Source organism: Pseudomonas sp. Cab53 (assembly GCF_018325965.1).
Lineage (GTDB): Bacteria > Pseudomonadota > Gammaproteobacteria > Pseudomonadales > Pseudomonadaceae > Aquipseudomonas > Aquipseudomonas chlororaphis_E.
The window spans coordinates 1,291,778-1,404,833 of sequence record NZ_AP021902.1 but is presented as its reverse complement, the minus strand read 5'-3'; the positions used below and the strand labels follow the sequence as shown (position 1 = coordinate 1,404,833).

At 62.9% G+C, this 113,056-nt stretch carries 108 protein-coding genes, 2 tRNA genes and 2 pseudogenes (2 of these 112 cut by a window edge); 64 read left to right on the top strand and 48 right to left on the bottom strand.

Going from position 1 to position 113,056, the window contains the following annotated elements:
* Both pgl and zwf read right to left on the bottom strand, forming a co-directional pair.
* A protein-coding gene (gene pgl / locus KI241_RS06115) for a 6-phosphogluconolactonase (RefSeq protein ID WP_212803466.1) crosses the window boundary here: on the bottom strand, positions 1 to 83 show its beginning. Its footprint begins 631 nt before the window's first position; the window shows 83 of its 714 coding nt (coding positions 1-83); it begins with the start codon at positions 81 to 83; its stop codon lies off the left edge, out of view.
* Positions 70 to 1,539: a glucose-6-phosphate dehydrogenase gene (zwf, locus tag KI241_RS06110; protein ID WP_042731276.1), complete on the bottom strand. Its 1,470-nt coding sequence runs from the start codon at positions 1,537 to 1,539 to the stop codon at positions 70 to 72. The genes pgl and zwf overlap by 14 nt, the downstream gene beginning before the upstream one ends.
* Positions 1,540 to 1,735: 196 nt before the next feature.
* Here zwf and KI241_RS06105 point away from each other — a divergent pair, with 196 nt between their 5' ends.
* Entirely contained in the window at positions 1,736 to 2,596 is an 861-nt protein-coding gene (locus KI241_RS06105; protein WP_172679730.1) for a MurR/RpiR family transcriptional regulator, read from the top strand.
* Positions 2,597 to 2,732: 136 nt separating this feature from the next.
* Here KI241_RS06105 and KI241_RS06100 read toward each other — a convergent pair whose 3' ends face one another.
* The 11 genes from KI241_RS06100 to edd all read right to left on the bottom strand — a co-directional run bounded on the left by KI241_RS06100 (position 2,733) and on the right by edd (position 16,424).
* A complete protein-coding gene (locus KI241_RS06100; RefSeq protein WP_042731274.1) occupies positions 2,733 to 3,587 on the bottom strand; it encodes a D-hexose-6-phosphate mutarotase in 855 nt (284 codons plus the stop codon).
* Positions 3,588 to 3,775: 188 nt separating this feature from the next.
* Entirely contained in the window at positions 3,776 to 5,122 is a 1,347-nt protein-coding gene (locus tag KI241_RS06095; protein WP_042731273.1) for a carbohydrate porin, read from the bottom strand.
* Between the two features lie 193 nt (positions 5,123 to 5,315).
* Complete coding sequence (ugpC, locus tag KI241_RS06090) at positions 5,316 to 6,476, bottom strand: sn-glycerol-3-phosphate ABC transporter ATP-binding protein UgpC (protein WP_042732855.1); 1,161 nt, start codon at positions 6,474 to 6,476, stop codon at positions 5,316 to 5,318.
* A 2-nt stretch (positions 6,477 to 6,478) separates the two neighbouring features.
* Positions 6,479 to 7,324, bottom strand: a complete 846-nt coding sequence (locus KI241_RS06085; RefSeq protein ID WP_042732854.1) for a carbohydrate ABC transporter permease — start codon at positions 7,322 to 7,324, stop codon at positions 6,479 to 6,481.
* A complete protein-coding gene (locus KI241_RS06080; protein WP_042732853.1) occupies positions 7,317 to 8,225 on the bottom strand; it encodes a sugar ABC transporter permease in 909 nt (302 codons plus the stop codon). The genes KI241_RS06085 and KI241_RS06080 overlap by 8 nt, the downstream gene beginning before the upstream one ends.
* Before the next feature lie 145 nt (positions 8,226 to 8,370).
* Positions 8,371 to 9,672 (bottom strand): ABC transporter substrate-binding protein, encoded by a 1,302-nt coding sequence (locus KI241_RS06075; RefSeq protein WP_042730804.1) that lies wholly within the window; start codon positions 9,670 to 9,672, stop codon positions 8,371 to 8,373.
* A gap of 115 nt (positions 9,673 to 9,787) precedes the next feature.
* Entirely contained in the window at positions 9,788 to 11,047 is a 1,260-nt protein-coding gene (locus KI241_RS06070; protein ID WP_042730803.1) for an AGE family epimerase/isomerase, read from the bottom strand.
* Between the two features lie 227 nt (positions 11,048 to 11,274).
* Positions 11,275 to 12,744, bottom strand: coding sequence for an ATP-binding protein (locus KI241_RS06065; protein ID WP_042730802.1), 1,470 nt, complete (start codon positions 12,742 to 12,744; stop codon positions 11,275 to 11,277).
* Positions 12,734 to 13,465, bottom strand: a complete 732-nt coding sequence (locus KI241_RS06060; RefSeq protein WP_042730801.1) for a response regulator transcription factor — start codon at positions 13,463 to 13,465, stop codon at positions 12,734 to 12,736. The genes KI241_RS06065 and KI241_RS06060 overlap by 11 nt, the downstream gene beginning before the upstream one ends.
* Positions 13,466 to 13,641: 176 nt before the next feature.
* Positions 13,642 to 14,601, bottom strand: a complete 960-nt coding sequence (locus KI241_RS06055; RefSeq protein WP_212803465.1) for a glucokinase — start codon at positions 14,599 to 14,601, stop codon at positions 13,642 to 13,644.
* On the bottom strand, positions 14,598 to 16,424 hold the full coding sequence (gene edd / locus KI241_RS06050) for a phosphogluconate dehydratase (RefSeq protein ID WP_042730799.1): 1,827 nt from the start codon (positions 16,422 to 16,424) through the stop codon (positions 14,598 to 14,600). The genes KI241_RS06055 and edd overlap by 4 nt, the downstream gene beginning before the upstream one ends.
* Before the next feature lie 219 nt (positions 16,425 to 16,643).
* Between edd and gap the strand changes: the two genes are divergently transcribed.
* The 14 genes and pseudogenes from gap (at position 16,644) to KI241_RS05985 (ending at position 30,517) form a co-directional block, all read left to right on the top strand.
* A complete protein-coding gene (gene gap, locus KI241_RS06045; RefSeq protein WP_212803464.1) occupies positions 16,644 to 17,645 on the top strand; it encodes a type I glyceraldehyde-3-phosphate dehydrogenase in 1,002 nt (333 codons plus the stop codon).
* A 201-nt stretch (positions 17,646 to 17,846) separates the two neighbouring features.
* Positions 17,847 to 18,353: a sigma-70 family RNA polymerase sigma factor gene (locus KI241_RS06040; RefSeq protein WP_042730797.1), complete on the top strand. Its 507-nt coding sequence runs from the start codon at positions 17,847 to 17,849 to the stop codon at positions 18,351 to 18,353.
* A 140-nt stretch (positions 18,354 to 18,493) separates the two neighbouring features.
* On the top strand, positions 18,494 to 19,399 hold the full coding sequence (locus KI241_RS06035) for a FecR domain-containing protein (protein ID WP_152622937.1): 906 nt from the start codon (positions 18,494 to 18,496) through the stop codon (positions 19,397 to 19,399).
* A gap of 119 nt (positions 19,400 to 19,518) precedes the next feature.
* Positions 19,519 to 22,112, top strand: a pseudogene (locus tag KI241_RS06030) (TonB-dependent receptor).
* A 153-nt stretch (positions 22,113 to 22,265) separates the two neighbouring features.
* The gene (locus KI241_RS06025) at positions 22,266 to 22,856 is read left to right on the top strand and encodes a biliverdin-producing heme oxygenase (RefSeq protein ID WP_042731075.1); all 591 of its coding nucleotides are present in this window, start codon (positions 22,266 to 22,268) and stop codon (positions 22,854 to 22,856) included.
* A 67-nt stretch (positions 22,857 to 22,923) separates the two neighbouring features.
* Positions 22,924 to 23,337: a YbaN family protein gene (locus KI241_RS06020; protein WP_042731074.1), complete on the top strand. Its 414-nt coding sequence runs from the start codon at positions 22,924 to 22,926 to the stop codon at positions 23,335 to 23,337.
* A gap of 44 nt (positions 23,338 to 23,381) precedes the next feature.
* Positions 23,382 to 24,728 (top strand): CoA transferase, encoded by a 1,347-nt coding sequence (locus KI241_RS06015; RefSeq protein ID WP_042731073.1) that lies wholly within the window; start codon positions 23,382 to 23,384, stop codon positions 24,726 to 24,728.
* 87 nt (positions 24,729 to 24,815) lie between these two features.
* Positions 24,816 to 26,243 (top strand): arginine-ornithine antiporter, encoded by a 1,428-nt coding sequence (gene arcD, locus KI241_RS06010; protein ID WP_042731072.1) that lies wholly within the window; start codon positions 24,816 to 24,818, stop codon positions 26,241 to 26,243.
* A gap of 32 nt (positions 26,244 to 26,275) precedes the next feature.
* Positions 26,276 to 27,532, top strand: a complete 1,257-nt coding sequence (gene arcA, locus KI241_RS06005; protein WP_042731071.1) for an arginine deiminase — start codon at positions 26,276 to 26,278, stop codon at positions 27,530 to 27,532.
* A gap of 67 nt (positions 27,533 to 27,599) precedes the next feature.
* Entirely contained in the window at positions 27,600 to 28,610 is a 1,011-nt protein-coding gene (locus KI241_RS06000; RefSeq protein WP_042731070.1) for an ornithine carbamoyltransferase, read from the top strand.
* A gap of 139 nt (positions 28,611 to 28,749) precedes the next feature.
* A complete protein-coding gene (gene arcC / locus KI241_RS05995) occupies positions 28,750 to 29,679 on the top strand; it encodes a carbamate kinase (protein WP_042731069.1) in 930 nt (309 codons plus the stop codon).
* A gap of 66 nt (positions 29,680 to 29,745) precedes the next feature.
* A complete protein-coding gene (locus KI241_RS05990; protein WP_042731068.1) occupies positions 29,746 to 30,105 on the top strand; it encodes a DUF5064 family protein in 360 nt (119 codons plus the stop codon).
* Between the two features lie 27 nt (positions 30,106 to 30,132).
* Positions 30,133 to 30,219, top strand: a pseudogene (locus tag KI241_RS27710) (metal ABC transporter ATP-binding protein); the annotation flags it as partial.
* 121 nt (positions 30,220 to 30,340) lie between these two features.
* On the top strand, positions 30,341 to 30,517 hold the full coding sequence (locus KI241_RS05985) for a hypothetical protein (RefSeq protein WP_172679727.1): 177 nt from the start codon (positions 30,341 to 30,343) through the stop codon (positions 30,515 to 30,517).
* Positions 30,518 to 30,523: 6 nt separating this feature from the next.
* Here the strand turns inward: KI241_RS05985 and KI241_RS05980 are convergent, their stop codons facing one another.
* On the bottom strand, positions 30,524 to 31,417 hold the full coding sequence (locus KI241_RS05980) for a helix-turn-helix domain-containing protein (RefSeq protein ID WP_042731067.1): 894 nt from the start codon (positions 31,415 to 31,417) through the stop codon (positions 30,524 to 30,526).
* A gap of 176 nt (positions 31,418 to 31,593) precedes the next feature.
* Here KI241_RS05980 and pobA point away from each other — a divergent pair, with 176 nt between their 5' ends.
* Entirely contained in the window at positions 31,594 to 32,784 is a 1,191-nt protein-coding gene (gene pobA, locus KI241_RS05975) for a 4-hydroxybenzoate 3-monooxygenase (protein WP_042731066.1), read from the top strand.
* 68 nt (positions 32,785 to 32,852) lie between these two features.
* Positions 32,853 to 34,370: an MDR family MFS transporter gene (locus KI241_RS05970; protein ID WP_042731065.1), complete on the top strand. Its 1,518-nt coding sequence runs from the start codon at positions 32,853 to 32,855 to the stop codon at positions 34,368 to 34,370.
* A gap of 59 nt (positions 34,371 to 34,429) precedes the next feature.
* Here KI241_RS05970 and KI241_RS05965 read toward each other — a convergent pair whose 3' ends face one another.
* Entirely contained in the window at positions 34,430 to 35,779 is a 1,350-nt protein-coding gene (locus KI241_RS05965; RefSeq protein WP_123579557.1) for an MFS transporter, read from the bottom strand.
* Positions 35,780 to 36,067: 288 nt separating this feature from the next.
* Here KI241_RS05965 and KI241_RS05960 point away from each other — a divergent pair, with 288 nt between their 5' ends.
* A complete protein-coding gene (locus tag KI241_RS05960) occupies positions 36,068 to 38,242 on the top strand; it encodes a hypothetical protein (RefSeq protein WP_042730089.1) in 2,175 nt (724 codons plus the stop codon).
* A 287-nt stretch (positions 38,243 to 38,529) separates the two neighbouring features.
* Here KI241_RS05960 and KI241_RS05955 read toward each other — a convergent pair whose 3' ends face one another.
* The gene (locus KI241_RS05955; RefSeq protein WP_042730090.1) at positions 38,530 to 38,835 is read right to left on the bottom strand and encodes a DUF2288 domain-containing protein; all 306 of its coding nucleotides are present in this window, start codon (positions 38,833 to 38,835) and stop codon (positions 38,530 to 38,532) included.
* 339 nt (positions 38,836 to 39,174) lie between these two features.
* On the opposite strand from KI241_RS05955, the gene KI241_RS05950 reads away from it, so the two are divergent.
* From KI241_RS05950 to KI241_RS05910, 9 genes are all read left to right on the top strand, one after another.
* Positions 39,175 to 40,302 carry a branched-chain amino acid ABC transporter substrate-binding protein gene (locus KI241_RS05950; protein ID WP_042730091.1) on the top strand — a complete coding sequence of 376 codons (1,128 nt, stop codon included), beginning with the start codon at positions 39,175 to 39,177 and terminating at the stop codon, positions 40,300 to 40,302.
* A gap of 229 nt (positions 40,303 to 40,531) precedes the next feature.
* Positions 40,532 to 41,455, top strand: coding sequence for a high-affinity branched-chain amino acid ABC transporter permease LivH (gene livH / locus KI241_RS05945; protein WP_042730092.1), 924 nt, complete (start codon positions 40,532 to 40,534; stop codon positions 41,453 to 41,455).
* Positions 41,452 to 42,708, top strand: a complete 1,257-nt coding sequence (locus KI241_RS05940; RefSeq protein ID WP_042730093.1) for a high-affinity branched-chain amino acid ABC transporter permease LivM — start codon at positions 41,452 to 41,454, stop codon at positions 42,706 to 42,708. Before livH ends, KI241_RS05940 begins: the two co-directional genes overlap by 4 nt.
* On the top strand, positions 42,705 to 43,472 hold the full coding sequence (gene livG / locus KI241_RS05935; RefSeq protein WP_042730094.1) for a high-affinity branched-chain amino acid ABC transporter ATP-binding protein LivG: 768 nt from the start codon (positions 42,705 to 42,707) through the stop codon (positions 43,470 to 43,472). The genes KI241_RS05940 and livG overlap by 4 nt, the downstream gene beginning before the upstream one ends.
* On the top strand, positions 43,473 to 44,174 hold the full coding sequence (locus KI241_RS05930) for an ABC transporter ATP-binding protein (RefSeq protein ID WP_042730095.1): 702 nt from the start codon (positions 43,473 to 43,475) through the stop codon (positions 44,172 to 44,174). It begins immediately after the preceding gene.
* 190 nt (positions 44,175 to 44,364) lie between these two features.
* On the top strand, positions 44,365 to 44,670 hold the full coding sequence (locus tag KI241_RS05925; protein ID WP_042730096.1) for a DUF2282 domain-containing protein: 306 nt from the start codon (positions 44,365 to 44,367) through the stop codon (positions 44,668 to 44,670).
* A gap of 25 nt (positions 44,671 to 44,695) precedes the next feature.
* The gene (locus KI241_RS05920; protein WP_212803463.1) at positions 44,696 to 45,583 is read left to right on the top strand and encodes a DUF692 domain-containing protein; all 888 of its coding nucleotides are present in this window, start codon (positions 44,696 to 44,698) and stop codon (positions 45,581 to 45,583) included.
* A complete protein-coding gene (locus tag KI241_RS05915; protein ID WP_042730098.1) occupies positions 45,580 to 46,341 on the top strand; it encodes a DNA-binding domain-containing protein in 762 nt (253 codons plus the stop codon). The genes KI241_RS05920 and KI241_RS05915 overlap by 4 nt, the downstream gene beginning before the upstream one ends.
* A complete protein-coding gene (locus tag KI241_RS05910; RefSeq protein WP_042730099.1) occupies positions 46,338 to 46,853 on the top strand; it encodes a DoxX family protein in 516 nt (171 codons plus the stop codon). Before KI241_RS05915 ends, KI241_RS05910 begins: the two co-directional genes overlap by 4 nt.
* A 48-nt stretch (positions 46,854 to 46,901) precedes the next feature.
* Here KI241_RS05910 and KI241_RS05905 read toward each other — a convergent pair whose 3' ends face one another.
* Positions 46,902 to 47,816, bottom strand: a complete 915-nt coding sequence (locus KI241_RS05905) for a LysR family transcriptional regulator (protein ID WP_212803462.1) — start codon at positions 47,814 to 47,816, stop codon at positions 46,902 to 46,904.
* Positions 47,817 to 47,920: 104 nt separating this feature from the next.
* On the opposite strand from KI241_RS05905, the gene KI241_RS05900 reads away from it, so the two are divergent.
* The 3 genes from KI241_RS05900 to KI241_RS05890 all read left to right on the top strand — a co-directional run bounded on the left by KI241_RS05900 (position 47,921) and on the right by KI241_RS05890 (position 50,975).
* Complete coding sequence (locus KI241_RS05900) at positions 47,921 to 48,520, top strand: short chain dehydrogenase (protein ID WP_042730101.1); 600 nt, start codon at positions 47,921 to 47,923, stop codon at positions 48,518 to 48,520.
* A gap of 79 nt (positions 48,521 to 48,599) precedes the next feature.
* Positions 48,600 to 49,274 carry a hypothetical protein gene (locus KI241_RS05895; protein WP_123579583.1) on the top strand — a complete coding sequence of 225 codons (675 nt, stop codon included), beginning with the start codon at positions 48,600 to 48,602 and terminating at the stop codon, positions 49,272 to 49,274.
* An 87-nt stretch (positions 49,275 to 49,361) separates the two neighbouring features.
* On the top strand, positions 49,362 to 50,975 hold the full coding sequence (locus KI241_RS05890) for an NAD(P)/FAD-dependent oxidoreductase (RefSeq protein ID WP_047736955.1): 1,614 nt from the start codon (positions 49,362 to 49,364) through the stop codon (positions 50,973 to 50,975).
* A 58-nt stretch (positions 50,976 to 51,033) separates the two neighbouring features.
* On the opposite strand, the gene KI241_RS05885 is transcribed toward KI241_RS05890, so the two are convergent.
* Positions 51,034 to 52,128, bottom strand: a complete 1,095-nt coding sequence (locus tag KI241_RS05885) for a PLP-dependent cysteine synthase family protein (RefSeq protein WP_042730103.1) — start codon at positions 52,126 to 52,128, stop codon at positions 51,034 to 51,036.
* A 269-nt stretch (positions 52,129 to 52,397) separates the two neighbouring features.
* On the opposite strand from KI241_RS05885, the gene nhaA reads away from it, so the two are divergent.
* Entirely contained in the window at positions 52,398 to 53,591 is a 1,194-nt protein-coding gene (gene nhaA / locus KI241_RS05880; RefSeq protein ID WP_212803461.1) for a Na+/H+ antiporter NhaA, read from the top strand.
* 110 nt (positions 53,592 to 53,701) lie between these two features.
* Here the strand turns inward: nhaA and KI241_RS05875 are convergent, their stop codons facing one another.
* Positions 53,702 to 54,166, bottom strand: a complete 465-nt coding sequence (locus KI241_RS05875; protein WP_003184697.1) for a glycine zipper 2TM domain-containing protein — start codon at positions 54,164 to 54,166, stop codon at positions 53,702 to 53,704.
* 169 nt (positions 54,167 to 54,335) lie between these two features.
* Between KI241_RS05875 and KI241_RS05870 the strand changes: the two genes are divergently transcribed.
* Entirely contained in the window at positions 54,336 to 54,620 is a 285-nt protein-coding gene (locus KI241_RS05870; protein ID WP_042731886.1) for a hypothetical protein, read from the top strand.
* On the opposite strand, the gene pdxH is transcribed toward KI241_RS05870, so the two are convergent.
* From pdxH to dinG, 4 genes are all read right to left on the bottom strand, one after another.
* On the bottom strand, positions 54,568 to 55,215 hold the full coding sequence (gene pdxH / locus KI241_RS05865) for a pyridoxamine 5'-phosphate oxidase (RefSeq protein WP_042731887.1): 648 nt from the start codon (positions 55,213 to 55,215) through the stop codon (positions 54,568 to 54,570). The two genes, KI241_RS05870 and pdxH, sit on opposite strands and share 53 nt — an antisense overlap.
* A 24-nt stretch (positions 55,216 to 55,239) precedes the next feature.
* The gene (locus KI241_RS05860) at positions 55,240 to 56,352 is read right to left on the bottom strand and encodes an OmpA family protein (protein WP_042731888.1); all 1,113 of its coding nucleotides are present in this window, start codon (positions 56,350 to 56,352) and stop codon (positions 55,240 to 55,242) included.
* Between the two features lie 118 nt (positions 56,353 to 56,470).
* Positions 56,471 to 57,616 carry a serine hydrolase domain-containing protein gene (locus tag KI241_RS05855; protein ID WP_053147513.1) on the bottom strand — a complete coding sequence of 382 codons (1,146 nt, stop codon included), beginning with the start codon at positions 57,614 to 57,616 and terminating at the stop codon, positions 56,471 to 56,473.
* A gap of 267 nt (positions 57,617 to 57,883) precedes the next feature.
* A complete protein-coding gene (gene dinG, locus KI241_RS05850; RefSeq protein WP_042731890.1) occupies positions 57,884 to 60,028 on the bottom strand; it encodes an ATP-dependent DNA helicase DinG in 2,145 nt (714 codons plus the stop codon).
* Positions 60,029 to 60,127: 99 nt separating this feature from the next.
* Here dinG and KI241_RS05845 point away from each other — a divergent pair, with 99 nt between their 5' ends.
* Entirely contained in the window at positions 60,128 to 60,592 is a 465-nt protein-coding gene (locus tag KI241_RS05845) for a DUF2269 family protein (protein WP_042731891.1), read from the top strand.
* Positions 60,593 to 60,660: 68 nt separating this feature from the next.
* Here KI241_RS05845 and KI241_RS05840 read toward each other — a convergent pair whose 3' ends face one another.
* From KI241_RS05840 to KI241_RS05825, 4 genes are all read right to left on the bottom strand, one after another.
* Positions 60,661 to 61,419 (bottom strand): collagen-like protein, encoded by a 759-nt coding sequence (locus tag KI241_RS05840; RefSeq protein ID WP_123579562.1) that lies wholly within the window; start codon positions 61,417 to 61,419, stop codon positions 60,661 to 60,663.
* The gene (locus KI241_RS05835) at positions 61,412 to 61,684 is read right to left on the bottom strand and encodes a DUF1145 domain-containing protein (protein WP_123579563.1); all 273 of its coding nucleotides are present in this window, start codon (positions 61,682 to 61,684) and stop codon (positions 61,412 to 61,414) included. Before KI241_RS05835 ends, KI241_RS05840 begins: the two co-directional genes overlap by 8 nt.
* 158 nt (positions 61,685 to 61,842) lie before the next feature.
* Positions 61,843 to 62,568 (bottom strand): OmpA family protein, encoded by a 726-nt coding sequence (locus KI241_RS05830; RefSeq protein WP_047736972.1) that lies wholly within the window; start codon positions 62,566 to 62,568, stop codon positions 61,843 to 61,845.
* 90 nt (positions 62,569 to 62,658) lie between these two features.
* Positions 62,659 to 63,354 carry an OmpA family protein gene (locus KI241_RS05825; protein ID WP_047736974.1) on the bottom strand — a complete coding sequence of 232 codons (696 nt, stop codon included), beginning with the start codon at positions 63,352 to 63,354 and terminating at the stop codon, positions 62,659 to 62,661.
* 192 nt (positions 63,355 to 63,546) lie between these two features.
* Here KI241_RS05825 and KI241_RS05820 point away from each other — a divergent pair, with 192 nt between their 5' ends.
* The 4 genes from KI241_RS05820 to KI241_RS05805 all read left to right on the top strand — a co-directional run bounded on the left by KI241_RS05820 (position 63,547) and on the right by KI241_RS05805 (position 65,297).
* On the top strand, positions 63,547 to 64,044 hold the full coding sequence (locus KI241_RS05820) for a DUF6231 family protein (protein ID WP_042732784.1): 498 nt from the start codon (positions 63,547 to 63,549) through the stop codon (positions 64,042 to 64,044).
* Between the two features lie 8 nt (positions 64,045 to 64,052).
* Positions 64,053 to 64,535, top strand: coding sequence for a YchJ family protein (locus KI241_RS05815; protein WP_042732787.1), 483 nt, complete (start codon positions 64,053 to 64,055; stop codon positions 64,533 to 64,535).
* Positions 64,536 to 64,602: 67 nt separating this feature from the next.
* Positions 64,603 to 65,088 carry an LEA type 2 family protein gene (locus tag KI241_RS05810; RefSeq protein ID WP_042732785.1) on the top strand — a complete coding sequence of 162 codons (486 nt, stop codon included), beginning with the start codon at positions 64,603 to 64,605 and terminating at the stop codon, positions 65,086 to 65,088.
* Between the two features lie 5 nt (positions 65,089 to 65,093).
* The gene (locus KI241_RS05805) at positions 65,094 to 65,297 is read left to right on the top strand and encodes an SEC-C metal-binding domain-containing protein (RefSeq protein WP_003198420.1); all 204 of its coding nucleotides are present in this window, start codon (positions 65,094 to 65,096) and stop codon (positions 65,295 to 65,297) included.
* 217 nt (positions 65,298 to 65,514) lie between these two features.
* Here the strand turns inward: KI241_RS05805 and KI241_RS05800 are convergent, their stop codons facing one another.
* The gene (locus KI241_RS05800; RefSeq protein ID WP_123579564.1) at positions 65,515 to 66,072 is read right to left on the bottom strand and encodes a cysteine hydrolase family protein; all 558 of its coding nucleotides are present in this window, start codon (positions 66,070 to 66,072) and stop codon (positions 65,515 to 65,517) included.
* A 235-nt stretch (positions 66,073 to 66,307) separates the two neighbouring features.
* Here KI241_RS05800 and KI241_RS05795 point away from each other — a divergent pair, with 235 nt between their 5' ends.
* The 10 genes from KI241_RS05795 (at position 66,308) to pdeM (ending at position 79,723) form a co-directional block, all read left to right on the top strand.
* Positions 66,308 to 68,758, top strand: coding sequence for a penicillin acylase family protein (locus KI241_RS05795; RefSeq protein ID WP_123579565.1), 2,451 nt, complete (start codon positions 66,308 to 66,310; stop codon positions 68,756 to 68,758).
* A 246-nt stretch (positions 68,759 to 69,004) separates the two neighbouring features.
* Positions 69,005 to 70,036, top strand: coding sequence for a ligase-associated DNA damage response exonuclease (locus tag KI241_RS05790; RefSeq protein ID WP_042731518.1), 1,032 nt, complete (start codon positions 69,005 to 69,007; stop codon positions 70,034 to 70,036).
* On the top strand, positions 70,033 to 71,721 hold the full coding sequence (locus KI241_RS05785) for an ATP-dependent DNA ligase (protein WP_212803460.1): 1,689 nt from the start codon (positions 70,033 to 70,035) through the stop codon (positions 71,719 to 71,721). The genes KI241_RS05790 and KI241_RS05785 overlap by 4 nt, the downstream gene beginning before the upstream one ends.
* Positions 71,722 to 72,124: 403 nt before the next feature.
* The gene (locus KI241_RS05780) at positions 72,125 to 72,907 is read left to right on the top strand and encodes a transporter substrate-binding domain-containing protein (RefSeq protein ID WP_042731520.1); all 783 of its coding nucleotides are present in this window, start codon (positions 72,125 to 72,127) and stop codon (positions 72,905 to 72,907) included.
* A gap of 58 nt (positions 72,908 to 72,965) precedes the next feature.
* Entirely contained in the window at positions 72,966 to 73,694 is a 729-nt protein-coding gene (locus KI241_RS05775; RefSeq protein WP_042731521.1) for an ABC transporter permease, read from the top strand.
* Entirely contained in the window at positions 73,691 to 74,401 is a 711-nt protein-coding gene (locus tag KI241_RS05770) for an ABC transporter permease (protein WP_042731522.1), read from the top strand. The genes KI241_RS05775 and KI241_RS05770 overlap by 4 nt, the downstream gene beginning before the upstream one ends.
* 26 nt (positions 74,402 to 74,427) lie before the next feature.
* Positions 74,428 to 75,546 carry a succinylglutamate desuccinylase/aspartoacylase family protein gene (locus tag KI241_RS05765; RefSeq protein WP_042731523.1) on the top strand — a complete coding sequence of 373 codons (1,119 nt, stop codon included), beginning with the start codon at positions 74,428 to 74,430 and terminating at the stop codon, positions 75,544 to 75,546.
* Between the two features lie 13 nt (positions 75,547 to 75,559).
* Positions 75,560 to 76,324 (top strand): ATP-binding cassette domain-containing protein, encoded by a 765-nt coding sequence (locus KI241_RS05760; RefSeq protein ID WP_042731524.1) that lies wholly within the window; start codon positions 75,560 to 75,562, stop codon positions 76,322 to 76,324.
* 256 nt (positions 76,325 to 76,580) lie between these two features.
* Positions 76,581 to 79,067, top strand: a complete 2,487-nt coding sequence (locus KI241_RS05755) for a ligase-associated DNA damage response DEXH box helicase (RefSeq protein ID WP_212803459.1) — start codon at positions 76,581 to 76,583, stop codon at positions 79,065 to 79,067.
* Positions 79,067 to 79,723 (top strand): ligase-associated DNA damage response endonuclease PdeM, encoded by a 657-nt coding sequence (gene pdeM / locus KI241_RS05750; RefSeq protein ID WP_212803458.1) that lies wholly within the window; start codon positions 79,067 to 79,069, stop codon positions 79,721 to 79,723. Before KI241_RS05755 ends, pdeM begins: the two co-directional genes overlap by 1 nt.
* Positions 79,724 to 79,736: 13 nt before the next feature.
* Here the strand turns inward: pdeM and KI241_RS05745 are convergent, their stop codons facing one another.
* Both KI241_RS05745 and dcd read right to left on the bottom strand, forming a co-directional pair.
* Positions 79,737 to 79,943 (bottom strand): hypothetical protein, encoded by a 207-nt coding sequence (locus tag KI241_RS05745; protein WP_003184748.1) that lies wholly within the window; start codon positions 79,941 to 79,943, stop codon positions 79,737 to 79,739.
* Positions 79,944 to 80,043: 100 nt separating this feature from the next.
* Positions 80,044 to 80,610, bottom strand: a complete 567-nt coding sequence (dcd, locus tag KI241_RS05740) for a dCTP deaminase (RefSeq protein ID WP_016965530.1) — start codon at positions 80,608 to 80,610, stop codon at positions 80,044 to 80,046.
* Between the two features lie 353 nt (positions 80,611 to 80,963).
* On the opposite strand from dcd, the gene KI241_RS05735 reads away from it, so the two are divergent.
* Positions 80,964 to 81,173 carry a cold-shock protein gene (locus KI241_RS05735; protein ID WP_002554837.1) on the top strand — a complete coding sequence of 70 codons (210 nt, stop codon included), beginning with the start codon at positions 80,964 to 80,966 and terminating at the stop codon, positions 81,171 to 81,173.
* Between the two features lie 198 nt (positions 81,174 to 81,371).
* Here the strand turns inward: KI241_RS05735 and KI241_RS05730 are convergent, their stop codons facing one another.
* Positions 81,372 to 82,379, bottom strand: a complete 1,008-nt coding sequence (locus tag KI241_RS05730; RefSeq protein ID WP_042732366.1) for a DUF481 domain-containing protein — start codon at positions 82,377 to 82,379, stop codon at positions 81,372 to 81,374.
* A gap of 161 nt (positions 82,380 to 82,540) precedes the next feature.
* Here KI241_RS05730 and KI241_RS05725 point away from each other — a divergent pair, with 161 nt between their 5' ends.
* From KI241_RS05725 to KI241_RS05710, 4 genes are all read left to right on the top strand, one after another.
* On the top strand, positions 82,541 to 82,894 hold the full coding sequence (locus KI241_RS05725; protein ID WP_042732365.1) for an MGMT family protein: 354 nt from the start codon (positions 82,541 to 82,543) through the stop codon (positions 82,892 to 82,894).
* Positions 82,895 to 82,938: 44 nt separating this feature from the next.
* Positions 82,939 to 84,498 carry an AmpG family muropeptide MFS transporter gene (locus KI241_RS05720; protein ID WP_042732364.1) on the top strand — a complete coding sequence of 520 codons (1,560 nt, stop codon included), beginning with the start codon at positions 82,939 to 82,941 and terminating at the stop codon, positions 84,496 to 84,498.
* A 128-nt stretch (positions 84,499 to 84,626) separates the two neighbouring features.
* Entirely contained in the window at positions 84,627 to 86,342 is a 1,716-nt protein-coding gene (locus KI241_RS05715) for a proline--tRNA ligase (protein ID WP_042732363.1), read from the top strand.
* A gap of 17 nt (positions 86,343 to 86,359) precedes the next feature.
* Entirely contained in the window at positions 86,360 to 87,313 is a 954-nt protein-coding gene (locus KI241_RS05710) for a lipoprotein (RefSeq protein ID WP_042732362.1), read from the top strand.
* Between the two features lie 170 nt (positions 87,314 to 87,483).
* On the opposite strand, the gene dinB is transcribed toward KI241_RS05710, so the two are convergent.
* The gene (gene dinB / locus KI241_RS05705; RefSeq protein WP_212803457.1) at positions 87,484 to 88,545 is read right to left on the bottom strand and encodes a DNA polymerase IV; all 1,062 of its coding nucleotides are present in this window, start codon (positions 88,543 to 88,545) and stop codon (positions 87,484 to 87,486) included.
* Positions 88,546 to 88,827: 282 nt separating this feature from the next.
* Here dinB and KI241_RS05700 point away from each other — a divergent pair.
* The 4 genes from KI241_RS05700 (at position 88,828) to KI241_RS05685 (ending at position 93,386) form a co-directional block, all read left to right on the top strand.
* Positions 88,828 to 88,904: transfer RNA gene (locus KI241_RS05700), tRNA-Met, on the top strand.
* A 319-nt stretch (positions 88,905 to 89,223) separates the two neighbouring features.
* Positions 89,224 to 89,300: transfer RNA gene (locus KI241_RS05695), tRNA-Met, on the top strand.
* Positions 89,301 to 89,451: 151 nt separating this feature from the next.
* Positions 89,452 to 92,094, top strand: a complete 2,643-nt coding sequence (gene mprF, locus KI241_RS05690) for a bifunctional lysylphosphatidylglycerol flippase/synthetase MprF (RefSeq protein WP_212803456.1) — start codon at positions 89,452 to 89,454, stop codon at positions 92,092 to 92,094.
* The gene (locus KI241_RS05685; protein ID WP_212803455.1) at positions 92,094 to 93,386 is read left to right on the top strand and encodes a virulence factor family protein; all 1,293 of its coding nucleotides are present in this window, start codon (positions 92,094 to 92,096) and stop codon (positions 93,384 to 93,386) included. The genes mprF and KI241_RS05685 overlap by 1 nt, the downstream gene beginning before the upstream one ends.
* A gap of 292 nt (positions 93,387 to 93,678) precedes the next feature.
* Here KI241_RS05685 and KI241_RS05680 read toward each other — a convergent pair whose 3' ends face one another.
* A complete protein-coding gene (locus KI241_RS05680; RefSeq protein ID WP_047736988.1) occupies positions 93,679 to 95,580 on the bottom strand; it encodes a potassium transporter Kup in 1,902 nt (633 codons plus the stop codon).
* A gap of 275 nt (positions 95,581 to 95,855) precedes the next feature.
* On the opposite strand from KI241_RS05680, the gene rimO reads away from it, so the two are divergent.
* The 5 genes from rimO to tsaA all read left to right on the top strand — a co-directional run bounded on the left by rimO (position 95,856) and on the right by tsaA (position 99,972).
* A complete protein-coding gene (rimO, locus tag KI241_RS05675; protein ID WP_212803454.1) occupies positions 95,856 to 97,196 on the top strand; it encodes a 30S ribosomal protein S12 methylthiotransferase RimO in 1,341 nt (446 codons plus the stop codon).
* Between the two features lie 224 nt (positions 97,197 to 97,420).
* Positions 97,421 to 97,894: a GNAT family N-acetyltransferase gene (locus KI241_RS05670; protein WP_047736990.1), complete on the top strand. Its 474-nt coding sequence runs from the start codon at positions 97,421 to 97,423 to the stop codon at positions 97,892 to 97,894.
* A gap of 82 nt (positions 97,895 to 97,976) precedes the next feature.
* Positions 97,977 to 98,687 (top strand): rRNA pseudouridine synthase, encoded by a 711-nt coding sequence (locus tag KI241_RS05665; RefSeq protein WP_047736992.1) that lies wholly within the window; start codon positions 97,977 to 97,979, stop codon positions 98,685 to 98,687.
* A gap of 56 nt (positions 98,688 to 98,743) precedes the next feature.
* Positions 98,744 to 99,205 carry a DUF1456 family protein gene (locus tag KI241_RS05660; RefSeq protein ID WP_042730783.1) on the top strand — a complete coding sequence of 154 codons (462 nt, stop codon included), beginning with the start codon at positions 98,744 to 98,746 and terminating at the stop codon, positions 99,203 to 99,205.
* Positions 99,206 to 99,273: 68 nt separating this feature from the next.
* On the top strand, positions 99,274 to 99,972 hold the full coding sequence (gene tsaA / locus KI241_RS05655) for a tRNA (N6-threonylcarbamoyladenosine(37)-N6)-methyltransferase TrmO (RefSeq protein ID WP_212803453.1): 699 nt from the start codon (positions 99,274 to 99,276) through the stop codon (positions 99,970 to 99,972).
* 201 nt (positions 99,973 to 100,173) lie between these two features.
* Here tsaA and fpr read toward each other — a convergent pair whose 3' ends face one another.
* Positions 100,174 to 100,953, bottom strand: coding sequence for a ferredoxin-NADP reductase (gene fpr, locus KI241_RS05650; RefSeq protein WP_003198368.1), 780 nt, complete (start codon positions 100,951 to 100,953; stop codon positions 100,174 to 100,176).
* A gap of 121 nt (positions 100,954 to 101,074) precedes the next feature.
* On the opposite strand from fpr, the gene KI241_RS05645 reads away from it, so the two are divergent.
* Positions 101,075 to 102,001 (top strand): LysR family transcriptional regulator, encoded by a 927-nt coding sequence (locus KI241_RS05645; protein ID WP_042730781.1) that lies wholly within the window; start codon positions 101,075 to 101,077, stop codon positions 101,999 to 102,001.
* Positions 102,002 to 102,005: 4 nt separating this feature from the next.
* Here the strand turns inward: KI241_RS05645 and KI241_RS05640 are convergent, their stop codons facing one another.
* The 3 genes from KI241_RS05640 to KI241_RS05630 all read right to left on the bottom strand — a co-directional run bounded on the left by KI241_RS05640 (position 102,006) and on the right by KI241_RS05630 (position 104,033).
* On the bottom strand, positions 102,006 to 102,368 hold the full coding sequence (locus KI241_RS05640) for a diacylglycerol kinase (protein ID WP_042730780.1): 363 nt from the start codon (positions 102,366 to 102,368) through the stop codon (positions 102,006 to 102,008).
* Between the two features lie 71 nt (positions 102,369 to 102,439).
* Positions 102,440 to 103,093, bottom strand: a complete 654-nt coding sequence (gene erdR / locus KI241_RS05635; RefSeq protein ID WP_042730779.1) for a response regulator transcription factor ErdR — start codon at positions 103,091 to 103,093, stop codon at positions 102,440 to 102,442.
* A gap of 193 nt (positions 103,094 to 103,286) precedes the next feature.
* On the bottom strand, positions 103,287 to 104,033 hold the full coding sequence (locus KI241_RS05630) for a tRNA-uridine aminocarboxypropyltransferase (RefSeq protein ID WP_042730778.1): 747 nt from the start codon (positions 104,031 to 104,033) through the stop codon (positions 103,287 to 103,289).
* Positions 104,034 to 104,217: 184 nt separating this feature from the next.
* On the opposite strand from KI241_RS05630, the gene KI241_RS05625 reads away from it, so the two are divergent.
* Complete coding sequence (locus KI241_RS05625; RefSeq protein ID WP_042730777.1) at positions 104,218 to 104,640, top strand: quorum-sensing-regulated virulence factor family protein; 423 nt, start codon at positions 104,218 to 104,220, stop codon at positions 104,638 to 104,640.
* Between the two features lie 27 nt (positions 104,641 to 104,667).
* Here the strand turns inward: KI241_RS05625 and KI241_RS05620 are convergent, their stop codons facing one another.
* The gene (locus tag KI241_RS05620; protein ID WP_042730776.1) at positions 104,668 to 104,865 is read right to left on the bottom strand and encodes a hypothetical protein; all 198 of its coding nucleotides are present in this window, start codon (positions 104,863 to 104,865) and stop codon (positions 104,668 to 104,670) included.
* Positions 104,866 to 105,110: 245 nt separating this feature from the next.
* Here KI241_RS05620 and KI241_RS05615 point away from each other — a divergent pair, with 245 nt between their 5' ends.
* Positions 105,111 to 106,229 (top strand): TIGR00730 family Rossman fold protein, encoded by a 1,119-nt coding sequence (locus KI241_RS05615; protein ID WP_212803452.1) that lies wholly within the window; start codon positions 105,111 to 105,113, stop codon positions 106,227 to 106,229.
* A gap of 44 nt (positions 106,230 to 106,273) precedes the next feature.
* On the opposite strand, the gene recX is transcribed toward KI241_RS05615, so the two are convergent.
* The 10 genes from recX to KI241_RS05565 form a co-directional block, all read right to left on the bottom strand.
* The gene (gene recX, locus KI241_RS05610) at positions 106,274 to 106,741 is read right to left on the bottom strand and encodes a recombination regulator RecX (RefSeq protein ID WP_047736997.1); all 468 of its coding nucleotides are present in this window, start codon (positions 106,739 to 106,741) and stop codon (positions 106,274 to 106,276) included.
* A gap of 8 nt (positions 106,742 to 106,749) precedes the next feature.
* Positions 106,750 to 107,802, bottom strand: a complete 1,053-nt coding sequence (recA, locus tag KI241_RS05605; protein WP_042730773.1) for a recombinase RecA — start codon at positions 107,800 to 107,802, stop codon at positions 106,750 to 106,752.
* An 83-nt stretch (positions 107,803 to 107,885) separates the two neighbouring features.
* Positions 107,886 to 108,386: a CinA family protein gene (locus KI241_RS05600; protein WP_042730772.1), complete on the bottom strand. Its 501-nt coding sequence runs from the start codon at positions 108,384 to 108,386 to the stop codon at positions 107,886 to 107,888.
* Positions 108,387 to 108,457: 71 nt separating this feature from the next.
* Positions 108,458 to 108,994 carry a lysis system i-spanin subunit Rz gene (locus KI241_RS05595; RefSeq protein ID WP_123579574.1) on the bottom strand — a complete coding sequence of 179 codons (537 nt, stop codon included), beginning with the start codon at positions 108,992 to 108,994 and terminating at the stop codon, positions 108,458 to 108,460.
* Positions 108,976 to 109,539: a glycoside hydrolase family 19 protein gene (locus KI241_RS05590; protein ID WP_212803451.1), complete on the bottom strand. Its 564-nt coding sequence runs from the start codon at positions 109,537 to 109,539 to the stop codon at positions 108,976 to 108,978. Before KI241_RS05590 ends, KI241_RS05595 begins: the two co-directional genes overlap by 19 nt.
* 21 nt (positions 109,540 to 109,560) lie before the next feature.
* Positions 109,561 to 109,995, bottom strand: a complete 435-nt coding sequence (locus tag KI241_RS05585; RefSeq protein ID WP_047737003.1) for a phage tail assembly chaperone — start codon at positions 109,993 to 109,995, stop codon at positions 109,561 to 109,563.
* A gap of 13 nt (positions 109,996 to 110,008) precedes the next feature.
* On the bottom strand, positions 110,009 to 110,920 hold the full coding sequence (locus KI241_RS05580) for a phage tail protein (protein ID WP_123579576.1): 912 nt from the start codon (positions 110,918 to 110,920) through the stop codon (positions 110,009 to 110,011).
* A 25-nt stretch (positions 110,921 to 110,945) separates the two neighbouring features.
* Entirely contained in the window at positions 110,946 to 111,455 is a 510-nt protein-coding gene (locus KI241_RS05575; RefSeq protein ID WP_212803450.1) for a phage tail protein, read from the bottom strand.
* Entirely contained in the window at positions 111,452 to 112,615 is a 1,164-nt protein-coding gene (locus KI241_RS05570) for a phage tail protein (RefSeq protein WP_123579577.1), read from the bottom strand. The genes KI241_RS05575 and KI241_RS05570 overlap by 4 nt, the downstream gene beginning before the upstream one ends.
* A gap of 11 nt (positions 112,616 to 112,626) precedes the next feature.
* Positions 112,627 to 113,056 carry the 3' portion of a putative phage tail protein gene (locus tag KI241_RS05565; RefSeq protein ID WP_047737009.1) on the bottom strand. 170 nt of this gene lie beyond the right edge of the window, so only the last 430 of its 600 coding nucleotides appear in the window; the start codon falls outside the window, past its right edge; its stop codon occupies positions 112,627 to 112,629.

Genomic DNA, 113,056 nt, shown 5'->3' with positions numbered 1-113,056 from the left:
GCCAAGCCTTCGGCCAACAACACCGGGCTCTTGAATTCGAGGGCGCTGACGCCCTGGGGCAGTTTCACTTCAGATATCGCCATACCATGACCTCCCATCCCGCGTGATCAGTGCAATGGAGCTCATCGGCCCCCAGGACCCGGCCGCGTACGGCTTGGGCGCATCGCCAGACTTCTTCCACCCGGCGATCAACTGGTCACACCACGTCCACGCGGCTTCGATTTCATCTTTACGGACAAACAGGTTCTGATTGCCATTCATGACTTCCAGCAACAACCGCTCGTAGGCATCGGGAATCCGTGCGCTGCGCCAGGTGTCGGAGAAGTTGAGTTGCAACGGACCGCTGCGCAATTGCATGCCCTTGTCCAGGCCCTGCTCCTTGGTCATCACCCGCAAGGAGATCCCTTCGTCCGGTTGCAGGCGGATGATCAGTTTGTTGCTGATCTGCAAGCGCTGCTCAGGGGCGAAAATGTAGTGGGACGGTTCCTTGAAGTGGATGACGATCTGCGACAGCTTCTGCGGCATGCGCTTGCCGGTACGCAAGTAGAACGGCACGCCGGCCCAGCGCCAGTTGCGGATGTCGGCACGCAGGGCGACGAAGGTTTCGGTGTCGCTCTGGGTGTTGGAATTGGGCTCTTCCAGGTAACCCGGCACAGCCTTGCCTTCGCTGTGGCCGGCGATGTACTGGCCGCGCACCACCTGGGTGGTCAGGCCTTCCGGGCTGATCGGCGCCAGGGCCTTGAGCACCTTGACCTTCTCGTCACGGATGCTGTCGGCCGACAGGTCGGCCGGCGGGTCCATGGCAATCAGGCACAACAGTTGGAGCAAGTGGTTCTGGATCATGTCCCGCAGTTGGCCGGCCTTGTCGAAATAGCCCCAGCGGCCTTCGATACCGACCTTCTCGGCCACGGTGATTTCCACGTGGGAGATGTAGTTCTGGTTCCACTGGGTTTCGAACAGGCTGTTGGCGAACCGCAACGCAATCAGGTTCTGGACCGTTTCCTTGCCCAGGTAGTGGTCGATGCGGTAGGTGCGGTTTTCGGGGAAGAACTGCGCCACCGCGTCGTTGACCTTGCGCGACGACTCCAGGTCCGAGCCGATGGGTTTTTCCAGCACGACGCGGGTGTTTTCGCTCAGGCCAACCTTGGCCAGGTTCTCGCAGATCGCGCCGTACACCGCCGCCGGGGTGGCGAAATAGGCGATGACCTGCTGGGCCGAACCGGCCTGCTCGGCCAGGGCGACGTAATCGTCAGCCTTGAGAAAGTCCACATGCAGGTACGTCAGTCGCGCCAGGAAGCGCTCGACCACGGCTTCGTCCAGGTCCTTGTCGCCCACGTAGCGGCGCAGTTCGGTGGCAATGAAAGCCAGGTGCTGCTGCTCGCTGCCGGGTTCACGGGCCAGCGCGATGATTCGCGTATCCTCGTGCAGCAATTGCGCGCCATCGAGTTGATAAAGGGCAGGAAAAAGCTTGCGCAGGGCCAGGTCGCCCAACGCGCCGAACAAGGCAAAGGTGCACGGTTCAACCGTAATCGAATGCATGATGTTTGTTCTTTTATCAAGTTAAGCTACAAATACCTTTTTTCAAGGCATCACTCAAGGAAAAATGTAGTAATAACCACAACATTTTCCGAAAATACCGTTTCCGAGTGGTGGTCCGTCGGAGCCAACAGTAGGATAGGCCACCGCAAAGGGTCGTACCAAAGACCCGTCTTTCTAGGAATCTTGTATGGACCGCGTGCGAAATTTACTGGAACAGATCCAGACTCGCCTTGAAGAACTCAACAAGGCAGAACGCAAGGTGGCCGAGATCATCCTGCTCAACCCACAGCAGGCGACCCGCTTCAGCATCGCTGCCCTCGCCCAGGCCGCTTCGGTCAGCGAACCGACCGTCAACCGCTTCTGCCGCTCGTTCGGCGTCAGCGGCTACCCGGAACTCAAGCTGCAACTGGCCCAGAGCCTGGCGAGCGGCGCAGCCTATGTCAGCCGCGCCGTGGAAGCCGACGACAACCCGGAAGCCTACACCCGCAAGATCTTCGGCAGTGCCATTGCTTCATTGGACAGCGCCTGCCAGGCCCTTGATCCAAATTTGATCAGTCGTGCCGTGGACCTGCTGATCCAGGCCCGACAGATCCACTTCTTCGGCCTCGGCGCCTCGGCTCCGGTGGCCCTGGATGCCCAGCACAAGTTCTTCCGATTCAACCTGGCGGTGACCGCCCACGCCGACGTATTGATGCAGCGCATGATCGCGTCGGTGGCCCATACCGGCGAACTGTTCGTGATCATTTCCTACACCGGGCGCACCCGCGAGCTGGTGGAAGTGGCACGCATCGCCCGGGAAAACGGAGCGTCCGTGCTCGGCCTGACCGCTGAAAATTCGCCCCTGGCGAAGGCCAGCACCTTGAGCCTGAACATTCCGCTGCCCGAAGACACCGACATCTACATGCCGATGACGTCGCGGATCATCCAACTCACCGTGCTGGACGTGCTCGCCACCGGCATGACCTTGCGCCGAGGCGTGGATTTCCAGCCGCACCTGCGCAAGATCAAGGAAAGCCTGAACGCCAGCCGGTATCCGGTGGGGGATGAGTTCAACTGATTCGGCGTGAGTGCTTTATGGCCTGACAAGCCGTCATCGCGAGCAAGCTCGCTCCCACACTGGATCTTTGGCGTTCCCCCCCTGTGGGAGCGAGCTTGCTCGCGATGGGGCCGGCAGCCTCACCCCCCCTCCAGAATCAAGCCCCCACCCGCGCCTGCAAACTCAGGTGAGCCCGCTCCCCCGGCGCCAGGCACAGGCTGTCGGTGCCGCCACTGGCGGCCTCGACGCAGACAAACTCGCTGATCTCATCCCAGCTCACCCCCAGCAATGGCCGGGCACCCGGGTGCCACACCACGGTGTCGGCGCTGTCGCCCGTGTCGATGCACAGTTCGCGCTGCCAGGCGCGATCCTTGAGCTGCAATTCGCCCTCATGCTGGAACACCCGCTGGCAACCGCCGTCGACTCGCAACTCACCTTCCTGCTGGCAAACCTCGCGACTCAACTGGTCGTAACCTTGAGCACCTTCCAGCCCAGACAGCGCTATCTCACCAACATCGCCAATACGCCAGTAGGCATGCAAAGCCTGACTCAACTGGCACGGCAGGCTGTCCTGGTGCTCGGTGCTCAAGCGCAGCTCCATGCGTTCACCCAGGTCGGCATGCAGGTCCACCTGCCAGTCGCACAGTTGCAACTGCCAGTGCAGGTGCACGCCGTCGTCATCGCTGCGGCTGTCGAGCAGTTTCCAGTCGATCAGTCGCGCCCAGCCATGGGACGGCCAGGCGTTTTCACTGGGATGGCGGCCATACCACGGCCAACACACCGGCACCCCGCCGCGTATCGCACCGACTTGCGGCCACTTGGCCGCACACCACAACCAGGGTTTCTGGCCACGGGGTTGGAAATGCAGCAACTGCGCGCCCTGGCGGCTGAACACCGCCTGGCACAGCGGATGGTCGATCACCAGCACATCGCGCTGCCGATAGCGCTCCCAGGCAAACACCGGGCGCTCGCGCAAGGATCTGAAAAAGCGTTGTAGCGGATGCTCATGCATGGGCCGCGGTCCTGGAAATCATTGAATTGCTCATCTGTTCGCGACGCGCTCTTTTGTGGCGAGGGAGCTAGCTCCCTCGCCACAACGCTCGGTGTCCAACCAAACGATTGAGTGCTCCCCAAAAAAAAGCGGACAGCCTTGGCTGTCCGCAAATATGCGCACATAGAGAGGAGCTTATCGCAACAACGTTAGAACACCGACTGAATTTTCAGGCCGGCCACCAGGGCGTTGTCGACTTCATCCACGCCACCTGGGTGGGTGATGTACTGCAGGTTGGGACGTACGGTCAGCCAGTTGGTGACGTGAACACCGTAGTTGAGCTCGTAGTTGTACTCGGTGCTGCGCAGCGGTGCGAACAACGGGTCGTTGTAGTCGTTGACGCCATTGGCAGCGTTGGTCAGCTCGGCGTTTTTCTTCACGTCATCGTTGACATGGATACGCGAGAAGCCGATCCCGATGTCATCTTTGGGACGTGCATCGAACGGCCCCTTGTACACGAACATCAACGACTGGTAGTTGTCGACGACGTTGGTGTCCTTGTCGTGGAAGGTCGCGTTGGCGGCGATGTTCAGGCCGCGGGACGCGTCACCGTTGTGAGTGGTGAGCTGTTGCTGCGCCACGAACCAGTAGCCGTGCTTGCTGTCATGGCTGCGATAGGCATTGCCGGTGGTCGCGGCGTCGTTACCGTTGTCATCCTCACGGACGTCATTGGCATCGGCCGTGCTTTTGTAGTAACCGACCCGGTATTCGCCTGGCAGGTTGTTGACCTTCGGCGACCAGACCAGCTCGACCGGGATGACGGTGCCCTTGGTGCCACTGCCGCTGAGCTTGAAGCCGTTGCCGTGCTCCAGTTGCGAAGGGTTCTGGTTGTAGGCACCGATCTGCGCATAGAACTCAGGCGTGAGGTTGTACTTCACGCGGATCGCCGCCTGGCTGACGGGCCAGTTGTACCAGATGTTGGTCGCCCAGTTACCCACCTGGGAACCGCAGAAAGCCAGGTTCTGGAATTCGCAAGGGAAGGTGTTGAAGTCTTCGCCTTCGCCGAAGTAACCGGCCTTCACGTCCAGCTTGCCGTCGAGGAACTGGTGCTTGATCCACAGTTGGGTCAGACGGACCATGTGGCCACGGCCGTAGACTTCCTGCGAAGAGCTCAAGGTGCCGGCACGCGGATCGCCGACACGGTCATTGGAGATGTTTTGCCCGTTACGATTGGTCAGCTGGATCTTGGCCTGGGTGTTATCCCAGCCCCACAGCTTTTGCAGGTCCAACGCCACGCCCAGACCGAACTGGTCGGAGTAGCGCGCTGTCTTGTCGTTGTTGTAGCCACCGTGCAGGTTGCCACCCACTTCACCGACGTAGTCAGCCTTGATGTCGATACCCTGCTCGATCAGCTTGGTCCGTTCACCACCCCAGTCACCCGTCATCCACTGCGAATCGGCGCTGAACGCGTCGGCCGCATGTGCGCTACCGGCCAGCATCATCGCCGCAACGGCTGACAACTGGCAGATAAGCTGGGTGTTGTTTTTCTTCTTCATCCCTACATCCTCGTCTTTATTGTTATTAACTGTTTTTATCTAACGCGGTTTACAACGATTGCGGCGAATGGTCCCCCACCCACCGCATGCTCTGCTGTGGGAACGGGCTTGCTCGCGAATGCGCTGTATCAGTCGCCAGAAATGCCAAATGGCACACTGCATTCGCGAGCAAGCCCGCTCCCACACTGCTTTCTCAGCGGCCCTTGAACTGAGCCACGTTCGCCGCCCGAGCTTCGCCTTGTGGCTGACCCGCCACACCCAGGCGCTCACCTGTCTGCGCATCAAATAGTAATACTTTTTGAGGATCAAATTGAAGCGTCAGATTTTCCCCTGCTTGCGGAGCAAGGTCCGGCGCCAGGCGGCAGCAAACCTTGGTGTCATTTAGACTGACAAATACCAGGGTGTCCGGCCCCGTCGGCTCGGTCACCTGAACCTCCGCCCGGATGGTCGGCAAGCCGTTGGGCTCGCTGCCGGCCAGCACGATCTGTTCCGGACGCAAGCCGAGAATCACTTCACGGTCTTCAAGGCCGGCGTCCTGCATGCCCAGCGGCAGCTCGCAACGGGCCTGGCCGCTGTCGAGCAGCGCCAGCAGGCGACCGTCCTTGCGTTGCAGGCGCAATGGGATGAAGTTCATCGGCGGCGAACCAATGAAGCTCGCCACGAACAGGTTGGCCGGGTTGTTGTAGATATCCTTCGGCGTGCCGAACTGCTGGATGATCCCGTCCTTCATCACCGCCACTTTGTCGCCCAGGGTCATGGCCTCGATCTGGTCGTGGGTGACGTAGACGGTGGTGGTTTTCAGGCGCTGGTGCATCAGCTTCATTTCGGTCCGCATCTCGACCCGCAGCTTGGCGTCGAGGTTGGACAGCGGTTCGTCAAACAGGTAGATCTTCGGCCGCCGCGCCAGTGCCCGGCCCATGGCCACGCGCTGTTGCTGACCACCGGAGAGCTGGCCGGGCTTGCGATTGAGCAGGTGCTCGATCTGCAACAGCTTGGCCACGCGGGTGACTTCCTCGTCGATGGCCGCCTGGGGCATCTTGCGGATCTTGAGGCCGAACTCGATGTTCTCGCGCACGCTCATGGTCGGGTACAGCGCGTAGGACTGGAACACCATGGCGATGTCACGGTCCTTGGGGCTCATGCCGCTGACATCCTGGTCGCCGATCATGATCGCGCCGCCGGTGATGGTTTCGAGGCCGGCGATGCAGTTCATCAGCGTCGACTTGCCGCAACCCGAAGGGCCGACGAGGATCAGGAACTCACCGTCCTTGATCGACAACTCGATGTTCTTCAGGGTGTCCGGCAGGCCGGCACCGTAGGTCTTGTTTACATTGCGAAGTTCAAGCGTTGCCATGATTACCCCTTGACTGCGCCGGCCGTCAGGCCGCGCACGAAATACTTGCCTGCCACTACATAGACCAGCAGGGTCGGCAGCCCGGCGATCATCGCCGCCGCCATATCAACGTTGTATTCCTTGGCCCCGGTGCTGGTATTGACCAGGTTGTTCAGCGCCACCGTGATCGGCTGGGAATCGCCGCTGGAGAACACCACGCCGAACAGGAAGTCGTTCCAGATCTGGGTGAACTGCCAGATCAGGCAGACCATGATGATCGGGGTGGACATCGGCAGGATGATCCGCCGGAAGATCGTGAAGAACCCCGCGCCGTCCAGGCGCGCAGCCTTCACCAGCGCATCGGGAATGCTGACGTAGTAGTTGCGAAAGAACAGCGTGGTGAAGGCCAGGCCGTAGACCACGTGCACGAACACCAGGCCGGTGGTGGTGCTGGCCAGGCCCATCTTGCCGAGGGTGAACGAAGCCGGCAGCAGGACGGTCTGGAACGGCAGGAAGCAGCCGAACAGCAACAGGCCGAAGAACAACTGCGAACCGCGAAAGCGCCACATCGACAGCACGTAGCCGTTCAATGCACCGATGGCGGTGGAGATCAGGACGGCCGGAATGGTGATCTTGATCGAGTTCCAGAAGTAGCCGTTGACCGTCGCCCAGGCCTTGATCCAGCCGATGCCGCTGACCACGGTCGGCCAGCTCAGCAGGTTGCCGGTGCTGATGTCTTCCGGGGTCTTGAAGCTGGTCAACAGCATGACCACCAACGGCACCAGGTAGAGCAATACGGCGAGGATCAGCACCGCGTAGATCGCGATGCGACTCAGGCTGATGGCGGGTTTGGCAGCGAGACTAGTCATGGCGCTTGGTCCTCAGCTCGGAGTACAGGTAAGGCACGATGATTGCGAGAATCGCACCGAGCATCAGGATTGCGCTGGCCGAGCCCATGCCCATCTGGCCGCGGCTGAACGTGAAGGAATACATGAACATGGCCGGCAGGTCGGAGGAATAGCCGGGGCCGCCGGCGGTCATTGCCGCCACCAGGTCGAAGCTCTTGATCGCGATATGCGCCAGGATCATCACGGCACTGAAGAACACCGGCCGCAGGCTTGGCAGCACCACTTTCCAGTAGATGCGCGGCATGCTCGCGCCGTCGATCTGCGCGGCGCGGATGATCGACTGGTCGACACCTCGCAGCCCGGCCAGGAACATCGCCATGATGAAACCCGAAGCCTGCCAGACAGCAGCGATCACCAGGCAGTACACAACGCGGTCCGGGTCGATCAGCCAGTCGAGACGGAAGCCTTCCCAGCCCCAGTCACGCAGCAATTTGTCCAGGCCCATGCCCGGGTTGAGCAACCATTTCCAGGCCGTGCCGGTGACGATCATCGACAGGGCCATCGGGTACAGGTAAATGGTGCGGATGAAACCTTCGCGACGGATGCGCTGGTCGAGGAACACCGCCAGCAGCACGCCAATCACCAGGGTGATGCCAATGAACAGGCCGCCGAAGAGCGCCAGGTTCTTGCTCGCCACCCACCAGCGGTCGTTGTCCATCAACCGCGCGTATTGCGCCAGGCCGGCCCATTTGTAGGTCGGCAGGAAGGTCGAGGTGGTGAACGACAGAACGAACGTCCACACGATATAGCCATAGAAGCCCACCAGGACGATGAACATGCTCGGCGCCAGCACCAGTTTGGGCAGCCAGCGTTGCAGCGCATCGAACGGCGAGGCCTTGCTGAACACAGCAACAGAACTCATGGGGAAATCCAGTATTGAAAACTACAGTGACATCCCTTGTGGGAGCGGGCTTGCTCGCGAAGGCGTCGTGTCATTTCACACACGGTTGCCTGACACTGCGCTTTCGCGAGCAAGCCCGCTCCCACAGGGACAGCGGTATTAACCGTTACTTGGCAGACTGAACCGCAGCACCCAGCTTCTTGGCGGCATCGGTCGGGTCGGCTTTCGGGTCGTTGATGTAGTTGGTCACCACGTCAAAGAACGCGCCCTGCACCGCCAGCGTGGTCGCCATGTTGTGCGCCATGCTCGGCTGCAGCCCACCGGACTTGGCATCCGCCAGGAAGTCCTTGGCCGCGGTCTGGGCGCAGGAATCGAAACCGTACTTGGCCATGTCGCCCAGCATGTCGTTGCGCACCGGGATCGAGCCCTTGTTGATGCTGAAGACTTTCTGGAAGTTCTCGCCCAGCACGACCTTGGCGATGTCCTGCTGGCCGGCCGCGGTGCCCTTGTCTTTCTGCTTGAACACCGCCAGGGAGTCGATGTTGTAGGTGAAGGCCTTGTCGGTGCCCGGGAAGGCTACGCACTCGTAATCCTTGCCAGCGACTTTCTTGGCGGCGGTCCATTCACTCTTGGCCCAGTCACCCATGATCTGCATGCCGGCCTTGCCGTTGATGACCTTGGCCGCTTCCAGGTTCCAGTCCTGGCCCTTGCCGTCGGCGTCCATGTAGGTCGCGACTTTCTTCAGCTCAGTCAGCGCCTTGACCATTTCCGGACCGGTCAGGGCCTTGTTGTCCAGGTCGACCAGGGCTTTCTTGTAGCCATCAGCGCCCATCACCGAAAGCACCACGGCTTCAAACACGGTGCTGTCCTGCCAAGGCTGGCCGCCATGGGCGAGCGGGATGAAGCCCGCGGCCTTGAGCTTGTCGCCGGCGGCGTAGAATTCTTCGAGGGTGGTCGGGTTCTTGGTGATGCCGGCTTTCTTGAAGACTTCCGGGTTGATCCACAGCCAGTTGACGCGGTGGATGTTCACCGGCACGGCCACGTAGTCACCTTCGTACTTCACGGTATCGGAGACTTTCTTGTCGAGCAGGCTGTCCCACTTCTCTTCCTTGGCCACGTCCTTGAGCACGTCGCTGTCGAGCAGGCCGGTGGAAGCCCATTCCTGGATGTCCGGGCCCTTGATCTGGGCCACGCCTGGCGGGTTGCCAGCCACGGCGCGGCTCTTGAGCACGGTCATGGCCGTGGAACCGCCACCACCGGCGACAGCGCCGTCCTTCCAGGTAAAACCGTCTTTCTCGACCTGGGCCTTGAGCACATCGACCGCGGCTTTTTCACCACCCGACGTCCACCAGTGGACGACTTCCACGGTGCCTTTGGATTCGGCGGCAAGGGTGCTGACAGGGAACGCTGCGACGGGAAGCAGGGAAGCAAGAGAAATGACAGTAGCGAGGCGAGAAATCGCATTCATCTAGAAGTACCTTTCTTGTTGTTATGCATGCAAGTCGGTGCTTGCGCTGCATGGATTCTAATCAGAGGGAATCCCTTCGCAGGTAACGAAGGGACGTGCAAATGTCACGACATGGTTACACGGGTGAAGGGCTGGAGAGCCGCGCCAGAGCCGTCGCCATGCTGGGTGCCAGGGGCAGGCGCGGAATCAGCACCGCCTGCCAGGCGTGGTACAGGTCCGGCTTGCCCGGCCAGATATCGGCGCTGGGGCGGTTTTGTGGGTCGAGTTCGTGATGCCAGCTCCCATTGCAGCGGTCGATGAAGTGTTTGTCACAGAATTCCCAGAAAGTTCGGTACCAGGCTTCGTATTTCGCTTCATCGGTCCGTTTGAGCAAGGCACTGGCGGCGGCGGCAGCCTCGGCGTGCACCCAGTGCAGGCGGTGGCGGACCACCGCGCGGTTGTCCCAGTCCAGGGTGTAGACAAGGCCGGGCGCGCCGTCGACGTCCCAGCCGTGGCGGCAGTTCTGGTCGAAGAGTTTCTGTGCATCCTGGGCCAGCCAACCCGGCGTCAGCATGCCGATCTGGACCCGCGCCGCCTCGAGGTGCAGCAACAACCGCGCCCATTCGAACCCATGGCCGGGGGTGGTGCCGTACGGACGAAAGCCGTCGGCGGGGTTGTCGTGGTTGTAGTCGCGCAGCGGCTGCCAGTCACGGTCGAAGTGTTCCACCACCAGGTAATCGTTGGCCGCGGCATGGCCGTGAATCACCCGCTCGACGATGCGCAGGGCGCGGACCAGCCAGCGCGGGTCGTCGGTGGCGTCGGCCAGGGCCAGGAACGCTTCGGTGGCGTGCATGTTGCTGTTGGCACCGCGGTACGCCTCTTCGTCGCGCCAGTCACGACTGAAGGACTCGCGCAGGGCACCTTCTTCTTCGCTCCAGAAATGCGTGTCGATGACCCGCACCGCTTCGTCGAGCAACGCCTGGGCACCGGGACGCTGGGCCACCACGGCGGAGCTGGCGGCCAACGCGACGAAGGCATGCAGGTAGGCGGCCTTGCCGGTTTGTTCGTCATGGGGCTGCGCGGTGGCGAACCAGCCGCCGTGCTCGGCGTCGCGCAACGGCCCGCTGAGGGCCTGGACGCCGTGGTCCACCAGTTCGGCAAAGCCGGGCAGACCTTGGATGTGGGCCATGGCGAAGCTGTGGGTCATGCGGGCGGTGTTCATGGTCTCGGCCCGCGCCCCGGCCGGGAGGCGTCCCTGGTCGTCGAGGTTGCCAAAGCCGTCCGGCAGCTTCGACGCCTTGGCGAACGCCAGCAATCGCAAGCCTTCGGCAGCGAGCCAGTGCTGGTGGGCAGGCGCGTTCAGCCAACTGCTGAAAGCCGGGAGGAAGGTATCCATCGCAGGTCCCTTTTTTGTTGTTTTGACGCAGGGAGTCTAAACAAGGGCGGACGGCGGGCAGGTAACGAAAGGGGCGAGTTATGTCACTGAGTTGTGACATTTACCTGGGAGAGGCGTTGAGGTTACTGGCGCCATCGCGAGCAAGCTCGCTCCCACAGTGGACGTCATGGAGCACCGGTCTCCTTGTGGGAGCGAGCTTGCTCGCGATGAACGATAACGCGGTCTGATCAATCCACACTGCGCGGCAACTGCAACGTCACCCGCAGCCCGCCCTCGCGCAGGTTCTGCAGGCTCACTTCGCCGCCGTGGCTATGGGCAATGTTGCGGGCGATGCCCAGCCCCAGCCCATACCCCTGCTGCTGCCCGGCCAGGCGGAAGTGCGGCTCGAAGACTTGCTCGAGGCGCTGTTCCGGCACGCCAGGCCCTTCGTCATCGACGTGCAGGACGAACGCACTTTCATCGTCCTCGATGTGCAGGTGGGCGTTCTGCCCGTACTTGAGCGCGTTGTCGATCAGGTTGCCGATGCAGCGCTTGAGCGCCAGCGGCTTGCCGTGATACGGCGCCAGCGCGCGTCCGTCCTGGGTCACCCGGCCATTGCCGTTGGGCGCCAGGTAAGGCTCGACCAGGCAATCGAGCACGTGGTTGAGGTCCACCGGCTCGATGTTCTCGTGGATATCGGTGTCCTTGACGCACTGCAACGCGCCCTTGACCAGCAGTTCCAGCTCATCGAGGTCGCGACCGAACTTGGCTTGCAGGTTTTCGTCTTCCAGCAATTCGACCCGCAGGCGCAACCGGGTGATCGGTGTGCGCAGGTCATGGGAGATCGCGCTGAACAACTGGCTGCGCTCGGTCAGGTAGCGGCTGATGCGTTCACGCATGGCGTTGAACGCCCGCCCTACTTCCACCACTTCGCTGCCCCCTCCCTCCGCCACCGGTTCCACTTCGGCGCCCAGGGACATGTCCCGCGCCGCGCGGGCCAAACGCTTGAGGGGACGGCTCTGCCAGTGCACCAGCAGGCCGATGAACAGCAACAGCAGGCTGCTGGTGAGCACGATGAAACCGACCTGCTGCTTGGGCAGGTCCTGCTCTTCGAGGCTGGTGTAGGGTTCGGGCAGCAACGAAGCGATGTACAGCCATTCGCCCGGCGCCATCTGGATCTGCGTGACCAGCACCGGCGGGTTCACCGGTTCGAGCGTCAACGCGTAATGGGCCCAGGAACGTGGCAGCTCATCGAGCTTCAGCCCGCCGTTGAAGATCCGCAGGTCTTCGGGGCTGACAAACTTCACCGAGATGTCGGCGTTATTGCCCAGGGAGCGGCGCAATACCTCGTCCACCGCCTTGAGCACCGCCAGCTTGCGCGGCGTCACCGGCAGCACGTCCATGCCCAGGGGTTTGTCATTGAGGGTGACGACGAACCGGGTACCGCCCATGCTGCGCAACTGATCGAGGACCAGGGGCCGGTAGGCCACCGGCAACGAACGCAGGTAGCTGACGCTGGCGGTCATCGAATGGGCGAGGCTGCGGGCGCTGGTGACCAGGCCTTCGAGCTGCGTGGCACGCAGTTGCGAAACCCAGATCAGGCTGGACAGCGTTTGCGCGAACAGCACCACCAGCAAGGTCAGTAACAGCATCCGGCCGAGCAGCGAACGCGGCACCGGCACCCGTCCTATGACCTTTTTGACCCCATCAATGACCATTGCTGGCAACCACACTGGCTGCCAACTGGTAACCACTGCCGCGTACCGTGCGGATCAGCCGCGGTGGCTTGTCGGTGTCGCGCAGGCGCTGGCGCAGGCGACTGACGGCCATGTCGACGATCCGGTCCAGGGGCATCAGCTCGCGGCCACGGGTGGCGTTGCCGATGGTGTCGCGGTCGAGGATTTCCTGGGGATGATCGAGGAACAGCTTGAGCAAGGCGAAATCGGCGCCGGAAAGAATCACTTCTTCGCCGTCGGCGTGGAACAGCCGATGGCTGACCATGTCCAGCCGCCATTCATCGAACGCCAGCACTTCACCGCCGGACCGTTCCTGGCCGAATTGCGCCCGGCGCAGCAACGCCTTGATGCGCGCCTGCAACTCGCGTGGGCTGAACGGCTTGCCCAGGTAGTCATCGGCGCCCAGTTCAAGGCCGATGACCCGGTCGGCCTCGTCGGAACTGGCCGTCAGCATGATGATCGGCACATGCGCCTGGCGCGGGTGCTGGCGAACCCAGCGGCACAGGCTGAAGCCGTCCTCGTCCGGGAGCATCACGTCGAGGATCACCAGGTCGCTCGGTGCCTCGTTCAGCGCCTGGCGAAAGCCGGCGCCGTCCGGCGTGGTGCGCACCTGGAAACCCGCGCGGCTGAGGTAGGTGTCCAGCAGCTCGCGAATCTCCTGGTCGTCGTCGACCAACAAAATCGATTTGTTCACTGAACTCACAGGGCCTCGTCCTTGCTGGTGGGATTGGCGGATTATGCCTGATGAGCCGGATCTATAAACACCACTACCCCTTGTGGGAGCGGGCTTGCTCGCGAATGCAGGGTTTCATTCAACATTTTCGTCGACTGACACACCGCTTTCGCGAGCAAGCCCGCTCCCACAGGGCCTTACAAATTTTAAACTTGTACCGACTGCTCCAACGCCACGCCCGCCCCCATCAGGCCGGAGTACGGCGCGGTGACCAGCCAGACCGGAATGCCCTTGAAGTAATCGCTCATGCACCCCTTGTCGGCGAAGCAACGGGCAAAACCGCTTTCCAGGAAGAAATCGGCAAACCGCGGGACCACCCCGCCAACGATGAAGACGCCACCGCGCCCACCGACCGTCAACACATTGTTGCCGGCCACGCGTCCCAGCCAGCGGCAGAACTGTTCGAGCACTTCCAGGGCCACGGGATCGCCCGCCAGGCCCGCGGCGGTGATGGATTCGGGCGTATCGAGCACCGGCTCATGGCCGTCCACCGCACAGATGGCCCGGTACACCCGCGGCAAGCCGCTGCCGCTCAGGGCGGTTTCGGCGCTGACGTGGCCGATTTCGTTGTAGATGTGCTGCCAGAGCTGGGTTTCCCGCGGGCTGCTCATCGGCAGGTCGACATGGCCGCCTTCCCCCGGCAAGGCCGCGAACCGACCTTCGCCGAGGTCCAATAGGGTCCCCACGCCCAGCCCGGTGCCCGGCCCGACCACCACCGCCGGGCGCATCGGCTCCGGGGTGCCCTCGCACACGACGCGGTATTCATCGGGACGCAGGCAGGTCATGCCCAGGGCCATGGCCGAGAAGTCGTTGACCAGCAACAGCTTCTCCACCTGCAAGGTCTCGCAGAACGCCCGGTTGCTCAGGCGCCAGTGGTTGTTGGTGAAGCGAAAAGTGTCGCCTCCCACCGGCCCCGCCACCGACAGGCACACCGAGCCGATAGCCCCCGGCGCCATGCCCAGGCCGGCCAGGTAGACCTTGATGGCATCCTCCGGGCAGGCGTAGTCCGCGGTGGCCAGCACCTGGATGTTTTCCAGGTTGTGGTTCTTCCACAACGCGAAGCGTGCGTTGGTCCCACCGATGTCACCGACCAAAGCCAGTTTCAATTAATCGTCTCCAGGGCAGCAGTGAAGGCGCTGGCGCCCTGCTCTGCCGAGCTGAAGGCCATGCGCATGAAGCCGAACAGCTCGCGACCGGTGCCGATGTTGTTGCCCAACAGGCCCTTGGCCGGCTCGCGCGCGGCGAATTCCTCGGCGTCCACCTTCAGTTCCAGGGTGCCTTTGACGCCATCGACGCGGATGATATCGCCCTCCTGCACCCGGGCCAATGCACCACCGACGTAGGCTTCGGGGCTGACATGGATGGCCGCCGGGATTTTCCCCGAGGCGCCGGACATGCGCCCGTCGGTAACCAAAGCCACCTTGAAGCCGCGGTCCTGCAGCGAGCCGAGGTACGGGGTCATCTTGTGCAGTTCCGGCATGCCGTTGGAACGCGGCCCCTGGAAGCGCATCACCGCGACGAAATCCTTCTCCAGCAAACCGGCCTTGAACGCGTCCGCCAGGTCCTGCTGGTCCTGGAACACCATGGCCGGCGCTTCGACGATCTGGTTTTCCAGGGCCACCGCCGAGACTTTCATCACGCCACGGCCCAGATTGCCCTCCATGACCCGCAACCCGCCTTCCGGCGAGAACGCGCGGGCCACCGGGCGCAGGATGTTTTCGTCGAGACTTTCGATCGGGCCGTCGCGCCACACCAGTTTGCCGTCTTCGAGGAACGGCTCCTGGGTGTAGCGGCTCAGGCCGTGGCCGAGCACGGTGTTGACGTTCTCGTGGAGCAGGCCGGCTTCGAGCAGTTCGCGGATCAGGAACGACATGCCGCCCGCCGCCTGGAAGTGGTTGATGTCGGCCTTGCCGTTCGGGTAGACGTGGCTGAGGGTCGGTACCACCTCGGAGAGGTCGGCCATGTCCTGCCAGGTCAGCTGGATGCCCGCCGCCATGGCGATGGCCGGCATGTGCAAGGTGTGGTTGGTCGAGCCGCCGGTGGCATGCAGGGCGACGATGGAGTTGACCAGCGAGCGCTCGTCGACGATTTCGCCGATGGGCATGAAGTTGCCGCTTTGCTTGGTTATGCGCGTGACTTGGAACGCCGCTTCGCGGGTCAGGGCGTCGCGCAGTGGCGTGTTCGGGTTGACGAACGAAGCGCCCGGCAGGTGCAGGCCCATCACTTCCATCAGCAGCTGGTTGGTGTTGGCGGTGCCGTAGAAAGTGCAGGTGCCCGGGCTGTGGTAGGACTTCATCTCCGATTCCAGCAGCTCTTCGCGGCTCGCCTTGCCTTCGGCATAGCGCTGGCGCACGTCGGCTTTTTCCTTGTTGGAAATACCCGAGACCATCGGCCCGCCAGGCACGAAGATCATCGGCAAATGACCGAAGCGCAGCGCGCCCATCATCAGGCCCGGCACGATCTTGTCGCAGATGCCCAGCATCAGCGCGCCGTCGAACATGTTGTGCGACAGCGCCACCGCCGTGGACAACGCGATCACCTCGCGGCTCGGCAGGCTCAGTTCCATCCCGGCCTCGCCCTGGGTCACGCCGTCGCACATCGCCGGCGTGCCCCCGGCGAACTGGCCGACCGAGCCGATCTCGCGCAGCGCCTGCTTGATCTGTTGCGGAAAGGTTTCATAGGGCTGGTGGGCCGAGAGCATGTCGTTATAGGACGACACGATGGCGATGTTGGCGGCGTTCATCATCCGCAGGTGGTGCTTGTCTTCCGTGCCGCAACCGGCCACGCCGTGGGCGAAGTTGGCGCACTGCAATTTGCCGCGCATCGGCCCGTCGCTGGCTGCACCGCGGATCAATGCAAGGTAAGCCTGACGCGTGGCGCGGCTGCGGGCGATAAGCCGTTCGGTGACCTCAAGAACGCGGGGATGCATGTGTAGAACTCCAGGCTAACGGGTGTGGCGACCTGATTGTCTATGCTGGTCAAAAGCCCGCGACGCAATGGGCGCCAGGGGGATTGTTGACCATTCGGACCAGTTGATTCAGGTCACTCGTTGTAGATAAAACAAAATATTGCCACTAAAAAGGCTTGTTTTCTATTTTTATGCGAATAATCTTGTAATTCCAACAACAAATCGACGGCGGCGCAGTTAATGACTCTTCGAATCGCAATCAATGGTTTTGGCCGCATCGGCCGCAACGTCCTCCGTGCACTGTATACCCAAGGCTATCGTCGCGACTTGCAGATCGTCGCCATCAACGACTTGGGCGACAGTGCGATCAACGCTCATCTGCTCAAGTACGACACCGTCCACGGCACATTCGATGCCGATGTACAGCACGATCATGAAAGCCTGACGGTCAATGGCGACCGTATCTCGGTCAGTGCCATCCGCAACCCGGCCGAACTGCCGTGGGCCGCCGAGAAGATCGACGTGGTGTTCGAATGCACCGGCCTGTTCACCGACCGTGCCAAGGCCGCCGCCCACCTCAGCGCCGGCGCCCGTAAGGTGATCATTTCGGCCCCGGCCAAGGGTGCCGACGCCACCGTGGTGTATGGCGTGAACCACGACATCCTGCGCCAGTCGCACCAGATCATTTCCAACGCGTCGTGCACCACCAACTGCCTGGCCCCGGTAGCCCAGGTGCTGCACCGCGAGCTGGGCATCGAAAGTGGCCTGATGACCACCATCCACGCCTACACCAACGACCAGAACCTGACCGACGTCTACCACACCGACCCGTACCGCGCCCGCTCGGCCACCCAGAACATGATCCCGAGCAAGACCGGCGCCGCCGAAGCGGTTGGTCTGGTGTTGCCGGAACTGACCGGCAAGCTGACCGGCATGGCCGTGCGCGTGCCGGTGATCAACGTGTCCCTGGTGGACCTCACCGTGCAGCTCAAGCGCGAAGCCTCGGCCGAAGAAGTCAACGACCTGCTGCGCCAGGCCAGCCAGCATTCCAGGATCCTCGGCTACAACAGCCTGCCGCTGGTCTCCAGCGACTTCAACCATAACCCGCTGTCGTCAATCTTCGACGCCAACCACACCAAGGTCAGCGGCAAGCTGCTCAAGGTACTGGCCTGGTATGACAACGAATGGGGCTTCTCCAACCGCATGCTCGATAACTGCCTGGCGTTGTGCAACGCGGAGTGATTGGAAACGGCAGTTGAGTTCCTGTGGGAGCGGGCTTGCTCGCGAAGGCGGCGGATCAGTCAGACTTCAACCAACTGACACACCGCTTTCGCGAGCAAGCCCGCTCCCACAAGGTTGTAAAACAGCCAGAATGAATCAAGGCTTGACCCATCATGTAGATGACAATCATTATCATCTACTCGAACCGGATCGGGCCCTACCGTGAGTCAATCGCGCTTTCATCACGTCTTTCTCGCCCAGCGCATGCCGCTGCTGCGCACCCTCGAGCGCATGGTCAACAACCCCAGCACCGCCGAAGACCTGCTCCAGGAAACCTACCTGCGCGTCTCCCGCGCACTGGCCGAGCGGCCGGTCGAGCACCTTGAACCGTTTGTTTTCCAGACCGCCCGCAACCTGGCGCGGGATCACCTGCGCGCCCGCCGCGTGCAGTCGCGTACCGTGCTGGACGACGTCCCCCTGGAGGTGGTCCACAACGTGGTCGCGCCCCAAGGCAGCGCCGAGGACGCCGTCCATGCCGGGCAGATGCTCGAACGCCTCAATGTCAGCCTGCAAGCGCTGAGCCCACGCCAGCAGCGGATCTTCATCCTCAGCCGCCTGCACGGCCACAGTTATCAGGACATTGCCGGGCAACTGGGCGTGTCGTCGAGCACGGTGCAAAAGGAACTGAAGCTGATCATGGCGATCTGTGTGGGAAGCTGTCAGCCGTGAGCGACACGCCCACCGTGGCGCTGGGCTTGCCATCCGCCGCTTGCCGCTTGTAGCTTGCCTCCTGCCACCCACACCGAGTAGCCAACGTGACGGACAACCCTCACACCTCAGACACCGCTACGGCGTACACCGCCCATGCCATGGAGCAGGCACTCGACTGGCTGATCCTGCTGGAGCACCCCAGCGAGGAGCAGACCCGGCAGTTCCAGGCATGGCTGGCGGCCGATCCGCGCCATGGCGAGGCGTTCGCCCGGGCGAAGGCGATCTGGGACGGCCCGCAGGTGCTGGAAAGTGCCCGGCGGCTCGCCGTCGCTCCCAGGCTCACCCGCCGCTCACGCCTGCGCGCCCATTGGAAACCCCTGGCGACCGCCGCGGTACTTTTGCTGGGCCTGTTCAACTTCAGCGACCTGCCTGTGCGCTGGCAGGCCGACCACCTGACCGTGGTCGGTGAGCGCCAGCGCCTGCAACTGGAGGACGGTTCCAAGGTGCTGCTCAACACCGATTCGGCGTTCTCCAGCACGTTCAACGAGCAGCGGCACGTGGCCCGCCTGTACAAGGGCGAGGCGTTTTTCGAGGTGCCGGCCAACCGCAACCTGCCGCTGGAAATCGACGCCGGCCCGGTTACGGCCAGCGTCAGCGACACCACGTTCGCGGTGCGCTACCTCGACGGCGTGGCCCAGGTTCAGGTGCAGCGTGGCGACGTCGACCTGCGGGCCAGTCGCAACGACAGCCACGTACGGCTGTCGGCCGGGGAAAGCATCCGCATCGGTCCCAACGGCTTCGACCGCCCATCCCGGCTCGACAGCGCCACCGACCTGGCCTGGGTCCAGGGCCGGCTGGTGTTCGAGAACCGGCCATTGGGCCAGGTACTGGCCGAACTGCAACGCTATTACCCTGGTTGGATCATCAACACCAATGATCGCCTGGCCGGCGTCGCGGTGACAGGTAACTACCGCCTCGATCAACCGCTGGATGTGGTTCGTTCCCTGGCCCACATCACCTCGGCGCGCCTGCAGGAATTCCCGGCGCTGGTGATTTTCAACTAAATGAGAATTATTTTTACTCGATAGGCTTCGCTGGTTCGTCTCGTTATAGCCAATGCAATTGATTCGCATCCAGCCATGCGGATCTGCACCTATAACAGATGCGACACGGAGCGCTATCGATGTCCTCTCGCCTTACTTGCCGGTTCCTCGCCCCTTCTTGCACGCTGTCGCTGTTGACCGCCGCCCTCCTGGTGGCCGGCACGGTGCCGGCCGCCTTCGCGGCCACTGCTGCACAAGCGCCTGCACGGAACATGGGCGACTATACGTTCGCCATCGCCCGGCAACCACTGGTCTCGGCCCTGAACGCCTTCACCGCCGTCACGGGCTGGCAGGTCGGCCTGCCGGCGGAACTGGCCGACGGTGTCGCCTCACCGGGGTGAACGGCTCGCTGCCCGCGGAAAAAGCCCTGGAACGACTGTTGCTGGGGACCAACCTGAGCTATCGCAAACTGGGCGACCACAGCATCGTCCTGGAAAAACGCAGCACCGCCAGCGCGATGAACCTGCCACAGGTGACCATCAGCGCCACTCGCCAGGAACAGGACATCACCGGCGTGCCGAGCACCGTCACCGTCCACGACCGCGAGGCACTGGATCGCGGCAACGTCAACACCATCAAGGACCTGGCGCGCTACGAGCCGGGCGTTTCGGTGGGCGGTGCCGGCCAGCGCGGCGGCATCAGCGGCTACAACATCCGCGGCATCGACGGCAACCGGATCCTGACCCAGGTCGACGGCGTGGCCATACCCGACGGTTTCTTCAACGGTCCCTACGCCAAGACCCAGCGCAACTACCTCGACCCGGAAATCGTCAAGCGCGTGGAAATCCTCCGCGGCCCGGCCTCGGTGCTGTATGGCAGCAATGCCATTGGCGGCGCCGTCAGCTACTTCACCCTGGACCCGGACGACATCATCAAGCCGGGCCAGGACGTCGGCGCGCGCCTGAAGACCGGCTACAGCTCCGCCGACGACAGTTGGCTCAAGTCCGCCACCGTCGCCGGGCGCAGCGCAGCCTTCGACGGCCTGTTGCACTACAGCCAGCGCGACGGCCACGAAACCGAATCCTACGGCAGCCACAACGGCACCGGTCTGGACCGCACCGCCGCCAACCCGGAAGACGTGCGCGCCAGCAACGTGCTCGCCAAGCTCGGCTGGAACTACGACGATGATGCGCGCCTGGGCCTGGTCTACGAGAAGTACAAGGACGATCGCGACACCGACCTGAAAAGCGCCTACGGCGGCCCTTACTCCAACGGCGGGCCGGCCATTCCCGTCACTTTGCTGCCGGGCGGCATGTACCAGTGGCGCACCGGCAACGACACCATCACCCGCGAGCGTTTCGGCCTGGAACACAGCTTCGCCCTCGACAGCCTGCTGGCCGACCACATGAAGTGGAGCCTGAACCATCAGGTCGCCAAGACGAACGAGAGCACCGAGGAGTTCTATTTCCCGATCACCCGCCAGGTGCTGCGCACCCGCGACACCCTCTACGAAGAAAAGCAGTGGGTCTTCGACGCGCAACTGGACAAGGCCTTCAGCCTCGCCGACACCGACCACGCCCTGACCTACGGCACCACGCTCAAGCAACAGAAGGTCACCGGCTCGCGCAGCGGCAATGGCGTGTGCCTGGCCGTAGGCCGCGGCTGCACCGCCGTGGGCGCCATCAGCGCAGCGGATGTACTGGCCAAGGCCAGTGACTTCCCGGACCCGACCATCAACACCTACAGCGTGTTCGCCCAGGACCAGATCAGCTGGAACCAGTGGACCTTCACCCCGGGGCTGCGCTACGACTACACCCAGCTCAAGCCGCACGTCACCCAGGCCTTCCTGAACACCGCCGACCCGACCGGCGCCGGCACCGTCAGCGACAGTGAGAAGACCTGGCACCGCGTCTCGCCCAAGTTCGGCCTGACCTATGCCTTCAGCGACCAGTACACCGGCTACGGCCAGTACGCCGAAGGTTTCCGCACCCCAACCGCCAAGGCCTTGTACGGTCGCTTCGACAACGCGGGCGTTGGCTACAGCGTGGAGCCCAACCCCAACCTGGAGCCGGAAAAAAGCCAGAGCTACGAGACCGGCCTGCGTGGCCGCTTCGACTCAGGCTCGTTCGACGTGGCGGTGTTCTACAACAAGTACCGCGACTTCATCAACGAAGACGCCATCACCCCCGGCGCCGACCAGTTGACCTTCCAGAGCAACAACATCAAGCACGCCACGATCAAGGGCGCGGAGATCAAGGGACGCCTGGACCTGGATGTCCTGGGCGCGCCGAAGGGCCTGTATACCCAGGGCTCGGTGGCGTATGCCTACGGTCGCAACAACGACACCGGCCAGCCGCTCAACAGCGTCAATCCACTGACCGGCGTGTTCGGCCTCGGCTATGAGCAGGACCACTACGGCACCTTGCTCAGTTGGACCCTGGTCAAGAAAAAAGACCGTGTCGACGACAGCAACTTCAACTCGCCCGATGGCGTGAGCAGCCAGTTCAAGACCCCGGGTTTCGGCCTCCTCGACCTGAGCGGTTTCTACAAAGTGACCCAGGACATCACCGTCAGCGGCGGCCTCTACAACCTCACCGACAAGAAATACTGGCTATGGGATGACGTACGCGGCTACGACAGCGTCGGCGAAGCGGCGGTATTGAGCCCCGCTAACCTCGACCGCCTGACCGCGCCCGGACGCAATTTCGCGGTGAACCTGATCTGGGATATCTGATTCGATCACTGCGGCATGGATTCACCCTTGTGGCGAGGGAGCTTGCTCCCGCTGGGCTGCGCAGCGGCCCCGCAATTTCACGGTCGCTGCGCGACCGAGCGGGAGCAAGCTCCCTCGCCACCACAGCGACCCGTTTAACAGGAAGGCCTACTCATGAACACCCAACGCCCCACTTCCCGCGCCCAGCGCCTCAACCAGATCACCCACGAACCCCACGCCAGGCTCGACGCCCTGGTCAAGGCGCACGCACCGTTCGAAACCACGGCCAGCTATGCCCGCTTCGTCGTCGCCCAATACCTGTTCCAGTCGGAACTGGTGGCTTTGTACAACGATGCCGCGTTGGCCCGCCTGATCCCCGACCTGCCCGACCGCTGCCGGGCCGAGGCCGCGCGGGCCGACCTGGCGGACCTGGCCACCGAAGTACCGGCGCCGGTGGCCGGCGCGGTGCACAAACCGACCCAGGCCGAGGCCCTCGGCTGGCTGTTCGTCTCCGAAGGCTCCAAGCTCGGCGCCGCCTTCCTGATCAAGCGCGCCGTGGGCCTGGGCCTGAGCGAAACCTTCGGCGCCCGGCACCTGGCCGAACCGGCCGGCGGGCGGGCCGAAGGCTGGAAAACCTTCACCCGCACCCTCGACAACCTGGTCTTCACCCCAGAGCAGGAAGCCGAGGCGGATAAAGGCGCGCTGAATGCGTTCAATCGGTTTACGGTGTTGCTGGAGCAGGCTTACGCCACTGAACCGGCCTGACTCACGCCGTCTATCTGTGGGAGCGGACTTGCTCCCACAAGGGAAAGTGTATGCCTGAAAGAAAGTTATGAACCGCCCTTCAAGACTCGCCCAACTGCTCTTCGGCCTGCTCGCCTACACCAGCCTGGCCATCGGCCTGATCGCCATCGTCGTGCCCGGCCTGCCGACGACCGAATTCATCCTGCTCGCTGCCTGGGCCGCGACCCGCAGTTCGCCGCGTCTGAGCGCCTGGTTGGAGCAGCACCGGCTGTTCGGGCCGATGTTGCACAACTGGCGCAACGGCAAGGTCATCCCGCGCCGGGCCAAGGTCGCCGCCACGGCCAGCATGCTGCTCTGCGCCGGCTTGATGCTGGTGATGCTCGACCACGGCTGGCCGGTCTACCTGGCCCTCGTCGGCATGGGCCTGGGCAACCTGTGGATCTGGTCGCGCCCGGTGGCGAGGGCGCAAGCGCGCCCCTCGACAGCCCTGCCCCCCGAATAAACCCATTTGATCTATGCTCGTCCTCTCATTCCGGAGGGCCCACGATGACTGACCTGCTCACAACCGTCCAAGCTTCCCTCGGCTTGCCCACGACGCCCATCGCCTTCACGGGCGAAGGCGCCCTGCCTTCGGCATTCGCGGTCACCGAACTGGCCAGCGCCAGCCTCGCCGCAGCCGGCCAGGCCATCGCCGAACTCATCCACCGGCAAACCGGACGCCTGCCGCCGCTTGAAGTCGACCGTCGCCTGGCCTCCTTCTGGTTTTCCACGTCCCTGCGCCCCACCGGCTGGAGCGTGCCGCCAATGTGGGACCCGGTGGCTGGCGACTATGCCACGGCCGACGGCTGGATCCGCCTGCACACCAATGCGCCGCATCATCGACAGGCAGCGGAAAAAGTCCTCGGGCCCTGCGCTGATCGCGCCGCCATGGCCGCCCAGGTAGCCCGCTGGAGCAAGACCGAACTCGAACAGGCCGTCGTCGACGCCGGTGGCTGCGCCGCCGAGATGCGTTCGTGGCCGGCCTGGCAAGCGCATCCCCAAGGCCTGGCAGTGAACGCCGAGCCGCTGGTGCAGTTCGCCCACACCAGCGGTGTGTCCCCCAGGCCCTGGCCGGGTTCCGTGGCCCAGCCACTGGCCGGCCTCAAGGTGCTGGACCTGACCCGGGTGCTGGCCGGTCCCGTGGCCAGCCGCTTCCTCGCCGGCCTCGGCGCCGATGTCTTGCGCATCGACCCTGCGACCTGGGACGAGCCCGGCGTCGTGCCGGAGGTCACCCTGGGCAAACGCTGCGCGCGTCTGGACCTGCACCAGCCCGACGACCGCGCGGTGTTCGAAGCCTTGCTTGAAAACACCGACATCCTGCTCCACGGCTACCGCGCCGACGCCCTCGAACGCCTCGGCTACGGCGCCGAGCAACGGCACAGGATCGCCCCGGGCCTGATCGATGTCAGCCTCAACGCCTACGGTTGGAGCGGCCCGTGGCAGAACCGGCGCGGCTTCGACAGCCTGGTGCAGATGAGCACTGGCATCGCCGCGGCCGGCATGGCCTGGAAACAGGCCGACACCCCGACGCCGCTGCCCGTCCAGGCACTGGACCATGGCACGGGCTACCTGATGGCTGCCAGCGCCGTGGTGCTGTTGGCCCGGCGCCTGGCAAACGGACAAGGCGGCTCGGCACGCCTGTCTCTGGCGCGGACCGCCAAACTGCTGATCGAGCGCGGCGCGGGGGACTCGGCCGCGCTACGGCCCGAGGACGCAGACGACCTGGGCATGCTGGTCGAGCAGACGCCATGGGGACCGGCGCAACGGTTGCAGGTGCCGCTGAAGATCACCGGCACGCCCTGGCAGTGGACGCTCGCGGCGACGAACCTCGGCGCCCATCGAGCGCAATGGTAAGCAGCCTCGCCCCCTGACCTGGGTCAGCTATCGACGCGTTGAATCGACATACGCTGTGACTCTCCTCGGCTGCCTCGGAGTCATGCAATGTCTGATACCCCCGGAAAACTTCGTTTGGGTGCGTTGGTCGCGCTGGTAGTGGGCTCGATGATCGGCGGGGGGATTTTTTCCTTGCCCCAGAACATGGCCGCCAGTGCCGACGTCGGCGCCGTCCTGATTGGCTGGGCGATCACCGCGGTGGGCATGCTGACCCTCGCCTTCGTGTTCCAGACCCTGGCCAACCGCAAGCCCGACCTGGACGGCGGCGTATACGCCTACGCCAAGGCCGGGTTCGGCGACTACATGGGTTTCTCATCGGCCTGGGGCTACTGGATCAGCGCCTGGCTGGGCAACGTCGGCTACTTCGTCTTGCTGTTCAGCACCTTGGGTTACTTCTTCCCGATGTTTGGTGAGGGCAACACGGTTGCCGCGGTGGTCGGCGCGTCGGTGCTGCTGTGGGCCGTGCATTTTCTGGTGCTGCGCGGCATCAAGGAGGCCGCCTTCATCAACCTGGTCACCACGGTTGCCAAGGTCGTGCCGCTGGCCTTGTTCGTGCTGATCGCCGTCTTCGCCTTCAGGCTCGACATTTTCACCAGCGACATCTGGGGCGCGAAGAACCCGCAACTGGGCAGCGTGATGAACCAGGTGCGCAGCATGATGCTGGTCACCGTGTGGGTGTTCATCGGCATCGAAGGGGCGAGCATTTTTTCCGCCCGCGCCGAACGACGCTCGGACGTGGGCAAAGCCACGGTGATCGGCTTCATCACCGTACTGCTGTTCCTGGTCCTGGTGAACGTGCTGTCCCTGGGGATCATGACCCAGCCGGAGCTGGCGAAGCTGCAGAACCCGTCCATGGCGGCGGTGCTGGAGCACGTCGTGGGCCACTGGGGCGCGGTGCTGATCAGCGTCGGCCTGATCATTTCGCTGCTCGGTGCCCTGTTGTCCTGGGTGCTGCTGTGCGCCGAGATCTTGTTCGCCGCCGCCAGGGACCACACCATGCCCGAGTTCCTGCGCCGAGAGAACGCCAACCACGTACCGGCCAACGCTCTGTGGCTGACCAACGCAATGGTCCAACTGTTTTTGGTCATCACCCTGTTCTCGGCAAGCACCTACCTGTCGCTGATCTACCTCGCCACCTCGATGATCCTGGTGCCGTACCTGTGGTCGGCGGCCTACGCAGTGCTGCTGGCGGTGCGCGGCGAGACCTATGAGAACGCCCTGGCCGAGCGCCGCAAAGACCTGGCCATCGGTGCCATCGCCCTGATCTATGCGGTGTGGCTGCTTTATGCCGGCGGGATCAAGTACCTGCTGCTCTCCGCCCTGCTCTATGCCCCCGGCGCGATCCTGTTCGCCAAGGCCAAGCGCGAGCTGGGCAAATCAATTTTCACCTCTGTCGAGAAGCTGATTTTTGCCGCAGTGATCGCAGGCGCTCTGGTGGCGGCCTACGGGCTCTACGACGGCTTCCTGACCTTGTAGTTGGCTGATTGTTCTAACTGGAGGATTTTGTAATGACCACGGAAAAAATGCAGTACGGCGTTCATTCCGAAGCCGGGAGATTGCGCAAAGTCATGGTGTGTTCCCCAGGCCTGGCCCATCAGCGGCTGACTCCGAACAACTGCGATGAACTGCTGTTCGATGACGTGCTGTGGGTCAACCAGGCCAAGCGCGACCATTTCGACTTCGTCACCAAGATGCGCGAGCGGGGCATCGATGTGCTGGAAATGCACAACCTGCTGACCGACGTCGTCGCCATTCCCGAAGCCCTGGACTGGATCCTGCAACGCAAGATCACCGCCAACTCGGTGGGCCTGGGTCTGGTGAATGAAGTCGGTTCGTGGTTGCGCAGCCTGGAACCGCGCCGGACCGCCGAATACCTCATCGGCGGCGTCTCGGCCGATGACCTGCCCGACAGCTTCGGTGGCAAGACCCTCCAGATGTTTCGTGATTTCCTCGGGCACTCCAGCTTCATCCTGCCGCCGTTGCCCAACACCCAGTTCACCCGCGACACCACCTGCTGGATCTACGGCGGCGTGACCCTGAACCCGATGTACTGGCCGGCGCGTCGCCAGGAAACCCTGCTGGCCAGCGCCATTTACAAGTTCCATCCCGCGTTCACCCACGCCGACTTCCAGGTCTGGTACGGCGACCCCGACCAGGACCATGGCAGCGCCACCCTCGAAGGCGGTGACGTGATGCCGATTGGCAACGGCGTGGTACTGATCGGCATGGGCGAGCGCTCATCACGCCAAGCCATCGGCCAACTGGCGCTGAACCTGTTCAAGCACAAGGCCGTGGAACGGGTCATCGTTGCCGGCTTGCCGAAGTCCCGGGCCGCCATGCACCTGGACACCGTGTTCAGTTTCTGCGACCGCGACCTGGTGACCGTTTTCCCAGAGGTGGTTAGCCAGATCGTGGCCTTCTCCCTGCGCCCCGACGAGAGCAAACCCGGCGGCATCGACGTGCGCCGCGAGCAAGGCAGCTTCCTCGACACGGTGGCGGCCGCCCTCAAGCTCCCGGCCCTGCGCGTGGTGGAAACCGGCGGCAACAGCTTTGCCGCCGAACGCGAACAGTGGGACGACGGCAACAACGTGGTGGCCCTGGAACCGGGCGTGGTGATCGGCTACGACCGCAACACCTACACCAACACGCTGCTGCGCAAGGCCGGGGTGGAAGTCATCACCATCAGCGCCAGCGAGCTGGGCCGAGGTCGCGGCGGCGGCCATTGCATGACCTGCCCGATCATTCGCGACCCGATCGACTACTGACCTTCGTGCCCGCGCCCTGGCTGACCGAATACGTGCCAGGGCCCGCTGAAACCCAAGGAGATGCACCATGGCGTTCAACACCCACAACCGTAACCTGCTCAGCCTCGAGCACCACACACCCCGTGAACTGCGTTACTTGCTGGACTTGTCCCGGGACCTCAAGCGGGCCAAGTACACCGGCACCGAGCAGCAGCACCTCAAGGGCAACAACATCGCGCTGATCTTCGAGAAAACGTCGACGCGCACCCGTTGCGCGTTCGAAGTGGCGGCCTACGACCAGGGCGCCAATGTCACCTACATCGACCCCAACTCCTCGCAGATCGGCCACAAGGAGAGCATGAAGGACACCGCCCGGGTGCTCGGGCGCATGTACGACGCCATCGAGTACCGTGGCTTCAAGCAGGAGATCGTCGAGGAACTGGCGAAGTTCGCCGGCGTGCCGGTGTTCAACGGCCTGACCGATGAATACCACCCAACGCAGATGATTGCCGATGTGCTGACCATGCGTGAGCACGCCGACAAACCGATCCATGAGATCAGCTATGCGTACCTGGGCGATGCCCGTAACAACATGGGCAACTCGTTGTTGCTGATCGGCGCCAAACTGGGCATGGACGTGCGCATCTGCGCGCCCAAGGCCCTGTGGCCCCACGACGACCTGGTGCAGCGCTGCCATCAGTACGCCGAGGAAAGCGGCGCGCGCATTACCCTCACTGCGGACCCGAAGGCGGCGGTCAAGGGCGTGGACTTCATCCACACCGATGTCTGGGTCTCCATGGGCGAGCCGGTCGAAGCCTGGGCCGAGCGAATCGAACTGTTGCTGCCTTACCAGGTCAACGCTGACCTGATGAAAGCCACCGGTAACCCGCGCACCCGCTTCATGCATTGCCTGCCGGCGTTCCATAACAGCGACACCAAGATCGGCAAACAGATCGCCGAGCAGTACCCGCACCTGGCCAACGGCATCGAAGTCACCGACGACGTGTTCGAATCGCCAGCATGCATCGCCTTCGAACAGGCGGAAAACCGCATGCACACCATCAAGGCCATTTTGGTGTCGACGCTGGCAGACCTGTAAGGCCCTGTGAGCGGGCTTGCTCGCGAAGGCGGCCTGTCAGCCAACATCCATGTTGTCTGTGACATCGCTTTGGCGAGCAAACCCGCTTCCACAAGGGGCCCTTGCGTTGTTCGTTCCACTTTTTGTAAAGGACAGCACCATGCGAATCGTCGTTGCCCTGGGCGGTAACGCCCTCCTGCGTCGGGGGGAACCCATGACCGCCGACAACCAACGCGGCAACATCCGCACCGCGACTGAACAGATCGCCAGGATCCACCCCGGCAACCAACTGGTGATCGCCCACGGCAACGGCCCGCAGGTCGGCCTGCTGTCGTTGCAAGCGGCCGCCTACCCCTCGGTCACCCCGTACCCGCTGGACGTGTTGGGTGCCGAGACCGAAGGCATGATCGGCTACATCATCGAGCAGGAGCTGGGCAACCTGCTGGACGCCGACGTCCCCTTCGCCACGCTGCTGACCCAAGTGGAAGTGGACGCCGACGACCCGGCCTTCCAACACCCCACCAAGCCCATCGGCCCGGTCTACAGCCAGCAGGAGGCGCAGGCACTGGCCGCTGAAAAAGGCTGGGCCATCGCCCCGGACGGCGACAGGTTTCGTCGGGTGGTCGCCAGCCCCAGGCCCAAGCGCATCTTTGAAATCCGTCCGATCAAGTGGCTGCTGGAAAAGGGCAGTATCGTGATCTGCGCCGGCGGTGGCGGCATCCCGACGATGTACGACGCCGATGGCAAGCTGCAGGGCGTTGAAGCGGTCATCGACAAGGACCTGTGCTCGGCGCTGCTGGCCGAACAACTGGAGAGCGATCTGCTGGTGATCGCCACCGACGTAAACGCCGCCTTCATCGATTTCGGCAAGCCGACCTGCAAGGCCATCGCCAGCGCCCACCCCGACGCCCTGGAAACACTCGACTTCGCCGTCGGATCCATGGGCCCCAAGGTGCAGGCCGCCTGCGAATTTGCGCGCAATACCGGCAAGGTCGCGGTGATCGGGTCGCTTTCGGACATCGATGCTATCGTCCAAGGCACCGCCGGTACTCGCATCAGCACCGCGACAACCGGCATCACTTATCGGTAATCGGAAACTCCCGGGGCAGATCCGGGGTCTGCCTTACTTCTACGCCTTTTTCCAGGAGAGTCGCTCATGGCCCTGTTCCGACCCGGTCACCTGCACATGGAGCGCCACGCGCTGAACAAGGATGACCACAGCTACGATCTGTGCATCGACTACGAGCTTGCCCAGGACCCCACGGAAGGCCAGGGCATGTCGTTCCGGCTGCACGGCACGATAGAGGACAAGCCCGTGGACGAGACGTTTTTCCTGGCCAAGGACCAGGCCTTCGACTTCGCCCGTCCCGCCACACACATCGCGCAGAAACACGGCCTGCCCAAGAGCGCCAACATCGGCTCCTTGCACAAGTACTACGACGACATGTTCGAAGACGTGCGAAAGCAACTGGATGTGAAACCGGGAGACCCGATGAAGCCGGAACACCTGGCGTAACCTGATCCACCCGCCCCCCATCACCCGGTGGGAGCGGGCTTGCTCGCGAAAGCGTCGTATCAGTCAACGATGATGTCGGCTGACACACCGCTTTCGCGAGCAAGCCCGCTCCCACATTGGCGGTATCAGTGTTCTGAATGTCCGGACAGTTGCCACGCCCGCCCCACTGGCAACTCACCCGCGCTGACCTATGCTTGAAACAGTACCCCCGGGTATTCGTTCAGAGGTCATCGCCATGAACATCAAAACAAGAAGACGCTTCGTCATATTCGTCACCTGCGCCGCCACGCTTGCGCTGTATGGCACGGCAGCCTACCGGGTGGAACAGGCCAGGCAACTGCCCCGCGAATTCGCCAGCTGCAACCTGGAACGCTGCATCCCCCATAACGGCTCCCTGAACGCCCTGCGCTGAGGCGTTTCAGTCGTCCTGCTGATCGGTCTTGAGCCGGTCGCGGAACGCCTTGGGCGAGATACCGACGCGGCGGCGGAACAGACGGGTGAAGTTGGTCGGATCGGAAAACCCGAGCATCTCGGAAATCTCGTAGATCGTCATGCCGGTGTAGGTCAGCAGTCGCTTGGCTTCCAGCAACTGCCGCTCATGCATGATCTGCAACGCCGGCTGACCCGCCAGCTCGCGGCAGGTGCCGTTGAGGTGCGACACCGATATGCCCAGGCGATGGGCCAGGTCTTCGACCTTGACGTGCTGGCGATAGGTTTCCTCCACCAACTGGATGAACCCGTTGAGGTATTCCCGCGCCCGTTGCGGGCGCTGGGTCTGGGTGCGGCGCTGCATGACCTGGCGGCTGACCCAGACCATGATCACGCTGACCAGCGCGTGCATCAGCATTTCCCGGGCCGGTTGGTGGCCCATGTACTCGCTCTGCAAGGCACTGAACAGGCTGTTCAGGTAATCGGCGTTCTCACCGGCCGGGTAGCTTTCGGCCTGGGCCAGCACGTTGACCGAATGCCCCAGCTGCGATTGCAGATGCGTCACCAGTGGCGCCGCCAGGGTCACCACGTAGCCGTCCACATCCTCGGAAAACCGGAACCCATGCACCGACAACGGCGGCAGGATCTGCACCGTCGGCTCGTCGAATTGCGTGCGTTGGCCTTCGATTTCCAGCTCCGCCCACCCCTTGAACACAAACAGCAACTGGCACAGGTCAGCATGCCGGTGGGGCTTGATTTCCCATTGATGCTCGCTGCTGCGCTTGGAAATGGTTTCACAGTGCAGCAGGTCCGGTGTCGGCCAATCCTGGCTCTCGCCATAGAGCTTGAACACCGGGATCGAAGGCAGCTCAGGTTTTTTCATAACGCGGATCCGGGCCTGGGGTTGCGGGCGATAATCGCACCAATTGGCAGAAAGAACAGGTATCGGCTCAGTTTTCCCCTTCAACTGACAGCTCCGCAAGCGAAAAATGCAGGCACTCAGGTCCATAACAATTAACGCGGACCCTGGCCGCGTACTTCGTGCGAGTCATAACAACAATGAAAACCCTCAAGACCCAAGTTGCGATTATCGGTGCCGGCCCCTCTGGCCTGCTGCTCGGCCAGTTGTTGCACAACGCCGGCATCGACACCGTCATTGTCGAACGCCAGGCCCCGGACTACGTACTGGGCCGCATCCGCGCCGGTGTGCTGGAACAAGGCATGGTCGACCTGCTCCGCCAGGCCGGCGTCAGTCAGCGCATGGACGCCGAAGGCCTGCCCCACGACGGTTTCGAGCTGGCGCTCAACGAGCGTCGGGTGCACATCGATCTCAAGGCGCTGACCGGCGGCAAAAACGTCATGATCTACGGCCAGACCGAAGTGACCCGCGACCTGATGGCCGCCCGCGAAGCCGCCGGCGCCCGGACGTTCTATCAGGCCGGCAACGCCCAGCCCCACGACCTGCAGACCGACCAGCCCTACGTGACGTTCGAGTGCGACGGGCAAACCTGGCGCCTGGACTGCGACTACGTGGCGGGCTGCGACGGCTTCCATGGCGTGGCGCGACAGTCGATCCCGGCGGACACACTGAAGGTGTTCGAGCGGGTCTACCCGTTCGGCTGGCTCGGCGTGCTGGCCGACACCCCGCCGGTGCACGACGAACTGGTCTACGCCCGCCACCCCCACGGTTTCGCCCTGTGCAGCATGCGTTCCAAGACCCGCAGCCGTTACTACCTGCAAGTGCCGGCTGAAGAACCACTGGCCGACTGGCCGGACGCGCGCTTCTGGGCCGAACTGAAGAACCGTCTTCCCGCCGACCTGGCCGAGGCCCTGGTGACCGGCCCGTCCATCGAGAAAAGCATCGCGCCGCTGCGCAGCTTCGTTGTCGAACCCATGCAGTACGGCCGCCTGTTCCTGGTGGGCGATGCCGCGCACATCGTCCCACCCACCGGGGCCAAGGGCCTGAACCTGGCGGCCAGCGACGTCAGCACACTGTTCAACATCCTGCTCAAGGTCTATCGCGACGGCCGCGTGGACTTGCTCGAACGCTATTCCGCCATCTGCCTGCGCCGGATCTGGAAAGCCGAACGGTTCTCCTGGTGGATGACCTCGATGCTGCACCGTTTCGACGATGACGCCTTCAACCAGCGCATCAGCGAAGCGGAACTGGAGTATTTCGTCGACTCCGAGGCCGGTCGAAAAACCATCGCGGAAAATTACGTCGGACTTCCTTATGAGGCTATCGAATAGCCGGCTATCGACATAAACTGCGGACTCCGTCCCTTCGCCCTACCGGCGTGACGCCCGCAGGTTTTGCCGTGACCCAGCTCAACACCCCGCAAGCCCAGAAGCCGGCCATCCGCAGCATCCTGGTCGCGCTGATGCTGGCGATTTTCCTCAGCGCCCTGGACCAGACCATCGTCGCCGTGTCGATGCCGGCCATCTCGGCGCAATTCAAGGACGTCAGCCTGCTGGCCTGGGTGATCTCCGGCTACATGGTCGCCATGACCGTGGCGGTGCCGATCTACGGCAAGCTCGGCGACCTCTACGGGCGACGGCCGCTGATGCTGTTCGGCATGGGCCTGTTCACCCTGGCTTCGCTGTTCTGCGGCCTGGCCCAGGACATGGAGCAATTGGTGCTGGCGCGGATTGTCCAAGGCATCGGCGCCGGCGGCATGATCTCCGTGAGCCAGGCGATCATCGGCGACATCATCCCGCCCCGCGAGCGCGGCCGCTACCAGGGTTACTTCAGCAGCATGTACGCCGTGGCCAGCGTGGCCGGGCCGGTGCTGGGCGGCTACATGACCGAATACCTGTCGTGGCGCTGGGTGTTCCTGATCAACCTGCCGCTGGGCCTGGCGGCCTGGTGGGTGGCCCGGCGCACCCTGGTCGGGCTGCCGGTGCCGCAGCGCACGCCGATCATCGACTACCTTGGCACGGTGTTGCTGATCATCGGCCTGACGGCCCTGCTGCTGGGCATTACCCAGATCGGCCAGGGTTACGCCTGGTACAGCCGCGACGTGCTGGGCTTGCTCGGTTGCGCGGTGGTGGGCCTGGGGATTTTCGTCTGGCACGAGCGCCGGGCCCGGGAACCGCTGCTGCCGATGCACCTGTTTGCCAACCGCAGCGCGGTGCTGTGCTGGTGCACGGTGTTCTTCACCAGCTTCCAGGCAATTTCCCTGACGGTGTTGGTGCCGCTGCGCTTCCAGAGCGTGACCGGCGCCGGGGCCGACAGCGCGGCGCTGCACCTGTTGCCCCTGGCCATGGGGCTGCCGATCGGCGCCTATTGCGCCGGGCGCCGGACCTCGGTGACAGGGCGCTACAAACCGATGATCTTAAGCGGCGCCCTGCTCTTCCCCTTTGCCATCCTCGGCATGGCCTTCACGCCCCCCGGCGCCTTTTGGCTGAGCAGCCTGTTCATGCTGCTCAGCGGCATCGCCTCGGGGATGCAATTTCCCACGTCCCTGGTGGGCTCGCAGAACTCGGTGCAGCAACAGGACATCGGGGTCGCCACCAGCACCACCAACCTGTTCCGCTCCCTTGGCGGGGCGGTGGGCGTGGCCTTGATGTCGGCGTTGCTGCTGGCCTTGCTGCAGGACTCCAGCTTCGCCCAATTCGCCGGGACCTCGCTGATCGGCGAAGGGCACTCCGGCAACGTGCTGCTGGACGGCCTGAACGCCGCGCCGGGTGAGGCACAGGACGCCCTGCGCCAGGAACTGCAGGCGACGTTCCGGCACCTGTTGCTGATCAGCGCGGCGGTGTCGCTGCTGGGTTTGGCGGCCGCCGCCGCGATGCCGAACCATTTGTTGCGTGGGCGGGATGACAAGGTTCGCTAACCATAACCCTGTGGCAAGGGGGTAAATCCCCTCGCCACAAAAGACCGCACCTGAATCTACTAGGCCGTCGCGGCCACGATCCCCGGCTCCACCACCGCACTCATGCCATCCTTCATCCGCTTGGCATCGCGCACGAAACAGCGCGAGGCCAGGAACAGGAACACCATGGTCATGAACAGGGCCACCGGAATCAGGTACATCGCGTCGTGCAAGCCGATGGCCTTGAAGGCCTCGGTCATCTGCGGGGCGCCGGCCGCCGCCATGGCGGTGCGGGCGAAGTAGTCCGACAGCCCGCCCACCACCACCGGCCCCAGCCCGCCACCGAGCAGGTACAGCCCGGCAAAGAACAGCGCCATCGCCGTGGCCCGCAAGCGCGGCTCGACCACGTCCTGGATCGCCGTGTACACGCAGGTGTAGAAGTTATAGGCAAACAGCCAGCCGACACTGAACACCGCGACGAACACGCCGATTTCGATCCGCCCGGCGTGCAAGGCCCAGGCGGTGGTGACCGTCGAGATGACCAGGCTGAACGCCGCGAACAGCAGGCGACCACTGGCCACCCGCTGATGGATCTTGTCGGCGACCCAGCCGCCCAGGGTCAGCCCGAACAACCCCGTCACACCGACCATGATCCCGGTGGCCACCGCCGCATCAGGCAGCGACAACTGGAAATAGCGTTGCAGCATCGGCACCAGGAAGGAGTTGCAGGCGTAGGTGGCGAAGTTGAAGCACAGCCCCGCCAGCACCAGCCACAGGAACGTCGGAATGGCCAGGACCCGGCGGATCGGCCGGTCGATCTTGTCCTGGGACACCTGCACGGTTTCCGCCGCGCCGCGCTTGGGTTCCTTGATGAAGAACATGAACACCGCCAGCACCAGCCCCGGCACGGCCGCGATGAAGAACGGCGCGCGCCAGCTGTCGAACGCCTTGACCATCGCGCCGATGGTGAAGAAGGCCAGCAGCAACCCGATCGGCAGGCCGAGCATGAAGATGCCCATGGCTCGCGCCCGGCGATGGGCCGGGAACAGGTCGCCGATCAGCGAGTTGGCCGCCGGCGCGTAACTGGCCTCGCCGATGCCGATGCCCATGCGCACCACCAGGAATGCCCAGAAACTGCCCACCAGGCCATTGACCGCCGTAAGCGCACTCCAGGTGGCCAGGCCCCAGCCCATCAGTTTGCTGCGCGAGCCGGTGTCGGCCATGCGCCCCAGCGGCAGCCCGGCAATGGCGTAGACGATGGTGAAGGCGGTGCCGATGATGCCGATCTGGAAGTCGCTGAGGCTCCACTCCATGCGGATCGGCTCGATGATGATCGCCGGGATGGTGCGGTCGAAGAAGTTGAACAGATTGGCGAGGAACAGCAGGAACAGAATGCGCCAGGCATTCGCCGCTTGGGTCGAGTTCTGCATGGGTCCGTCTCTTATTGTTTTTGGGCAACGGCGAGCATCCGAGCCCTGAATTTGCAATCTAGACAGCGGCGTGCGGGATGTCTGCGATCATTCGCCAGGCTGATACCCGACCATGGCGGCCAAGGCCTTTCTTGATGGCGGTCAACATACCGTAACAATTGCCATCATTTTGCCGGTTCTCGATTAAAGATCATGTCCCGATGGCCGATCCATCATGAAGCTTCTTTCATCCGCTATGGTTCGATGACAGCGGTCGTCCAACCCACCAGTTCAGGCGTACGGCGCACAATGACTTCCAAAAAAACAGCCACTGCGGTATCCGATCTGACCCTGGGCCCGGCCGCCAACGGCTTTGAAACGTCGACGGTGTCGAGCGCCTCACGCCCCTTGTCGACCCAGCAGTACCTGTACTTCACCGAGACCAATACCGACCGCATCCTCGACAACCTCGACGGCCTGCGCGACACCGTGTTCCCGCGCCCACCGCACCTGGTGGATGACGAATACGACCGCAACCAGCAGGAATTCCCGTCGGTGTGCCTGATCGGCCTGGGCCGCTGCGGCTCCAACATCGCCCTGGACGTGGCGGAGCTGGTCTACAACGCGCGCAAGTTCTACCTCAACGAGTTCAACGCCGAAGACAAACACTACGACAAGGGCTACAGCCCCGCGCAGTGGATCCGTCACAACCTGCGCCTGGGCACCGGCAAGGCCAGCAAGCCGGTGTTCCTGGTGGAACCGCTGGTCATGCTCGGCGACCTGGACAAGGACATCGCCGGGCGCATCCGCTTCTCACGCAAGGGCGAAAAGAGCGGCTTTTTGCGCGACTACAGCAAGATGAAAATCATGGACTTGTCGGAGGTCCACGCCGGCGGCGCCGGTAACGCGCCGATCCTGGGCCAGTACCTGGCCAAGATCATCCTGAACAAGGACACCCAGCGTTTCTCCAGCCCCGACTGGAAAATGATCCACTCGTACCTGATCGACAGCTGCGGCATCAAGGCTAACCAATCGCGCCTATATTTCTCGATCTTCAGTGCCGGCGGCGGCACCGGTTCGGGCATGGCCTCGGAGTTCGGCCTGGCCCAGCAGTACTCGTACATGAACAAGACGTTCGACACCAAGCCGATGGACGAACACGACAGCAAGAGCGGCCACTCCTTCGTCTTCGAGCCGATCTTCACCAGCGGCATCTGCGTGCTGCCGAACATTTCCGACCACCGCAGTGAAATGTCCGAGGCGCTGCACATCAACGCCGGGCGGCTGCTGTGCAAATACCTCTCGGAAGAATGGGATTTTTCATACAACTTCGCCAATGAAGACAGCAGCGAAGCCAGCGTCATGGGCCGGATCCGCCCATGGAACGCGATGATGCTGATCTCCAACGACATCATGCGTTATGCCGAGGAAAGCGACGACGGCAACATCCAGAACATCGATGTCAACGCCATGGAGAAACACGCCAACCAGTACATCTCCCAGCAGATTTTCAACATCCTGACCGCCCAGGCGGTCACCACCGATTACGACCAGAACTATTTCCGTCGGGCCGGCATCGACATCGGCGAAACCATTCGCCTGGACGCCAACGACCTGTTCATGAGCCTGGCCGGCCCGGTGGCCATTGCCTACGCCGAATCGGTGGTCCCGGAAACCCCGGCGCCGAGCGGTGACAAGTTCAAGGTGTTCGAGAAAGAGCCGCCACGCCTGAACATCGACGACCTGTTCTTCCGCTCCATCGACCTGCCGCACTTCAACAAGGTCACCCAGGCCATCGAAGGCATCAGCCTGTTGCCGATCGAATCCAAGCGCTACCGGGCGTCGCTGGAGCAGTACAAGAACTCCGGCTACGACGCCGCGGCCCTGCATGACCTGCATTTCTTCAAGAACTGCTCGTCGGTGGTGTCGATCGTGTCCTTGCCCAAGGACTACAAGCTGTCCTACATGGACCTGAACCGGCTCAAGACCCACCTCAACAGCCTGTTCCCCAACACCACACTCAAGCGTTACGCACTGGTGATTGGCGCCTCGGCCAACCTGTCGCTGACCACCCTGATCGCCAAGAGCCCGTGCCTGTCGGATGACTTCCTGACCCTGATCGTGGCGTTCATCAAGCGCTGCTTCGCCCGCACGCCGTACCGCTTCGACGACACCCTGGACAACTCGATCCTGGACTTCATCATCAACGAAGACTTCGACGAAGAACGCATCGACGACCTGCTCAACGAGTTCGAGAACCCAGCGAAGATCCTCGACACCAACTGGTACGCCATCAAGCCGATGTACGAGAAGAAGTACCGCGAACTGATCAACGACAAAGAGAAGTTCGTCTCGATCAATGACATCCGCCTGTCCCGCGACTGCGTGAAGAAGGCCATCAAGTACCTGCGCGAGATCTACCGTCATCGCATTGGCAAGACCAAGGTTATTTCCCTTAACAACCATACAGGCAGGACTTACTGAGTCCGGCGCAGCACCGTGTTGCCTCCAATCGCGAGCAAGCTCGCTCCCACAGGGTTTTGTGTACACAGACCCACTGTGGGAGCGAGCTTGCTCGCGATAGCGGTCCTGAATCCTGCGCATGAACAACATCCAGAAACAATTAAGCAGCCCTAAGGCTGCTCAATAAACTGTTCCCGTGACGTATACGTCACCCTGCCCTGTGGCGTTTCACCACGGCAGGATGCCATCACGCTACTCACCTACACACTTTTGTACCGCGCGCGCAGCGACCCAAGTTGGTGCATCGATCACTTCGACGCCCTTTCCTGGATCAGGATCCAAGGCGAAACCACCACCGCCCAGAGCTGCGGATCACGCTCCAGAAAATCCAGCGCCCGCGTTTCAGACAGTTTCGCGAGCTGCTCGCCGGCCAACCAGGCGAAGACTTTCTCGCCTTCGTCCTGTGCCACGGCTTCGGCGGCGGCGATCAAATCCAGTGCCGGGTCGACCCATAATAGGGCACCCTTGGCGAAGAACGGTTCCAGCTCCTTCCAGGTGATGGATGCGGTTTCACCGAGCAGCTTGGCATAGAGGGTGCTAGGTTCTTGGTTCATGGGCCTGTCCGGAAAAGAAATCGGCGCGAATGATAACGTCGGTGGTCCGGCAGAAAAACCCGGTAGTAATTGGAGGGCCGATTGAAAAGTGCAGCAGGTGCCAGGGAATGCCGATTTGACCGGAGAAACCCCGCCGCTATTCTGTCTTTTTCTTTCGATAAAGCGACACCCTCAGGATTTGCCCCCAAGCGCCAGCTTCCCTTGCCAACAATCGGCGCTCTACACTGTACCGGTACAGTTGCCGGGGGCATTTTCCGCGAGGATATCCAAGATATCTGACCCGGTTCTGCTGCTACGGCGCCAGGACTATAAAAACTACAACAGCATGAGTGGAGCACTATGACTAAGGCTACTAAGCAGATTTCCAAACTGTTTGCCGCTATGGTTCTGGCCGGGGTGGCCAGCCATTCGTTCGCCGCAGACACCATCAAGATCGGCATCGCCGGCCCGAAAACCGGCCCTGTAGCCCAATACGGCGACATGCAGTTCAGTGGCTCCAAGATGGCCATCGAGCAAATCAACGCCAAGGGCGGCGTGAACGGCAAGCAACTCGTCGCCGTTGAATACGATGATGCCTGCGATCCAAAACAAGCGGTTGCCGTTGCGAACAAGGTCGTCAACGACGGCGTCAAGTTCGTGGTCGGCCACCTGTGCTCCAGCTCCACCCAGCCGGCTTCGGACATCTACGAAGACGAAGGCGTGATCATGATCACCCCGGCGGCCACCAGCCCGGACATCACCGCTCGCGGCTACAAGATGATCTTCCGCACCATCGGCCTGGACAGCGCCCAGGGCCCGGCGGCCGGCAACTACATCGCCGACCACGTCAAGCCGAAGGTCGTTGCGGTCCTGCACGACAAGCAGCAGTACGGTGAAGGCATCGCCAGCGCGGTGAAATCGACCCTCGAGAAGAAAGGCGTGAAAGTGGCCGTCTTCGAAGGCGTGAACGCCGGCGACAAAGACTTCTCCTCGATGATCGCCAAGCTCAAGCAAGCCAACGTCGACTTCGTCTACTACGGCGGCTACCACCCGGAACTGGGCCTGATCCTGCGTCAGTCCGAGGAAAAGGGCCTGAAGGCCAAGTTCATGGGCCCGGAAGGCGTGGGCAACGACTCCATCTCGCAGATCGCCAAGGAATCCTCCGAAGGCCTGCTGGTGACCCTGCCGAAGTCCTTCGACCAGGATCCGGCCAACATCGCCCTGGCTGACGCCTTCAAGGCCAAGAAGGAAGACCCGAGCGGTCCGTTCGTGTTCCCGTCCTACTCCGCCGTCCAGGTGATTGCCCAAGCCATCACCGAAACCAAGAGCGAAGACCCGACCAAAGTGGCCGAAGCCATCCACGCCGGCACCTTCAAGACCCCGACCGGCGACCTGAGCTTCGACGCCAAGGGCGACCTGAAGGACTTCAAGTTCGTGGTCTACGAGTGGCACTTCGGCAAGCCTAAAACCGAAGTTTCGCCTCAGTAAGGCCTGGCCTGACTGACTGCCAATAAAGCCCACGGCGTGCCGTGGGCTTTGTTTTGAATGTATTGGGCCGCGCTGGCGTGATCCGCCAGTCTCCCCACCTGAAAATCTCAAAACCGTCATCAGCGGTTCGCTGGCCAACCTCGTGCTCGAAGTGGATGCAGATCCACGGGGCCGGGCGGGAAAATGACTCCACCAGTGAAATGCGTATCAGGTTTTTAGGAGCGCTGTAATGCCTGACATCTATCACTTCTTCCAGCAGCTGGTTAACGGCCTGACCGTTGGCAGCACGTATGCCCTGATCGCCATCGGCTATACGATGGTCTACGGCATCATTGGAATGATCAACTTCGCCCACGGCGAGGTGTACATGATCGGCTCCTACGTGGCGTTCATCGCCATCGCCGGGCTGAGCATGATGGGACTCGACAGTGTCCCGCTGTTGATGACCGCGGCTTTCATCGCGAGCATCGTGGTCACCAGTTCCTATGGCTACAGCATCGAACGGATCGCCTACCGCCCCTTGCGCGGCAGCAACCGTCTGATCCCGCTGATTTCCGCCATCGGCATGTCGATCTTCCTGCAGAACACGGTTCTGCTTTCGCAAGACTCCAAGGACAAATCCATTCCCAACCTGATTCCGGGCAACTTCGCCATCGGGCCAGGTGGCGCACATGAAGTGCTGATTTCGTACATGCAAATCGTGGTGTTCGTGGTGACCCTGCTCGCCATGCTCGGCCTCACGCTGTTCATCTCCCGCTCCCGCCTGGGCCGCGCCTGCCGCGCCTGTGCCGAAGACATCAAGATGGCCAACCTGCTGGGCATCAACACCAACAACATCATCGCCCTGACCTTCGTCATCGGTGCGGCCCTGGCGGCCGTCGCCGCGGTGCTGTTGAGCATGCAATACGGCGTGATCAACCCCAACGCCGGTTTCCTCGTCGGCCTCAAGGCCTTCACCGCCGCGGTGCTGGGTGGTATCGGCAGCATCCCCGGCGCCATGCTCGGCGGGTTGGTGCTGGGCGTAGCGGAAGCCTTTGGCGCCGATATCTTCGGCGACCAGTACAAGGACGTCGTGGCGTTCGGCTTGTTGGTTCTGGTCCTGTTATTCCGGCCGACCGGCATCCTGGGCCGTCCGGAGGTTGAAAAAGTATGACTAGGCATCTCAAATCGGCGCTTTTCAGCGCCCTGCTGGTCTGGGCCGTGGCCTACCCGGTACTCGGTCTCAAACTGACCATCGTCGGCATCAACCTGGAAGTGCACGGCACCAGCCCGGCCATCCTGATGACCATCGCCGCGTGCTCGCTGTTGATGTTCCTGCGCGTGCTGTTCAGCACCCAGATCAGCGCGGCCTGGAAGTCCTCGCCCGGCCTGCCGGTGATCCCGGCCAAGGCCAGCCACTTCCTGACCCTGCCGACCACCCAGCGTTGGATCATCCTGGCCCTGATCGTCGGCGCGCTGGTGTGGCCGTTCTTCGGTTCGCGCGGCGCGGTGGACATCGCCACGTTGATCCTGATCTACGTGATGCTCGGCCTCGGCCTGAACATCGTGGTGGGCCTGGCCGGCCTGCTGGACCTGGGCTACGTGGGCTTCTACGCCGTCGGGGCCTACAGCTATGCGCTGCTGTCCCATTACTTCGGCCTGAGCTTCTGGATCTGCCTGCCGATCGCCGGGATGATGGCCGCCACCTTCGGTTTCCTGCTGGGCTTCCCCGTGCTGCGCCTGCGGGGTGACTACCTGGCCATCGTGACCCTGGGCTTCGGCGAGATCATCCGTCTGTTCCTGCGCAACCTGACCGACATCACCGGTGGTCCGAACGGCATCAGCAACATCGAGAAGCCGACGTTCTTCGGCCTGACCTTCGAGCGCAAGGCCGCCGAAGGCCTGCAGACGTTCCACGAATACTTCGGCCTGGAATACAACTCGATCAACAAGGTCATCTTCCTCTACCTCGTTGCCCTGTTGCTGGCCCTGGCCGCGCTGTTCGTGATCAACCGCCTGCTGCGCATGCCGATCGGCCGTGCGTGGGAAGCGCTGCGCGAAGACGAGATCGCCTGCCGCGCGCTGGGGCTCAACCCGACCGTGATCAAGCTCTCGGCCTTCACCCTGGGCGCCGCCTTCGCCGGTTTCGCCGGCAGCTTCTTCGCCGCCCGCCAGGGCCTGGTGACGCCGGAGTCCTTCACCTTCATCGAGTCGGCGATCATCCTCGCCATCGTGGTGCTGGGCGGGATGGGCTCGCAGTTGGGGGTGATCCTGGCCGCCGTGGTGATGATCCTGTTGCCTGAAATGATGCGTGAATTCAGCGAATACCGCATGTTGATGTTCGGCGCCCTGATGGTGCTGATGATGATCTGGCGTCCCCAAGGTCTGCTGCCTATGCAACGCCCTCACATGGAGCTGCGCAAATGAGCCGCGAGATCCTCAAGGTTGAAAATTTGAGCATGCGCTTCGGCGGCTTGCTGGCGGTCAATGGCGTGGCCCTGACCGTGAAAGAGAAACAGGTGGTTGCCTTGATCGGGCCGAACGGCGCGGGCAAGACCACGGTGTTCAATTGCCTGACCGGCTTCTACCAGCCAACCGGCGGTAGCATCCTGCTGGACGGCGAGCCGATCCAGGGCCTGCCGGGGCACAAGATCGCCCTCAAGGGCGTGGTGCGCACCTTCCAGAACGTGCGGTTGTTCAAGGACATGACGGCGATCGAGAACCTGCTGATCGCCCAGCACCGTCACCTGAACACCAACTTCTTTGCCGGCCTGTTCAAGACCCCGTCGTTCCGCAAGAGCGAACGCGAGGCCATGGAATACGCCGAGTACTGGCTGGAGAAGGTCAACCTCAAGGAGTTCGCCAACCGGACCGCCGGCACCCTGGCCTACGGTCAGCAACGGCGCCTGGAAATCGCCCGCTGCATGATGACCCGTCCGCGGATCCTCATGCTCGACGAACCGGCCGCCGGCCTGAACCCCAAGGAAACCGAAGACCTGAAGGCACTGATCAGCGTGCTGCGCGAGGAGCACAACGTCACGGTGCTGCTGATCGAGCACGACATGAAACTGGTCATGAGCATTTCCGACCACATCGTGGTGATCAACCAGGGCACGCCCCTGGCCGACGGCACGCCGGACCAGATCCGCGACAATCCTGAAGTGATCAAAGCCTACCTGGGGGAAGCGTAAATGCTGCAGTTCGAAAACGTTTCCACCTTCTACGGCAAGATCCAGGCCCTGCACAGTGTCAACGTCGACGTCCGACAGGGCGAAATCGTGACGCTGATCGGTGCCAACGGCGCCGGCAAGTCCACGCTGCTGATGACCCTCTGCGGTTCGCCCCAGGCCCGCAGCGGCAGCATCCGCTACATGGGCGAGGAACTGGTGGGCCAGGACTCCTCGCAGATCATGCGCAAGAGCATCGCGGTGGTGCCGGAAGGTCGTCGGGTGTTTGCCCGACTGACCGTGGAAGAAAACCTCGCCATGGGCGGGTTCTTCACCGACAAGGGCGACTATCAGGAACAGATGGACAAGGTCCTGCACCTTTTCCCACGCCTGAAAGAGCGTTTTACCCAACGCGGCGGCACCATGTCCGGCGGCGAACAGCAAATGCTCGCCATCGGCCGTGCGCTGATGAGCAAGCCCAAGCTGCTGCTGCTCGACGAGCCGTCCCTGGGGTTGGCGCCGATCATCATCCAGCAGATCTTCGACATCATCGAACAGCTGCGCAAGGATGGCGTGACGGTGTTCCTGGTGGAGCAGAACGCCAACCAGGCCCTGAAGATCGCCGACCGGGCCTACGTGCTGGAAAACGGCCGCGTGGTGATGCAAGGCAGCGGTGAAGCCTTGCTGACCGACCCGAAAGTGCGCGAGGCGTACCTGGGCGGTTAACGGTTGCAGCCAACAGAAAACGGCCTTCGGGCCGTTTTTTTTGCACACCTGCACCGCTACGTGGCGAGGGCGCTTGCTCCCGCTGGGAAAAAATTCAAGCACTCGCTGTAACACTTCCCCACGTCCCGTCTCTAGTTCAGCAGACCGGCGCTCACGCCGGTTCATTTCCCAAGAAGAACTGGAGAACATCATGTCCGCTACCACCCGCACCCTGTCCGCTTCCGCCCTGGTCCTGGCCCTGGGTTCCGCGCTGAGCATCGCCGCCGTATCGACCGCCCACGCCGCTGACGACAACATGGAAAAATGCTTTGGCGTCGCCATGAAAGGGCAAAACAACTGCGCCGCCGGGGCGGGCACGACCTGTGCCGGCACCGCCAAGATGGACTACCAGGGCAACGCCTGGAAACTCGTCCCGAAAGGCACTTGCATGACCACCGAAAGCAAAACGTCGCCGACCGGTTTCGGCCAGCTCGAAGCCTTCAAAGCCAAGTCCTGATCCCCTGGCTGCCTGAGTGTCGATCATGACCACGTCTTGCAAACCTGCTGTCCCCGGCGCCCAGGCAGCCCGCGTCGAGCTCCCGCCCCGTGCCGGGCTGGGGCTCAAGACCGGGCACTTCCAAGCAGTGCTCGGTTCAAGGCCCGATATCGGTTTCTTTGAAGTCCACGCCGAAAACTACATGGTGGCCGGCGGCCCGTTTCATCATTACCTGAGTTTGATCCGCGAACACTATCCGCTGTCGCTGCACGGTGTCGGCCTGTCCATCGGCACCGAGGGCAAGCTGGATGAGGTGCACCTCAAGCGCCTCGCCGAACTGATCGAACGCTATCAACCCCAAGCCTTTTCCGAACACCTGGCCTGGTCGAGCCATGGCCCGGTGTTTCTCAACGACCTGCTGCCCCTGGCCTACGACGCGCAAACGCTGGACCGCGTCTGCGCCCACATCGAACACGTGCAGGAAACCCTCAAGCGCCCGATGTTGCTGGAAAACCCGGCGACCTACCTGGCATTCGAACGCTCGACCATTGACGAGCCCGACTTCCTCGGCGATGTCATCCGCCGCACCGGTTGCGGCCTGCTACTGGACGTCAACAACCTCTACGTGTCCTGCGTCAACCACCAGCGCGATCCCCTGGCTTATCTCGATGCCTTGCCGCTGCACGCCGTGGGCGAGATACACCTGGCCGGGTTTGCCGAAGATGCCGACAGCCTGGGTGACCGTTTACTGATCGACGACCATGGCGCCCCCATCGACCTGGCGGTCTGGGCGTTGTATCGGCAAGTGCTGAAGCGCATCGGTCCGGTGGCAACCCTGATCGAGCGAGATAACCAAGTACCGGCCTTCAGCGTCTTGCAGGAGGAAGCCCGCCAGGCCGACGAACTGCTGCACGGCGCGCGGAGGCTGATATGAGCAGCCAGGCCACATTCGCCGCCGCCCTGCTCGACCCCCGGCAGGCGTGCCCACCCGGTTTGTGCTGCGCCAACGGCGCCGACCCGGCGAGCCGCTTCGCGGTGTATCGCAACAACGTCCTGGGCTCATTGATCAACGCATTGGCGGACGGCTACCCGGTGGTTCGGCAATTGGTTGGCGATGAGTTCTTCCAGGCCATGGCGGGCGTTCACGCGCAAGCCTGCGCACCCGACAGCCCACTGATGAATCGCTACGGCGCCGGCCTGGCGGATTTCATCGAGCGTTTCGAACCGGCGTCCTCCGTGCCGTACCTGGCGGATGTGGCCCGGCTGGAACGACTGCGCACACTGGCCTACCACGCCGCTGACGCCCAGGCCGCGGACCTTGGGCTCCTGGCCGCGGCACTCGCCGACCCGCCCTCGCTGGGCACGCTGCGCGTGATGCTTCATCCGTCCGTGCACCTGCTCGCCTCAGCCTTCGCGGTCGTGGCGATCTGGGCCGCTCATCAGGCCGGGGAGACACTCGCCGGCATCGATCCGGGCCAGGCACAACAAGCCCTGGTCCTGCGCAATGGGCTCGACGTCGAAGTGTTCGCTATCGACCACGCGACATACACCTTCATCCAGCACCTGCAAAACGGCCTGTCGTTGGACCAGGCGTGGGCCTTTGCGCCGGACGCCGACCCGGGCCACACCCTGGCGCTGCTGATCAACCACCACGCCATCACTTGCTTGCATCACGACAAGGTCTTGCCATGAACACGCTCGTCACACGCGCTATCGCCCTGTTGGAACAGATTCCACACAGCCTGATCGCCTTCATTGCGCGGTTCTCCATTGCCGCGGTGTTCTGGAAATCCGGGCAGACCAAGGTTGAAGGGCTGGCCATCGACCTGATCGACGGCACCTTCCAGCTCGGTTGGCCGCACCTGGCCGACTCGACCGTTCCACTGTTCAAGAGTGAATACCCTGTGCCGTTGTTGTCGGCAGAGGTCGCGGCTCACCTGGCGGCATTCGCCGAGCACTTTTTCCCCGTGCTGATCCTGCTCGGGCTTGCCACGCGTTTCTCGGCGCTGGCGCTGCTGGGCATGACCCTGACCATCCAGACCTTCGTCTACCCGGATGCCTATCCGACCCATGGCACCTGGGCCGCCGTGCTGCTCTACTTGATGGCACGCGGGCCCGGCAAACTGTCAATTGACCACTGGGTCGCTGTGTGGGAGCGAGCCTGCTCACAGAAGCGCGGTGTCAAAAACAGCACTGGCGACTGATCCACTGTTTTCGCGAGCAGGCGCCTTCCCACCAGGGCCTGTGTGGCGCTATCCCTGGAGACGGTCCAACGCTTCACCGCTGCGCTTGAACCAGTCGATCAGATAGTCGGCCAGCACCTGCGTCCGCTTGGGCAGGCCACCTTGATAGGGATGCACCAAGTACATCGGCATGCGCCGAGTCTGAAAACCGCTCAGGATCCGTCGCAAGCGCCCGTCAGCCAATTCTTCGTGCAACAGGTACGACGGCAGCCGGGCGATTCCGGCACCGGCCAGGGCGGCTTTTTTCAACAGGCTGTAGTGGTTGCTGGCGAACGGCCCCGACACCCGGACCCGCAGCAGTTCGTGCTGCTGGTGATACAACCATTCCTCCCGGCCGCTGTAATGGCTGTTGAGCAGGCAGCGGTGCTCCGCCAGGGCCTGGGGCGTGTCCGGTTCGCCATGACGGTCGAGATAAGCCGGGCTGGCGCAGGTCATTTCGTGCCACGCCAACAACGGCCGAGCCACCAGTCGCTCGTCGATGGCGGAGTCCGAGCGGATCGCCAGGTCGAAGCCTTCGCGGGCCAGGTCGCGGTAGCCGTTGCTGAGTTCCAGTTCGATCTGCACATGGGGATACGTGTGAGCGAACTCCACCAGCAAGCCCTCAAAAAAGGTTTCGCCCAACGACACCGGAACCGTCATACGCACCGGCCCGGCCACGTCGTCCTTCAATCGGGCCAATGCCTGACGCGCCTTTTCCACCTGCACCAGCAGCGCCTGGGCCTGGGGCAACAACGCCGCCCCCGCCGCCGTGAGGCTCAGGCGCCGGGTGGTGCGTTGCAGCAGCACCACGCTGAAGCGGCTTTCCAACAGGCTGATGCGCTTGGACAACTGGCCCTTGCTACAGCCCAACTGTTGCGCCGCCAGAGTAAAGCTGCCGGCCTCCATCAATACGGCAAACGCCGCCAGGTCATCCATCTCGCTCATTGGATTGTTTCCAATTGAAAACCAAAGGTTGCCTATTAGCACGATTATCAACAAAAGGAACCCTTCTAGACTGCAACCTCTTCCCATCCATAGAGGAACAGCCCATGAAAATCCTGTTGATCGGCGCCAACGGCACCATCGGTTCGGCCATCGACCACGAACTGTCGCCGCGCCACGACATCATTCGCATCGGCCGCAACAGCGGCGAGTTGCAAGTGGACATCAGCGACAGCGCCTCGATCCGCGCCCTGTTCGAAAAGACCGGGCGCTTCGATGCCCTGGTCTGCGCCGCCGGCAATGTCACCTTCGCGCCCTTGGGCGACATGAGCGAAGAAAGCTTCGCCCTGGGCTTGAAAGACAAGCTGATGGGCCAGGTCAACCTGCTGCTCATCGGCCGCGAATTCGCCAACGACGGCGCCTCTTTCACCTTCACCACCGGGGTGCTCAGCCACGACCCGATCAAGAGCGGCGCGTCGGCGGCCTTGGTCAACGGGGCCCTGGACAGTTTTGTCCGCGCGGCGGCCATCGAGTTGCCAAGGGGCTTGAGAGTCAATTCGGTGAGCCCGAACGTGCTGCTGGAGGCGATGGACAAGTACGCCCCGTACTTTCGCGGATACAAGCCAGTGCCCGCCGCCGACGTGGCATTGGCCTACGCCAAAAGCGTCGAAGGCCTACAAACCGGTCAGACCTTTCACGTGGGCTAAACAGCATCTTGCCTACGCTCCTGCTTGTGATGCGGGATCAGTCTGAGTAACGTGGCGGCACCTGTCTGGAGACCCAATGATGCGTGCCGCCCGCTCCCTGCTGTTTATCGCCCTCCTGCCGCTGTTCGCCGGCTGCCAGTTGCTCGACGCGCCACGCCAAAGCGTTTCCCACGCCGGGCAAACGCGCATGCAAGGCGAACTGACGGCCGCCGATGGCAAACTGGTGTTCCAGCCCTGCCAGGAACAGCGCCGCTATATCGTCAACGACAGCGGCGGCACCAGCGTGTTGCAACAGGCCGCGAGCCTGGCCGACAACCAGGGCAAGCTGTTTGCCGATGTGCGAGGTCGCATTGTGTCCAGCGCCACGGCGGGGGCCGACAGCCAGTTGGACCTGGAGCAGTTGTATCGCCTCGAACGCTCGGGCAGCGCGTGCGACGACGGCAATTTCAAGCGGCTGGTCCTGCGTGCCTCCGGGCATGGTCCGCAATGGGACCTGAAGGCCAACGGCAAGGGCCTGGTGCTCGAACGTGAAGGCCAGCCAGCCCTGGCGGTGCCCTACCTGGAGGAACAACTGGGGGACGGCCGCTTCAACCTCAGCACCGAAGCCAACGGCCAGAAGGTCGAACTCTGGGTCGCGCCCCAGCGCTGCGTCGACAGCGTCACCGGCAGTGTCCAGCACATGAGCGCCGAAGTGCGGGTCAACGGCCAGGTTCAGCGCGGCTGCGCCTATTTCGGTGGCGCTCGCGACGACTGATTCACTGCGGCGAGGGATTGCAGCTTATAATCGCCGGTTTGAAGAACGCCCTGGCGCAGTTGTGCGCCCCGCGAACCGGACCCCGCCATGTTACGAATCACCGAACTCAAGCTGCCGCTCGACCATCCCGAAGAAGACCTGCGCGCTGCCATCCTGCAGCGCCTGGGCATCGCCAGCGATGAACTGCTCGACTTCACCTTGTTCAAGCGCAGCTACGACGCACGCAAGAAGTCTTCCGAGCTGTGCTTCATCTACACCATCGACCTGACGGTGCGCGACGAAGCCGGCCTGCTGCGCAAGTTCGCCGATGACCGCAACATCAACGAAGCGCCCGACGTCAGCTACAAAGCAGTGGGCCAGGCTCCGAGCGAACTGAGTGAACGGCCGATCGTGGTCGGCTTCGGTCCCTGCGGGATCTTCGCCGCTCTGCTGCTGGCGCAGATGGGCTTCAAGCCGATCATCCTCGAACGCGGCCCGGAAGTGCGCCAGCGCACCAAGGACACCTGGGGCCTGTGGCGCAAAAGCGTGCTCAACCCCGAATCCAACGTGCAATTCGGCGAAGGCGGCGCGGGGACATTCTCCGATGGCAAGCTCTACAGCCAGATCAAGGATCCGAAATTCCTCGGCCGCAAGGTCTTGCACGAGTTCGTCAAGGCCGGTGCGCCGGAAGAAATCCTCTACGTCAGCAAGCCCCATATCGGTACGTTCCGCCTGACAGGCGTAGTGGAAAACATGCGTGAGGAAATTCGCGCCTTGGGCGGCGAAGTGCGCTTCCAGCAGCGGGTTACCGACGTGCTCATCGAGGACGGCCAACTGGTCGGCGTCGAACTGGCCAGCGGCGAACGCCTCCACTCCAGGCATGTGATCCTGGCCTTGGGCCACAGCGCGCGGGACACCTTCCGCATGCTCCACGGTCGTGGCGTGTACATGGAAGCCAAGCCGTTTTCGGTGGGTTTCCGTATCGAACACCCGCAATCGCTGATCGACAACGCGCGCCTGGGCAAGTACGCCGGGCACCCGAAACTCGGTGCCGCTGACTACAAGCTGGTGCACCACGCCAAGAATGGCCGCTCGGTCTACAGTTTCTGCATGTGCCCGGGCGGCACCGTGGTGGCCGCGACCTCCGAGCCGAATCGCGTCGTGACCAACGGTATGAGCCAGTACTCACGCAACGAACGCAATGCCAACTCCGGCATCGTCGTCGGCATTACCCCGGAAGTGGATTACCCCGGTGGCCCGCTGGCGGGCATCGAGTTGCAGGAGCGCCTGGAATCCCACGCGTTCGTGCTCGGCGGCAGCAACTACGAAGCCCCGGCGCAACTGGTGGGCGACTTCATCGCCGGCAAGCCGTCGACGGCCTTGGGCAGCGTCGAACCGTCCTACAAGCCCGGCGTCTCCCTGGGCGACCTGGCCCTGGCCCTGCCGGACTTCGCCATCGAAGCCATCCGCGAGGCCCTGCCGGCATTCGAGAAGCAGATTCGCGGATATTCGCTGCACGATGCCGTACTGACCGGGATCGAGACCCGCACCTCGTCGCCGCTGCGCATCACCCGTGATGAATCGCTGCAGAGCTTGAACGTCAAAGGCCTGTTCCCGGCAGGTGAAGGCGCCGGTTACGCGGGCGGGATTCTCTCGGCGGGCGTGGACGGGATCCGAATTGCCGAGGCCGTGGCGCGAGACATGCTCGGCCTCCAAGCCTGACGAAAAACCCTCCTTTGTGGGAGCGAGCTTGCTCGCTCCCACAAAGGAGGTGCGTGGCTCAGATATTGGCCCGCAACACGCTCTCGGGCAGCGCCTCTCCCCGCTCCACACTCGCCGCCACGACCGCGATCAATCCGTCCAGCTCATAGCCTTGGACCTTGAGCCAGGCGGGGTCGTAATAAGTGGTCGCATAACGCTCACCGCCATCGCACAAGATCGCCACGATCGACCCAGACTCGCCCCCGTCGACCATTCGCCGTGCGGCAATCAGCGCCCCGATCAGGTTGGTGCCGCTGGAACCACCGACCCGTCGCCCCAGGCGCTGGGCCAGGTAGTGCATGGCCGCCAGCGACAGGGCATCCGGAACCTTGACCATCGCATCGATGACTTTCGGCAGGAACGACGCCTCGACCCGTGGCCGGCCGATACCCTCGATGCGCGAGCCGCAATCCAGGCGCAGGCTGGCGTCGCCGCTGCGGTAATAGTCAAAGAACACCGAACGCTCGGCATCGGCGCATAGCACGCGCGTGTGGTGCTGGCGATAACGCACATAGCGTCCGAGGGTGGCTGTGGTGCCCCCCGTGCCAGGGCTGGAGATCAGCCAGCTCGGCTCCGGGTAATGCTCGAAGCGCATCTGCTGGAAGATCGATTCGGCAATGTTGTTGTTGGCCCGCCAGTCCGTCGCGCGTTCGGCATAAGTGAACTGGTCAATGAAGTGGCCGTCGTGCTCACGGGCCAGGCGTTCGGATTCGGCGTAGATCTGCGTAGGATCCTCCACCAGATGGCTCTGGCCACCGTAGAAAGCGATCTGGGCGATTTTTTCCCTGGAGGTGGTCGCCGGCATCACCGCGATAAAGGGCAGCCCCAAGAGCCTGGCGAAATACGCCTCGGAAATCGCCGTCGAGCCACTGGACGCCTCGATCACCGGCGCGCCGGGCTTGAGCCAGCCGTTACACAACGCATAGAGAAACAACGAACGCGCCAGCCGGTGCTTGAGGCTGCCAGTGGGATGGCTGGATTCATCCTTGAAATACAGCTCGATGCCCGGCAGGCCCGGCAACGGCAGTGGAATCAGGTGGGTATCGGCGCTGCGCTGGAAATCAGCCTCGATGATGCGGATCGCTTCGCGCGCCCACTGGCGATGGTCGTTCATGGTGTTTTCTCACAGGATCGGTTCACACGGGGATATCCCCCGCGGTCAGGCAGGCACGGATTGATTCGGAAAAACCAGTCGCCAGCTTAGGAAAAAACCGACATCGCGCACAGGTACAGCTAAGGTCCAATATGGCCCGTAACTGCCCAACCGCGTGACAGGGTCGTTGTAACGACATATAACAAAAAAGAATATAACTTTTGTTTTAACAACTAACAGTACGGGTTAGGGTGTGGCGACTTTTTGATTCGATGAATGGAGAGCAAATCTTGGCTCTACGTAATTCCCTGACACGCTTCTTCCAACTGGAGGCCGCCAGTGGCCTGCTGCTGATCGCCGCCGCCATACTGGCGCTGGTCATCAACAACTCACCGCTGTCCTGGCTGTACAACGGCTTGCTGGACACCCCGGTGGTCGCCCAGGTCGGCGCGTTGAAGATCGCCAAGCCGCTGCTGTTGTGGATCAACGACGGCCTGATGGCCCTGTTCTTCCTGCTGATCGGCCTGGAAGTCAAACGCGAGGTCCTCGATGGCCAGCTGTCCAACCCTTCGCAGATCGTCCTGCCCGGCGCGGCGGCGATTGGCGGCATGCTGGTCCCGGCGCTGATCTACTGGTTCCTCAACCGCGACAACCCGGCCGCCCTCGCCGGCTGGGCGATTCCAACCGCCACCGACATCGCCTTCGCCCTGGGGGTCCTGGCACTGCTGGGCAAGCGGGTGCCGGTGTCGCTCAAGCTGTTCCTGATGACCCTGGCAATCATTGACGACCTCGGGGCCATTATCATCATCGCCATCTTCTATTCCGGCGCCCTGTCCACCTTGTCCTTGATACTGGCAGCCGCCTGCATCGCCGCGCTGGTGGCGATGAACCGGATGGGTGTGGTCAAGCTCGGGCCGTACATGGTCGTGGGCCTGATTCTCTGGGTCTGCGTACTCAAGAGCGGTGTCCACGCCACCCTGGCCGGGGTGACCCTGGCGTTCTGCATCCCATTGCGCACGAAAAACGCCGAGACCTCGCCCTTGCAGACCCTGGAACATGCCCTGCATCCCTGGGTGGCCTACGGCATCCTGCCGTTGTTCGCTTTCGCCAACGCCGGACTGTCCCTGAGCGGCGTGACGCTCGAAAGCTTCACCCACCACGTACCGATGGGCATCGCCATCGGCCTGCTGCTGGGCAAGACCGTGGGTGTCTTTGGCCTGACCTGGCTGGCCGTGAAGATCGGCATCGCCAACCTGCCGGCCGGCGCCAACTGGGGCCAGGTGCTGGGCGTGGCCATCCTGTGTGGTATCGGCTTCACCATGAGCCTGTTCGTCGGTTCCCTGGCCTTCGAGCCCGGCGTCAGCGACTACGCCGGTATGGACCGCATGGGCATCCTCACCGGCTCGATCCTGGCGGCATTAGTGGGCTATGCAGTCACCGCCGCCGCCAGCCGGAAGCCCGCTTCCACGCCGGGGTTGGGCTAACCCCGGCAGAGATTACTGGCACAGGGCAATGCCTGTGTCAGGCACCCTCAAAGAAAAACGGCGCTCTCCCCTCCAGGACCAAGCGCCGTTTCCCCATCAGAACAACCCCATCAGTGCGATACGCGACTCGTCCCATCGACAGTGGAAATACGCACCCGCTCACCCACACGGAACACCTCGTTCTCCTGAACCTGCTGCACATAGGCACGCATGCTGCCGTCGTCCTCGCGAACGGTAATTTCCACACCCTGGGTACGGGTCAGGCCTTCTTCGGTGGCAGAGCCGATCAGCCCACCCGCCACGGCACCGATGACCGCAGCAACGATGCTGCCACGGCCGCCGCCGATGGCGCTGCCACCCACGCCACCCACCACGGCACCGGCCGCGCCGCCGATCGGGGTCTTGGTGCCTTCGATCTTGACTGGACGCAAGGATTCGATGGTGCCCATGCGAATCGTCTGCACGCGACGCGCCTCGTCACGGGAGTAGGAGTCACCGGTCAGGCTCGACTGACAGCCAGTGAGCAACATCGCCATCGTAGAAAAGGAAGCAACCAGTAGAACAGACTTACGCATAGCATCAGCTCCAAAAGACAGGAATTCATTAAACTCCCCAACTTGACGCCTGTCACGGCCTCGCCGGGATAAAATTGCTTTCATTCAGGTGGGATACAGGCGCGCCCGAAAAATTCACCAAACAGTAGCGTCTATTTCCAAAACCTGCGTCATCAACCTGGGATTTTTCATGGATTACTTCATCATCGTCGCAACCACCGTGGCCGGTTTGTACTTCCACTGGTGGCTGTACGTGCGGATCAAACGCTGGGTGGACCGCGACCTGGCGTTGTCGCTGGCAGCAGGGGATGAGCAGAAAAAAGCCTACATGCTGCAACAGCTGGCTCGTGCGCGGGAGCAAGGAATCAAGCGCCGGGACCTGCCGCAGTGGCTTAAAACCGCCGCGGCAGACTACCCCGATGCTAAGGCGCCAGACGCTCGCGCGTCCAGCTCGCCCCTTGCAGGCGGTAGTTGAGGCGATCGTGCAAACGGCTCGGGCGGCCCTGCCAGAATTCGATGCGCTCGGGCAACAAGCGATAGCCGCCCCAATGCTCCGGGCAGTGGGGTTGGCTGTCACTGAAGCGCTGCTCGGTGGCCTTGAGCAGATCTTCCAGCTCACCGCGCCCGGCGATCACCCGGCTCTGGGGTGACGCCCACGCGCCGAGACGGCTGCCCAACGGGCGCACCTGGTAATAGGCGTCAGACTCCTGCGCCGTGACCTTCACCACCGTGCCCTCGATGCGCACCTGGCGCTCCAGGCCTGGCCAGAAAAACGTCATGGCCGCGAACGGGTTCGCCGCCAGTTGCTGGCCCTTGGCACTGTCGTAGTTGGTGAAGAACGTGAAGCCCTGGGCATCCAGCCCCTTGAGCAACAGGACGCGGCAATGGGGGCGGCCGTCGGCATCCACCGTTGCCAGGGTCATGGCGTTGGCCTCCACCGGCGCCTGTTCGGTCTTGACCGCCTCGGCGAACCATTGGTGGAACAGTGCAAACGGCTCGGCTGGGGCCAGGGCCTCGGTCAAGCCATCACGGGTGTAGTCGCGGCGCATATCAGCCAGCGATTGGGTCATGGCGCGTTCCTTGTGGTGAGCCCATCACTGCTTGGGCGTATCGGCGGCCGCGACTTTCTTGGTGTCCGTGGCGGCTTTGGCCGGTTGGGTTTTCTTCGCTGGGGTCGCGGTCTTGGCTGGCGCTTTCTTGGCAGGAGCCTTGGCCGCGGCTTTTTTCGCAGGCGCTTTCTTGGTCGCTGGCGCTGCGGCTTTCTTGGCCACAGGGGCAGGTGCCGGGGCGGCAGGCTTCGCGTCCTGGGCGGCCACCATCGTCACGGGCGCCGGAGCCGGCATGTTGTACTTGCTCAGCAGCGCCACCATGGTGTTCTGCGGGGTCACCAGCAGCTCCACGCGACGGTTCAAGGCGCGGCCTTCAGCGCTGTCGTTGGCGGCACGGGGCGATACCGCCCCCATGCCACGCAGCATCAGGCGATCACGCTGCAGACCACTGAGACGGAAAATCGCCGCCACGGCCTGGGCACGCTCCTGGCTGAGCTTCAGGTTGGCCGGCGCGGCGCCCGAGGTGTCGGCGTGGCCGAGGACCAGCACGGCGGTCTTCGGGTCGGCTTCGAGGATCTTCGCCACCCGGGTGAACGGGCCGAGGGTCACGGGCAGCAGCATGGCCGGGCGATCCGGGTTGAATGAACTGTCCACCGGCGCGGTGACCACCAGCACGTTGTCACGACGCTCAAGTTCGAGCTTGCTGTCCTGGATCGCCGTGCGCAGCTTCGGCTCGTAGTCGTCGAGCCAGGCTTGGGTCACCTTCGGATCGGGCATCGGCACGGCCTTGGCGGTTTCCTGTTCCTTGCCGCCGAACGGCCACCACCACTTGCCATTGCTCTCGGCTTCGGCCTTGGCCACCGTGGCCGGCGCCTTGGCTTCGGGCTTCACGGGCTCTTTACTGGCCACGTCGGCGCTGTCATCGGAGGAGAACGGCCACCACCAGTGCGTGGCGCTCTCGGCCTTGGCCTGCGGCGCGACGGCAGCGGGCTTCAGGGGCGCTGCCGGTGCAGCGGGTGCAGGGTCCTTGGCCGCGACCTTGTCGGAGGAACCGAAGGACCACCAGCTACCGCCGCCTTCGGCATCATTTTGTGGAGTTTGTGCGCAACCGGTGATAGCGAAGCACAGCGCCAGAGCGAGGGTTTTATTCGATGACATTGGATATCCACAAAATGATGTAAATGAAAAAATTAAAGGCCGTGTTCAGGCCACATAAACAGACGCTTGGAAACTGAAAAGGGCATGAGGTTCCTATGCCCATTGCCTTCAATGGCGTTTACAGACAAGTGGCAAGGACCCTCGCCAGGTTCTGCGCGCGCGGGTCCATCAGCACGTACGGGCCCAGCGTGTTGGTCACGAAGCCAAACGCGACATCGTGTTCCGGATCGGCAAAACCGATGGAGCCCCCTGCCCCCGGATGCCCGAACGCCCGAGGGCCGAGGCCGTAGGTCGCGTTCGGTACATCGGGCTGGTCCAGCATGCAACCCAGGCCGAAACGGGTCTGGGTCAGCAATGTCTTGTCGTCGCCGAAGCTGTGCTGGCGAGTCAGTTCGTCGAGCATTTCACCTTCCAACAGGCTGCCGTCCAGCAGGCCGGCATAGAAACCGGCCACGCTGCGGGCATTGCCATGGCCGTTGGCGGCGGGTTGCTGCATGCGCCGCCATTGCGGCTTGTTGGTGCTGGTCATGATCGACGGCGGATTGGTGAAGGCCCGGGTGGTCATGGCCGTGGGTTCGCGCATCGTCACTTGCAGCAGGCGCTGGGCCGCCGCGTCGCCGACGTTGCCCTTGCCCCGGGCGATGTGGGCCACGCGATGGAACTCGGCATCGGCCAGGCCCACGTGAAAATCCAGGCCCAACGGCTTGGCCACGCGGGCCACGATGGACTCCCCAGGACCACGACCGTCCGCCCTGCGCAACAGTTCGCCGACCAACCAGCCATAGGTGATCGCGGCGTAACCATGGCCCTCGCCGGGCGTCCACCAGGGGCTTTCGGCGGCCAGCGCATCGACCATGGCCTGCCAGTCATACAGCGCTTCAGGTGGCAGCAGTTCGCGCAGCGCGGGCAGCCCGGCCTGATGGCAGAGCAACTGGCGCAGGGTGATGGCGGCTTTGCCGGCGGCGGCAAACTCCGGCCAGTAGCGCGCTACCGGGGCATCGAGCTGCAGCTTGCCTTCGGCCACCAGTTGCAGGGCCGTGACGGCGGTGAAGGTCTTGGTGCAGGAGAACAGATTGGCGAGGGTGTCGCTGTGCCAGGCTTCATGACCGTCCTTGTCCGCCGTGCCGGCCCACAGGTCGATCACCGTCCGGCCGCCGACCTGGATGCACAACGCGGCGCCGCGCTCCTGGGGGTCGTCGAACAGCGCCGCGAAAGCCTCACGTACGGCTTCGAACTGAAGTTCATAATGACCTTGAATCTGCACCCGCAACTCCCTCGAAACAAAGACTTTTCAGATTGGCTGGCATTGTTTCAGGCATTAGGTCATTTGGGAACCGCCACAGGACGGCTGGCTGGACACCGCCCTGGTGGCGAGGGGATTTATCCCCGCTGGGTTGCGAAGCAGCCCCCGAACAGCCAACTCTGTTTATCCTGGCACTCCGAGTCGCCTGGCTTCAGGGCCGCTTCGCGCCCCAACGGGGATAAATCCCCTCGCCACAGATGGCTCGCTGACCATAAAAATGACGGGGCGTCAGGAAATCTCCCGCCGAAACGGTGGCAGCGCATTCAGGATCGCCTTGCCATAGCGCTGGGTCACCAGCCTGCGGTCGAGCAAGGTGATGGTGCCGCGGTCTTCCTCGGTGCGCAGCAGTCGACCACAGGCCTGGACCAGTTTCAGCGACGCATCCGGCACGGAGATCTCCATGAACGGATTACCGCCCCGCGCCTCGATCCACTCCGCCAGCGCGGCTTCCACCGGGTCGTCGGGCACCGAGAACGGGATCTTGGCGATCACCACGTGTTCGCAGTAGGCGCCGGGCAAGTCGACGCCTTCGGCAAAGCTGGCGAGGCCGAACAGCACGCTGCTATCCCCACCGTCGACCCGCGCCTTGTGCTTGTTCAGGGTTTCCTGTTTCGACAGGTTGCCCTGGATGAACACCTGCTTGCGCCAGTCGCGGTCAAGGCCGTCGAACACGTCCTGCATCTGCTTGCGCGAGGAAAACAGCACCAGGGTGCCCCGCGAACCTTCCACCAGTGCCGGCAGGTCGCGGATGATCGCCGCGGTATGGCCGGCGGCATCCCGCGGGTCGGCGTTGAGGTCCGGCACCCGCAATACACCGGCATCGGCATGATGGAAAGGACTCGGGACCACGGCGGTCACGGCTTTCTTGGGCAGCCCGGCACGCATGCGGAAGCGGTCGAACGTGCCCAGCGCCGTCAGCGTGGCGGACGTCACCAGCGCGCCATAGGCGACGTTCCACAGGTTGCGCCGCAGCATGTCCGCCGCCAGGATCGGGCTGGCGTTGACCTCGATGTCGAACAGCGAGCCGCTTTCGGCCAGGGTCAGCCACCGGGCCATCGGTGGGTTGTCTTCCGGGTCTTCGACGGTGAAGGCCGTCCACAGCTCCCAGTTGCCCTGGGAACGCGACAACAGGCTGCCGAACAGCGGGTACCACTCCTCGGCCTGGTTGCTGGCGATGCCGATGTTCACTTCGCCATCCATGCCTTCCTTGAGCAGGTCGGTCAGGCGGGTGAACAGGTCGGTCAGGCGCGCGAAGCCTTTCTTGAGCTCGATGCCCATTTCGCGCATGTGCTCGGGGATCACCCCACCCACAAACCGATGGCGGGGTCGCTCACGGCCCTCGACGTCTTCGCCCGGCTTGAAATCGGCCACCTGCTCGCAAGCGGTGAACATGAACTGCTGGTTCGTCTTGATCTCCCGCGCCAGCTCAGGCACTTGCTCGATCAGCTTGCCCAGGTCGCCCGGCAATGGATGCTGGGCCAACAGCTTGGTGAGGTTCTTGGCGGTGGTTTCCAACCAGTCGGCGGTGGAGCGCAGCCGGGTGTAATGGGCGAAATGACCGATGGCCTTGTCCGGCAGGTGATGGCCCTCGTCGAACACGTAGACGGTGTCTCGCGGGTCCGGCAATACCGCGCCGCCGCCCAGGGCCAGATCGGCCAGGACCATGTCGTGGTTGGTGACGATCACATCGACCTTGCCCATGCCTTCGCGGGCCTTGTAGAAGGCGCACTGGCCGAAGTTGGGGCAATGACGGTTGGTGCACTGGCTGTGATCGGTGGTCAGGCGGGCCCAGTCGGCGTCTTCCAGCGCGGTGGACCAGCTGTCACGGTCGCCGTCCCACTTATTGCCGGCGAGCTTCTCGATCATGCTGGTGAACAGCTTCTGGCTGGCCTCATCGACTTCGATCTTGAAGCCTTCTTCTTCGAACAGCTGGGCCGTGGCGGTCTGCGCCTGGCCTTCCTGGAGCAACATGTCGAGCTTGGACAGGCACATGTAGCGCCCACGGCCCTTGGCCAGGGCGAAGGTAAAGTTCAGCCCGCTGTTGCGCATCAGGTCGGGCAGGTCCTTGTAGACGATCTGCTCCTGCAGGGCGACCGTGGCCGTGGCGATCACCAGGCGCTTGCCGGCGGCCTTGGCACTGGGAATCGCCGCCAGGCTGTAGGCCACGGTCTTGCCGGTACCGGTGCCGGCCTCCACCGCCACGACGGCGGGCTCGCCACTGCGCCGGCCTTCATCGTCGGTGTCGATATCGCCGAGGACTTTCGCCACTTCGGCGATCATCAGGCGCTGGCCATAGCGCGGCTTCAGGCTCTTGGCTTCGAGAAAACGCGAATAGGCGCCCTGGATCGTGGTTTTGAGTTCGGTGCTGATCATGAATGTCGGGCGCTAAAAAACGCTGGATAAATTTTCAGTGGTTCGGATCGGCGGCTATCATACCCCGCTAATGAATCCTGCGCAGAACGGAGTAACCCGATGACACCCTTTGCCCTCGTCTACACCCTGCATTTACTGGCGGCCCTGGTCTGGGTCGGCGGCATGTTCTTCGCCTGGATGATCCTGCGACCCGCCGCAATGACGGCACTTGAGGGCCCTGCCAGGCTGACGTTGTGGGTAGAAGTGTTTCAGCGTTTTTTCATTTGGGTCTGGGTCGCGGTGCTACTTTTGCCGATAAGCGGTGTAGGCCTGATCCACCTGCGCTTCGCCGGTTTTGAAACCGCGCCGCGCTATGTGCAGGTGATGATGGGCTTGTATGTGGTGATGACGGCACTGTTCATCCGCATCCAGGCCCTGCAGTTGCCACCGCTGCGCAACGCCGTGGCCGCGCAGGACTGGCCGACGGGCGCAGCGGCCCTGGGGAAGATTCGCAGGCTGGTGGGCATCAACCTGCTGATCGGTTTGCTGGTGGTGGCAATCGGCGCGGCGCGACCGATGTTTTAACGCGATCCCTGCCGGGATACGAAATCCTGTGGGAGCAAGCCCGCTCCCACATTTGATCCGTAGCGTGCTTAGAAGCGCTGCACCGTCACCACGCCGGCCGCTCCCGCAGGCCCAGGCTGGCCCTCGGCGCCGGGGCGGCCGCTCTTGCCACCGTCGGCGGTATAGACCAGGCAACCCTTGGCCTTGCCGCCGTGGCCGGGCTTGCCACCCGGGCCGGGAGCGCCGCCGGCACCGCCGTCCACGGTCACCTTGATCTGCTCGGCCGGGTAGGCGCTCGGCAATTCGAGGCGTACCCGTGCACCGGCCGCCCCCGGCAGGCCGTCGCTGCCATTGCTGCCGTCGGCGCCACGCCCCGCCGCGCCCCACGTACAACCCGGCGCCTGGCCGTTCGCACCGTCCAGGCCTACGTAACCCGGCGCACCGGCACCCCCACGGGCATCCACGGACAACTGCGGCGCCGTCAAGGCATTGAAACGCAGATTCAGATCACGTCCCGGCCGTGCCGCCTTCGTGTAGGTGCCCGGGGCGCCGCGGGAGGTGATCTGGCTGCCCTCGGCCAACTCTGCCTGGACCACCTTCATGTCCAATGCCTGTTGCGCGGGCACGATGGCGATCCGGGCTTCGCGTCCCAGGTGCAGTTGGCCAACGGACAACTCGGTGACATTGGATGGCACCAGCAACGTGCCGTAGTCGGCCACGTCCAGCCGCTCCAGGGTCAAGGTGCTGGTGGTATTGGGCAAACGCATCAGCGAATGGCTTTCTACCTGGAGCACCTGGGCCGAGGCCCAAGGGCTGACAAGGGCGACGAGCAGACACAATTTACGCATGGGAAGCCTCTGGCGCGGTCGGGAGGGTTTGCAGGTGGAAGATGCCGAACAGCAGCACGCGAAGGCGATCACGGCCCGGCGCAGGCCGGCCCCGAAAACTGGCCCTGAACAGCAGCAGTTCGAGCACATGGAGCACCAGCAACAAGGCACCGGCGAGGTTGACCAGCAGATGCAGCGGATGGACGAGCGGCATGATCAGGTTGACCAGCACCACCAGCCAGAACAGCAGGGTCAACAAGCGGCCCAGCCCCCAGAACACCTTCATACGTCCTCCCCGACGAACATTATTCTTTGGGCGCACAGTAACGGCTAGCGCGCGCGATAAGCCAGAGGCGGGGGCAAATTTAATTTAACGCGGCTCGATGGCCGCCGGATCGCGCCATGGCGAGCCGGCGGCCCCGGGCCCACTGAAGCGAAGCGCACTCAACGCTGGATGTGCAGGTCCACCCGACGGTTCTGCGCCCGCCCTTCATCAGTCTCGTTGTCGGCCACCGGCTCGCTTTCGCCCTTGCCTTCGCTGGTGAGCTTGTCCGGCGCCAACCCCTGGGTCAGCAGGTACTCCACGACGCTGCTGGCCCGGCGCTCGGACAACCCTTGGTTATAGGCCTCGGTCCCGACGCTGTCGGTGTGGCCGACCACGCGGATACTGGCGACGTTGGCATGGCCCAGCTTGCCCATCAACCCATCGAGCTGGCTTCGAGCGGCGGGCGTGAGGTCGGACTTGTCGAAATCGAACAACACCTTGCCGGCATCGTTGAGGGTGATGACCTCCGTCGCCGGTGCCTCGGGCTCGGCCACAGGCGCGCTGGCCGGGTACTGCGGCAACGGGCACCCGTGATGTTCGACCGGGGTGTTGGCCGGCGTGTCGGGGCAACGGTCACGGCGGTCGAACACGCCGTCGCCGTCTTCATCGCCATCCTGGGCGTAACAGATCAACCCACCGCCCAGCAGGCCCAGCGCGGCACCGCCGGCGGCCCAGCCACTGCTTTGGATGGCGCCCAGGCCACCGCCAGCCAGGCCACCGATCAAACTGCAGATCGGCCAGGTACGTTGATTGAGAGAGGCGCTGCCATCGCTGTGGGTGGCGCAACCGGACAACAGACTGCTGGCCAGCAGTACCGGTAAGGCGGCCCTGATTAGAACGTTCATGGTGAAGGCTCCTGTGTCACCGGCCCATACCGGTCACACAGGAGTAAAGACTGCCATCGGCAACTCTACAAGCCGCGGATGGCAAGGGCTTCAGCGGTTTATCCTGATTTCGGTCCGGCGGTTCAGCGCACGTCCGTCGGCGGTTTTGTTGTCGGCCACCGGTTGGCTTTCCCCGGCACCGGACACCGAAACGAAACTGGCGCGCGGCACGCCCTGCTCGACCAGGTATTGCACCACCGAATTGGCCCGTTTCTCCGACAACCGTTGGTTATACGCATCGCTGCCGACGCTGTCGGTGTGGCCGGTGACCCGCAGTTGCGTCGTGGACGTTTCCTGCTTCAACCGGGTCGCAACGGTGCTCAGGACCTCTTTGTCGGTCGGGGTCAGCGTGGCCTTGTTGAATTCAAAGTGCACGTCGCGGATCACGATGGTTTCTTCCTTGACCACCACGGGGGCTTCGACCACCGGCGCCGGTGCAGGTGGCGGGCAGCCATCGGCGTCGACTTGCACGCCCTTCGGCGTGCCCGGGCACTTGTCGCGGCTGTCCGGCACGCCGTCGCCATCTTCGTCGCCGTCGCCATGGGCCCAGCACCAGGCGCCCGCCACGGTACCGGCCACCAGTGCGCCTGGGCCGATCCAGGAACTGCTTTCGATGGCGCCCAACCCCGCGCCGACGACGCCACCGGTGGCCGCACAGATCGGCCAGTCGGTTTTCTGCAAACCTGCGCAACCAGTCAACACACTGGTTAGCAGAACCAGGGGTAACGCTGTCCGAACTATGCTCATCGGGTGTTCTCCTTGAGGGATCGGCATGGCGCCGATTCAGGGGAGTAAAGACCCGAGTTCGGATCTGCGCCAGCTTCACGCAATCGCGACTTTTGCCCCGTGTTTGCGACCGTTCGACACGGTTAAGCGCAAACCGCTCTAGGCCATGATGTCCGGGCAAGCTATCGTGGTGCCCCTGACAGAGGAACTTCGATGACCGTTGCCATTTCTTCGCGCACGCCCCAGCAAGCCTTGGCGGCCGTGCTTGAGCGTTATGCCCCGCAAAAACTGCTGCTGATCGGCGCCAGCGGCTTCCCCGCACTCGAGGCGTTCCAGCAGGCGCACCCCGCCACGCAAGTGGTGCACGCCGGCCCCGGCCCCTTGCCGGCGGACGTGGCGGCGCGGCGTTTTGACCTGGCCCTGGCGCTCGATTGCCTGGAGCATTTGCCCAAGCGCGACGGTCTGAACCTGTTGGGTGGCATCCGTAACCTGAACGCCAGCCGTATCGCCGTGCTCGCGGACCTGAACGCCTGCGGCTGGCAAGAGACAGACTTCTTTTCCCTGGCCCTGCAAGCCAATGAGCGATTCCAGCGCGAGGAACAGGTGCTGACCCTGTTCACCTACGATCTGCTTGAATACAAGCAAGTCCCCGACTGGCTCAACTCACGCTTTTGGGCCAACCCGGAAAACTTTGGAAAATACTGGTGGTAGCCGTGAACATGAGCCCACACACACCCATTTGCCCTTGCGGCAGCGGCAACTTGCTGGACGCCTGCTGCGGCCACTACCACGACGGCCACCCGGCACCTTGTGCGCAAGCCCTGATGCGCTCGCGCTACAGCGCCTACGTGCTGGGGTTGGTGGACTATCTGGTGAGCACCACCCTGCCCGCCCAGCAGGACGGTCTCGACCGCCAGGCCATCAGCGACTGGAGCGCCAACAGCACCTGGCTGGGCCTGGAGGTGGAAAGCAGCGAAGTGTTCGGCGGGCAGCCGGAACACGCCTTTGTCACCTTCACCGCGCGCTGGCACGATGGCCAGGGCGAGCACAGCCACCGGGAACAATCCTCGTTCGTGCAGAACGATGGGCGCTGGTACTTCATCGATCCCTCCGTGCCGGTCAAGGCCGGCCGTAACGACAGCTGTCCGTGTGGCAGTGGGCATAAGTTCAAGAAGTGCTGTGCGGGCTACTTCGGCCGCTGATTTCACGAGCGTCCGACACGCCCCCTCTCGCCAGCGGGCTAGACTGGAATAAACCAGAGGCGCGGACATGACCCAGACAACGCACCTGCTACGCATCACTTGCCTGTTGTTGTTCATCGGGCTCGGCGGCTGTGCGTCCTGGCGAGGTGAACAGGCGCCCGAACCCCAGGTGCACCTGGCCAAGGTCGAGGTGGTGCGGGCGCGGCTGCTGGAGCAGAAGTTCACTTTGCACTTTCGCGTCGACAACCCCGGCGACAGCGACCTGACCGTGCGCGGCCTGACTTACCGGATCCATCTGGGCGACCTGTTGCTGACCGAAGGCGAGCATGAGCACTGGTTCACCGTAGCACCCAGGCACAGTGCCTATTTCAAGGTGCCGATCCGCACCAATCTGTGGCCCCAGGTACGAGACGTGGTGAAACTGCTTCAAAAACCCCGGGAACAGATCCCCTACCGGCTGGAGGGCGAGCTGGAAACCGGCCTATTCATCGCCCACTACGTGCACCTGGAACGCAATGGCGTGATAATCGCCGCCGATTTAATTGCGGAGTAACCCCGATGACCCAGCAACCCCATGTCCACGGCCCTGATTGCAACCACGATCACGACCATCATCACGATCATGACCACGGCCACGTCCACGGCCCGAACTGCGGCCACGCTCACCAGGAACCGGTGCGCAACGCCCTGAAGGACGTCGGTCGCAACGACCCGTGCCCGTGCGGCAATGGCAAGAAGTTCAAGAAGTGCCACGGGGCTTGAGGGTTCGGGCGAAGAACTTCTTCGCCTGTTGACCCCTGTGTGCGAGCTGCTCGCGATAGCGCTAGGTCAGCCAGCATTGTTTGACCTGGCCTGCCCTCTTCGCGAGCAAGCTCGCTCCCACAGGATCTTGCAGTGAAACGATATCCGGTGATCGCCGCAGAATCAGTGTGGGAGCGAGCTTGCTCGCGATGAGGCCGGCACATCCAACCTCCCTTGGTCAGCCTGCGTCCAGAATCCGCCGCACACTGACCACCGTCGCATACTCGCCATGCAGGTTGCCTAGGGACATGCCATGCACCTCGCCGGCCGAGCGCGGGTTGCCGAAATAATCGGGCTTGTCGAAAGTGAAGCAGGCGTCTTCGGCCACCCAGGTGTCGAACCCCAGATTGCCGGCCGTGCGCGCCGTGGACTCCACCGAATTGTTCGTCGCCACCCCCACGATGACCAGTTGCTCGACACCCGCCCGACGCAGATCCGCCTCCAGGTGAGTGGCGCAGAAAGCGTCTGGCACATCCTTGTGGATCACCCACTCCCCCGCCAATGGCTCGAAGCGCTGCTGCACCTCCACGCCCGATTGCCCCGGCCAGAACACCGAGTCCGGCGAACGGGACAGATGATGAACGTGCACCACCGGCCGCGCCGACGCTCGCCAGAACCCCAGCAGTTCCAGCATGCGCAACTCAGCCTCGGGGTTGTTGCGAGGCCCGAGCCTGGGATGGAGGATGCCTTTTTGTTGATCGATGAGGATCAAGGCTGCGTTGTTGCGTAGTTCCATGCCATGTCTCCCTGGCTCGGTCATTTGGGCTTTCCCACCTTGCGCGTCCTCCCTTCCTACCTGCAACGCCAGACAAGATCAATCCGCTCCAGCCCTGAAATCACCAAGGTTCCATCCGCGCAGGGGCTTTCATCGCCAAATCAACAAATAACCCTCGCCCCCGCTTGCGCGGCCCCCTCCTGCTCACTAACGTAGCGCCTTTATTGACGACACCCCCTCCCGCAGGAGCTTTGCCATGGCCTCGCCAGCCTCTATTTCCTTCATCCCCCGGCTCGGCGTTGCCGCCGCAGTGGCCAGTGTGCTCGGTTTGAGCGGATGCCAGTCCTGGAACACCCAGGACACTGTCCCGCCCACCTCCGGGGTGCAGCCGCTCAAGGGGCTGGCACAGAATGTTTCGATTCGGCGCAATGCCATGGGCATGCCGCTGATCGAGAGCAACAGCTTCCACGACGCGCTGTTCTCCCTCGGCTACGTCCACGCCAGCGACCGCATCGGCCAGATGGTGACCCTGCGCCTGCTGGCCCAGGGGCGCCTGGCGGAGATGTCCGGTGCCGAGCGGCTGGACGTCGACCGCTACATGCGCGCCGTCAACCTGAAGAAAAACGCCGATGAGCTGTACAAGGCCTCGTCGCCGCGGCTCAAGCGCTTCTTCGAAGTCTATGCCCGGGGCGTCAACGCCTACCTGTTCCGCTACCGCGACAAGTTGCCGGCGGACCTGGCGGCCACCGGCTACAAACCCGAATACTGGAAGCCGGAAGATTCGGCGTTGATGTTCTGCCTGTTGAACTTCAGCCAGTCGGCCAACCTGCCGGAAGAGATCGCCAGCCTGGTGCTGGCCCAGACGGTCAGCCACGACAAGCTCGCCTGGCTGAGCCCGTCCTACCCGGACGAGCCGCTGCCCCTGGCCGAGGCCGACAAACTCCAGGGCATCCGCCTCAATGGCCAGGTGCCCGGCCTCGGCGAGATCAGCAAGGCCAGCAGCCAGTTGGCCGCGATGAACCTGCTGGGCGCTGCGTCGTCGAGCAACTGGGCCATCGCCCCGCAACGCAGCCGCAGCGGCAAGAGCCTGCTGGCCAGCGACAGCCATGGGCCGTTGGGCGTGCCGGCGCTGTGGAGCCCGGTACAGATCCGCGCGCCCAAGTACCAGGCAGCCGGGCTGTCGGTGGCGGGCATTCCGATGATCCTGGCCGGTTTCAACGGCAAGGTGGCCTGGAGCATGAGCAGCGTGCAGGGGGATAACCAGGATTTGTTCCTGGAAAAAATCCGACGCCAGGGCAATGGTCTGTCCTACGAGGTCAACGGCAAATGGCAGCCGGCGACCGTGCGCAACGAAACCTACTTCATCAAAGGCCAGCGATCGATTCGTGAAGCCGTCTACGAGACCCGGCATGGCCCGCTGCTCAACAGCGCCCAGGGCCCGGCCCTGGCCAATGGCTTCGGCCTGGCCTTGCAGACGCCGAGCTTCACCGACGACAAGACCCTGGACGCGTTCTTCGACCTGTCCCGGGCGCAGAGCGCCGAGAAAGCCTCCGATGCCAGCCGGGAAATCCGGGCCATGGCCGCGAACCTGGTCTTCGCCGACGCCAGCCATATCGGCTGGCAAGTCACCGGGCGTTATCCGAACCGCCGCGAAGGTGAAGGCCTGCTGCCGTCGCCAGGCTGGGACGGGCGCTACGACTGGGACGGTTACGCCGACCCGATGCTGCACCCCTACGACCAGGACCCGGCCCAAGGTTGGCTGGGCACCGCCAACCAGCGGGTCATCCCCCATGGCTACGGCATGCAGTTGTCCAACTCCTGGGCCGCGCCGGAGCGTGGCGAGCGCCTGGCCGAGCTGGCCGGCGCGGGCAAGCACGACGCCCGTAGCCTGAGCGCCATGCAGTATGACCAGACCACCCCGTTTGCGGCCAAGCTCAAGAAAGTCTTCGAAGCCCCCGGCATGGCCCTGCCGCTCAAGCAGGCGATCGACGCCCTGCCGGTGGCCGACCGGGCCAAGGCCCGCGAAGCCTGCACTCGCCTGATGGCGTTCGATGGCCGCCTCAGCCCGACGTCCGCTGACGCTGCGATCTATGAGCTGTTCCTGCAGGAAAGCATGAAGCAGATCTTCCTCGACGAACTGGGCCCGGACAGCAGCCCGGCGTGGAAAGCGCTGATTGCCAACGGCCAACTGTCCTACGCCGCCCAGGCCGATCACCTGCTGGGGCGCGAGGACAGTCCGTTCTGGGACGACGTGCGCACACCGCAGAAAGAAGACAAGGCGCTCATCCTCGCCCGCAGCCTGGCGGCGGCCATCAGCGCCGGTGACAGCCAACTGGGCGGTGCTCACCAGGCCTGGCAGTGGGGCAAGCTGCACAGCTACGCGTGGAAAAACAGCAGCGGCCAGGTCGTGCGTGGCCCGGTAGCGGCAGGCGGCGATGCCACCACGCTCAACACCGCGGCGTTCGCCTGGGGACAGGACTTCAACACCGCCGTGGCCCCAGCCATGAGGCTGATCGTGGACTTCGGCCAGCCTGAACCGTTGATGGTCCAGGACGGCGCCGGTCAATCCGGCAACCCGGCGAGCCCGAACTACCTCAATGGCATCGACCCGTGGATCAAGGGCCAGTACCAGAACCTGCCGCTGCAACCGCAGAACTTCGACCGGGCGTACGGCAAGACGCGGTTGACCTTGGTGCCGGGCAAATAGCGGCACTGCACCTCACTGTGGCGAGGGGATTTATCCCGTTGGACTGCGCAGCAGGCCCAAACCAGACAACTCAATTTGCCTGATACAAAGAGTTGTCTGTTTTCAGGGTCGCTGCGCAACCCAACGGGGATAAATCCCCTCGCCACATTTGCTCAACCTTACAGAAGAGCCTGCCCCGCCAAACCCGATAGAACTTCTCACCCCGCGCTCGCCTCTACCTGACAAGCCCATCACCCCGGTGATTGCATGGATCTTGTCATTGCTCGCCCTGAAGGACTGTATTGCCCGCCCGGGGATTTCTACATCGACCCCTGGCGTCCAGTGGAACGCTCGGTCATCACCCACGCCCATGGCGACCACGCCCGCGGCGGCAACCAGCACTACCTGGCCGCGGCCCCCGGCGAAGGCATCCTGCGTTCGCGGTTGGGCCAGGACATCAACCTGCACACCCTGCCCTATGGCGAACGCCTGGTGCATCACGGCGTGACCCTGAGCTTTCATCCCGCCGGCCATGTGTTGGGGTCGGCCCAGGTGCGGCTGGAACACCGGGGCGAAGTCTGGGTCGCCTCAGGGGACTACAAGGTCGAACCCGACGGCACCTGCGCGCCGTTCGAACCGGTGAAATGCCACACCTTCATCACCGAGTCGACCTTCGGCCTGCCCATTTATCGCTGGCAACCCCAGGCGCAGATCTTCGACGAGATCAACCAGTGGTGGCGAGCCAACATTGCCGCGGGGCGCGCCAGCGTGCTGTTCTGCTATTCCTTCGGCAAGGCCCAGCGAATTCTCCACGGCATCGATGCGAGCCTCGGGCCGATCCTCGCCCATGGCGCGGTGGAACCGTTGAACCGCGTCTACCGCGAGGCCGGCGTCCACCTGCCGCCGACCCTCTATGCCGGCGACGTGAAAAAGAACGATCCACTCATGGGCCAGGCGCTGGTCATCGCCCCGCCGTCGGCCGGCGGCAGTACCTGGATGCGCCGTTTTGGCGACTATAGCGATGCCTTCGCCAGCGGCTGGATGCGCCTGCGCGGCACCCGCCGGCGGCGCGGCGTCGACCGCGGCTTCGTGCTCTCCGACCACGCCGACTGGCCAGGCCTGCTCTGGGCCATCGAGCAGACCGGCGCCGAACGGGTCATGGTGACGCACGGCTCGGTGGGCGTACTGGTTCGTCATCTGCGCGAGCAAGGTCTCGACGCCCAGGGCTTCACCACGGAATACGGCGACGACGAGGAAGACGTGGCCAGCACCGCCGACGCCGACGAGGACGCGTCATGAAAGCCTTTGCCGAGCTGTATGCCGACCTGGACGCCACCACCTCCAGCAATGCCAAGCTGGCGGCCATGCAGGACTACTTCGCCAAGGCCTCACCCCAGGACGCGGCCTGGGCCGTGTACTTCCTGTCCGGCGGACGCCCGCGGCAGTTGGTCCCGGTCAAGGTCCTGCGGGAGTTGGCGGTGCAGGTCTCGGGGTTGTCCGCCTGGCTGTTCGAGGAAAGCTACCAGGCCGTGGGCGACCTGGCCGAAACCATCTCGTTGGTCATGCCGGAGTCGCCCCACCTTTCCGACGAAGGCCTGGCCTCGTGGATCGAACGCAAACTGCTGCCATTGCGCGGCGAAACCCCGGAGGTGCTGGCGCAACGCTTGCCGGCGTTGTGGGCGCAACTGGACCGACCGAGCCTGATGCTGTGCATCAAGCTCATCACCGGCAGCTTTCGCGTCGGCGTGTCCAAGCTGTTGGTCACCCGCGCCCTGGCCGGCTTGGCCGGGCTGGACAGCAAGCGGGTGGCCCAGCGCCTGGTGGGCTACACCGATCTGGCCCACCGCCCGACCGCCGCGGCTTACCTCAAGCTGATCGCCGCCGAATCCGCCGATGAACATGCCCAGCGCGGCGGCCAGCCTTATCCGTTCTTCCTGGCCCACGCGTTGTCTGCACCGGTGGAGCAATTCGACGCCCTGCTGGGCCCGGCCAGTGACTGGCAAGTGGAATGGAAGTGGGACGGTATCCGCGCCCAGGTGGTCAAGCGCGATGGCCATCTGTGGGTCTGGTCCCGGGGCGAAGAACTGGTGACCGAGCGTTTTCCCGAATTGCATTCATTGGCCCAGGCTTTGCCTGATGGCACGGTGATCGACGGGGAAATCGTCGTCTGGAAAACCTCGGAGCCGCTGACCGAGGATGCCTTCGATCCGCAGGCGCCGCTGTCCGCCTCGGTGCAACCGTTCGCCCTGTTGCAGCAACGCATCGGCCGCAAGACCCTGGGCAAGAAAATCCTCGAAGACGCGCCGGTGGTGGTGATGGCCTACGACCTGCTGGAGTGGCAGGGCGAGGACTGGCGCAGTCGCCCCCAGGCCGAACGCCGCGAGCGCCTGGAAGCATTGCTGGCGCGGGCCCATAGCCCGGTGCTGCTGCCTTCGCCCCTGGTTACCGGCCAGGATTGGCCCGACCTTGCCCGGCAGCGGGAAGCATCCCGCCGGCTGGGCGTCGAAGGCATGATGCTCAAGGCACGCGATGCGCTGTACGGCGTCGGCCGCACAAAGGACATGGGGGTGTGGTGGAAGTGGAAGATCGACCCGTTCAGTGTCGATGCGGTGCTGATCTACGCCCAGCGCGGCCACGGTCGACGCGCCAGCCTCTACAGCGACTACACCTTCGCGGTCTGGGACAACCCGCCAGGCAGTCGCGACCGCACCCTCGTGCCGTTCGCCAAGGCCTATTCAGGCTTGACCGACGCTGAAATGCGCCAGGTCGACAGCATTGTGCGCAAGACCACCCTGGAAAAATACGGTCCGGTGAGCAGCGTCACGCCGACCCTGGTGTTCGAGCTGGGCTTCGAAGGCATTGCCCTGTCCAAGCGCCACAAAAGCGGAATCGCGGTCCGGTTCCCCAGAATGCTGCGCTGGCGCAAGGACAAGCCTGTCGAGGAAGCGGACACACTGGCGACGCTGCAGGATTTGTTGAAGTAAGCCTGAATGGGCCGGGCCTGTAAAAACTCCCAAGGTAACCACTGTCAATGTGGCGAGGGATTTATCCCCGTTGGCCTGCGTAGCAGGCCCAAACCAGACAACTCAATTTGCCTGATACAAAGCGTTGTCTGTTTTAAGGGCCACTTCGCAGCCCAACGGGGATAAATCCCCTCGCCACAAAGGCACCGCAATGCCACTGACGCCCCATCCCGGTGCACCTTTTTGTTGTACGATCTCTCCCGCGCACCAACGCGTTCCGCTTCCCGCTGCCAAAGCTTTTAAAACACTTGTTCGGCACTCTGGTTCGGAAATTGCTACCTTTATGCCGTCATACCGTTCTCGCCTTCACCGGTAACAATACTTACGCGCCATGGGCGCTCATATTGGTTTTAGGGATTGAATAATGAAAAAAACACTGCTGACCCTTTCTGCACTGGCGTTGTGCATGGCTGCTGGCGTCGCCACCGCCAAGGAATACAAGGAATTGCGTTTTGGTGTCGACCCTTCCTACGCCCCCTTTGAATCCAAGGCCGCCGACGGCAGCCTGGTCGGTTTCGACATCGACCTGGGCAATGCCATCTGCGAAGAGCTGAAGGTCAAATGCAAATGGGTCGAAAGCGATTTCGACGGCATGATCCCGGGCCTCAAGGCCAATAAATTCGACGGCGTCATCTCTTCGATGACCGTGACCCCGGCCCGTGAGAAAGTCATCGACTTCTCCAGCGAACTGTTCTCCGGCCCAACGGCCTATGTCTTCAAGAAAGGCTCGGGCCTGACCGAGGACAAGGCCTCGCTCAAAGGCAAGACCGTCGGCTACGAACAAGGCACCATCCAGGAAGCCTATGCCAAAGCCGTGCTGGACAAGGCCGGCGTCAAGACCCAGGCCTACCAGAACCAGGACCAGGTCTATGCCGACCTGACCTCCGGCCGTCTCGATGCGGCCATCCAGGACATGCTGCAGGCGGAGCTGGGCTTTCTGAAATCGCCTAAAGGCGCCGACTATGAAATCAGCAAGCCGGTGGACAGCGAACTGCTGCCGGCCAAGACCGCCATCGGTATCAAGAAAGGTAACAGCGAGCTGAAGGCGCTTTTGGATAAAGGTATCAAAGCGTTACACGACGACGGCAAATACGCTGAAATCCAGAAAAAACACTTTGGCGATCTGAATCTGTACAGCGGCAAATAATGCGCTGCGCCCATCCGGTTCCGGGTGGGCGCTTTTTTCCTGCCAAAGGCAATTTTCCATGTTCGAACAACTCCTACAAAATCTGGGGCTCTCGGCCTTCAGCCTGCAGGGCTTTGGCCCGCTGCTGATGCAGGGCACCTGGATGACCATCAAGCTGGCGGCCCTGTCCCTGCTGCTGAGCGTCGTGCTCGGGTTGCTGGGCGCCAGTGCCAAGCTGTCCAGCGTCAAACTGTTGCGAATTCCTGCCCAGCTCTACACCACATTGATTCGCGGCGTGCCGGACCTGGTGTTGATGCTGCTGATTTTCTACAGCCTGCAAACCTGGCTGACCTCCTTTACCGACTTCATGGAATGGGAATACATCGAGATCAACCCATTCGGCGCCGGGGTGATTACCCTGGGCTTCATTTACGGCGCGTACTTCACCGAGACCTTTCGCGGCGCGATCCTCGCGGTGCCCAGGGGCCAGGTCGAAGCCGCCACCGCGTACGGCCTCAAGCGAGGCCAGCGGTTTCGCTTCGTGGTGTTTCCACAAATGATGCGCTTCGCCCTGCCGGGTATCGGCAATAACTGGATGGTGATGCTCAAGGCCACCGCCCTGGTGTCGATCATTGGCCTGGCAGACCTGGTCAAGGCGGCCCAGGATGCCGGCAAGAGCACCTACCAACTGTTCTATTTCCTGGTACTGGCGGCATTGATCTACCTGTTGATCACCAGCGCCTCCAACTTCATCCTGCGCCGGCTTGAACGCCGCTACGCCGCCGGAGCCCGGGAGGCCGTGCGATGATCGAACTCTTGCAGGAGTACTGGCGACCGTTCCTCTACAGCGACGGCGTCAACGTCACCGGCCTGGCGATGACCCTGTGGTTGCTCAGCGCCTCGCTGCTGATCGGCTTCGTGGTGTCGATCCCGCTGTCCATCGCCCGGGTTTCGCCCAAGCGGTCCATACGCTGGCCGGTGCAGTTCTACACGTACCTGTTCCGGGGCACGCCGCTCTACATCCAGTTGCTGATCTGCTACACCGGCATCTACAGCATCGCGGCGGTACGCGCCCAGCCCGTGCTCGACAGCTTCTTTCGCGACGCCATGAATTGCACGATCCTTGCCTTCGCCCTGAACACCTGCGCCTACACCACGGAGATCTTCGCCGGGGCGATTCGCAGCATGAACCACGGGGAAGTGGAAGCGGCCAAGGCCTACGGCCTGACCGGCTGGAAGCTGTACACCTACGTGATCATGCCGTCGGCGTTGCGGCGCTCGCTGCCGTACTACAGCAACGAAGTGATTTTGATGCTGCACTCGACGACCGTGGCATTCACCGCTACCGTTCCTGACGTGCTGAAAGTGGCCCGGGACGCCAACTCGGCGACGTTCCTGACGTTCCAGTCATTCGGGATCGCCGCACTGATCTACCTGACGGTCACCTTCGCACTGGTAGGCCTCTTCCGCCTCGCCGAACGCCGATGGCTGGCCTTTCTCGGGCCGACCCACTAGGGCCCTGTTCCAGGACATACACCCACATGCGCCACCAGATCCATGACCTGCAGGCCCCCGTACCGGGGACCGCACGCAAGATCCACAGCTTTCACTTCGGCCCGGAAAAAGCCGCCGGCAAAATCTACATCCAGTCGTCCCTGCACGCCGATGAACTGCCCGGCATGCTGGTGGCCTGGCACCTCAAGCAGCGCCTGGCGGAACTCGAAGCGTCGGGCCACCTGCGCTACGAGATCGTGCTGGTGCCGGTCGCCAACCCCGTCGGCCTTGAACAAGTGCTGATGGACGTGCCGCTGGGTCGCTACGAAACGGAGAGCGGGCAAAACTTCAACCGCCGCTTCGTCGACCTGAGCGAAGAGATCGGCAACGAAATCGAAGAACTGCTCACCGACGATCCGCAGCACAACCTGATGCTGATCCGCACCAGCCTCCGCGATGCCCTCGCCCGGCAGACCGCCGGCACGCAGTTGCAATCGCTGCGCCTGGCGCTGCAGCGGCTGGCCTGCGACGCCGACATGGTGCTGGACCTGCACTGCGACTTCGAAGCCGTGGCCCACCTGTACACCACCCCGCAAGCCTGGCCGCAGGTCGAGCCGCTGGCCCGCTACATCGGCGCCGAGGCCAGCCTGCTGGCCACTGATTCGGGCGGCCAGTCGTTCGACGAGTGCTTCACCCTGCTCTGGTGGCAACTCAAGGAACGCTTCGGCGAGCGGTTCGAGATCCCCCTGGGCAGCTTTTCGGTCACCGTGGAATTGCGCGGCCAGGGCGACGTCAACCATGGGTTGGCGAGCCTCGACTGCCAGGCGCTGATCGAATACCTGATCCGCTTCGGCGCCATCGACGGCGAACCGATGCCCATGCCCGAGCTGCCCTATCCCGCCACGCCGCTGGCCGGTGTCGAGCCGGTGGCGACGCCCGTGGGTGGCCTGCTGGTCTACAGCGCACTGCCTGGCGAATACCTGGAGGCGGGCCAGTTGATCGCGGAAATCATCGACCCGATCAACGACACCGTCACCCCCGTTCATTGCCGTAACGCCGGGCTCATGTACGCCCGTTCGCTGCGCCGCATGGCCACCGCCGGCATGGTGATCGCCCATGTCGCCGGTGCCGAAGCCTACCGCAGCGGCTACCTACTTTCGCCTTGAGGATGCCTGTTCCATGTACAAACTGACCATCGAAGGCCTGCACAAAAGCTACGGCGAACACGAGGTGCTCAAAGGCGTTTCGCTCAAGGCCAAGACCGGCGACGTCATCAGCCTGATCGGCGCCAGCGGCTCGGGCAAGAGTACCTTCCTGCGCTGCATCAACTTCCTGGAGCAACCCAACGACGGCGCCATGAGCCTGGACGGCCAGGCAGTCCAGATGATCAAGGACCGCCACGGCATGCACGTGGCCGATGCCGATGAACTGCAGCGCATCCGCACACGCCTGGCCATGGTGTTCCAGCACTTCAACCTGTGGAGCCACATGACCGTGCTGGAAAACATCACCATGGCGCCACGCCGGGTGCTGGGGGTCGACCGGCAGGAAGCCGAGGCCCGTGCCCGTCGCTACCTGGACAAGGTCGGCCTGCCCGCGCGAGTCGCCGAGCAGTACCCGGCGTTCCTCTCCGGCGGCCAGCAACAGCGCGTGGCCATCGCCCGCGCCCTGGCGATGGAGCCGGAGGTGATGCTGTTCGACGAGCCCACCTCGGCGCTGGACCCGGAGCTGGTGGGTGAAGTCCTGAAGGTGATCCAGGGCCTGGCCGAGGAAGGCCGGACCATGATCATGGTGACCCACGAAATGAGCTTCGCCCGCAAAGTCTCCAACCAGGTGCTGTTCCTGCACCAGGGCCTGGTGGAAGAGGAAGGCGCGCCGGAAGACGTGCTGGGCAACCCCAAGAGCGAACGGCTCAAGCAGTTTCTCAGTGGCAACCTGAAGTAATTCACTCTGTTGGTTTGGAACACAGTCCTGTGGCGAGGGGATTTGTCCCCGTTCGAGTGCAAAGCACTCGCTTCAGGACCGCTCCGCCGCGAAGCGTTTGGGATTGCTTCGCAATCCAACGGGGATAAATCCCCTCGCCACAGGTCCTTTGTTGTGGCTGGAAATTGCCGGAGCTCTCCGCCACGCAGGAAGCATTAAACCTTTCCACCGCCGCCGTGGTCTTTGAAACAGGACTTCCAGGGCGCGCGCGGCAGGCATGGCGACATCCAACGACTTCGCAAGACAGTGGTTCAGTGCCCGGGGCTGGAAACCGTTCGCCTTTCAGAAACAGGTGTGGACCGCGGTCAAGCGAGGGGAGTCCGGGTTGCTGCACGCCAGCACCGGTGCCGGCAAGACCTACGCCGTCTGGTTCGCGGCCCTCAACCGCTTCGCCCGCCCCGCGCCACCGCCCGACAAGCCGCGCAAGCGCAAACCGCCGGCCGAACCGCTGACAGTGCTGTGGATCACGCCGATGCGCGCCCTGGCCGCCGACACCGGCAAGGCCCTCGAAGCGCCGTTGGTGGATTTGCAACTGCCCTGGAGCGTCGGCCTGCGGACCGGCGACACCGGTGCCAGCGAGCGGGCCCGGCAAAGCCGGCGCCTGCCCACGGCCCTGATCACCACGCCCGAGAGCCTGACGCTGATGCTCGCCCGCGCCGATGCCCAGGCGGCCACATCGACGCTGCGCATGGTGGTGGTGGATGAATGGCACGAGTTGATCGGCAACAAGCGTGGCGTGCAGTTGCAATTGGCGCTGGCCCGTTTGCGCCACTGGCATCCCGACCTAATCGTCTGGGGCGTGTCCGCCACGCTGGGGAATCAGGAACACGCCGAGCAGGTGTTGATCCCCCGGGGCGATGGGATCAACGTGCAGGGCGCCGACAGCAAGGCCCTGCGGGTCGACACCCTGCTGCCGCCTACCTTGGAACGCTTTCCCTGGGCCGGGCATATCGGCCTGAAGATGCTGCCCCAAGTGGTGGCAGAGATCGACGCCAGCAGCAGTTGCCTGGTCTTCACCAACACCCGCGCCCAATCGGAAATCTGGTACCAGGCTATCCTTGAAACCAGGCCCGACTGGGCCGGGCTGATCGCCCTGCACCACAGTTCGCTGTCCCGCGACACCCGGGATTGGGTGGAACGCGCACTGAAGGAAGGCCAGCTCAAGGCGGTGGTCTGCACCTCCAGCCTCGACCTGGGGGTGGATTTCCTGCCGGTGGAACGGGTGCTGCAGATCGGCTCGGCCAAGGGCGTGGCCCGGCTGATGCAACGGGCTGGACGCTCCGGCCATGCGCCGGGACGGACCTCACGGGTCACCCTGGTGCCGACCCACAGCCTGGAGTTGATCGAGGCCGCTGCCGCCCAGGACGCCGTGGCCCAACGGCGTATCGAGCCCCGCGAATCGCCCCACAAACCCCTGGACGTGCTGGTGCAACACCTGGTCAGCATGGCCCTGGGCGGCGGTTTCGTGCCCGAAGCGCTGTTCGAGGAAGTGCGCGGCGCCTGGGCCTATCGCGACCTGAACCCGGCCGAATGGGCCTGGGCGCTGGCCTTCGTGCGCCACGGCGGCCTGTCGTTGACCGCCTACCCCGACTACCGTCGGGTCGAACCGGATGAGCACGGCATCTGGCGGGTCCCCGACGCCCGCTTGGCCCGGCGCCATCGCATGAGCATCGGCACCATCGTCAGCGATGCCAGCCTGCAATTGAAATTCTGGAGCAAGGGTGGTGGCGGCAAGACCCTGGGCAGCGTGGAAGAAGGCTTCATCGCCCGCTTGCGGCCCGGTGACGGCTTTCTGTTCGCCGGGCGCCTGCTGGAACTGGTCCGGGTCGAAGACATGACCGCCTATGTGCGCCGCAGCCAGGCAAAAAAAGCCGCCGTGCCGCGCTGGAACGGCGGGCGCATGCCGCTTTCCAGTGAACTGGCCGCTGCTGTCGTGGCCCGCCTGAGCGAAGCGGCCCAGAGCCGTTTCGAAGGCCCGGAGATGCAAGCCGTGAAGCCGTTGCTATTGACGCAACAACGCTGGTCCGGCTTGCCCACGCAGGGCTCGCTGCTGGCGGAGGCGCTCAAGTCCCGGGAAGGCTGGCACCTGTTCCTGTACCCGTTCGCCGGCCGCCAGGTTCATCTGGGGCTGGCGAGCCTGCTGGCCTGGCGGGTGAGCCGGCAACAGCCGGTGACGTTTTCCATTGCCGTGAACGATTACGGCCTGGAACTGCTCAGTGCCACGCCGGTGGACTGGTCGGTGTGCCTGACGCCTGGGCTGTTGAGCACTGATCACCTGCTGGCCGACGTACTCGCCAGCCTGAACGCCGGCGAGCTGGCCTTGCGCCGCTTTCGTGAAATTGCCCGCATCGCCGGGCTGGTATTCGCCGGTTACCCCGGCGCGCCCAAGAGCACGCGCCAAGTCCAGGCCTCCAGTGGCCTGTTCTTTCAAGTGTTCAAGCAATACGACGCCGACAACCTGCTGCTGGCCCAGGCCGGGGAAGAAGTCTTGCGTGAAGAATTGGATATCCGTCGACTGGAGCAGACCTTGGAACGCCTCAACGCCTTGACGCTGGACCTGCATGTCATCAAGCGCCCTACCCCGCTGGGATTCCCGCTGTTGGTGGAGCGTTTCAGGGAAAGCATGAGCTCGGAAAAACTCGCCGATCGCATCCGCCGGATGGTGAGCGAGCTCGAAAAAACCGCCGATCGCGGTGACGCCTGATGCCCGCGCCCTACCCCGTCAACCTGGCCGGTGAAGCACTCTGGCTGCTGCCGGAAAAAGCCGTCTACTGGCCCGCCCAGGAAACCCTGATGGTGGCCGACATGCATTTCGGCAAGGCCGCCGCCTACCGCAGCCTCGGCCAGCCGGTGCCCCATGGAACCACCGCCAGCAACATCGAGGTTCTGGATGACCTGCTGGCGCGCCTGCCCTGCCGGCAGTTGATCTTCCTCGGGGATTTTCTCCACGGCCCGGGCTCCCACGCGCCAGGCACCCTCAACGCCCTGGCCGACTGGCGCGGCAAGCATCCGCAACTGGCGATGACGCTGATTCGCGGCAACCATGACAAGCGGGCCGGCGACCCGCCCGCCGCGCTGAACATCCGCGTGGTGCCGGAGCCTTTGCTGCTGGGCCCTTTCGCCGTACAGCACGAACCCGATCCCCATCCCAGCCGACACGTCCTGGCCGGGCATGTGCATCCGGTCTATCACTTGAGGGGCAAGGGCCGGCAACGCTTGCGCCTGGCCTGCTTCCGGCTGGGCAGCGACATCAGCCTGCTACCGGCCTTCGGCGCGTTCACGGGGGGCTATCGGGTCGAGCAGGACAACGATTGCAGGATTTTCGTCATTGGCGATAACGAAGTATGGCCCGTCAATTGACGGGCCATACGGATCAGGCAACGGGCGCTGGAGGCGGCTCATCCGGCAGGGTGGGCTCGCCGGGCTCGGTGGGCTGTTCGTTGGGAGTATCGGGATCAGGCTGGCCGGGGATACCACCCGCCGCTTCAACGGGATGGGCCAGCAATGACCAGGCCATGACGCCAATCTGATTGGGCTCAAGCCTTGCCAGTTCGGCACTGATTCGCGGATCGATCTTCATAGAGCAACTCCTGAGCGAAGGCCCGTTTCGCTGACGCAAAAACGGGCAGTACACCCAATAGAGTGTCTGCCCGCCCAGGAATTCCCACTGTTCGTCAGAATCAGGTCCGCGGCAGTGTCACGCCGCGCTGGCCCTGGTACTTGCCGCCACGGTCCTTGTAGGACACTTCGCACTCCTCATCGGATTCGAGGAACAACATCTGCGCCACACCCTCGTTGGCATAGATTTTCGCCGGCAGGGTCGTGGTGTTGGAGAATTCCAGGGTGACGTGGCCTTCCCACTCGGGTTCCAGCGGCGTGACGTTGACGATGATGCCGCAGCGAGCATAGGTGCTCTTGCCCAGGCAGATGGTCAGGACATTGCGCGGAATGCGGAAGTACTCGACGGTACGGGCCAGGGCGAAGGAGTTCGGCGGGATGATGCAAACGTCGCTCTTGATGTCGACGAAGCTTTTCTCATCGAAATTCTTCGGATCGACGGTGGCCGAATTGATGTTGGTGAACACCTTGAATTCGTCGGCGCAGCGCACGTCGTAGCCATAGCTGGAGACGCCGAAGGAAATCAGCCGGTCGGGGCCTTCGCCACGCATCTGGCGCTCGACGAAGGGCTCGATCATGCCGTGCTCTTGCGCCATGCGGCGAATCCACTTGTCCGATTTGATGCTCATGGCGGGTTCCTGAATAGCGAGGTGGAAAAAAGACGTCCGGCATCTTACCGGGGCATGGGGCCGGGTTCAAAGCGCGGGACGCAAATCTCGCCGATCCGCCGGGATTTCCAAGGGCTGGCGACCCGCGCCTTGGCCGTCAGTCACCAAAACCGAGAAACCTTCGCAAAGACCATTGGCACGTTCCGGAAAAAGGGTTAAGGTGGCGTCACTGTGCTGCTTGTGTCACTGAGAATCTCTACACGATATGTTGAATTTCGATCCAACCATCTACAAGAATTTTTCCTGCTCTTTGCACTCAGTCTCGGCCAGGGTTCTTCCTGAGTCGCAGTTATCTTTGTTCAAGGAGTTACACCATGTCTAATCGCCAAACCGGTACCGTTAAGTGGTTCAACGATGAAAAAGGCTTCGGCTTCATCACTCCACAATCCGGTGACGACCTGTTCGTTCACTTCAAAGCTATCCAATCCGACGGCTTCAAAAGCCTGAAAGAAGGCCAACAGGTTTCTTTCATCGCTACCCGCGGTCAGAAAGGCATGCAAGCTGAAGAAGTACAAGTTATCTAACTTGTCCTTGCTTTAGTAAAAAGCCCCGCCCTCAAAAGCGGGGCTTTTTTGTGCCCGAGTGTTTTGTTCAAGCGCATAAAAAACCTGTGGGAGCGAGCTTGCTCGCGAAAGCGTTGTACCAGCCACCATAAAAGGTACTGATCGAACGCTTTCGCGAGCAAGCCCGCCCCCACAGGAGAGGATGGCTTCAGGCCGGCGTTACCAGGTCACGCCAAACCCCGCCGTATAGCGGGTCTTGCTCAGGTCGCTGTCCTCGGTCCCGTCGATGACATCCTTCTCGGCCTTGAGGTTGAGCGACGCCCAATCGGTGACCTTGTAGCGCAGGCCCATCTCGGCGTCGTAGGCGTATTCGGCCACGCCGGACAGCGGCTTGCCCACCTCGCCATTGGTGAAGAACTCGACACGCTTGCCAATCAGGTAGCGGTTGTAGTCCCACTTCATGGCCACGGAATAGAAGTTGTCCTTGCCACCGTCTCGGTACTCGTAGTCCGTGCGGTTGAGCAGCGAGCCCAGCGAGAACGCCCCCAGCTCGTCGTCCCAGAACTGGTAGCCCGGACCGGTACCCACCACGCGTTGACGGGCCAGGTCCTCGACCTTGTCACGCTTGTAGTTGAGTCGCCCCTGCCAGAACCACTTATCCGTCAGGAACCGGTCCAGGGAGTATTCCAGGCGCCAGTTGTCGGTCGACACCACGTCATCCTGGAACTCGCGGTTGTATTCGCCTTCGGCGTTATGCCGCCATCGGCCATGGCGCGCCGAGGTTTTGAAGTCGATGTCGTAATCGTCGGTATCGTTTTCCGCGCGCTTGTAATCCAGCGCGGCATCGATATTGCCTTTCCAGACGAGGTCTTCGACCACCGGCTTGGGCTTGAGGATCTGCTGGATACTGGCCAGCTCGACGGTCTTGGGCGCCTCGCCATTGGCCAGCGTCACCTTGCCATCCTCGGCCGCGTGCAGCGCCTTGGCCTTCTCGCCGGTGTAGGCATCCTGTTTGACCAGCAGTTGCTGGTCGCTCTCCAGGGTCTTGACCTGTTTCCAATCAATGGGAACCGCCCCGGCGTAATCGGTCTGGATCAGCAATTTGCCGCCATCGAAAACGGTGATCTTGCCGCTGAGCTTGTCGCCGTTCTTCAACCAGACAGTGTCGGCGAGCAAGGGCATGGAGGCGCTGGTAACAGCTAGGCATAGCAGGGTTCTGGACAACATAAGCGTATAAAGAGCTCAAGTTTGCGATAAAAAGGCGGCATTATCCCCCAGGACGACACCTTAGGAACGACTGACCCGAGTATTTCGAATGAGTTCATTTCTCAATCGTCCCTGTAGGAATTAATCTACAGACGGGCACTACCTCATCAGGAATCCAACCCGTGACCGATACCCCAGCGGCGCCCGAGAATGCCGCCCAGATTCGCCGCACCACCCTGTACCTGACCCTGGCCCAAGTGCCCGCCGGCAAGGTGGTCACCTACGGTCAACTGGCTGAAATGGCGGGCCTGGGCCGGGCTGCGCGCTGGGTGGGGCGCACTCTCAGCCAACTGCCGGACGACACCAAGCTGCCCTGGCACCGGGTCCTGGGCGCCGGCGGTCGGATCAGCCTGCCGGTGGGCAGCGCGTCAGGGGACGAACAACGCGCGCGCCTGCGCACGGAAGGGATCAGTGTCCTGAACAATCGTGTTGATATTCAGCGCCATGGCTGGCGCCCGGTAGAGCACAGCGGTTAGAGTGCGCGCTTTGTTTTCGCAATTTTTGAGGCAGACTCCAGCCCATGCCCCGTAAAACCTGGCGCGCCGCCCTCGCCGCCTATGCCAGTCCCTCGACGCTCGTGCTGTTGCTGCTTGGCTTCGCTGCCGGCTTGCCGTACATGCTGGTGTTTTCCACGCTTTCGGTCTGGTTGCGCGAGGCCGGCGTGGCTCGCGAAACCATCGGTTACGCGAGCCTGATCGGCCTGGCGTACGCCTTCAAATGGGTCTGGTCGCCGCTGCTCGACCAATGGCGCCTGCCGCTCCTGGGCAAGCTCGGGCGCCGCCGCTCCTGGCTGGTGCTCTCCCAGGCACTGGTGATCCTGGGCCTGGTGGGCATGGGCTTCTGCGACCCACAAAAACACCTGTCCTGGCTGATCGCGATCGCGGTGCTGGTCGCCTTTGCCTCGGCCACCCAGGACATCGCCGTCGACGCTTACCGCCTGGAGATCGCCGACGACACCCGCCAGGCGGCCCTCGCCGCCAGCTACATGTCCGGCTACCGCGTCGCCGCGCTGCTGGCCACCGCTGGCGCGCTGTTCTTCGCCGAAGGCTTCGGTTCCACCGGCTTCAGCTACAAGCACTCGGCCTGGGCCGGCACCTACCTGCTGTTCGGCGTGCTGATGGTGCCGGCGCTGCTCACCTCGCTGTTCATGCGCGAACCGCCGGTGCCGTTGCGCACCCAGTTGCAAGCCGGGCGCTACACCTTTGCCCATCAACTGGCGTCGGTGTTCGTGCTGATCATCTTGCTGGTGTCGGTGCCGGCGATGTTCACCCAACTCTACAACACCGATTTTGCCAGCGTGCTGTTCGAGGGCGTCAGCCTGCTCGACCTGCTGCTCGAAGACCGCGCCTTCCTGCGGGCCATCCTCTATATCATCCTGACCTCCCTGTGCCTGTCGGCCATGGGCCGGCGCGGGCTGGCGCCCGTGCTCACGCCGGTCAACGACTTCATCCTGCGCTACCGCTGGCAGGCCTTGCTGCTGCTGGGCTTGATCGCGACCTACCGGATGTCCGACACGGTGATGGGGGTCATGGCCAACGTCTTCTACATCGACCAGGGCTTCACCAAGGACCAGATCGCCAGCGTCAGCAAGATCTTCGGCCTGATCATGACCCTGGTCGGCGCCGGCATGGGCGGCCTGCTGATCGTCCGTTTCGGCATCCTGCCGATCCTGTTCATCGGCGGCGTGGCGTCGGCCGCCACCAACATCCTGTTCCTGATGCTCACCGACATGGGCGCCAACCTGAAGATGCTGATCGTCACCATCTCCCTGGACAATTTCAGTTCCGGCCTGGCGACTTCGGCCTTCGTCGCCTACCTGTCGAGCCTGACCAACCTGAAATTCTCCGCTACCCAGTACGCCCTGCTCAGCTCGATCATGCTGTTGCTGCCGCGCCTGATCGGGGGCTATTCGGGGGTGATGGTGGAGAAGTTCGGCTACCACACCTTCTTCCTGATCACCGCCCTGCTCGGCGTGCCGACCTTGGTGCTGATCGCCCTGCACTGGTTTCAGGAGAACCGGCGCCAGCAGGCGGCGCCAGCCGCGGAGCCGACGCCGACCCGCCCGGCGCAAGAGTCGTAGGAAACGTCAGCAGACGCCGTTGAAACCGGCGTTTGCACCCGGCGACCGCCCACGCGCCTGTACGCCAGGGCATCTCGCCCGTACAATGCTCCGTCACTTCTCGTCTCAGCAACCGACAACGGCCAACCATGCGCACCAGTCAATTTTTGCTCGCCACACAGAAAGAAACGCCTTCCGACGCCGTCGTGATCAGCCATCAGTTGATGCTGCGTGCCGGCATGATCCGCAAACTCGCCTCGGGCCTGTACACCTGGCTGCCGATGGGCCTGCGGGTCATGCGCAAGGTCGAAGCCATCGTCCGCGAAGAAATGGACGCCGCCGGCTCTCTGGAAGTGTTGATGCCGAGCACCCAACCGGCCGAGCTGTGGCAGGAATCGGGGCGCTGGGAAGAGTATGGCCCTGAGCTGCTGCGCATCAAGGACCGTCACGGTCGCGACTTCTGTGCAGGCCCGACCCACGAAGAAGTGATCACCGACCTGATGCGCAACGAGTTGAGCAGCTACAAGCAGCTGCCCATCAACCTGTATCAGATCCAGACCAAGTTCCGCGATGAGATCCGCCCACGCTTCGGCCTGATGCGCGGCCGCGAGTTCATCATGAAGGACGCCTATTCGTTCCACGCCGACCTGGCTTCGCTGCAAGTCACCTACGACCGCATGCACCAGGCCTACTGCAACGTGTTCACCCGCCTGGGCCTGAAATTCCGCCCAGTGGAAGCCGACAACGGCTCGATCGGCGGCGCCGGCTCCCACGAGTTCCACGTGCTGGCCGAGTCTGGTGAAGACGACATCGTCTTCAGCAATGGCTCCGACTACGCCGCCAACATCGAGAAAGCCGAAGCCGTGCCACGGGAAACCTCCCGCGCCGCGCCGAGCGAAGACTTGCGCCTGGTGGACACGCCTAATGCCAAGACCATCGCCCAACTGGTGGAAGGCTACAACCTGCCGATCGAACGCACCATCAAGACCCTGATCGTGCGGGCAGAAGAAGCCGGCAAGCTGATTGCCCTGATTGTCCGTGGCGACCACGAGCTGAACGAAATCAAGGCCGCCAACCAGCCAGGCGTCGCCAGCCCGCTGGTCATGGCCACCGAGGCCGAACTGCGCGACGCCATCGGCGCCGGTGCCGGTTCCCTTGGCCCGCTGAACCTGCCGCTGCCGATCATCATCGACCGCTCGGTTGAACTGATGAGCGACTTCGCCATCGGCGCCAACCAGGACGACAAGCACTATTTCGGCGTGAACTGGGAACGCGACCTGCCGGTGCCCACCGTGGCCGACCTGCGCAACGTCGTGGCCGGCGACCCGAGCCCGGACGGCAAGGGCACCCTGGAAATCAAGCGCGGCATCGAAGTCGGGCACATCTTCCAGCTGGGCAACAAGTACAGCAAGGCGATGAAGTGCGAAGTGCTGGGCGAGAACGGCAAGCCGGTCACCCTGGAAATGGGTTGCTACGGCATCGGCGTGTCCCGCGTGGTCGCCGCCGCCATCGAGCAGAACAACGACGACAAAGGGATCATCTGGAGCGACACACTGGCGCCTTTCCAGATTGCCCTGGTGCCGCTGCGCTACGAGACCGACCTGGTTCGCGAAGCCACCGACAAGCTCTACGCCGAACTGACGGCTGCCGGCTTCGAAGTGCTGCTGGATGATCGCGACAAAAAAACCAGCCCCGGCATCAAGTTCGCGGACATGGAACTGATCGGCATCCCGCACCGGATCGTCGTCAGCGACCGCGGCCTGGCCGAAGGCAACCTGGAATACAAGAGCCGCACCGAGGCCGAGCCGCAAGCGCTGCCGGTCGCCGACGTGCTGTCTTTCCTCCAGGCCCGTATCCGCCGCTGAGACCAGATAGAGACGTCATGTTCAAGCGAAACACCTTAGGCCTCGGTGGCGCCGCCCTGTGCGGCGCCCTGCTGGTCAGCGGCTGTGCCAACCAGATGTCACAACGCAGCGAGCACGAAGAGCGGGTCGAGCGCAAATTGCTCGACCACAGCTTGCAGATCGACGTGGGCGAACCCAAGGTGCTCGACCTGCCGCAGCGTCGGGTGCGCATCAATGAGCAGAAGACCTTCGAAGTCACCGAGTTCGAGGTCACGCGCCATTACGACCGCTATACGCCTTACCAACCCTGGCGGGAGGTCTACGAGATCCCGCTGGGCGCGGTGGCCGTGGTGGCTGGTATCGGCGCGAACGTGGTCAACGTGTTCGCCCTGGGCAACCTGCCGGACACCGTGACCCGTGACTGGCTCAGCTACGGTGTCGCCGGTCTCAACCCGTTCATGAACGTCCCCTCCCACGGCCGCGCCCAGCAGAACCTGGCGGGCATCGACGAAGTCCAGCGCGACAAGCGCACGGAGCACTCGAGCCTGCCCTGGAGCGAACGTCCGGTAGAGGTCAAGGCCGCCCGGCAGACCTTCGAGCTGAGCACCGACCGCAATGGCGTGCTGCGCCTGAACCTGCTGGAAAGCCCGTTCGCCGAGCAGGACCTGAGCCAGTTCGGCAAGTTGCAGATCAGCGTGACCGACGCCCAGGACGAGGTCCATACCGACTCATCCCTGAGCATCAGCAGCACGTTGCGCAGCAAGCTGGTGGAAGCGCATGCACTGATCTACGACGACCTGGAAGACGACGAGGTGAGCCAGTGGGTGCATCGGGTCAAGCGCCTGTCGGAATTGGGGCTTGAAGAAGAAGCCAGCGAACTGGAACAGAGCCTGATCGAACTGACGCGCAACGATCCGGAACTGCAGACCGAGTTCATGAAGGCACTGACCAAGGATGGCGGCCGGCTGGTTGCGGATCCCGGAGCCCATTGACCTCTCTGTGGCGAGGGAGCTCGCTCCCGCTGGGCTGCGCAGCAGCCCTAAAACAGATGACCCAACTTATCTGAAACATCCCGGTGATCGGGTTGAGGGCCGCTACGCGGCCCAGCGGGAGCAAGCTCCCTCGCCACAAAAGCGCCTCTGCGCTGTTCTGTTCGGCAACCTCACCGCTCAAACAACTCCAACTGCTCGAACCCTCCACGCAAATCTTCCAGCCGCACCCCTATCCCCAATAACCGCACCGGCTTGCCGCCACGGTTGAAGGCCTGGGTCAGCAGCAGTTGATAGCTGCCCAGATCCCGCCCTGCCCCGGCCTGTTCGAGGGTGGTCTGGGTGAAGTCGTGGAATTTGACTTTGACGAACGGCTTGCCCGGGCGGTAACTGCTGTCGATCCGGGCCATTCGGCCGCTGAGGGTTTGCATCAGCTCGGGCAGCTTGTCCAGGCAGCTCGCCAGATCAGGCAGGTCGACATCGTAGGTGTTTTCCACACTGATGGACTGCCGCCGGCTGTCATTGTGCACCAGGCGCTCGTCGATCCCACGGGCCAGGCTCCAGAGTCGCTCGCCGAAACTGCCAAATTCGCGCACCAGCGCCAGCTTGTCCCACTGACGCAAGTGCAGGCAATCCATGATGCCAAGCCTGTTCAACTTGTCGGCGGTGACCTTGCCGACTCCGTGGAGCTTGCTCACCGGCAGGGCCGACACGAAGTCCTCGACCTGGTCGGGGGTGATCACGAACAGCCCGTTGGGCTTTTTCCAGTCGCTGGCGATCTTGGCCAGGAACTTGTTCGGTGCCACACCGGCAGAGACCGTGATGTGCAACTGATTGGAAACACGCCGCCGGATGTCCTGGGCGATGCGGGTGGCACTGCCGCCGAAATGGGCGCTGGCGGAAACGTCCAGATAGGCCTCATCCAGCGACAGTGGTTCGATCAGGTCGGTGTAGTCGCTGAAGATCGTATGGATCTCCTTCGACGCTTCGCGATAGGCATCCATGCGCGGCTTGACGATGGTGAGGTCCGGGCAGAGCTTCAAGGCATGCCCGGACGACATCGCCGAGCGCACGCCATAGGCTCGCGCTTCGTAGTTGCAGGTGGCAATCACCCCACGCCGATCCGCCGAGCCGCCCACCGCCAGGGGTTTTCCGGCCAGCCACGGGTCGTCGCGCATTTCGATGGCGGCATAGAAACAGTCACAGTCGACGTGGATGATCTTACGTTGCGTCATAGCGAAGCGGAGCGTGGGACGAGTCGGGCCACCAGTATCGCACCCATACCTGTATATAGCACCAGTAGTACGGAAAGATCGTTCGCCGGAACTCGAAAAGCCCTACATAAATGTGTTTTTTTAATCGCAACAAACGCCTCGATAGAGCGCGAGCCCTTGCCAGGCCTGCGTCACAGCGCGGTCGGCGTCCGCGCAGCCTGGCTAAGCGCTTGAAGCTGAAGAGATTTTTTGAACGTCGGGGTTGACACCTACGCGTTCCCCTGTAGAATGCCGCCTCACAGACGCGGGATGGAGCAGCCTGGTAGCTCGTCGGGCTCATAACCCGAAGGTCGTCGGTTCAAATCCGGCTCCCGCAACCAAACATCAAAAAAGGTCATTCGAAAGAATGGCCTTTTTTGTGCCTGTTAGTTTTGCAGGCGGGTACTCTTCCCTGTGGGAGCGGGCTTGCTCGCGAAAGCGGACCGTCAGTTGACATCATCGCTGACTGACACGCTACCTTCGTGAGCAAACCCGCGCCCACAAGGGACTGGGCTGACCTGGAAACCCAGGCTGCAGGAAAATTTCCTTTTTGATTTCGCGCATTTACCTGCATCGCATGGGAACTGGCCACTTGTTTGACCCTAACCTCGTTTAACGGTTGACACTCAGGCGTTCGCCTGTAGAATGCCGCCACACAGACGCGGGATGGAGCAGTCTGGTAGCTCGTCGGGCTCATAACCCGAAGGTCGTCGGTTCAAATCCGGCTCCCGCAACCAAATATCAAGAAAGGCTGCTCGAAAGAGCGGCCTTTTTTGTGTCTGCTATAAAAGGCTACATTACAAATTTTTTGTAATTATTTTCTGCCGCAGGGATTGGTAACTTGGCTGGATACCCCCATCCTGTCGCGCATAGCTCAAGAGGTGATTGATGCGCGCCCACTCGTCTGACCCGCAAGACTCTGTTACCGCGACACAACCGATCAAGGCCGAGCGATTGCGCTGGCTGGATCGGATCAGCCAGTACCGTCAGCCTATCGGTCTCGCCATCACGCTGCTGTTGTTTGCGATTGCATTGATTGCCTGCCGCCACTTGCTTAGCGAGCTCGATCTGTACGCGTTGCACGACTCGATCCTGGACGTGCCTCGCCCGGCCCTGCTCGGAGCCTTCGCCGCCACGGCGGTCGGCTTCGTCATTTTACTGGGCTACGAATGGTCGGCGAGCCGCTACGCGGGAGTGACGCTGCCTCCACAGACGCTGATCCTGGGCGGGTTCAGCGCATTCGCCATCGGCAATGCGATTGGCCTGTCGTTGTTGTCGGGCGGTTCGGTTCGCTACCGCCTGTACGCACGCCATGGCCTGGGCGCAGCGGACGTCGCCCACATGACGCTGTTCGCCAGCCTGTCCCTGGGTTGCGCACTGCCGCCTCTGGCAGCCTTGGCCACCCTCAGCGACCTGCCCTCCGCCTCGGCCGCGCTGCGCCTGCCTGCCACCCTGCTCGGCGCGATTTCCGTGGCGGTGTTGCTGCTCACCAGCGTGCTGGCCATCGGCATCTATCGTCGGCGCCTGCCAGGCCAGCCCCATCGCGACAGCCTGCTGGTCAAGGCCGGGCGCCGCACCCTGCGCCTGCCGGGCCGCCGCCTGACCTTCCTGCAACTGGTCATCACCGCACTGGATGTCGCGGCGGCCGCCACCGTGCTGTATCTGTTGCTGCCCGAGGCGCCACCGTTCGGCGCGTTCCTGCTGGTGTACCTGCTGGCCCTGGCGGCCGGCGTGCTCAGCCATGTACCGGGTGGCGTCGGCGTGTTCGAGGCCATCCTGCTGGCCGCGTTCGCCGACAAGCTGGGGGCCGCGCCGTTGGCCGCCGCCCTGCTGCTCTATCGCCTGATCTACGTGTTGCTGCCGATGCTGGTGGCGTGCGTCCTGCTGCTGGTCAACGAGGCACAACGGCTGTTCCAGACGCGCCAGACGTTACGCGCCGCCTCGGGCTTCGCCGCGCCGATCCTGGCGGTGCTGGTGTTCCTGTCGGGCGTGGTACTGCTGTTTTCCGGCGTGACCCCGGAGATCGACACCCGCCTGGAGCACATCGGCTTCCTGATCCCCCATCGCCTGGTGGATGCCTCGCACTTTGGCGCCAGCCTGGTGGGCGTGTTGTGCCTGCTGCTCGCCCAAGGCCTGCGCCGGCGCCTGTCCGCCGCCTGGATGCTGACCACCGTGTTGCTCCTGATGGGTGCCCTGCTTTCGCTGCTCAAGGGGTTCGACTGGGAAGAAGCCACGTTGCTGACCCTGACCGCCGCCCTGCTGGCAGTGTTCCGGCGCTCGTTCTATCGCCCCAGTCGCCTGACTGAGCTGCCCTTCTCGCCACTGTTCCTGATCGCCAGCCTCTGCGTGCTCGGCGCCTCGATCTGGCTGCTGCTGTTTGCCTACCAGGACGTGCCCTACAGCCACCAACTGTGGTGGCAGTTCACCCTCGACGCCGACGCCCCGCGCGGTTTGCGCTCCCTGCTGGGGGCCGCGGTGCTGCTGGTGGTGGTGTCCCTGACCTGGCTGCTGCGCACCGCACGGCCGGTGATCCACTTGCCGACCCCGGAAGAACTGGAGCGCGCCAGGACGATCCTCATGGCCTCGTCACAGCCCGACGGCGGCCTGGCACTGACCGGCGACAAGGCGCTGCTGTTCCATCCCAACGACGCGGCGTTCCTGATGTACGCGCGCCGCGGCCGTAGCCTGGTGGCGTTGTATGACCCGATCGGCCCCACCCAGCAACGGGCCGAGATGATCTGGCAGTTTCGCGACCTGTGCGACATCCACCACGCCCGCCCGGTGTTCTATCAGGTGCGCGCCGAAAACCTGCCCTACTACATGGACATCGGCCTGACAGCGATCAAGCTCGGTGAAGAAGCGCGCGTCGACCTCAAGCGCTTCGATCTCGAGGCCAAGGGCAAGGAGATGAAGGATCTGCGCTACACCTGGAACCGTGGCAGCCGCGACGGCCTGTCGCTGGAAATCCACGAGCCGGGCCAGGCGCCGATGGATGAGCTCAAGGTCATTTCCGATGCCTGGCTGACCGGCAAGAACGTGCGCGAGAAGGGCTTCTCCCTGGGTCGCTTCAGCGACGACTACCTCAAGCATTTCCGCATCGCGGTGATTCGCTTCGAGGGTCGCCCGGTGGCGTTCGCCAACCTGCTGGAAACCCACAGCCATGAACTGGCCAGCCTCGACCTGATGCGCGCTCACCCCGAGGCACCGAAACTGACCATGGAATTCATGATGGTCGGCCTGATCCAGCATTATAAGAACCATGATTTCGCCCGTTTCAGCCTGGGCATGGTCCCACTGTCGGGCCTGCAACCGCGTCGTGGCGCGCCGCTGACCCAGCGCCTGGGCTCGATGGTGTTCCGCCGCGGCGAGCAGCTCTACAACTTCCAGGGGCTGCGCCGCTTCAAAGACAAATTCCAGCCTGACTGGGAACCTCGCTACATGGCCGTGCCCGCCGGACTCGATCCGCTGGTGGCCCTGGCCGATACCGCCGCCCTGATTGCAGGCGGCCTGACTGGACTGGTGAAACGCTGATGATGCAACGCTCCTGGCGATACGTAGTGGCCGCCCTGCTGGTGCTGGCGGTGATTCTCGGTGGCGGTTACTGGTACTGGAACCGCCCTGCCCCACAACCCACCCTGGAACAACTGACGCCCGCCGAGGGCGCCGCCATGACCCGGGTCATCCCCGGTACCAAGCCCCGTGCCCAGGTGCTGGTGGCGGTCAACGAAGACCAGAAGCTCAGCGACAGCCAACTGACGACCCTCAGCCGCAGCGGCTCGGCCCAGATTGTCCAGGTGATCCTGCCCAAGGACTGCATGCAGCAAGGGCGTGCCTTGCAAGCGGGCCTGCGCGAGCTCCAAGGCCCGGCCACGCTGGTCAGCGGCATCGGCCCGGGTGCCGTGCTCGCCTGGCGCTGGCTGGCCGAGCAGAAGGACGACAACGTCAAGGCCGTGTCGGTGGACCTGGCCCTGGAAAAACCCGGCTGCACCCACCTGCTGCCGAAAAGCGCGGCCCACGGTCACTGGCTGGTGGCCTGGAACGACAACCCCGACGACACCAGCGCCGGTTTCGTACGGGACCAGAAGAATGCCGAAACCAGCATCAGCGACTACGACATCAGCCTGCCGCAAGTGCTGAACAACGAATTGCGCAAGATCCTGGTCGGCGCCGACAAGGGCAAAGGTGGCCTGGCCATCCCGGTGGTCGAAGTGCCCGCCAGCCAGGCACGGGACACCGTGACCCTGTTCCTTTCCGGCGACGGCGGCTGGCGCGACCTGGACCGCGACGTGGCCGATGAAATGGCCAAGATCGGCTACCCGGTGGTCGGCATCGATACCCTGCGTTACTACTGGCAGCACAAGAGCCCCGAGCAGAGCGCGGCGGACCTCGCCGAGCTGATGCAGCATTACCGCCAGATCTGGGGCACCAAGCGTTTCATCCTCACCGGCTATTCCTTTGGCGCCGACGTGCTGCCGGCGATCTACAATCGTCTGCCAGCCACCGAGCAGCAGCGGGTCGATGCGATTATCCTGCTGGCCTTCGCCCGCACCGGCAGTTTCGAGATCGAGGTCGAGGGCTGGCTTGGCAACGCCGGCACCGAAGCCGCCACCGGCCCGGAAATGGCCAAGCTGCCGGCCGAGAAAGTGGTGTGCATCTACGGTGGCGAAGAAGCCGACGAAAGTGGCTGCACCGACAAGACCGCCGTGGGCGAAGCCATCAAGCTGCCTGGTGGCCATCACTTCGACGAGAACTACCCGGCCCTGGCCAAGCGGCTGATCGACGAGATCAACAAGCGCCAGAACGCGACGACGTCCGAGCAGTGAGCTGATCGAGCCCGACAAAAAAGCCCTTGCTGTCTTAGGACCGCAAGGGCTTTTTATATATAGCGCATGCTTTTGTGGCGAGGGGATTTATCCCCGTCCGAGTGCAAAGCACTCGCTTGTTTTTCGCCGACATTGAGGGTTGCTTCGCAACCCAACGGGGATAAATCCCCTCGCCACAGATAAACCTCCTCATCACAAAAGTACATCTTTGTCCTGATAAAACAGTTCGTCACAGCGTCCACAAAAAAGCCCCCGCGGCCGCAAGACAACGGGGGCTTATTGTGGATCGGAGCTACATCTCGACCTGCGTCCCCAGCTCGATCACCCGGTTCACCGGCAGGTTGAAGAAGCGCAGGTTGCCGTTCGCGTTCTTCAGCAAGAAGGCGAACAGCAATTCGCGCCAGCGGGCCATGCCCTCGAGCTTGGAGGCGATGACCGTCTCGCGGCTGAGGAAGTAGGTGGTGCGCATCGGGCTGAAGTCCAGGTCATCCAGATGGCAGAGCTTGAGCGCCAGCGGCACATCCGGCTCGTCGGTGAAGCCAAAGTGCAGGATCACCCGGAAGAACCCTTCACCATAGGCATCGACCTCGAAGCGCCGTTGCGGCGGAACCCGGGGAATGTCTTCGTAGACCACCGTCAGCAACACCACCTGCTCGTGCAGCACCTGGTTATGCAGCAGGTTGTGCAACAGCGCATGGGGCACCGCGTCGGACCGCGCGGTCAGGAACACGGCGGTGCCCTGCACACGGTGCGGTGGCTGCACGCGGATGCTGCTGATGAAGATCGGCAACGGCAGCGCGCCTTCGTCCAGACGCTCCACCAGCAACTGCTTGCCGCGCTTCCAGGTGGTCATCAGCACGAACAGGGCAATACCGGCAACAACCGGGAAGGCGCCGCCCTGGATGATCTTCGGCACGTTGGCGGCAAAATACAGGCCGTCCACCAGGAGAAAACCGAGCAACACCGGCACCGCCAACAGCGGTGGCCACTTCCACAACAACAGCATCACGGCCGAGACCAGGATCGTGGTCATCAACATGGTGCCGGTCACCGCCACGCCATAGGCCGAGGCCAGGGCACCGGAGGACTCGAAGCCCAGCACCAGCAGGACCACGCCCACCATCAGCGACCAGTTCACCGCGCCGATGTAGATCTGGCCTTGTTCGGCGCTGGAGGTGTGCTGGATGTACATGCGCGGGATGTAGCCGAGCTGGATCGCCTGGCGCGTCAGGGAAAACGCCCCGGAAATCACGGCTTGCGAAGCGATCACCGTGGCCAGGGTCGACAGGCCCACCAACGGGATCAACGCCCAGCTTGGCGCCAACAGGTAGAACGGGTTGCGCGCCGCTTCCGGGTCGCCCAGCAGCAATGCACCCTGACCGAAGTAGTTGAGCACCAGCGCCGGCAGCACCAGGATGAACCAGGCGCGTGCGATCGGTTTGCGACCGAAATGGCCCATGTCGGCGTATAGCGCTTCGGCGCCGGTCAGCGCCAGCACCACGGCACCGAGGATTGCCACGCCCATGCCGGGATGCACGAGGAAGAAACGCACGGCCCAGGCCGGGTTCACCGCCTGCAGCACTTCCGGGTGCTGGCTGATGCCATAGACCCCCAGGGCGCCGAGCACCAGGAACCAGGTCACCATGATCGGGCCGAACAGGATGCCGATCCGCGCCGTACCGTGACGCTGGATAATGAAAAGCCCCACCAGCACCACCAACGACAGCGGCACCACCCAGTGGTCGATGCCCTCGAACGCCAGGCCAAGGCCTTCGATCGCCGAGAGCACGGAGATCGCCGGGGTGATCATGCTGTCGCCGTAGAACAGCGCTGCGCCGATCAGGCCGCAGATCACCAGAAAGGTCCGCAACCGCGCCCGCCCCGCTGCGGCCCGCCGTGCCAGGGCAGTGAGCGCCATGATCCCACCCTCGCCCTGGTTGTCGGCCCGCAGGACGAACATCATGTACTTGATCGACACGACCCAGATCAGCGACCAGAAGATCAACGACAGGATGCCCAGCACGCCGTCATGGTTGACCGCCACGCCGTAGCCGCCGGAAAACACTTCTTTGAGGGTGTACAAGGGACTTGTGCCGATGTCGCCATAAACCACTCCGACCGCCGCCACCAGCATGCTCAGCGGCTTCGCTGCCGAATGCTCGGCACCCGCCGCCTGACTACTTGCATGACCCATCCAACACTCCTGATTCCCAGACCTGTCTGCTTGAACGAAAGCACTCTGCTACCTGACGCAGCATGCACTGTTTAACATCTCGTAACAGGTGTTTTGTTGACTGTAAAAACCGGTAAAGCGCAAAGGCGCGAAGCATAGCGCAGCACTCGTCGTTTTTCCCGGTATAAAGCTGGTCAACGGCCTCGTCCACCGCTAGAATTGCGCACTTTTTGATCAGAGGCGCGTCAGGCGTCCTGTCTCGGCAAGAGACGATCCCCCCTACACCGAGGTTAGACATGTCCACCACTACCGCGCCAGCCAACCCGAAGGTTGGCTTCGTATCCCTGGGTTGCCCAAAGGCTCTGGTCGACTCCGAGCGCATCCTGACCCAACTGCGCATGGAAGGCTATGACGTTGTGTCCACGTACCAGGACGCCGACGTGGTAGTGGTCAACACTTGTGGCTTCATCGATTCGGCCAAGGCCGAGTCCCTGGAAGTGATCGGCGAAGCCATCAAGGAAAACGGCAAAGTCATCGTCACCGGCTGCATGGGCGTGGAAGAAGGCAACATCCGCGAAGTGCACCCCAGCGTGCTGGCGGTGACCGGCCCGCAGCAGTACGAGCAGGTGGTCAACGCCGTGCACGAGGTGGTGCCCCCGAAACAGGACCATAACCCGCTGATCGACCTGGTGCCGCCGCAAGGCATCAAGCTGACCCCGCGCCACTATGCCTACCTGAAGATTTCCGAAGGCTGCAACCACAGCTGCAGCTTCTGCATCATCCCGTCGATGCGCGGCAAGCTGGTGAGCCGCCCGGTGGGCGACGTGCTCGATGAAGCCCAGCGCCTGGTCAAGGCCGGCGTCAAGGAACTGCTGGTGATTTCCCAGGACACCAGCGCCTACGGCGTCGACGTGAAGTACCGCACCGGGTTCTGGAACGGCGCGCCGGTGAAAGCCCGCATGACCGAACTGTGCGAGGCCCTCAGCACCCTCGGCGTCTGGGTTCGCCTGCATTACGTCTACCCGTACCCGCACGTCGACGAACTGATCCCGCTGATGGCCGCCGGCAAGATCCTGCCGTACCTGGACATCCCGTTCCAGCACGCCAGCCCGAAAGTGCTCAAGGCCATGAAACGCCCGGCGTTCGAAGACAAGACCCTGGCCCGGATCAAGAACTGGCGGGAAATCTGCCCGGAGCTGATCATCCGCTCCACGTTCATCGTCGGCTTCCCCGGCGAAACCGAAGAAGACTTCCAGTACCTGCTGGATTGGCTGACCGAAGCCCAGCTCGACCGCGTCGGCTGCTTCCAGTACTCCCCGGTCGAAGGCGCGCCCGCCAACGACCTGAACCTGGACGTGGTGCCGGACGACGTCAAGCAGGACCGCTGGGAGCGCTTCATGGCGCACCAGCAGGCCATCAGCTCGGCCCGCCTGCAAATGCGCATCGGCCGTGAAATCGAAGTGCTGGTGGATGAAGTCGACGAACAGGGTGCCGTGGGCCGCTGCTTCTTCGACGCCCCGGAAATCGACGGCAATGTCTTCATCGACAACGGCAGCCACCTCAAACCAGGCGACAAGGTCTGGTGCAAGGTGACCGACGCCGATGAGTACGACTTGTGGGCTGAGCAGATCAACTGATCGAGCCACTGCAATACCTTGTGGGAGCGGGCTTGCTCGCGAAAGCGGCGTATCAGTTAACCGTCATTTCGACTGACACACCGCCTTCGCGGGCAAGCCCGCTCCCACAATTTTTTGAAACCCGGTAAAAATTGAAAAGCCCCGCCCTTGCGACAAGATGCGGGGCTTTTTTACGGCTATCGTATGGAGAACATCAGGTCATCCAGCACAAGGAACAGGCGGGCATGCGGCAGCATTCGGTCATCCATACACCGAAATCCAGCGATTACCAGGAACTGACCCAGGTATGGGAGGCATCGGTGCGCGCGACCCATGACTTCCTGCCGGACAGCTACATCGAGTTGCTCAAGAACCTGGTGCTCACCCGCTACCTGGACGCGGTGATGCTCATTTGCACCCGGGACACCCGCCAACGGATTACCGGCTTCGCCGGCGTGGCGGCCGGCAAGATCGAAATGCTCTTCATCGACCCGCAACACCGCGGCCAGGGCCTGGGCAAGCAATTGCTGCACTACGCCATGGAACACCTGAACGCCGACGAGCTGGACGTCAACGAGCAGAACCCCCAGGCCCTGGGTTTCTATCTCAAGCAAGGTTTCGAAGTCATCGGCCGCTCGGAACGGGACGGCATGAACCAGCCCTACCCGTTGCTGCACATGCGCTACAAGCAATCCGACCTGAAGGCCCGACGCGGCTAAAAGCCACACAGCGCAAATGGACCCGCGATTAACCGGCGCCAGGCAGGTACAATGCCCACCCTCTTTTTGTTACGGCCCTGTCATGACTGACCCGATTCGTCTCTCCAAACGCCTCATCGAACTCGTCGGCTGTTCTCGTCGCGAGGCTGAGCTGTTCATCGAGGGCGGCTGGGTCACCGTGGACGGTGAAGTGATCGATGAACCGCAGTTCAAGGTCACCACCGAAAAGGTCGCACTGGACCCCGAGGCCAAGGCCACCGCGCCGGAGCCGGTCACCCTGCTGCTGAACGTTCCCGCCGGCCTGGACGTCGACACCGCCATGGCATCCCTGGGACCGCAGACCCTGAGCGAAGAACATCGCTTCGGCAAGCGGCCGCTCAAGGGCCACTTCCTGCGCCTGACCGCCAGCGCCGACCTGCAAGCCAATGCCAGCGGGCTGCTGGTGTTCACCCAGGATTGGAAAGTCCTGCGCAAGCTCACCGCCGATGCCGCCAAGATCGAACAGGAATACGTAGTGGAAGTCGAAGGCGAGATGGTCGCCCACGGCCTCAACCGCCTGAACCATGGCCTGACCTACAAGGGCAAGGAGCTGCCGGCGGTCAAGGCCAGTTGGCAGAACGAAAACCGTCTGCGCTTCGCCATGAAGAACCCGCAACCGGGCGTGATCGCGCTGTTCTGCCAGGCCGTCGGCCTCAAGGTGGTCGCCATGCGCCGCATTCGCATCGGCGGCGTGTCCATCGGCAAGGTGCCGCTGGGCCAATGGCGTTACCTGTCCGCAAAAGAAAAGTTCTAATTCTACGGCGCCGCACCGAGCCGGGCGCCCACTGCCGATTGATCAGGATTGCACACATGATTCACAACGACGTACTGCGCAGCGTGCGCTACATGCTCGACATCAGCGACAAGAAAGTCATCGAGATCATCAAGCTCGGCGGCCTGGAAGTGGCCCTGGCGGATCTGGCCGGCTACCTCAAGAAAGACGAGGAAGAAGGCTTCGTGTTCTGCCCTGACGAGGTCATGGCGCATTTCCTCGATGGCCTGGTGATCTTCAAGCGTGGCAAGGACGACAGCCGTCCACCGCAACCGATCGAAGTGCCGGTGACCAACAACATCATCCTCAAGAAGCTGCGAGTGGCCTTCGAGCTGAAGGAAGACGACATGCACGCCATCCTCAAGGCGGCCGACTTCCCGGTTTCCAAGCCGGAACTGAGCGCGCTGTTCCGCAAGTTCGGCCACACCAACTACCGCCCGTGTGGCGACCAGTTGCTGCGCAACTTCCTCAAGGGCCTGACGCTGCGCGTCAGAGCTTAAACAACAGTTCCAAGCTTCAAGCTGCAAGCTTTTCACTTGCAGCTTGGAACTTGAAGCTTGAGGCCGCAATGACCTATAACGTCTCCCCCATCGGCTTCGTCCGCTCCTGTTTCAAGGAGAAGTTCGCCATCCCCCGGCAACCGCAGCTGGCCCCCGCCGCACGCGGCGTGCTGGAGCTGGTGGCGCCGTTCGACCAGGGGGATGCGGTGCAGGGCCTGGAGCAGGTCAGCCATGTCTGGCTGCTGTTCCTGTTCCACCAGGCCCTGGAAGACAAGCCGCGATTGAAAGTGCGCCCGCCGCGCCTGGGTGGCAACAAGTCCATGGGCGTGTTCGCCACCCGTGCGACCCATCGCCCCAACGGCATCGGCCAGTCGGTGGTGAAGCTGGAACGGGTAGAAGCCGGGCGCCTGTGGATCTCGGGCATCGACCTGCTGGACGGTACTCCCGTGCTGGACATCAAGCCCTACGTGCCCTATGCCGACATCATCGACTGCGCGTCCAACGGCATCGCCAGTGCGGCGCCTGAATTGATTCCAGTGCAGTGGGCGGACACTGCCCTGCTTCAAGCCCACGAGCACGCCACGCGTCTGGGAGAGCCCCTGGTGGAGCTGATTGAGCAGTGCCTGGCCCAAGACCCGCGCCCGGCGTACCAGATGCCTACCGCCGAACGGGAATATGGCGCGCAATTCTGGGACCTGGACGTTCGTTGGCATTACCCGCAGGTGGGGTTGATTCGGGTGTTGGAAGTGGTTCCGGCGGAACCGTAAACACCAGAAACGAAAAAGCCCGCGCGGCCTTTATCAGGCGGCGCGGGCTTTTTTGCGGGTAACTGTTGGATCGAGTCGCTGCAATCGCGAGCAAGCTCGCTCCCACACTTGATCTGGGTTGTTCACCAATATAACTCAACACAAACCCTGTGGGAGCGAGCTTGCTCGCGATAGCGATCTATCAGGCTCCACAAATACAGCTTACTTCTCTACAAACGCCCGCTCGATCAAATAATCACCCGGCTCGCGCATACGCGGCGAAACGGTCAGGCCGAAGCTGTTGAGCACTTCGCTGGTCTCGTCGAGCATGCTCGGGCTGCCGCACAGCATGGCGCGGTCGTCCTGCGGGTTGATCGGCGGCAGGCCGATGTCCCGGAACAGCTTGCCGCTGCGCATCAGGTCGGTCAGGCGGCCTTCGTTCTCGAACGGCTCGCGGGTCACGGTCGGGTAGTAGATCAGCTTCTCGCGCAGCGCTTCGCCGAAGAACTCGTTCTGCGGCAAGTGCTCGGTGATGAATTCGCGGTAGGCGACTTCATTGACGTAGCGAACGCCGTGGCACAGGATCACCTTTTCGAAACGCTCGTAGGTTTCCGGATCCTGGATGACGCTCATGAACGGCGCCAGGCCGGTACCGGTGCTGAGCAGGTACAGATGCTTGCCAGGCTTGAGATCGTCCAGCACCAGGGTGCCGGTGGGTTTCTTGCTGATGATGATCTCGTCGCCTTCCTTCAGGTGCTGCAACTGGGAAGTCAGCGGACCGTCGGGAACCTTGATGCTGAAGAATTCGAGATGCTCTTCCCAGTTCGGGCTGGCGATCGAGTAAGCGCGCATAAGCGGGCGGCCGTTGGGCTGCTGCAGGCCGATCATCACGAACTGACCGTTCTCGAAGCGCAGACCCGGATCGCGGGTGCACTTGAAGCTGAACAGTGTGTCGTTCCAGTGATGAACACTGAGGACACGCTCGTGGTTCATGTTGCTCATGTACGGGGACTCCTGGGAATGTTGCCTGCGTCGTCAAGGTGCGCAATTGCATCGCATTCTAATGGCGACGACAATATCTGTTAACTGAATTATTAAGATAAGGGTTATCGGTTATATAGATATGCGATTTACTCTACGTCAACTTCAAGTCTTCGTCGCCGTCGCCCAGCAAGAGAGCGTGTCTCGCGCTGCGGGCCTGCTCAACCTGTCGCAATCGGCGGCCAGCACTTCCATCACCGAACTGGAGCGGCAATCGAGCTGCCAACTGTTCGACCGCGCCGGCAAGCGCCTGAGCCTCAACGCCCTCGGCAAACAATTGTTGCCCCAGGCCGTAGCGCTGCTGGACCAGGCCAAGGAGATCGAAGACCTGCTCAACGGCAAGTCCGGTTTCGGCTCCTTGGCGGTCGGCGCGACCCTGACCATCGGCAATTACCTGGCGACCCTGCTGATCGGCGGCTTCATGCAGCGTCATCCGGAAAGCCAGGTGAAGCTGCATGTGCAGAACACTGCCAATATCGTGCACCAAGTGGCCCATTATGAAATTGATCTGGGTCTAATCGAAGGCGATTGCAACCACCCGGACATCGAGGTGCAGAGCTGGGTCGAGGATGAACTGGTGGTGTTCTGCGCGCCGCAGCACCCCCTGGCCAAGCGCGGTCAGGCGAGCATGGAGGAGCTGACCCACGAAGCGTGGATATTGCGCGAACAGGGGTCGGGCACGCGGCTGACCTTCGACCAGGCCATGCGTCATCATCGCAGCGCGCTGAACATTCGCCTGGAACTGGAACACACCGAGGCGATCAAGCGCGCCGTGGAGTCGGGCCTGGGCATCGGCTGCATTTCTCGCCTGGCCCTGCGCGACGCCTTCCGCCGTGGCAGCCTGGTGGCCGTGGAAACCCCGGACATGGACCTGGCAAGGCAGTTCTACTTCATCTGGCACAAGCAGAAGTACCAGACCTCGGCCATGCGTGAATTCCTGGAGCTGTGCCGAGCCTTCACCGCCGGGGTCCAGCGCAGCGACGAGATCGTGCTGCCGGCCATTGCCTGAAGGGTTAAAGCAGGATCACGCCCCACACCAGGGCGATCATCGTCAGGGCGACGAGTTGGGCAGCGCTGCCCATGTCCTTGGCGTTTTTCGACAAGGGGTGCAGTTCCAGGGAAATGCGGTCGATCGCCGCTTCCACTGCCGAGTTGAGCAGCTCCACGATCAATGCCAACAGGCAGACCGCGATCAACAGCGCCTGCTCGACCCGGCTGACGTTCAGGAAGAACGACAAAGGGATCAGCACGACATTGAGCAGCACCAACTGACGGAAAGCCGCTTCACCGACAAACGCGGCGCGCAGCCCGTCCAGGGAATAGCCGGAGGCGTTGAGGATGCGTTTCAGGCCGGTTTGGCCTTTAAAAGGTGACATAGAGTAGGCACTGATCGAAAAGGAGTGGAGAAGCTAATTCAAGTCCGGTCAAAAAAGCGTGAAGCCGTCCTTCAAGCCTGCGGCGAAATTGACTCAAGTTGTTGCAACAGCAAGGCCGCCTGGGTCCGGGTGCGCACGTTCAGCTTGCGAAAGATCGCCGTGACGTGGGCCTTGATGGTGGCCTCCGACACGTTCAGCTCATAGGCGATCTGCTTGTTCAGCAGCCCCTCGCACACCATGGTCAATACCCGGAACTGCTGTGGCGTGAGGCTGGCCAGGCCCTCGCTGGCGGCCTTGGCCTCTTCGGAGACGCTCACCGCTTCGAATGCCTGCGATGGCCAGGACACATCGCCATCGAGCACCGCCTTCACGGCCTTCTGGATCATCTCCAGGGAACTGGACTTGGGAATGAACCCACTGGCCCCGAATTCGCGCGCCTTGACCATCACCGAAGCTTCTTCCTGGGCCGAAACCATCACCACGGGAATCTGCGGGTATTGGCCGCGCAACAGTACCAAGCCTGAAAAACCATAGGCACCTGGCATGTTCAGGTCCAGCAGGACGAGATCCCAGTCAGCCTTTTCAGTCAGCCGGGCTTCCAGCTCCGCGATACTGGCCACCTCCGTCAACCGGACATCCGGGCCGAGGCCCAGGGTCACTGCCTGACGCAACGCGCTGCGAAAGAGCGGGTGGTCGTCGGCAATCAGGATTTCGTATGTGGCCATTTTTTCAATGATCCTGTTTTTAATGGCGGGCCGATGCATTCGCGCCCTGCCAAAACAACTCAAGTCCACAGGGGCACATTAAGCGCCAAACACAGCATCTTAGCCGTTGGCCGCACCCGGGTCGGCGCCAAGCATGCCCAGCGAAGCCGGGGTGGTCAAGCAGCACGGCCGCCCCTGCGTCCAGTATGGGCCACTATTGCGCCAACACGGCAGGTGCAGTGCGAATGAAGGGCTGCAACTCGGCGTGGGCCGGGGTCGAGACATTCACCGCCTGCTGGCGCTTGGCCCCCAGGTAGTGCTGGCTGAACACGTCGAAATAAGCGTCCAGGGCCGACGCGGCATCGCTGTCTCCTGCCAGTTCCAGGCACAACGCCGCGACCTCGGCGGTGCACAGGTGCTCGCTGCGGGTCGAACGGCGCAAGCGGTAGCGCGACAACCGGTCGGGCAGCAGGCTCAGGATCGGCAGCCGGTCGAAGTACGGGCTCTTGCGAAAAATCTTCCGCGCTTCCGTCCAGGTGGCGTCCAGCAGGATGAACAACGGGCGCCTGGCGTGATCGAGGTCAACTGTGTGGGTCACCCGGGAAGGCTCGACGTACTCGCCCGGAAACACCAGGTAGGGTTGCCATTGCGGGTCGTTCAGCAGCGCCAGCAGTTGTTTGTCGACCTCGGTACGCGACCAGATGAACGCGTGATTGTCGCGCACCACGTCGGCAATCAGCCAACCGGTGTTGCTCGGCTTGAACACTTCCTTGTTGGTCATGATCAGGCAGACCCCGGAACGGGTCTCGACAGTCGGCCGCCAGGCACACAGGCAATGACTCTCGATCACCCGGCAGGCGCTGCAACGGGGAGCCCGCCAGCCACGAGCCTGGAGCGGCTTGATGCCTTCATCGATACGCTGGTCGCGCAGGCAGGCGACGGCGTTGGGGGCATGTTTCATCGGGGACGACACCGACGTACAAGGGAACTGGACACGAACAACACTCGGCAGGGCAATAAAGGCCGGCAGTCTACCAGAGCGCGCAAGCCTGTACCGTCCACCCTGGCTCCCCTATAATTCCCGGCCACTGAACGCACAGTCATGTGATCGGTCGAACAAACCGTCACTGAACCAGGAGAGTTTCATGCTGCGCCTTATCGTCCCTACCGTTGCCGTTCTGCTGGCGACGTCCTTCAGCGCTCAGGCTGCCTCGCTGAAAGAACTCGAACTGAACAAGATGCTGCAGAACGTTGCCAAGGAAAGCAGCATCGGTACGCCGCGGGCGATCAACGAAGATATTCTCGACCAAGGCTACACCGTCGAAGGCACCGAGCTGATCAACCACCTCAGTGTGCAGAGCAGCCACGCCCAGAAAATGCGTGCAGACCCCAAGGCCGTGTATTTCCAGCTGGGTTCCACGGTGTGCACCAACCCGGGTTTCCGCAAGCTGATGGCCAAGGGCGCGACGATGCGTTACGAGTTTACCGAGGTCAAGACCAACCGCCCGGTCGCCACGGAACGCTTCCAGGAATCGGATTGCCCGAAAGCGACCAAGCCGAAGAAGTAACCCTGCCGGCCCCGTGGCCTGTAGGCATCAACCACACAGGCCACTGTCGCGCCGCTGCTCATCATCGGCGCGCAATTCCTCCACCAGCGCCTGTAGGTAGCGCGAGCGCCAGGCCCGCCCTTCCAACCGGCGGCAGCACTCTTCCTCCAGGCTCACTCGATTGGCCTGGGCCGACTCCAACAGCATCAGATACAACTGCCTGTCGAGTTCCAGTGTCACCCTCATCTTTCACGCCTCCCTGCATGATCCGTCCTCAATCCACCGCGTGGCACCCAGCCCTAGGCTTGCATGGGCACGCTTGATATTCAGTAAATCAGAGCCCTGTACGCCTGGCTGGTCATCTGACGAGCGGCGCAGCGCATCCATGCCTACATCCAGCGGTTGCCAACTGTCACTTTTGAGCGCCATGATCAAGACAGCAACGATCGGGGCGAGGATCTGGATTCGTCCTGCCAAGAAGGAGAAGTTGAATGCCTTATAAACCGAATGACCTGCTCAGTCGTCATTTTGAAAACCACGGCCACGACCTCATCCACAAGGTTGAAGAACAACTCAACCTGGTCTCACCCAACAGCCCGAACCTTCCCATCTATCGCGACATGATCCTGACCGTACTGCGTATGGCACAGGAAGATCACAACCGCTGGAATGCCAAGATCACCCTCCAGGCACTGCGGGAACTGGAACACGCCTTCCGCACGCTCGAACAGTTCAAGGGACGGCGCAAGGTGACCGTCTTCGGCTCGGCTCGGACGCCGATCGAGCATCCCCTGTACGGCCTGGCCCGGGAACTCGGGATGGCGCTGGCGCGCTCGGACATGATGGTCATCACCGGTGCCGGCGGCGGCATCATGGCGGCGGCCCATGAAGGCGCGGGACGCGACCACAGCCTGGGGTTCAACATCACCCTGCCTTTCGAACAGCACGCCAACCCGACCGTCGAAGGCACGCCGAACCTGCTGCCGTTCCACTTTTTCTTCACCCGCAAACTGTTCTTCGTCAAGGAAGCCGACGCGCTGGTGCTCTGCCCGGGCGGCTTCGGCACGCTGGATGAAGCCCTTGAGGTATTGACGCTGGTGCAGACCGGCAAGAGCCCGCTGGTGCCGGTGGTCCTGCTGGACATGCCGGGCGGCAAGTTCTGGCAAGGCGCCCTGGATTTCATCCGTGAACAACTGGAGGAGAACCGCTACATCCTGCCCACGGACATGAAACTGATGCGCCTGGTGTACAACGCCGAAGACGCCGTGGAGGAGATCAACCAGTTCTATCGCAACTTCCACTCCAGCCGCTGGCTCAAGCACCAGTTCGTGATTCGCATGAACCACAAGCTCAGCGAACAGGCGCTCCAACAGATGCAGGTGGCCTTCGCCGACCTGTGCCTCAATGACTGCTTTCATCAGCATGACTACAGCGACGAAGAACACGATGAGGCCCGCTTCAGCCATCTGACGCGACTGGCCTTTACCTTCAACGCCCGCGATCACGGTCGTTTGAGGGAACTGGTGGACTACATCAACCTGGCAGAGAACTGGGCCGAACCCACCCAGAAGGTCCAACCCCTTACATGGGAGCCGATCAAGGCGACTTGAGCCCATAAAAAAAGGCCCGCTATCGAAATAGCGGGCCTTTTTGTTCAATCATCCAGACCGCGACCGCTGAACAAACGGTTGATCATCTCCATGGAATACCCCCGATATGCCAGAAATCGCCCTTGCTTAGCGCGTTCCCGTGCATCGATGGGCAAATGCCCGGAAAACTTGCGGCGCCAGGTGTCCGTCAATTGCTCTTGCCAATCGATACCGCTTTCGCGCAGGGCGAGTTCGATATCGGGGCGTTGCAAACCCCGTTGGCCCAGCTCCTCGCGAATTCGCAACGGACCGTAACCGGAGCGGGCGCGATACGAGACAAAGCTTTCAAGGTAGCGAGCTTCCGACAGCAGGCCTTCCTCGGTCAAACGGTCGAGGGCCGTGTCGATCAATTCATCGGGCGCTCCGCGCTGACGCAGCTTACGCGTCAGCTCGACCCGCCCGTGCTCGCGCCTGGCAAGCAGATCCATCGCCGTTCGCCGCACCGCGACGAGGGTATCGAGTACGACGGTCATCGAATCGATCAGATGTCAGCGTCAGCCAGGTCGTCAGCGGTCTCGCGGCTGGCCACTGCCTTGACGTCGGCAACCGGGCTCAGCAGCTTGTCGCGCAGTTGCTTCTCGAGGGCCGCAGCGACTTCCGGGTTGTCCGCCAGGAACTTGGCCGAGTTGGCCTTGCCCTGACCGATCTTGGTGCCGTTGTAGGCATACCAGGCGCCGGACTTCTCGACGAAACCGTGCAACACACCCAGGTCGATCATTTCGCCATTGAGGTAGATGCCCTTGCCGTAGAGGATCTGGAACTCGGCCTGACGGAACGGCGAAGCCACCTTGTTCTTCACAACCTTGACGCGGGTTTCGCTGCCGACCACTTCGTCGCCTTCTTTCACCGCGCCAGTACGGCGGATGTCCAGGCGAACCGAGGCGTAGAATTTCAGCGCGTTACCGCCGGTCGTGGTTTCCGGGCTGCCGAACATCACGCCGATCTTCATGCGGATCTGGTTGATGAAGATCACCAGGCAGTTGGCGTTCTTGATGTTACCGGTGATCTTACGCAGGGCCTGGGACATCAGGCGAGCCTGGAGGCCCACGTGCATGTCGCCCATTTCACCTTCGATTTCAGCTTTTGGCACCAGGGCGGCAACGGAGTCGACGATGATCACGTCAACCGCGTTGGAACGCACCAGCATGTCGGTGATTTCCAGGGCCTGTTCGCCGGTGTCCGGCTGGGAAACCAGCAGGTCGTCGACGTTGACGCCCAGCTTGCCGGCGTATTCCGGGTCCAGGGCGTGTTCGGCGTCGACGAAAGCGCAGGTCGCGCCGGCTTTCTGGGCCTGGGCGATCACGGACAGGGTCAGCGTGGTTTTACCGGACGACTCAGGGCCGTAGATTTCAACGATCCGGCCTTTTGGCAGGCCGCCGATGCCCAGCGCAATGTCCAGGCCCAGGGAGCCGGTGGAGATGGAAGGAATAGCCTGACGGTCTTGATCGCCCATACGCATTACGGCACCCTTGCCGAATTGACGTTCGATCTGACCCAAGGCCGCAGCCAAGGCTTTCTTCTTGTTGTCGTCCATTAAAGTCCTCACGTAATCAATAAGGCCTGGCGGCCAACACCTGTATAAGTAGCCAGTATTATTCCACAGGGATTGAAGATCGCCTACCCCTGATTTGAGATTTCTACCGAGGCATGCTGCAGCAGCCCCTCTAGCGCGGCCTTCACCGTTTGTCGGCGGACCTCATCGCGGTTGCCCGGGAAAAAGCGCTGCTCACTGATCACCGTCGCGCCAACGCCCCAGGCCAGCCATACGGTGCCCACCGGTTTGTGCGGTGAGCCCCCGTCGGGCCCGGCCACGCCGCTGACCGCCACGGCAAACCGCGCCAGGCTTTTATGCTGGGCGCCCTGGGCCATGGCCTCGACCACCTCGCGGCTGACCGCCCCCACCGTCTCGAACAAGCCGCTGGGTACATTCAGTTGCTGGGTCTTCTGGCGATTGGAATAAGTCACGTAACCGGCCTCGAACCAGGCCGAGCTCCCTGGGATCCGCGTGATCGCCTCGGCAATCCCGCCCCCGGTACAGGACTCGGCGGTGGTGACATGGGCATTGAGCAACTGCAAGCGCCGACCCAATTCAGCGGCCAGTTCGGTAATGTCGTCCACGGTGCTCTCCAGATTCGACGCGATGAAGGTCTACCGTACACGAGCGGTCGACGCTTGCAAGGCTCGCCGAATTACCGACCCAGGGCCCTGACGTAGGCCTGGCAAGCCTGCAGGGCGATCAATCCGCGGTCGCCGGCGTCGGTGATGGCGATAATTCGTTGAGCATGCGCCGGGTCAAGTCGGGCGCGTGGGGCGCCATGATCCATGCCGCTGGCGCCGGCGGCGGCAGGCAGCGCACAGCCACCGGGGGCATCGCTGGCGTCGAGGAGGACTGACAGCCGGACATCGGCAGTAGCAAGGCGATCGCGCAGGCGATCCTGGTCACGTTGGGCATCGCTCAAGGCTCGGTAGTGGGTTTGTTCGCTGGCGGCAAGCCGTTGTTCCAGGACGAGGCGCTTGTCTTGCTCGGCCTTGTGTTGCGTCGCTGCCGCCTGGGCCAATTGATTCAGCGTCTCGGCCCGGGACTGGGCCATTTGCGCCAACTGGCGGCCATAGCGCCAATCCTGGAGCCGCCATGCCAGGGCCGCCGGCCCACCGGCCAGCAGCACCAGCAAGGCAACGACGCCGAAGGTGCGCAAGGAAAACGGCATCAGGCCGAAGACTGGCATAGCACCGCCCTCGCCCGTGCCCAGAGCTGCAGACGATCCTGCAGGCCGTTCAAACCACCGTTGATGCGCCGGGTAATGCTGTTGAACTGGTCGCGATCGGCCAGCTCGTTCAAGCCGTTCTGCTCCCAGAACCAGGCGGCGGATTCGCTGGCCCATTGCGGCTGTTCAAGAAGCTCAGGCAAGGCCAGCAAACGTGCATCGCCAAACAGCCCCTGACTGCAGCGAAGATAATTGTCATGGCCGGTAATCTGGATCAGACCTCGGCCGCGATACTTCTGGCCGTCGCCGTCCGCCACCGGCGTATTGCCCAGGCGAGCGGCCAACGCGCCAGTGTCGTATTGCCTTAGATAGGCCTCGCTGCCGAGTTCGCGCACGTACCGTAACTGCCCCGACTCATGGCCGATCTGCGCCAAAAACGCAGCAATGCGTTTAGGCGTATCGATACGGTGGCGGGACATGGCGGTGTTGAGGGCTGGAATGAAAACGCCCGCTTGGGAGCGGGCGTTGGGCATGATGAGGGCAAGTTGTGCTTGTGTGATGTCCATAGCCTGACCATCGAAAAAACATTACTGAAATGGCGTCGCCAGCCAGGGCGGCGCAACAGGTCGGTGCTCGGCCGCCGGAAACAGCTCGTCCTGCGGCCACTCTCGCAGGGCACGTCGATAGGCCTGCAGTTGTGTGTACTGGGCCTGGTCCAGCGTTGTGCCGCCTCCGTCATCCATCTCATCGCGATCGCGAGCCACGAGCCGGTCGGTGGCGTTGAGCTGAGCATCGCGCCAGTGTGTCTCGCTGATGATTTGTGCCTCGACCTTGTTGACCAAACGCTCGGACAAGACCGGATGCCCGTTGGTATCCGACGCTATGGACCTGTTTAAAAAAGGCGCTGCGAACAACCCGTTGTAGGTGTGCTCCGAAATCTCGACGGCATCTTCAGGAAGCTTCCCGAAATGGTCGATGGAGTTGTAAAAGCCACCCGTGGATGGAGCGTAAAAAAGCAACATGACGATCTCCTTTTCAGTAGCCAATCGCCCGCCAGAGGCCAGTCCAGTTTGAGTAGGCGCCGTTATAGTCCCGACCATACAGCCTGAACTGACTCAGCGAAGCGATGGAGACACCGAAGGCCGCACAGGTGGGGCCCCCGTCGGTCACGGTGATGTTCCTGACGGCGTTGGGAAACGACATCGGAAACGTCACCAGCACACCATTGGCATCCGCGCCGCTCGATGAAACGCCCCATTGCTCGATCACGTAGCCCGTCGGGCTGGTGGTATCGGGAATCCGCTTCCAGCCATTGGGCTGCAACGATGAAGACGACATGGCCGAATACTTCAGGGCCGCCGTGCCGCCAATCAGGCGCCATTGGTTGCTGAGTTTGATGAAGGCTGCCGTTTCTCCCAGCCCAATGCTGATGACGCCCTCCGCGCCATTGGACCCGGACAATCTGTCGGCCGCCGAAGACGTTGAAACGGTTACGACGCCATTGCCCGCGTTGACAATCAGGACCGTAGCGCCCTGCAGGATTCCCGCGGTCGCTGGCAACTTGGCAGTCACCGGGGTTTCGCTGGCGAAGCTGGCGACGCCCCCCACATCCTTGAGCGTCAGCGTGGTACTGCCGGCATACACGTCAAAACCGCAATACTGTACCCCATTGCGAACGACAAACTCCGTGGTGGCCACGCTCTTGTCGTTATCGAACTGCGGGGCGGTCAGAAACAACCCGCCGCCACGCAGCGCGGATAGCAATTGATTGTAGGTTTCTTCCGATGGCGTGATCCCCGCGGCCTCGATCACATTGATTATTTCCTGCGTGACGCCATTCCCCCAACTGGCCGGAATCAAGGACCCCGGTGTACCCGTCAGGGGATTTTCATCGACAAACCTGCCGCCCACCAAACCCGCGCTGGGCACACTTTTTGGATAATCCATGTTATTGCTCTCTCTAAGATCAGGCTCAGGCGCGGACTGTCAGCGCCCGGATAGCCGCCAGCACCTCATCAGCGGCCTGGTTGGCCAGATCCGCATGACCTTTGGCAAGGTGCCCTTGGATCCGCGCCTTGGCCTTGAGGCGCACCTCACGTAGCGCCAGCAGGGTCGCTTCACATTCAGTGGCTTTGGCGAGTATCTGATCGGCCGCCTGCCTGGCGGTGCGCCCTCTGACAACCCACGCAGAAACGGCCAACGGGACGGCTTTCTTCGGGTAGCCTTCATCCTTGAAGGCCTGCGCTTGCACGGCGGCTTGTTGGTACTCCAAGGCCCGCAACGGATCGCCGACCAGTGTGCGCCGTGCGCTGTCGGCAGCGGCATCGACACAGGCGCTCAGGCGCTCGACTTCCTGGCGCAACAGCTCGGCCGCACACTCGTCATTGAACACCCACTTGCCGTCCTCCCAGGCATGGGCGGGAGAAGGCGGAGGCGGACGAAGCCCATCTTCGTACTCATGCAGTTCTTGAATGACTTTCATCGGATGATCTCCCAGGACAGGTGGACATTGACTGCGTTGGTGAAGTTGACGCCGATACCCACGCTGTAATCCGTCAGCGCCTGGTGTCCCTTGATCCCCATGCTCAATAGCAGCTCGTCACTGTCAGCGATCGTTGCGCCTAATGTGTGCTCGGCCTGGTACGACTGCCACAGCGAACGCGACTGGGTATGGTCAAAACTGGCCGTGACCGTGGACACACTCACATCATTGACGACGTTGCTGGAGAACAACACGCACATGTACGGGCTTGAAGGGGTTGCCCAACCCACGGCATTGTTGCCAGGCGTTGTCGCAACGGGAGACAGGTAGCTGTAGTTGCCCCCAAGCCATCCAGTCTGGACGAACGCCAGCGAGGTGACGGCGTTCGACGCGGGGGTCGGATTGCCGGCCACGAGCCGCGCTGCACGAGCATGCGGATCCAGTGGCAGATACACCACCCCCGTGCCATTGACCGTTTGCGTCCAGGTCAATTGAGCGCGGTTGTAGATGGCGCGGACAGTCGGCGCGGAACCTGGCGTCCCGGTCATGACCCACGCCAGGCACATGTCCAGGGGGGTGGACGCGAATCCGCCGCCGGACGCGCCATTGACAGTGCCCTTCAAGGATTCCGGAGGAAGGTCATACAGGCTGCCACGCTGCATATAGAACGTCAGCACACCGCCTATGACCTGCGCTCGTAGAAAATAACTGCTGCTGGGCAACAAATCGGCGCTGCTCCAGTTTGCCGTCAGGTAGGTACGTGTTCGCCCCAACCGCCCACTCAGCACCTCTTGTCCGAGGCTGATGTATGTACCCGCCGGAATCGAGACACGACCGCCGCTGGTAGACAGTGCTACCGGGGTTATGGCCAGTCGGGCGTCCGCCGTGGCAATCGTTGGCAGCGGTAAAGCGGCGATCGGAAGAGCGAGGTCCTGGTTCCAGCCCTTGGCCGTGACCGACTGAATCGCCTCGAGCAATTGATCATTCTGGGTTTCATCTGGCGTCAGATCCCCCGCCTTGATGACATTCACGATTTCCTGGGTCACGCCATTGCCCCAGGCTGCCGGAATCAAGGAGCCGGGCGTGCCGGTCAGCGGGTTTTCATCAACGAACTTGCCATTGACCAACCCAGCGCTGGGTACACTTTTTGGATAATCCATCTTTCTATTCCCTAGTCATAATTGATGTGAACCTTCGTGTGTGCTGGCGCACTGCGGTGGATCAGGCACTCCAGGGCCGAGCCCGGGTTGACGCCAAAGCGCTCGCCCCAGTAGCTGGCACCAAAACGCCGACCGAGCAGCAGGCGACCGCCGGTGTTGAGGGTCCACATGAACTGTGCCTGCCAGGTGCCGAAATGGGCTTCGCCGAACCGTGCACGGCCCATGCGAGGGGCCTTGTGCTCGGTGATGGTGGCGTTGGGGTAGCCCTGGCTCCTGGCGATTTCCACGTAGTACGCAATGGCCTGGCTGCCAACCGCCAGCAAGCGTCGACGCACCGCCAGGCGGCGATCGTCATACAACGGCGTGGCGCCCAGGCAAGGGTCTGGCAGGTTCATCACCCGCTCCCAATCCGGCACCAGTTCGCTCACACCCGCCGGGTCC

Coding starts and splice junctions, on each gene's coding strand:
- zwf (WP_042731276.1), bottom strand. CDS start 1,539: ATGCATTCGATTACGGTTGAACCGTGCACCTTTGCCTTGTTCGGCGCG.
- KI241_RS06100 (WP_042731274.1), bottom strand. CDS start 3,587: ATGCATGAGCATCCGCTACAACGCTTTTTCAGATCCTTGCGCGAGCGC.
- KI241_RS06095 (WP_042731273.1), bottom strand. CDS start 5,122: ATGAAGAAGAAAAACAACACCCAGCTTATCTGCCAGTTGTCAGCCGTT.
- ugpC (WP_042732855.1), bottom strand. CDS start 6,476: ATGGCAACGCTTGAACTTCGCAATGTAAACAAGACCTACGGTGCCGGC.
- KI241_RS06085 (WP_042732854.1), bottom strand. CDS start 7,324: ATGACTAGTCTCGCTGCCAAACCCGCCATCAGCCTGAGTCGCATCGCG.
- KI241_RS06080 (WP_042732853.1), bottom strand. CDS start 8,225: ATGAGTTCTGTTGCTGTGTTCAGCAAGGCCTCGCCGTTCGATGCGCTG.
- KI241_RS06075 (WP_042730804.1), bottom strand. CDS start 9,672: ATGAATGCGATTTCTCGCCTCGCTACTGTCATTTCTCTTGCTTCCCTG.
- KI241_RS06070 (WP_042730803.1), bottom strand. CDS start 11,047: ATGGATACCTTCCTCCCGGCTTTCAGCAGTTGGCTGAACGCGCCTGCC.
- KI241_RS06065 (WP_042730802.1), bottom strand. CDS start 12,744: ATGGTCATTGATGGGGTCAAAAAGGTCATAGGACGGGTGCCGGTGCCG.
- edd (WP_042730799.1), bottom strand. CDS start 16,424: ATGCATCCCCGCGTTCTTGAGGTCACCGAACGGCTTATCGCCCGCAGC.
- gap (WP_212803464.1), top strand. CDS start 16,644: ATGACTCTTCGAATCGCAATCAATGGTTTTGGCCGCATCGGCCGCAAC.
- KI241_RS06035 (WP_152622937.1), top strand. CDS start 18,494: ATGGAGCAGGCACTCGACTGGCTGATCCTGCTGGAGCACCCCAGCGAG.
- KI241_RS06025 (WP_042731075.1), top strand. CDS start 22,266: ATGAACACCCAACGCCCCACTTCCCGCGCCCAGCGCCTCAACCAGATC.
- KI241_RS06020 (WP_042731074.1), top strand. CDS start 22,924: ATGAACCGCCCTTCAAGACTCGCCCAACTGCTCTTCGGCCTGCTCGCC.
- KI241_RS06015 (WP_042731073.1), top strand. CDS start 23,382: ATGACTGACCTGCTCACAACCGTCCAAGCTTCCCTCGGCTTGCCCACG.
- arcD (WP_042731072.1), top strand. CDS start 24,816: ATGTCTGATACCCCCGGAAAACTTCGTTTGGGTGCGTTGGTCGCGCTG.
- arcA (WP_042731071.1), top strand. CDS start 26,276: ATGACCACGGAAAAAATGCAGTACGGCGTTCATTCCGAAGCCGGGAGA.
- KI241_RS06000 (WP_042731070.1), top strand. CDS start 27,600: ATGGCGTTCAACACCCACAACCGTAACCTGCTCAGCCTCGAGCACCAC.
- arcC (WP_042731069.1), top strand. CDS start 28,750: ATGCGAATCGTCGTTGCCCTGGGCGGTAACGCCCTCCTGCGTCGGGGG.
- KI241_RS05990 (WP_042731068.1), top strand. CDS start 29,746: ATGGCCCTGTTCCGACCCGGTCACCTGCACATGGAGCGCCACGCGCTG.
- KI241_RS05985 (WP_172679727.1), top strand. CDS start 30,341: ATGAACATCAAAACAAGAAGACGCTTCGTCATATTCGTCACCTGCGCC.
- KI241_RS05980 (WP_042731067.1), bottom strand. CDS start 31,417: ATGAAAAAACCTGAGCTGCCTTCGATCCCGGTGTTCAAGCTCTATGGC.
- pobA (WP_042731066.1), top strand. CDS start 31,594: ATGAAAACCCTCAAGACCCAAGTTGCGATTATCGGTGCCGGCCCCTCT.
- KI241_RS05965 (WP_123579557.1), bottom strand. CDS start 35,779: ATGCAGAACTCGACCCAAGCGGCGAATGCCTGGCGCATTCTGTTCCTG.
- KI241_RS05960 (WP_042730089.1), top strand. CDS start 36,068: ATGACTTCCAAAAAAACAGCCACTGCGGTATCCGATCTGACCCTGGGC.
- KI241_RS05955 (WP_042730090.1), bottom strand. CDS start 38,835: ATGAACCAAGAACCTAGCACCCTCTATGCCAAGCTGCTCGGTGAAACC.
- KI241_RS05950 (WP_042730091.1), top strand. CDS start 39,175: ATGACTAAGGCTACTAAGCAGATTTCCAAACTGTTTGCCGCTATGGTT.
- livH (WP_042730092.1), top strand. CDS start 40,532: ATGCCTGACATCTATCACTTCTTCCAGCAGCTGGTTAACGGCCTGACC.
- KI241_RS05940 (WP_042730093.1), top strand. CDS start 41,452: ATGACTAGGCATCTCAAATCGGCGCTTTTCAGCGCCCTGCTGGTCTGG.
- livG (WP_042730094.1), top strand. CDS start 42,705: ATGAGCCGCGAGATCCTCAAGGTTGAAAATTTGAGCATGCGCTTCGGC.
- KI241_RS05930 (WP_042730095.1), top strand. CDS start 43,473: ATGCTGCAGTTCGAAAACGTTTCCACCTTCTACGGCAAGATCCAGGCC.
- KI241_RS05925 (WP_042730096.1), top strand. CDS start 44,365: ATGTCCGCTACCACCCGCACCCTGTCCGCTTCCGCCCTGGTCCTGGCC.
- KI241_RS05920 (WP_212803463.1), top strand. CDS start 44,696: ATGACCACGTCTTGCAAACCTGCTGTCCCCGGCGCCCAGGCAGCCCGC.
- KI241_RS05915 (WP_042730098.1), top strand. CDS start 45,580: ATGAGCAGCCAGGCCACATTCGCCGCCGCCCTGCTCGACCCCCGGCAG.
- KI241_RS05910 (WP_042730099.1), top strand. CDS start 46,338: ATGAACACGCTCGTCACACGCGCTATCGCCCTGTTGGAACAGATTCCA.
- KI241_RS05905 (WP_212803462.1), bottom strand. CDS start 47,816: ATGAGCGAGATGGATGACCTGGCGGCGTTTGCCGTATTGATGGAGGCC.
- KI241_RS05900 (WP_042730101.1), top strand. CDS start 47,921: ATGAAAATCCTGTTGATCGGCGCCAACGGCACCATCGGTTCGGCCATC.
- KI241_RS05895 (WP_123579583.1), top strand. CDS start 48,600: ATGCGTGCCGCCCGCTCCCTGCTGTTTATCGCCCTCCTGCCGCTGTTC.
- KI241_RS05890 (WP_047736955.1), top strand. CDS start 49,362: ATGTTACGAATCACCGAACTCAAGCTGCCGCTCGACCATCCCGAAGAA.
- KI241_RS05885 (WP_042730103.1), bottom strand. CDS start 52,128: ATGAACGACCATCGCCAGTGGGCGCGCGAAGCGATCCGCATCATCGAG.
- KI241_RS05875 (WP_003184697.1), bottom strand. CDS start 54,166: ATGCGTAAGTCTGTTCTACTGGTTGCTTCCTTTTCTACGATGGCGATG.
- KI241_RS05870 (WP_042731886.1), top strand. CDS start 54,336: ATGGATTACTTCATCATCGTCGCAACCACCGTGGCCGGTTTGTACTTC.
- pdxH (WP_042731887.1), bottom strand. CDS start 55,215: ATGACCCAATCGCTGGCTGATATGCGCCGCGACTACACCCGTGATGGC.
- KI241_RS05860 (WP_042731888.1), bottom strand. CDS start 56,352: ATGTCATCGAATAAAACCCTCGCTCTGGCGCTGTGCTTCGCTATCACC.
- dinG (WP_042731890.1), bottom strand. CDS start 60,028: ATGATCAGCACCGAACTCAAAACCACGATCCAGGGCGCCTATTCGCGT.
- KI241_RS05845 (WP_042731891.1), top strand. CDS start 60,128: ATGACACCCTTTGCCCTCGTCTACACCCTGCATTTACTGGCGGCCCTG.
- KI241_RS05840 (WP_123579562.1), bottom strand. CDS start 61,419: ATGCGTAAATTGTGTCTGCTCGTCGCCCTTGTCAGCCCTTGGGCCTCG.
- KI241_RS05835 (WP_123579563.1), bottom strand. CDS start 61,684: ATGAAGGTGTTCTGGGGGCTGGGCCGCTTGTTGACCCTGCTGTTCTGG.
- KI241_RS05830 (WP_047736972.1), bottom strand. CDS start 62,568: ATGAACGTTCTAATCAGGGCCGCCTTACCGGTACTGCTGGCCAGCAGT.
- KI241_RS05825 (WP_047736974.1), bottom strand. CDS start 63,354: ATGAGCATAGTTCGGACAGCGTTACCCCTGGTTCTGCTAACCAGTGTG.
- KI241_RS05820 (WP_042732784.1), top strand. CDS start 63,547: ATGACCGTTGCCATTTCTTCGCGCACGCCCCAGCAAGCCTTGGCGGCC.
- KI241_RS05815 (WP_042732787.1), top strand. CDS start 64,053: ATGAGCCCACACACACCCATTTGCCCTTGCGGCAGCGGCAACTTGCTG.
- KI241_RS05810 (WP_042732785.1), top strand. CDS start 64,603: ATGACCCAGACAACGCACCTGCTACGCATCACTTGCCTGTTGTTGTTC.
- KI241_RS05805 (WP_003198420.1), top strand. CDS start 65,094: ATGACCCAGCAACCCCATGTCCACGGCCCTGATTGCAACCACGATCAC.
- KI241_RS05800 (WP_123579564.1), bottom strand. CDS start 66,072: ATGGAACTACGCAACAACGCAGCCTTGATCCTCATCGATCAACAAAAA.
- KI241_RS05795 (WP_123579565.1), top strand. CDS start 66,308: ATGGCCTCGCCAGCCTCTATTTCCTTCATCCCCCGGCTCGGCGTTGCC.
- KI241_RS05790 (WP_042731518.1), top strand. CDS start 69,005: ATGGATCTTGTCATTGCTCGCCCTGAAGGACTGTATTGCCCGCCCGGG.
- KI241_RS05785 (WP_212803460.1), top strand. CDS start 70,033: ATGAAAGCCTTTGCCGAGCTGTATGCCGACCTGGACGCCACCACCTCC.
- KI241_RS05780 (WP_042731520.1), top strand. CDS start 72,125: ATGAAAAAAACACTGCTGACCCTTTCTGCACTGGCGTTGTGCATGGCT.
- KI241_RS05775 (WP_042731521.1), top strand. CDS start 72,966: ATGTTCGAACAACTCCTACAAAATCTGGGGCTCTCGGCCTTCAGCCTG.
- KI241_RS05770 (WP_042731522.1), top strand. CDS start 73,691: ATGATCGAACTCTTGCAGGAGTACTGGCGACCGTTCCTCTACAGCGAC.
- KI241_RS05765 (WP_042731523.1), top strand. CDS start 74,428: ATGCGCCACCAGATCCATGACCTGCAGGCCCCCGTACCGGGGACCGCA.
- KI241_RS05760 (WP_042731524.1), top strand. CDS start 75,560: ATGTACAAACTGACCATCGAAGGCCTGCACAAAAGCTACGGCGAACAC.
- KI241_RS05755 (WP_212803459.1), top strand. CDS start 76,581: ATGGCGACATCCAACGACTTCGCAAGACAGTGGTTCAGTGCCCGGGGC.
- pdeM (WP_212803458.1), top strand. CDS start 79,067: ATGCCCGCGCCCTACCCCGTCAACCTGGCCGGTGAAGCACTCTGGCTG.
- KI241_RS05745 (WP_003184748.1), bottom strand. CDS start 79,943: ATGAAGATCGATCCGCGAATCAGTGCCGAACTGGCAAGGCTTGAGCCC.
- dcd (WP_016965530.1), bottom strand. CDS start 80,610: ATGAGCATCAAATCGGACAAGTGGATTCGCCGCATGGCGCAAGAGCAC.
- KI241_RS05735 (WP_002554837.1), top strand. CDS start 80,964: ATGTCTAATCGCCAAACCGGTACCGTTAAGTGGTTCAACGATGAAAAA.
- KI241_RS05730 (WP_042732366.1), bottom strand. CDS start 82,379: ATGTTGTCCAGAACCCTGCTATGCCTAGCTGTTACCAGCGCCTCCATG.
- KI241_RS05720 (WP_042732364.1), top strand. CDS start 82,939: ATGCCCCGTAAAACCTGGCGCGCCGCCCTCGCCGCCTATGCCAGTCCC.
- KI241_RS05715 (WP_042732363.1), top strand. CDS start 84,627: ATGCGCACCAGTCAATTTTTGCTCGCCACACAGAAAGAAACGCCTTCC.
- KI241_RS05710 (WP_042732362.1), top strand. CDS start 86,360: ATGTTCAAGCGAAACACCTTAGGCCTCGGTGGCGCCGCCCTGTGCGGC.
- dinB (WP_212803457.1), bottom strand. CDS start 88,545: ATGACGCAACGTAAGATCATCCACGTCGACTGTGACTGTTTCTATGCC.
- mprF (WP_212803456.1), top strand. CDS start 89,452: ATGCGCGCCCACTCGTCTGACCCGCAAGACTCTGTTACCGCGACACAA.
- KI241_RS05685 (WP_212803455.1), top strand. CDS start 92,094: ATGATGCAACGCTCCTGGCGATACGTAGTGGCCGCCCTGCTGGTGCTG.
- KI241_RS05680 (WP_047736988.1), bottom strand. CDS start 95,580: ATGGGTCATGCAAGTAGTCAGGCGGCGGGTGCCGAGCATTCGGCAGCG.
- rimO (WP_212803454.1), top strand. CDS start 95,856: ATGTCCACCACTACCGCGCCAGCCAACCCGAAGGTTGGCTTCGTATCC.
- KI241_RS05670 (WP_047736990.1), top strand. CDS start 97,421: ATGCGGCAGCATTCGGTCATCCATACACCGAAATCCAGCGATTACCAG.
- KI241_RS05665 (WP_047736992.1), top strand. CDS start 97,977: ATGACTGACCCGATTCGTCTCTCCAAACGCCTCATCGAACTCGTCGGC.
- KI241_RS05660 (WP_042730783.1), top strand. CDS start 98,744: ATGATTCACAACGACGTACTGCGCAGCGTGCGCTACATGCTCGACATC.
- tsaA (WP_212803453.1), top strand. CDS start 99,274: ATGACCTATAACGTCTCCCCCATCGGCTTCGTCCGCTCCTGTTTCAAG.
- fpr (WP_003198368.1), bottom strand. CDS start 100,953: ATGAGCAACATGAACCACGAGCGTGTCCTCAGTGTTCATCACTGGAAC.
- KI241_RS05645 (WP_042730781.1), top strand. CDS start 101,075: ATGCGATTTACTCTACGTCAACTTCAAGTCTTCGTCGCCGTCGCCCAG.
- KI241_RS05640 (WP_042730780.1), bottom strand. CDS start 102,368: ATGTCACCTTTTAAAGGCCAAACCGGCCTGAAACGCATCCTCAACGCC.
- erdR (WP_042730779.1), bottom strand. CDS start 103,093: ATGGCCACATACGAAATCCTGATTGCCGACGACCACCCGCTCTTTCGC.
- KI241_RS05630 (WP_042730778.1), bottom strand. CDS start 104,033: ATGAAACATGCCCCCAACGCCGTCGCCTGCCTGCGCGACCAGCGTATC.
- KI241_RS05625 (WP_042730777.1), top strand. CDS start 104,218: ATGCTGCGCCTTATCGTCCCTACCGTTGCCGTTCTGCTGGCGACGTCC.
- KI241_RS05620 (WP_042730776.1), bottom strand. CDS start 104,865: ATGAGGGTGACACTGGAACTCGACAGGCAGTTGTATCTGATGCTGTTG.
- KI241_RS05615 (WP_212803452.1), top strand. CDS start 105,111: ATGCCTTATAAACCGAATGACCTGCTCAGTCGTCATTTTGAAAACCAC.
- recX (WP_047736997.1), bottom strand. CDS start 106,741: ATGACCGTCGTACTCGATACCCTCGTCGCGGTGCGGCGAACGGCGATG.
- recA (WP_042730773.1), bottom strand. CDS start 107,802: ATGGACGACAACAAGAAGAAAGCCTTGGCTGCGGCCTTGGGTCAGATC.
- KI241_RS05595 (WP_123579574.1), bottom strand. CDS start 108,994: ATGCCAGTCTTCGGCCTGATGCCGTTTTCCTTGCGCACCTTCGGCGTC.
- KI241_RS05590 (WP_212803451.1), bottom strand. CDS start 109,539: ATGGACATCACACAAGCACAACTTGCCCTCATCATGCCCAACGCCCGC.
- KI241_RS05585 (WP_047737003.1), bottom strand. CDS start 109,995: ATGTTGCTTTTTTACGCTCCATCCACGGGTGGCTTTTACAACTCCATC.
- KI241_RS05580 (WP_123579576.1), bottom strand. CDS start 110,920: ATGGATTATCCAAAAAGTGTGCCCAGCGCGGGTTTGGTGGGCGGCAGG.
- KI241_RS05575 (WP_212803450.1), bottom strand. CDS start 111,455: ATGAAAGTCATTCAAGAACTGCATGAGTACGAAGATGGGCTTCGTCCG.
- KI241_RS05570 (WP_123579577.1), bottom strand. CDS start 112,615: ATGGATTATCCAAAAAGTGTACCCAGCGCTGGGTTGGTCAATGGCAAG.